This is a genomic window from Pseudomonas sp. LAMO17WK12:I1 (genome assembly GCF_900177315.1).
Lineage (GTDB): Bacteria > Pseudomonadota > Gammaproteobacteria > Pseudomonadales > Pseudomonadaceae > Aquipseudomonas > Aquipseudomonas marginalis.
This window is the reverse complement of sequence record NZ_FWZV01000005.1, coordinates 55,646-169,769: the sequence shown is the minus strand read 5'-3', so window position 1 is coordinate 169,769 and position 114,124 is coordinate 55,646. Positions and strand designations below refer to the sequence as shown.

Genomic DNA, 114,124 nt, shown 5'->3' with positions numbered 1-114,124 from the left:
CGCAGTCAGAACTTCATGTTCACGCCCCGCCAGTGCCATCAACATCGCCAACGCATCGGCTTGGTCTACGGGCTTGCCGAGGATCTTGCCGTCCACGATCACTGCGGTATCGGCGCCCAGGACGCAGGCGGCCGAGCGTTGCCCGAGCGCAGCAAAACCCGCTGCGGCCTTACCGCGAGCGAGACGCTCGACGTAGGAAACAGGGGTTTCGTTTGTAAGAGGGGTTTCATCAATGGCGGCGCTGACCACGGTGAAAGGCACACCGATCTGGGTCAGCAGTTCACGCCGCCTCGGGGAGCCCGAGGCCAGATATAGCGAATTCATTGCAGACTCTCCCTGTGGGGTTCGATAACCAGGCAGAGCCTCGCAATCCATTCAATTGATTTTATAGCGACGACGTAACCCACGCAGGCCGAAGCTGATCCACGGCCACAGCAGCGCACTGACCAGGGCCGGCAACACCAGCGCCAGGGTTGGCTGGCGGTTGCCGGTCAGGGCACTGAGCCACAACTGTACCAACTGCGCCAGGCCGAAGATCACCAGGATCACCAGGCATTGCTGCCACATCGGGAACATGCGCAGGCGCTGCTGCAACGACAGCACCAGGAAGGTAATCAGGGTCAGGATCAACGCGTTCTGGCCCAGCAAGGTGCCATACAGCACATCTTCCGCCAAGCCCAGGAACATCGCCGTCACCATGCCCACTTTATGGGGCAGGTTCAGCGACCAGAATGCCAGCAGCAATGCCAGCCACAGCGGACGCAGGATCTCCATGAACTGCGGCAGCGGCGAAACGCTGAGCAGCAAGCCGATAGCGAATGTCAGCCAGACGATCCAGCCATTGCTCGAATGAGTACCGGCCATTATTCCTCCCTCTGCCGTGTGGTGGCCGGGGCTGCGGCTGGAGGCTTCGCAGCGGGCGTCGTAGTGGCAGGCGTGGTGGCCGGCGGTTTCGCTGCAGTCGGTTTCACCGGGTGCACGCTATGGGCCGCAGGCTTGACCGGTGTGGCCACAGGCGCAGTAGCTGCCGGAGTTGCCGCCGGTACAACGGGGGGAGTCGACTGAGGCTTGGGCACGGTCGCAGGAATGATCGGCGCAGTGCCGTTCTTCTTGTCTTCCGCTTCCTGGGCCTGGGCGGCGTCGTTGGCGCGTTCTTCCGGAGTACGGTTGTCGCTGAACACCAGCAACAGGTAGCGGCTGCGGTTCAGGGCGGCAGTGGGTACGGCACGCACAATGGCGAAGGGCTGGCCGGAATCGTGGATCACTTCCTTGACCGTTGCCACCGGATAGCCTGCCGGGAACCGCTGGCCCAGGCCGGAGCTGACCAACAGGTCGCCTTCCTTGATGTCGGCCGTGTCCGCCACATGACGCAATTCCAGGCGCTCAGGGTTACCGGTCCCGCTGGCAATCGCGCGCAAGCCGTTACGGTTGACCTGCACCGGAATGCTGTGGGTGGTGTCCGTCAGCAGCAGGACCCGCGAGGTGTAGGGCATCAGCTCGACGACCTGCCCCATCAGTCCCCGAGCATCCAGTACCGGCTGACCAAGCACCACACCGTCGCGCTCACCCTTGTTGATAATGATGCGATGGGTAAAGGGGTTGGGGTCCATGCCGATCAACTCGGCCACTTCGACCTTTTCGTTGACCAACGCAGAAGAGTTAAGCAACTCGCGCAGCCGAACGTTCTGCTCGGTGAGGGCCGCCAGCTTTTGCATGCGCCCCTGCAACAGCAGGTTTTCGGTCTTGAGTTTTTCGTTCTCGGCAACCAGTTCGGTACGGCTGCCAAATTGGCTGGCCACGCCCTGGTAGAGACGTTGCGGCAGGTCGGTGATCCAGTAGGTCTGCATCAACACCAGCGACATTTGGCTACGCACCGGCTTGAGCAGCGCAAAGCGGGCATCGACCACCATCAATGCGACCGAAAGCACGACCAGCACCAATAAGCGCACGCCCAATGAGGGGCCTTTGGCGAAAAGCGGTTTAATAGGCCGCTCCTCCCAGGCAAATGTTCTCTTTATTCATACGGCATCTAACCGGCCTGGATGCAGATTGAAGAAGATAAACGCCAACAGGCAGCACTGCAAAGTGCTGCCTGCGGGCGAAGCATGGTGCAACCAACGATCTTATTCGCTGGAGAGCAGGTCCATGGTGTGTTTATCCATCATTTCCAGTGCACGACCACCGCCACGGGCAACGCAGGTCAGCGGGTCTTCGGCGACGATCACCGGCAGGCCGGTTTCCTGGGCCAGCAGCTTGTCGAGGTCGCGCAACAGGGCGCCACCACCGGTCAGCACCAGGCCTCGCTCGGCGATGTCGGAAGCCAGCTCCGGCGGCGATTGCTCCAGGGCGCTCTTCACAGCCTGAACGATGGTGGCCAGGGACTCTTGCAGAGCTTCCAGCACTTCATTGGAGTTCAGGGTGAAGGCACGTGGAACGCCTTCGGCCAGGTTGCGACCGCGAACATCGACTTCGCGAACTTCGCCGCCCGGGTAAGCGGTACCGATTTCCTGCTTGATGCGCTCGGCGGTGGATTCGCCGATCAGGCTGCCGTAGTTGCGACGTACATAAGTGATGATCGCTTCGTCGAAACGGTCGCCGCCTACCCGTACGGATTCGGCATACACCACACCGTTCAGGGAGATCAGGGCGATTTCAGTGGTACCACCACCGATATCCACCACCATCGAACCGCGCGCTTCTTCAACCGGCAGGCCGGCACCGATCGCAGCAGCCATCGGCTCTTCGATCAGGAACACTTCGCGGGCACCGGCGCCAAGGGCCGATTCACGGATGGCACGACGCTCCACCTGGGTGGATTTGCACGGAACGCAGATCAGCACACGAGGGCTGGGCTGCAGGAAGCTGTTTTCGTGAACCTTGTTGATGAAGTACTGCAGCATCTTTTCGCAGACGCTGAAGTCGGCGATCACGCCGTCTTTCATCGGACGAATGGCAGCAATATTGCCTGGTGTTCGGCCGAGCATGCGCTTGGCCTCGGTGCCGACGGCAACGACACTTTTCTGATTACCATGGGTCCGAATGGCCACAACCGATGGCTCATTCAGGACGATACCGCGCTCGCGCACGTAAATAAGGGTGTTGGCAGTGCCCAGGTCAATGGAAAGATCGCTGGAAAACATGCCACGCAGTTTCTTGAACATGGGGAAAGGACCCTAGGCAACGCGTGGGTAAAAAAGTGCGGCAAACTCTAACAACGACAGGGATTTTGGGCAAGGCGCCAATGTGCTAAATTGGCCGACTTTCTGTGCACCAACCCCCACAATCGCGGCCGTAAGACCGTAGAAATGCGGTAGTGTTCCGACAATCTAACACACGGACAGCCTCCGTTCTGTTTTCCACTGGAGATTCCCATGGCGCTTGAACGCTCCGACGTGGAAAAAATCGCTCATCTGGCCTCGCTTGGCCTGAATGAAGCCGATCTTCCACAGACCACCGCAGCCCTGAATAGCATTCTCGGGCTGGTTGACCAAATGCAGGCCGTGAATACCGACGGCATCGAGCCCCTGGCTCACCCGCTGGAAGCCAGCCAGCGCCTGCGCGCAGACGTCGTGACCGAGCGCAATAATCGCGAGGCCTACCAGTCCATCGCGCCAGCGGTCGAAAACGGCCTGTACCTGGTTCCGAAAGTCATCGACTAAAGGGAAAGAGCCTTTCATGCATCACATGACTCTGGCCGAGATCGCCCGCGGTCTCGCCGACAAAAAGTTTTCTTCCGAAGAGCTGACCAAGACCCTGCTGGCGCGCATCGCCGAGCTGGACCCCAAGGTCAACAGCTTCATCAGCCTCACCGAAGAGCTGGCCCTGAGCCAGGCCAAGGCCGCGGATGTACGCCGCGCCAACGGTGAAACCGGCGCCCTGCTGGGCGCACCGATCGCCCACAAGGACCTGTTCTGCACCCAAGGCATTCGCACCAGCTGCGGCTCGAAGATGCTCGACAACTTCAAGGCGCCCTACGACGCCACCGTGGTCGCCAAGCTGGCCGCTGCCGGAGCCGTGACCCTGGGCAAGACCAACATGGACGAATTCGCCATGGGGTCGGCCAACGAGTCGAGCTACTACGGCGCGGTGAAGAACCCATGGAACCTGGAACACGTGCCCGGCGGTTCGTCCGGTGGTTCGGCTGCGGCCGTTGCCGCGCGCTTCCTGCCAGCCGCCACGGCCACCGACACCGGCGGCTCGATCCGCCAGCCGGCGGCCTTCACCAACCTCACCGGCCTGAAGCCTACCTACGGTCGCGTTTCCCGCTGGGGCATGATCGCCTACGCCTCCAGCCTCGATCAGGGCGGCCCACTGGCCCGCACGGCCGAAGACTGCGCGATTTTGTTACAAGGCATGGCAGGCTTCGACGCCCAGGACTCCACCAGCATCGATGAACCGGTGCCGGACTACAGCGCCAGCCTCAATACTTCGCTCAAGGGCCTGCGCATCGGCGTGCCGAAGGAATACTTCAGCGCCGGCCTCGACCCGCGCATCGCCGAACTGGTACACAACAGCGTCAAGACGCTGGAAAAGCTCGGCGCCGTGATCAAGGAAATCAGCCTGCCGAACAACCAGCATGCGATTCCTGCCTACTACGTGATCGCGCCGGCAGAAGCCTCTTCCAACCTGTCGCGTTTCGACGGCGTGCGCTTCGGCTATCGCTGCGAAAACCCGAAGGACCTGACCGACCTGTACAAACGCTCCCGTGGCGAAGGCTTCGGCGCCGAAGTGCAACGCCGGATCATGGTCGGTGCCTACGCGCTGTCCGCCGGCTATTACGACGCGTACTACCTCAAGGCGCAAAAGATCCGACGCCTGATCAAGAACGACTTCATGGCTGCCTTTGAAGAAGTCGACGTGATCCTCGGCCCAACCACGCCGAACCCGGCCTGGAAGATCGGTGCCAAGACCGGCGACCCGATTGCCGAGTACCTGGAAGACCTCTACACCATCACCGCCAACCTCGCGGGCCTGCCGGGCTTGTCCATGCCCGCCGGTTTCGTCGATGGCCTGCCGGTGGGCGTGCAATTGCTCGCCCCGTATTTCCAGGAAGGCCGCCTGCTCAATGTGGCGCACCAGTACCAGTTGAACACCGACTGGCACACTCGCACCCCTACCGGCTTCTGAGGAGAACACTATGCAATGGGAAGTTGTGATCGGGCTGGAGATTCATACCCAGCTCGCCACCCAATCGAAGATTTTCTCCGGTAGCGCCACCACGTTCGGCTCCGAGCCCAACACCCAGGCCAGCCTGGTAGACCTGGGCATGCCTGGCGTACTGCCGGTGCTGAACCAGGAAGCCGTGCGCATGGCGGTGATGTTCGGCCTGGCGATTGACGCCGAGATCGGCCAGCACAACGTGTTCGCGCGCAAGAACTACTTCTACCCGGACCTGCCCAAGGGCTACCAGATCAGCCAGATGGAATTGCCGATCGTCGGCAAGGGCTACCTGGACATCCCGCTGGAAGACGGCACCATCAAGCGTGTCGGCGTCACCCGTGCGCACCTGGAAGAAGACGCCGGCAAGAGCCTTCACGAAGAGTTCAACGGTGCCACTGGTATCGACCTGAACCGTGCCGGCACGCCGCTGCTGGAGATCGTGTCCGAGCCGGACATGCGCAGCGCCAAGGAAGCCGTGGCCTACGTCAAGACCATCCACGCGCTGGTGCGTTACCTGGGCATCTGTGACGGCAACATGGCCGAAGGCTCGCTGCGTTGCGACTGCAACGTGTCGGTGCGGCCAAAAGGCCAGGCCGAGTACGGCACTCGCTGCGAGATCAAGAACGTCAACTCGTTCCGCTTTATCGAGAAGGCGATCAACACCGAAGTGCGGCGCCAGATCGAATTGATCGAGGACGGCGGCAAGGTGATCCAGCAAACGCGCCTGTACGACCCGAACAAAGACGAAACCCGCGCCATGCGCAGCAAAGAGGAAGCCAACGACTACCGTTACTTCCCCGATCCGGACCTGTTGCCGGTGGTGCTTGAGGACTCGTTCCTCAATGAGATCCGCGCCACCCTGCCGGAATTGCCGCCGCAAAAACGCGAGCGCTTCCAGGCGCAGTTCGGCCTGTCGGTCTACGATGCCAGCGTACTGGCTTCGAGCCGTGAGCAAGCCGACTACTTCGAAAAGGTCGTGAGCATTGCCGGTGACGCCAAGCTGGCAGCCAACTGGGTGATGGTCGAGCTGGGCAGCCTGTTGAACAAACAGGGCCTGGAGATCGACGAAGCGCCGGTGTCGGCCGAGCAATTGGGCGGCATGCTGCTGCGTATCAAGGACAACACCATCTCCGGCAAAATCGCCAAGACCGTGTTCGAAGCCATGGCCAGCGGTGAAGGCAGCGCCGACGAGATCATCGAGAAACGCGGCCTCAAGCAAGTCACCGACAGCGGCGCCATCTCGGCCGTGCTGGATGAAATGCTGGCGGCCAACGCCGAGCAGGTCGAACAGTACCGTACGGCAGACGAAGCCAAGCGCGGCAAGATGTTCGGTTTCTTTGTCGGCCAGGCGATGAAAGCCTCCAAAGGCAAGGCCAACCCGCAACAGGTGAACGAACTGCTGAAAAGCAAGCTCGAAGGCTGATTGCGATGAATGGTCCGGGCGAGACTTCATGCCTGACTCGGACCTCCTGTGGGAGGGGGCTTGCCCCCGATAGCAGAGTGTCAGTCACTGCTGTTTTGACTGAATCACCGCTATCGGGGGCAAGCCCCCTCCCACATTTGTGATGGGGGGCACCTTGATAATGAAGCGTCTATTAGGTCTATGGGCTCTATTCTCACTGCTGGCCGGCTGCGCCAGCGGCCTCATCGACCCCAACGGCTACGACGAAACCGGCACCGCCTCTTATTACGGCGCCAGGCACCATGGCAAGAAAACCGCCAGCGGTGAACCCTTCAACCAGAACGCCCTGACCGCCGCCCACCGGCGACTGCCCTTCGGCACCCAGGTCAAGGTCACCAATCTCGACAACGACAAATCCGTCGTGGTCCGCATCAACGATCGCGGCCCGCATACCCGTGGGCGCTTGATCGATCTATCACGCAAGGCGGCCGAGCAACTGGGCATGCTGAGCAGCGGCACTGCGCGGGTTCGCGTGCAAGCCTTGAGCAATTGAAGACGGAGCCCTGGCCATTTTCGGATTAACCGCCCTCTCGCCCTGGAGCCTGCTCGAACTGGTCAGCGGCCTGGTGCTGCTGATCCTCGGCGCCGAAATCCTGGTGCGCGCCGCCGTGCGCCTGGCCGCCAGCCTCAAGGTGCGGCCGCTGATCATCGGCCTTACGATCGTCGCCTTCGGCAGCAGCGCGCCGCAGATGACCGTCAGCCTGCAGGCCACCCTGGCCGGCAATACCGACATTGCCGTGGGCAGCGTGATCGGCAGCAGCATCTTCAACATTCTCGTGACCCTGGGCCTGTCGGCGCTGATCATCCCCCTGCGCGTCTCGCGGCAGCTGGTGCGCGTGGATATTCCGGTGATGATCCTCGCCGGGCTGCTGGTGTTTACCCTGGCGGCCAATGAAGAACTGACGCCGGTCGATGGCCTGCTGCTGCTGATTGCCCTGCTGGCCTACCTCGGCGTGCTGCATTACCAGACCCGCCATTCGCGCCGCCCGCGCACCCTGGATACCGTCGCCCGGGCGCCCTGGCTGAGCAGTGTGCTGCAGATGCTGAGCGGGCTGTTGATCCTGGTGCTGGCCGGGCACTTGCTGCTCGGCGCGGCGGTGGATGTGGCGGCGGACCTGGGCCTCTCGGAGCGCATCATCGGCCTTACGCTGATCGGCGTCGGCACGTCGCTGCCCTGCCTGGCCACCTCACTGATTGCCGCCCTGCGCGGCCAGCGGGAAATTGCCGTGGGCAACGTGATCGGCAGCAACCTGTTCAACCTGCTGGGGGTATTGGGGCTGACCGCGCTGCTCGCGCCTTCGCCGCTGTCGGTGTCGCCCAACGCCCTGGACTTCGACCTGCCGGTGATGCTCGGCGTGGTGGTGCTGTGCCTGCCGGTGTTTTATACCGGCTACCGCGTCACCCGCGCCGAAGGCCTGGTGCTGCTGGGCCTGTACCTGGCGTATGGGCTGCACGTGATGTCGTTCACCACCGGCATGCCCCTGGCCAACAAGCTTGAACAACTGATGCTGTATTACGTCCTGCCAGCGCTGGTGGCTTTCCTGTTGTTCAGCACGCTGCGAGCCTGGCGCCGCCAACACAAGAGGGAATCGCAATGACCGATCAGAAAAAGCCCGGGGTTGAAATGCGTCGCCAGGTGATGGGCGATGTGTTCGTCGACCGCGCCCTGGGCAACGCCACCGAATTCACCCAGCCGCTGCAGGACTTCGTCAACGAACATGCCTGGGGCAGCGTGTGGAGCCGCGAAGGTTTGCCGCTGAAGACGCGCAGCCTGATTACCCTGGCCGCCCTCACCGCGCTCAAGTGCCCGCAGGAGCTCAAGGGCCACGTGCGCGGCGCGTTGAACAACGGCTGTACTGTGGAGGAAATTCGCGAAGCGCTGCTGCATTGCGCGGTGTATGCCGGCGTACCGGCGGCGATTGATGCGTTTCGGGCGGCACAGGAAGTCATCGACACCTATCAGAAAGAAGGCTAGATCCAGCCCCCCGCCTGCAACACGAAAATCCCGATGTTCGTGGTCACTGCCGCCATCAGCGTGGTGATCACGATAATCGCCGCCGCCAGTTCATGATTGCCCTCGGCCGCCCTGGCCATCACGAAGCTCGCCGCAGCGGTCGGCGCACCGAAGTACAGGAACAGGATTCCCAACTCCGGCCCGCGAAAGCCCAACAGCCAAGCGCCCAGGGTCGCGACCACCGGCAGCCAGACCATCTTCATCAAGCTCGCGCTCAGCGCCATATTGCCGCTCTTGCGCAACGCCGCCAGGGACAAGGTGCCGCCAATGCAGATCAATGCCAGCGGCAAGGTGGTGTCCGCCAGGTACTGCATGGATTTTTCCAGCCAGCCCGGCAGGCCAATCTGAAAATACGCGAACGGCGCCGCCACGATGACGCTGATGATCAGCGGATTGGCCACCACACTTTTGCAGATGCTCCACGGGTCGGACTTGATCACCGGGCTGTACACCGCCAGCACAATGGTCGACAGCGTGTTGTAGAACAGGATCACCAGCGCCGCGAGGATCGCGCCGAGGGAAATGCCGTAGTCGCCATACATGCTGGCCGCCAGGGCCAGGCCGATCACCCCGTTGTTGCCGCGAAACGCGCCCTGGGTGTAGATGCCCCGGTCTTCACGCTTGCAGCGAAAAATCGCCCAGCCCCAGGCCAGGGCAAAGCTCAGCAGCGTGGCCACGGCAAAATAGATCAGCAACCCCGGCTTGAGCGCCGAGTGCAGGTCGGCGTGGAGGATGCCGAGGAACAGCAGCGCCGGCATGGTGACGTTGAACACCAGGGACGAAGCCGTGTGGATAAAGTTGTCGTTGATCCAGTTGATGCGCTTGAGCAGCACACCCAGGAACAGCATGGCGAATACCGGCGCAGTGATGGTGAGGGTGGTGAGGAAAATTGCCAGCATGCCGGGGAGAACCTTGGTGAGCGTCGTCAGGTGGCTAATGATAAGCCATACAGCCCAACGGCGCCTGATAGACCGCTATCGGGGGCAAGCCCCCTCCCACACTTGAAAGTATTCACAATTCAAACTGTGGGAGGGGCTTGCCCCCGATGGCAGGCGACGCGGTCTCAGGTAATCGGCGCCGGGTTGAACAAGGTGATGTCGTTATGCAGCTTGTGATGCTCCGCCCAGGTCTGCTTCTTACCGCTGGCCACGTCCAGGTAGAAGTGGAACAACTCCCAGCCCAACTCCTCGATGGTCGCGCGCCCGGTGGCAATGCGCCCGGCGTCGATATCGATGAGGTCCGGCCAGCGCTGCGCCAGCTCCGTACGCGTCGAGACCTTCACCACCGGCGCCATCGCCAGCCCGTAAGGGGTGCCACGCCCGGTGGTGAACACATGCAGGTTCATCCCCGCCGCCAGTTGCAGGGTACCGCAGACAAAGTCACTGGCCGGCGTGGCGCAAAAGATCAGGCCCTTGCCCTTGAAGCGCTCGCCAGGGCCCAGCACGCCGTTGATCGCGCTGCTGCCGGACTTTACGATGGAGCCCAGGGACTTCTCGACAATGTTCGACAGCCCGCCCTTCTTGTTGCCTGGCGTGGTGTTGGCGCTGCGATCCGCTTCACCCTTGGCCAGGTAACGGTCGTACCAGTCCATTTCCCTGACCAACTCTTCGGCAACTTCCTTCGTCTCTGCGCGCGAAGTCAGCAGGTAAATGGCATCCCGCACTTCGGTGACTTCGGAAAACATCACCGTTGCCCCGGCCCGCAGCAACAGATCCGAGGCATAGCCCAGCGCCGGGTTGGCGGTGATGCCGGAAAACGCATCACTGCCGCCGCACTGCATGCCCAGGATCAACTCGGACGCCGGCACGGTTTCCCGGCGACGCTGGTCGAGCTTCTTCAGGCGCACTTCGGCCAGGTCCATGATCTGTTCGATCATTTCGGTAAAGCCGTGGCTGGAATCCTGCAACCGATACAGCCACGGCTCGCTGAGGTCGACGGAGCTGTCGTTGTCATGCATCACCTGCCCGGCCTGCAATTTCTCGCAGCCCAGGCTGATCACCAGGGCTTCGCCGCCCAGGTTCGGGTTGCGCGCCAGGTTACGCACGGTACGGATCGGGATGTAGGCATCCGTCGCGGTGATCGCCACCCCGCAGCCGTAGCTGTGGGTCAGCGCCACCACGTCATCGACGTGCGGGTACTTGGGCAGCAATTCGTCCTTGATGCGCTTGACCGCATGATCCAGCACGCCCGTCACGCACTGCACCGTGGTGGTGATGCCGAGGATATTGCGCGTGCCCACGGTACCGTCGGCGTTGCGATAGCCCTCGAAGGTAAACCCCTCCAACGGTGCCTGGGTTTCAGGCACCTCGGTGGACAGCGGCAAGCTGTCCAGCGGTGGCGCGGTGGGCATGCGCAGTTGATCTTCCTGGACCCAACTGCCGCGCGGAATCGGCGCCAGGGCGTAACCGATGGTCTGTCCGTAGCGAATAATCTGACCGCCTTCAGGGATGTCTTCCAGGGTCACTTTGTGGCTCTGGGGGATGAAATCCACGGTCACCAGGCCGTCCGGGAACTCGGTCCCGGCCGGTACGCCCTGGTCGTTGACCACGATCACTACGTTGTCGCGCTCGTGCAGGCGGATGGAGCGCGGCGAGTCGGCATGTTCAATCAACTGCATCACGGGGCCTCTCAGGAATGCGCTTCGGTTAGGTTGGTCAACTCAGGCCCCTTGCTTGGCGGCTCTTTGAGTACTACACGCTTGATCGGGCCGACGATGACCAGATAGCTGAACACCGCCACCAGCGCGTTGGCGCCGACAAACACCAGGGCCCACTTGAACGAGCCGGTGGTGCTGATGATGTAGCCGATGACAATCGGCGTGGTGATCGACGCGAGGTTACCGAAGGTGTTGAACAAGCCGCCACTGAGACCGGCGATTTGTTTCGGCGAGGTGTCGGACACCACCGCCCAGCCCAATGCGCCAACACCCTTGCCGAAGAAAGCCAAGGCCATGAAGCCCACCACCATCCATTCAACGTCTACATAGTTGCACGCGATGATGCTGCTGGAGACCAGCAGGCCGGCAATGATCGGCGCCTTGCGGGCGAACGTCAGCGAATGGCCTTTGCGCAGCAGGTAGTCGGAAATCACCCCGCCCAGCACGCCACCGATAAACCCGCAGATCGCCGGCAACGAGGCGATGAAACCGGCCTTGAGGATGGTCATGCCGCGGTCCTGCACCAGGTAAACCGGGAACCAGGTCAGGAAGAAGTAGGTGATGCCGTTGATGCAGTACTGGCCCAAGTACACGCCAAGCATCATGCGGTTGGTCAGCAACTGACGGATGTAATCCCACTTCGGACCGTCGGTTTTCTTACCCTTGCCCTTGTCCTGGTCCATATCGACCATCGCGCCATTGGCGGCGATGTGATTGAGCTCGGCTTCGTTGATCATCGGGTGCTGGCGCGGGCTGTGGATAACTTTCAGCCAGATCAGCGAGAACACGATGCCGATCACGCCCATCACGATAAACACGTGCTGCCAGCCGAAGCGGTAGACGATCCAGCCCATCAACGGCGCGAACAACACCGTGGCGAAGTACTGCGCCGAGTTGAAGATCGCCGAGGCCGTACCGCGCTCGGCGGTCGGGAACCAGGCGGCAACAATGCGCGCGTTACCGGGGAAGGACGGCGCCTCGGCCAGGCCCACCATGAAGCGCAGCATGAACAGCGCAACCACTGCGGTGGAGACACCGAACTCACCGACGTAGCCTTGCAGCACGGTGAACAGTGACCAGGTGAAGATGCTCAGGGCGTAGACTTTTTTCGAGCCGAATCGGTCCAGCAGCCAGCCACCGGGGATTTGCCCGGCCACGTAGGCCCAACCGAATGCGGAGAAGATATAACCGAGGGTGACCGCGTCGATGCCGAGGTCTTTTTGCAGGCTGGAGCCCGCGATTGCGATGGTGGCCCGGTCGGCGTAGTTGATCGTGGTCACCAGGAACAGCATGAGCAGGATCAAATAGCGGACATGGGTCGGCTTGGTCGCTTGCATGTAGAAGTACTCCCACTAATTATTTTTTTTGCGGGTAATGGTTTTCTGTTTTTGTCGTGGGGACCGGCAGGCCTCCGGCCCCCACTGGGTGTTGCGTATTACGAACCGATGTAGCTGGTTTTCACCACGGTGTAGAACTCCTGCGCATAGCGACCTTGCTCCCGCGAGCCATAGGACGAGCCTTTACGGCCACCGAATGGAACGTGGTAATCCACACCTGCGGTCGGCAGGTTGACCATCACCATCCCCGCCTGGGAGTGGCGCTTGAAGTGGTTGGCGTACTTCAACGACGTGGTGGCAATGCCCGCCGACAAACCGAACTCGGTGTCGTTGGCCATGGCCAGTGCCGCCTCGTAGTCCGCCACGCGCACGACGTTGGCGACCGGGCCGAAGATCTCTTCACGGCTGATACGCATGGCGGCTTCGCTGTCGGCAAACAGCGTCGGCGCCAGGTAGTAGCCTTCGGTGTCGCAGGTGACCAGGCCGCCACCGCTCACCAGCCGCGCACCTTCGCTTTGGCCGATGTCGATGTACTTCATGTCCTGGTCCAGTTGGGCCTGGGAAACCACCGGGCCGATGTCGGTGCCGCTTTTGAGCGCGTGGCCGACCTTGATCGACTTCATGCGCTCGGCCATGGCCGCGACGAACTGGTCGTGGATACCGGCGGTGACGATCAGGCGGCTGGACGCCGTGCAACGCTGGCCGGTGGAGTAGAACGCGCTCTGTACCGACAGCTCGACGGCCTGCTTGAGATCGGCGTCGTCGAGAATGATCTGCGGGTTCTTGCCGCCCATTTCCAACTGCACTTTGGCTTGGCGCGATACGCAGCTGACAGCGATCTGGCGACCCACACCGACGGAACCGGTGAAGCTGATGCCGTCGACTTTCGGGCTGTTGACCAGCACATCGCCCACCACACGGCCGCTGCCCATTACCAGGTTGAACACGCCGGCAGGGAAACCGGCGCGGGAGATGATCTCCGCCAGGGCCCAGGCGCAGCCCGGTACCAGTTCAGCCGGTTTGATCACCACGCAGTTGCCGTAGGCCAGGGCCGGGGCGATTTTCCAGGCGGGAATCGCGATCGGAAAGTTCCACGGGGTGATCAGGCCGACCACGCCAAGGGCTTCACGGGTGACTTCCACATTGACGCCCGGGCGTACCGACGGCACGTAGTCGCCGGACAACCGCAGGCATTCACCGGCGAAGAACTTGAAGATGTTACCGGCGCGGGTCACTTCGCCGATGGCTTCCGGCAGGGTCTTGCCTTCTTCCCGGGCCAACAGGGTGCCGAGTTCTTCGCGACGGGCGAGGATTTCACTGCCGACTTTATCCAGGGCATCGTGGCGAGCCTGGATCCCGGAAGTGGACCAGGCCGGGAATGCGGCGCGGGCGGCGTCGATGGCGGCGTTAACCTGGGTGACGTCGGCCTTGGCGTATTCACCAATGACATCGGACAACTCCGACGGGTTGAGGTTGACGCAGTAATCGGCGCCGGCAACCCATTCACCGTTGATGTAGTTCTCAAAACGCTTTACTTGGGACACGAATCTTCTCCTGACGCAAAAGGCCGCTGATTGCTCAGCGGCCTTGTGGATAATTTATTGCGGACCTTGCTTGTCGATCAGCGCGGCCAGGGCTTCGTATTCTTCCGGCAGCAGATCGGTCAGCGGCGTGCGCACAGGGCCTGCGTCATAGCCGACGATTTTTGCACCCGCCTTGACGATGCTCACGGCATAACCGGCCTTGCGGTTACGGATGTCCAGGTACGGCAGGAAGAAGTCGTCGATGATCTTGGCGACGGTGGCGTGATCGTCCTTGGCAATGGCGTGGTAGAAATCCATCGCGGTTTTCGGGATGAAGTTGAACACCGCCGAGGAGTACACCGGTACGCCCAGGGCCTTGTAGGCAGCGGCGTAGACCTCCGCGGTCGGCAGGCCGCCGAGGTAGCTGAAACGATCACCCAGACGGCGGCGGATCGACACCATCAACTCGATGTCACCCAGGCCATCCTTGTAGCCGATCAGGTTCGGGCAGCGCTCGGCCAGGCGTTCCAGCAGCGGAGCGGTCAGGCGGCACACGTTGCGGTTGTAGACCACCACACCGATCTTGACTGATTTGCACACCGCTTCAACGTGGGCGGCAACCCCGTCCTGGCTGGCTTCGGTGAGGTAGTGCGGCAGCAGCAACAGGCCTTTGGCGCCCAGGCGCTCGGCTTCTTGCGCGTACTCGATGGCCTGGCGGGTCGAACCACCGACACCGGCGAGGATCGGCACGCTGGTGGCGCAGGTATCCACGGCGGTCTTGATCACTTGGGAATATTCGCTGGCGGCGAGGGAGAAAAACTCACCAGTGCCGCCCGCTGCGAACAAAGCAGTGGCGCCGTAAGGGGCCAGCCATTCCAGGCGCTTGATGTAGCCCGCCTGGTGGAAGTCACCCTGGGCATTGAAATCGGTCACCGGGAAAGACAGCAGACCGTGGGAGAGGATGGACTTCAGTTCTTGTGGATTCATTATTCGAACACCCTGGGCGAAGACTTTCTATTGAAAGGTTGTTGGTTTTGTTGATGTCGTACGTCATCGTACAACTATAAATAATTTCGTCAACTGCAATTCATCGGCGTTGTGCACTTGAGGGCGTTGAAAGGCTTGGGCAGCGCTGTTCTTGACGTAGGAAATTATTCCTCTATGCTCTGCATTGCTGTATATACATACAGCATTCAAGGAAGATTCCTACGACATAGCAAGGAGCTAACATGTCAGGTCCTGAACTCGCAGCACCCGCAAAAAAACCGCCTACCCTGCGCTTCGAAGGCGGTGAACACACCGCCATCGGCGACGATACGCTGTTGCGCTTCAGCAAGGACGCCCCGGCAATCCCCGCGCGGCAAGTCGAACTGCACCTGCCCAACGGGCTGGCACTCACCTACGGCCAAGTGATCGCCCTGGGCGGTGATTTTTATGGCATCCCCGGCCAGCCCATCAACGAAGGCACCTCACCTGCCGATCGTATGCAGCGTTTCAGCGCCGCGTTCAACTCACTGGCCGTGCTGCCGGCCTCGCGGGACGAAGCGCCGAAGATCCTGGCGGTGATGCAAAAAGAGATCAACGCGGTCAACCAGGCGATCAAGGACGGCAAGCAAGCCCATGAAGCCTATGATGCCCTGGGTGATACGTTGTCCGAGGAATGGAACCGCATCACCGGTGGCGGCAGCGCGGTGTCGGCACTGATCCCACTGGGGCGTTACCTGAAACTGGCGGCGGACAACGCCGACCACTTCGGCGAATGGGCGCTGGCAGCCTACCTGGCGGGGCATGCAGCCGCCTTGCAACAGGCCGTGGTGGCCCACCAGACCGGTACCGATCAGGCATTGGAGCTGGCCTACGCCATGAACGGCTTTGCCGATCACTTCTTGACCGATCTATTTTCTGCCGGCCACCTGCGCGTGCCGCGCAAACAGCTGGCGGCGGTCGTCACTCCGGGCGAACTGGGCTCGCTGATCAGCCGCTTCATGCACGATGAAGACAGCAAGTTCGGGCTCAAGGTGCGCAATGCCGTGGGTGACGAGTGGCATGCCTATGGCGACAAACGCTATTTCGACAGTCTCGACGCAGCCAATCGGGCACAGGTCAAACGCGCCGTTCAGGCATCCGCTGATGAGATCTTCGAAACCTTCATCAGTGGCGTTGCGCCCTCCCCGGCCAACTTCAAGGCACCGCTGTATGTGCCGGATCTGAATGCCGCGCAGAACCCGGCGAATAACTTCTCGCCATTGTTCAAGATGGAGGGCGACAAGGTGCTGCGACGCAAGGACGTGAATGACCTCAACGACAAGCACTGGACCAATGATTGGTGGGGGTGGAGTACGTATTTGTTGCTTAAGGATTACAAGCCGAATACCCCGGCTTGAGCGGTACCGCCTGTCGATACTGTGAGCTCTAACAGTTATGTACCGTTCATCAAGGGCGGATAACACACCTCAGGGGCTTAGGCATTGGCTCCTGAGGCGAACACTGGACTCGTTAGCGTCCTACATCCAATCAATGCAAACGTCATAGAAAAACGCTGGACAGCACATGAGCCACCTGCTGACGATCAGCCTGCCCTTTCAGCCTCTTCATGGGCATGGCGCAGCCGCTCACGGCTATTGGTCAGGTGCAAACGCATCGCAGCCCGCGCCGCATCCGAATCCTGGCGGGCAATCGCCTCATAAATCTCTTCGTGTTCGCGGCTCAGGCGTCCCATGTAGTGCTGGTGGTCATCATGGGCCAGGCGTGCCGAGTTCAGGCGCGTACGCGGGATGATGCTGGTGCCCAGGTGGGTCATGATGTCGGTGAAGTAGCGGTTGCCGGTGGACAACGCAATTTCCAGGTGGAATGCGAAGTCCGAGGCCACCGCATCACCGGCGTGCGCCGCGCTTTCATTCAGGGCATCGAGGGCCGCGCGCATGGCGGCCAGCTGTTCATCGCTACGGCGCAGTGCGGCCAGCCCGGCGGATTCCACTTCAAGGCTGATACGCAGTTCGAGAATCGCCAGCACATCACGCAGGGTCACTACGGTGGCCGGATCGATGCGAAAGCCGCTCGGGCTCGGCGTGTCGAGCACAAAGGTGCCGATACCATGACGGGTTTCAACCTGCCCCGCCGCCTGCAAGCGGGAGATGGCCTCGCGGACCACGGTGCGGCTGACGCCATGGGCGTCCATGATCGCCGATTCGGTGGGCAGCTTGTCGCCACGTTTGAGTTGACCATCACGGATCTGCTCGGACAGCACCGTGACCAATTCCTGGGCAAGGCTGCGGCGCTTGCGGGGAAGACGAGGGGCGGTGCTGGCGTTTTCCATGTGGAATCATCTATCTCGGCGGACTAAAACAGCATCATAGCCCATGGCGGTTGTACGATCACCGTTTGTACCGCACTTTCATGTACAAGCGGGCAGCTTTCAGCTCCGGCTGTATAGGGCTCCCGTGAAAAGGGGGTTCAAATTCGAACATAACGCGTGGCTACTTCACGCCTGGGTCTTAGTGCCAAACGTTCTCGCGCACCTGGCAATTATGACAGCAGACGGTTTTCCATCCCCGTAGCAGAGTAAAGCCTGTTCCAGCAAACAGGTGCCGGGTGATGAAACGCACAGGCTGGTATTGCACAACGATTGTCTGGCTGCTGGCATGCGCCGTCCACGCTGCACCGCCAAGCGTGCGCAATGGCGGTGGAGAAGACATCCTGCTGCAGGGTTTCCACTGGAACTCCAGCCGCAATGCCCCGCAGAAATGGTATGAGGTGCTGGCACAAATGGCCCCCACTATCGGCCAGGACGGCTTCACCAAAGTCTGGCTGCCGCCCGCCTGGAGCGATCAATCCAGTTGGAGCGACGCGACGTCGGGAACGTCGGGCGGCGGTGAAGGCTACTTCTGGAGCGACTTCGACAAGAACAGCCAGTACGGCAGCGACAGCCAGCTCAAACAGGCGGTCGCCGCCCTGGCAGGTGCCGGCGTGCAAGCGATATACGACGTGGTGCCCAACCATATGAACGACAAGCTGCCAAGTAAACAGATACGCTTTCCCAGGGGGCTCAAGCTGTGGCGCGATGACTGCACCGCCCCCGTCGCCTGTGATGAGGGCGATGCGTTCATGAGCGGTTCGGCCGACCTCAACACAAGCAACTCGGAAGTCTCGCAGCGCTTCATGCAGGAATTCAGGAACCTGCGGGACAACTACAGCGCCAAAGGCTTGCGCTTCGATTTTGTGCGCGGCTACGCGCCGGAGCGGGTCGATGTGTGGATGAAAAACTTGGGTGACCAAGCGTTCTGCGTCGGCGAGTTGTGGAAAGGCCCCGGCGAGTATCCGGCGAACGACTGGCGCAGCCAGGCCAGTTGGCAGGATGCGTTGAAGGACTGGTCGGATCGGTCCCACTGCAGCGTGTTCGATTTTGCCCTCAAGGAGCGCATGCAAAATGGCAGCTTGGCCGAGTGGCGTCATGGCTTGAATGGCAATCCCGAACCGGCATGGCGGCAGGTCGCGGTGACCTTTGTCGACAACCACGACACCGGTTATTCGCCAGGGCAATACGGCGGGCAGCATCATTGGCCCCTTGCCGACCCGCAACGCAATATCGCCTATGCCTATATCCTGCTGAGCCCGGGTACGCCGACTGTGTATTGGCCCGACATGTACGACTGGGGCCGGGGCGACCTGATCCGCGAGCTGATCAGCCTGCGCAAGGACGCCGGCATCAGGGCCGATTCACCCATCAGTTTCCAGACCCACTATTCCGGATTGGTGGCCGCCATCCAAGGCAGCCGCAAGCGCCTGCTGATCGCCTTGGACTCCGACCTTTCCAAGGTGCCTGACGGCTTCAGCCCTGCCCTGTTTGCGGACGGGCAGCGCATCCGCTCGTGGCAGGCCGCCCCGGCACCTTCCGACACCACGACCACCCTGCACTGCGACAATGTCAGGCCGGAGCTCGGCCAGGCAGTCTACGCAGTGGGGTCGCCTATCGAACTCGGCGCCTGGGACCCGGCCCACGCTATCGCACTGCAATCCGGCGCATCCAATCGCTGGAGCGGCACTGTCGTGTGGCCCACACAGCAACACATCAAATGGAAATGCCTGATCCGCAGCCTGAGCAATGTCAACGAGGTCTACTGGCAAGGCGGCGTCGACAATCAGTTCACCACGGGGGCCGCCAGCGAAACAGCGGGGAGTTTTTGACAAAAAAATGCCCCGGCAGAGCCGAGGCATTTTTTAACGCAGGCCCGAAGACTTACGCACTTTACTTCACCACTTTAAGGCTCGGCCGACCGCTTGGACGCGGTGGCTCGGTATCCGGTGGCGGCACATCATCGCCATCTTCCTCTTCAATCACTTCGTCGTCCTCGAAAGGCGACTCCAGATCGAACACCATGCCTTGGCCGTTCTCCCGGGCATAGATGCCGAGGATAGCGCCAATCGGCACGAACAGCGTATGCGGCACACCACCGAAGCGCCCTTCGAAGCTGACCGCTTCATTGTCCATGTGCAGGTGGCGCACGGCGCTGGGTGATACGTTCAACACAATCTGCCCGTCACTGGCAAAACCCTGCGGTACCTGAACCGCAGGAAATTCGGAATTGACCAGCATGTGCGGGGTGCAATCGTTATCCACAATCCACTCATAGAGCGCGCGGACCAGGTAAGGTCGACTGGAGTTCATCAACGGCTCCTTAAGCCTTAGCGCATATCGCGTTCGACACCAGACAGACTTGCCTGGAAAGCCTCACGCGCAAACTGGCGCTCCATGTAATCAAGCAACGGCTTGGCAGGCCGTGGCAGTTCAATGCCCAGAATCGGCAAGCGCCAGAGTATGGGTAATAGGCAGCAATCCACCAAGCTTTGTTCCTCGCTGAGGAAAAAAGGTTTATCGGCGAACAACGGCGAAACACCGGTCAGGCTCTCGCGCAATTCCTTGCGCGCCTGCACCCGAGCGGCTTCTTTGCTGCGGGTATCCAGGATCAAATCCACCAGCCCGCACCAATCTCGCTGGATCCGATGGATCAGCAGGCGGCTGTTGGCACGGGCCACCGGATACACCGGCAGCAAAGGCGGATGCGGGTAACGCTCATCCAGATATTCCATCACCACGGTTGACTCCCACAACGCCAGGTCACGATCGACCAGGGTGGGCAAGCTGCCGTAAGGGTTCACTTCGATCAGTTTCGGCGGATGACGACCCACCTCCACACTGATGATCTCGGCGCTGACACCCTTCTCTGCGAGTACGATGCGTACTCGGTGGGAATAGTGGTCGGCGGGGTCGGAGTAACAGGCCAACCGATTGGTCACGCCCATGGCGGTCCTCCTCGCTTGTTGAAATTATGGAAAGCTCAAAAACGAGCGCGCCCAGAAAGCATCTCTGCAGCCTCTGGAAAGTCCAGGTCGCTACGGGTTAGAGATGCCGCTGGGCGCGCAAGATTAACAGCAATTGCTTACGGTTGGATCAATGCACATCCTTCCAGTATTCGCGTTTAAGCAGATAAGCGAATACGAAGAAGAAAGCCAGGTACAGCAAGACATACGTCCCGATGCGCTGGTGTTGCAGTTTGACCGGGTTGGCCGAATAGGCCAGGAAGGTCACCAGATTCTTGACCTTCTCGTCAAACTGCTCGTCAGTCAACGAACCAGGGGTTTCTATCTTCAGTTGATCGCACGCTTCATGGGTCAAAGGCGTACCGGTCAACGGATCATATTGCTTCTTGCCGTCTTCGACGACCTGAACCTGCTTGCATCCTACCACTTGCTTGCCTTGCAGGCCGACCAGAACGTTAGGCATGCCGACGTTCGGGAACACACGGTTGTTCACGCCATAAGGGCGCGCCGGGTCCTCGTAGAAGGATTTCAGGTAGCCGTAGAGCCAGTCGGTGCCGCGTACACGTGCCACCAGAGTCAGGTCAGGCGGTGCTGCACCGAACCAGGTCTTGGCGTCGGCAGGCTTCATGCCGATATTCATGTGGTCGCCGATCTTGGCACCGGTGAACACCAGCTTCTCCAGCATCATTTCATGGGGGATACCGAGGTCATCGGCCACCCGCTCGTAACGCTGGAACTTGGCGCTGTGGCAGCCCATGCAGTAGTTGGCGAACGTACGCGCGCCGTCTTGCATAGCCGCCTTGTCAGACACGTCGATATCGACTTTTTCCAGTTCCGGGCCGCCGTGCTCGGCAGCGAAGGACAGTAGCGGCAGCGCCGCAAGCATCAATGCAACGAATAATTTTTTCATCAGCCAGTCACCCTTTCCGGAACCGGTTTGGTCTTCTCGAGCCGGGTGTAGAACGGCATCAGAATGAAGTAGGCGAAGTACAGGAAGGTGCAGACCTGCGACAGCAGCGTACGCTCCGGGGTCGGCGCCAATACGCCCAACACGCCCAGAATCACGAATGCAATGCAGAACACCCACAGCCAGATTTTGCTCAGCCAGCCTTTGTAGCGCATGGACTTGACCGGGCTTCGGTCGAGCCACGGCAACACGAACAGCACCGCAATGGCCGCGCCCATGGCGATGACGCCCATGAGTTTGTCGGGGATCGCCCGCAAGATCGCGTAGAACGGCGTGAAGTACCAGACCGGGGCAATGTGCTCAGGTGTCTTGAAGGCGTTCGCCTGTTCGAAGTTAGGCTTCTCGAGGAAATAACCACCCATCTCCGGGAAAAAGAACACGATCGAGCAGAATACGAAGAGGAACACGACCACGCCGACAATGTCTTTCACGGTGTAGTACGGGTGGAACGGGATGCCATCCAGCGGGATGCCGTTCTCGTCCTTGTGCTTCTTGATGTCCACGCCATCCGGGTTGTTGGAACCCACTTCGTGCAGCGCCAGGATGTGCAGCACCACAAGGCCCAGGATCACGATGGGCAGCGCCACGACATGCAGGGCGAAGAAGCGGTTCAGGGTGATACCGGAGATCAGGTAGTCACCGCGGATCCACTGGGTCAGGTCGTTGCCGATGACCGGGATCGCACCGAACAGCGAGATGATCACCTGGGCGCCCCAGTACGACATCTGGCCCCATGGCAGCAGGTAGCCCATGAAGGCTTCTGCCATCAGCGCCAGGTAGATCAGCATGCCGAACACCCACACCAGCTCGCGGGGCTTCTGGTACGAACCGTAGAGCAAACCACGGAACATGTGCAGGTAGACCACGATAAAGAACGCTGAAGCGCCGGTGGAGTGCAGCAGACGCAGGATCGAGCCGTACTCGACGTCACGCATGATGTATTCGACGGAAGCAAACGCCTCCTCCGCCGACGGGGTGTAGCTCATCGTCAGCCAGACACCGGTGACGATCTGGTTGACCAGCACCAGCAGTGCCAGGGAGCCAAAGAAGTAGAAGAAGTTGAAGTTCTTCGGGGCGTAATACTTGCTGAGATGGTCTTCCCACATTTTAGTAGCGGGGAAGCGTGCATCGACCCAATCCATGAACTTGCTCATCACGCGTTCTCCTTATCGAGGCCAATGACAATGAGGTCGTCAGTTTCGTAGGTATGCGGAGGCACGGGCAGGTTCAAGGGAGCGGGCTGGGACTTGTAGACGCGACCCGCCAGATCGTAGTGGGAGCCGTGGCAGGGGCAGAAATAACCACCGACCCAGTCTTTCCCCAGATCGACTGGGGCAACTTCCGGGCGGAAAGTGGGTGAGCATCCCAAGTGGGTACACAGGCCGACCAGCAGCAGAATCTCTGGCTTGATCGAACGTGCTTCGTTTTTGGCGTAGGCGGGTTGGTCGGATTTCTCAGATTTGGGGTCAGACAACTGGCCTTCGATCTTTTTCAGATTTCCCAGGATTTCCTCCGTACGACGAACAATGAATACCGGCTGGCCGCGCCACTCAGCAATCATCTGCTGGCCTGGTTCGATCTTGCTGATATTCACCTTCACCGGTGCACCTGCGGCTTTCGCCTTGGCACTGGGAAACCATGACCCCACGAACGGGACCGCAGCCCCCACCGCTCCTGCAGCACCCACCACGGATGTGGCTGCTACCAAGAAGCGACGCCGGCCTGCATTCACGCCGTCATTGCTCATTCAGTCCTCTCCCATCAGCTTTTTGGCCTGTTAAATCAGGCGTCTACTAAGTATTAAATCTGAACTTATAAAAATTTTGCCGAATGGTAATGAAAAGCCCCACGTCTGACAAGGGAATTGCCCGGGGCTCCGCCTCCAGGCCTTGTAGTATAGGGGGTCTACGGATGTGGCAAGTTGTCACGGTGAAAAATGTGCATAAATCGCAGGCAATAAAAAACGCCCAGCTCCGTAAGGAGGCTGGGCGTTTTTGTGGAACGTAAAGCGAATTAACGCTTCGAGTACTGCGGACGCTTACGCGCTTTACGCAGACCGACTTTCTTACGTTCAACTTCACGGGCATCACGAGTCACGAAGCCAGCTTTGCGCAGAGCGCCACGCAGGGTTTCGTCGTACTGCATCAGAGCGCGAGTGATACCGTGGCGGATTGCGCCAGCTTGACCACTTACACCGCCACCGATAACGGTGACGTAGATGTCGAACTTTTCAACAGTCTCGGTCAATTCCAGCGGCTGACGAACTACCATGCGGGCAGTTTCGCGACCGAAGAAGTTATCCAGAGTGCGGTTGTTGATCGAGATGTTACCAGTGCCCGGACGCAGGAAAACGCGTGCGGTTGCGGTTTTGCGACGGCCAGTGCCGTAATTTTGAGTCGCCGACATAATGAACTATTCCGTTAAAACTTCAGTTCTTGGGGCTGCTGAGCAGCATGAGGGTGTACAGCGCCCGCATAGACTTTCAGCTTGCGAAACATATCGCGACCCAGTGGGCCCTTCGGCAGCATGCCTTTGACCGCGATTTCGATCGGGGCTTCAGGCTTCTTGGAGATCAGGCCTTCAAAGTTGGAAGACTTGATACCGCCTGGGAAACCGGAGTGACGGTAGTACATTTTGTCTTGCGCTTTGTTGCCGGTAACACGTACCTGCTCAGCGTTGATGATCACGATGTAGTCACCGGTGTCAACGTGAGGGGTGTACTCAGGCTTGTGCTTGCCACGCAGACGGCTGGCGACTTCAGTGGCCAGACGACCCAGGGTCTGACCAGCGGCGTCGACGACAAACCAGTCGCGCTGAACTGTTTCCGGTTTTGCAGTAAAAGTTGTCATTCTTTAATAGCCTCAGGGGCCGCCCTGTAAATTAGACGGCGGATCTTACTGAATAGTGCTTACTTTGACAAGTCAAAGGCAGCCGGATACAGACGCTATCGGGGGCTCGGGTCGGCGCGTCCGTTCAACGGCAAGATTCTTCGGCAGGCGGCGCATCACTTCCACTGCAGAAAGAGGTGGGCAATTATGCAGATTGCGAAAAAAAATTCAACCTGCTTTTATGATTGTTTTCCCTGAAGGAGTACCCGATGGATTATCGACAGCTGGGCCGAACGGATCTGAACGTGAGCGCGATAGCCCTGGGCACCATGACCTGGGGCGAGCAGAACAGCGAGGCAGAGGCCTTCGCGCAGATCGAACGGGCCAAGGCGGCGGGGATCAACTTCCTCGACACCGCAGAAATGTACCCGGTGCCGCCCAAGGCCGACACCTATGCCACCACCGAGCGTTACATCGGTAATTACTTCAAAAGCCGCGGCGACCGTGGCGACTGGATCCTCGCCAGCAAGATCGCCGGCCCCGGCAACACCATCGACTACATCCGCGACGGCCACCTGCGCCACAACCGCAAGCACATCGTCGAGGCACTGGACGCCAGCCTCAAGCGCCTGCAAACCGACTGGATCGACCTCTACCAGTTGCACTGGCCGGAGCGCAGCACCAACTTCTTCGGCCAACTGAGCTACAAGCACAAGGACGAAGACGACCTGACCCCGCTGGAGGAAACCCTCGAAGCCCTGGACGAGCAGGTCAAGGCCGGCAAGATCCGCCATATCGGCCTGTCCAATGAAACCCCGTGGGGCACCATGAAATTCCTGGCCCTGGCCGAAGCCCGTGGCTGGCCCCGCGCGGTATCGATCCAGAACCCCTACAACCTGCTCAACCGCAGCTTTGAAGTGGGCCTGGCCGAAGTGGCCATCCGTGAGCAATGCGGCCTGCTGGCTTACTCGCCCCTGGCGTTCGGCATGCTCAGCGGCAAGTACGAAGGTGGCGCACGCCCGGCCAAGGCGCGCCTGACCGAGTACAGCCGTTTCAGCCGCTACTTCAACCCGCAGTCGGAGGCGGCGTGCAGCCGTTACGTGGCACTGGCGCGGGAGCATGGCCTGGATCCGGCGCAGATGGCGTTGGCGTTTGTGACCCAACAACCGTTCGTGACCAGCAACATTATTGGCGCCACGAACCTGGAGCAACTGGACAGCAACATCGCCAGTGCTGATCTGAAACTGTCGAAAGAGGTGCTGGAAGGGATTGAGGCGATTCAGAAGGATCATCCGAATCCGGCGCCTTGATTGATCTGTAGACCGCTATCGGGGGCTTGCCCCCGATGACGCACTCAAGACCAGCAAAAATCAAAGCGCCCGCGCAATGATCTCCTTCATGATCTCGTTGGTCCCCGCATAAATCCGCTGCACCCGCGCATCCGCCCACGCCCGCGCAATCGGGTATTCCCACATGAAGCCGTAGCCGCCGTGCAACTGCACGCACTCATCCAGCACCTTGCATTGCAGGTCCGTGGCCCAGTACTTGGCCATCGCGGCAGTGGGCACATCCAGCTTGCCTTCCAGGTGCAGCGCCATGCATTTGTCGACGAATACGCGGCCGATCTGAATCTCCGTGGCCATCTCCGCCAGCTTGAAACGGGTGTTCTGGAAGTCGGCAATCGCCTTGCCGAACGCCTTGCGCTCACGGGTGTATTCCAGGGTCCACTGCAACGCCGCCTCGGCAGACGACAGCGCGCCAATCGCGACAGTCAGACGCTCCTGGGGCAATTCCTGCATCAGGTAGGCGAAGCCCATGCCGGCCTGGCCCAGCAGGTTTTCCTTGGGCACCCGCACGTCCTGGAAGAACAGCTCCGAGGTGTCCTGGGCCTTCATGCCGACCTTCTCCAGGCGCTTGCCCTTGGCGAAGCCGGGCGTATCAGCCTCCACCAGAAACAGGCTGGTGCCCTTGGCACCGGCCTTGGGATCGGTCTTGGCGACCACGATCACCAGCTCAGCCAGGAACCCGTTGGTGATAAAGGTCTTGGAGCCATTGATCACGTACTCATCACCGTCCAGCACGGCGGTGGTCTTGACCCCTTGCAAGTCGGACCCGGCACCCGGCTCGGTCATGGCGATGGCCGTGACTGTCTCGCCAGAGATCAACTTGGGCAGGTACTTGTGCTTCAGCGCTTCACTGCCGTAATGCAGGATGTAGGGCGCGACAATGTCCGAATGCAGGGAAAAGCCGATGCCAGTCAGGCCCAAGCGACTGATCTCTTCGATCACTACCGCGCTGTAGAGAAAGTCCGCGCCCAGCCCGCCGTACTCCTCCGGCAGATGGGAACACAACATCCCCGCCTCCCCCGCCTTGTTCCACAGGTTACGGTCGATGTAGCCCTGCTTCTCCCATTGCCCGTGAAACGGTGCAGCGTCTTTTTCAAGAAAGGTGCGCACGCTCTGGCGGAAGAGTTCGTGCTCCGGGCTGAACAAGGTTCTCGGAATCATGGGTCACCTGCGTGGATTGTCGGACAAGGAGGAACCCACAGAGCCTATGCCCCGATGGCGTCACAGGACACTGGACACATGCGACAAAAAATAAGACGATCCAGCCGTCTGGTGACCACTTTCCCCTATAAGAATAAATGAAATTATGTCTAACCAAATCTCCACGCCGTTGCGGCGCGTCAGCATTTTGGCCATTGATCGGGTATTCGCTTCAACCCTGATGCAAGCCAAGGATTTCTTCCATCTCGCCAGCCTGCGTTATGGCAAACAGCAAGGCCTGGGCCTGACCCCAGCGTTCGAAACACGCCTGGTGAGCCCCGACGGAAAATCGGTGCGCAGTTTCAGTGACGTGATCATGCCGGTGGACGGCGGCCTGGAAGACGCCGACATCATCGTGCTACCGGCCTTCTGGGATGACTTCGATGCCCTGTGCGCGCGCTACCCGCAAGTGCTGCCGTGGCTGCGCGAACAGCATGCACGGGGCGCGGTACTCTGCGGCGAAGCCACCGGGGTGTTCTGGCTGGCCGAAGCCGGCCTGCTCGATGGCAAGGAGGCGACCACCTACTGGCGTTTCTTCAACGCGTTCGGCGAACGCTTCCCCAAGGTCCAGCTCAACCAGGACAAGCACCTCACCGACGCCGACAACCTGTATTGCGCCGGCGGCACCACCTCGGCGTGCGACCTGTATATCTACCTGATCGAACGCTTCTGCGGCGCCAACATCGCCCAGGCCGTGGCCCGCGACATCCTCTACGAAGTGCAGCGCAGCTACTCGCCGGGACGTATCGGTTTTGGCGGGCAGAAGCTGCACCAGGACGTGATCATCCTGCAGATCCAGCATTGGCTCGAAGAGCACTTCGCCGACAAATTCCGCTTCGAAGACGTCGCCCGGGAACACGGCATGAGCATCCGCAACTTCATGCGCCGCTTCCAGACCGCCACCGGCGACAAGCCGCTGCACTACCTGCAACGCTTACGTATCGAGACGGCCAAGGGCCTGCTCTCGGGCAGCCGCAAGAGCATCAAGACCATCAGTTATGAGGTGGGCTACGACGATGCGAGTTTCTTTGCGCGGTTGTTTCGCCAACACACCGAGTTATCGCCGAACCAATACCGCCAGCAATTCCAACAGGCTGCGTAAGCAAATGTGGGAGGGGGCTTGCTCCCGATAGCGGTGGATCAGTCAGTGCATCTGTTACTGAAAGACCGCTATCGGGAGTAAGCCCCCTCCCGCACTTGACCTACATCTGTCTTAGGGTTTGTGCCCGCGCGACAGGAACTCGTGGGACTGCATTTCGAGCAAGCGGCTCAATGTCCGTTGGAATTCGAAGTTCAAGCGCCCGCCGGTATACAAGTCCTTGAGTTCGACTTCCGCCGAGATGATCAACTTGACATTACGGTCGTAGAACTCGTCGACCATGTTGATAAACCGTCGTGCGATATCGTCGGTGGTGACGCTCATCTGCTCCACGCCGCTGAGGATCACTGCGTGGAAGATCTTGCCCAGTTCGATGTAGTCGTTCTGGCTGCGTGGGCCGTCGCACAGTTGGCGGAATTCGAACCAGGCCACGTCATCGCAGGTACGCAGGGCGATGATTTCGCGGTTCTCGATCATCAGCTTGTCGTTTTCCACCGCCTGGGTGCATTCCGGCGTGAGGGCGCGGAAGCTTTTGCGCAGGCTTTCGTGCGCCGCTTCGTTCAGCGGAAAATGGAACAACTCCGCCTGTTCGAGGTGACGCAGACGGTAGTCGACGCCGCTGTCGACGTTGACGATCTCGGTGTTCTGCTTGATCAGCGCAATGGCCGGCAGGAAGCGCGCGCGTTGCAGGCCGTCCTTGTACAAGCCGTCGGGCACGATGTTCGAGGTGGCGACCAGGGTCACGCCGTTCTTGAACAACTCTTCCATCAGGGTGCCGAGGATCATGGCATCGGTGATATCGGAGACGAAGAATTCATCGAAGCAGATGACCCGCGCTTCATCGGAGAAACGCTTGGCGATGATGGTCAGCGGGTTTTTCTCACCCGGCAGGGTCTTCATCTCTTCGTGCACGCGCTTCATGAAGCGGTGGAAGTGTGTCCGTACCTTTTCCTTGAACGGCAGCGCTTCAAAGAATGTATCGACCAGGTAGGTCTTGCCCCGGCCCACGCCACCCCAGAAATACAGGCCCTTGACCGGCACGTGGTCTTTCTTGCCGAACAGCTTGCTGAGCATCCCCGGCTTGCTCTGTGAGGCCGCGACCAGGTCGTCGTACAGGCGCTGCAAATGACGCACCGCCGTTTCCTGGGCCGCGTCATGGAAGAATTCAGGGCGTTTCAGATCAGCTTGATATCGTTCTAGGGGCGTCATAATTTCGTTAGCAAGGCAACAAAAACGGGCCGTCACTGTAACGACGGCCCTGGATAATGGCAATCAACCCTTGGTCGGGTTAATCCTCGATTGGGGTCAACGCGATGCGCAAGGCTTCGATGGCGGCATCACGGGATGCGGCATCGGCGAACTCGGCGCTGTCGGCCACTGCGGCGCCGTCCAGCCATACGCTGAAGCTCAGGGCCTCGGTACGTACATCCAGCGCTTCACCGTTTTGCAGTTGCTTGGTCACCGCACCGGCCGCCTTGCCATCGACAAAGTTGCGCGACAGCAGCAGTTGTTCGCCATCGGCGGCCAACAGGCGGAAGCGGAAGCTGCCGTCGTCTTCACGGAAGCTCACAAAACGTGCGGCTTTGGCGGCCTTCTTCTTGGTCGCAACCGGCGCCGCAGCCTGGTTGACGAACGAACGCAGGCCCACCGCTTCACGCAACTCGGCCAGGAATGGCGCGGCTACGGCACGGGCTTTCCTGGCGCCCACCTGCAACAGGTCTTCCATGTCCGACGGGCGCGACATCAACTGGTGGTAACGCTCGCGCGCTTCGCCGAGCTGACCATCAAGCAGCTGGAACAGACGGTTCTTCGCCTCGCCCCAGCCCAGGCCTTGCAGCAGCTCGCCGCGGAACGCTTCTTCCTGGGCCTTGCTGGCAAACGCCTGGTAGAGGGTGAACAGGTGCGAGTTGTCCGGGTCCTTGGCTTCGCCGGGCGCGCGGGAGTCGGTAACGATCCGCGAGATGGCGTCTTTCATGTCCTTGGCACTGGTGAACAACGGGATGGTGTTGTCGTAGCTCTTGGACATCTTGCGGCCATCCAGGCCCGGCAAGGTGGCAACGCTTTCCTCGATCAACGCCTCGGGCATGGTGAAGAATTCTTTACCGTTGCCGAACAGGTGGTTGAAGCGCTGGCCGATGTCGCGGGCCATTTCCACGTGCTGGATCTGGTCGCGGCCCACCGGCACCTTGTGCGCGTTGAACATCAGGATGTCCGCCGCCATCAGCACCGGGTAGCTATACAGGCCCATGGTGATGCCCGCATCCGGGTCTTCGCCGGTCTCCACGTTCTTGTCCACCGAGGCCTTGTACGCATGGGCGCGGTTGAGCAGGCCCTTGGCGGCGACGCAGGTCAGCAGCCAGGTCAGCTCGGGGATTTCCGGGATGTCGGACTGACGATAGAAGGTCACCCGGTTCACATCCAGGCCACCGGCCAGCCAGGTCGCGGCGATTTCCATACGCGAGCGCTGGATGCGCTGCGGGTCATCGCATTTGATCAGGGCGTGGTAGTCGGCCAGGAAGTAGAAGGAATCGGCATTGGCATCCTGGCTGGCCAGGATCGCCGGGCGGATCGCACCGGCGTAGTTGCCCAGGTGCGGCGTGCCGGTGGTGGTGATGCCGGTGAGGATACGGGTACGAGTCGTCATGGGTAATCGCTTATCAGACTGCTATCAATTCGAGAGGCGCGGCAGCACCAGATCCTTGAGATCGGTGAGCTTGCCATGAAAAAAGTGCCCGCATTCTGCCACTTTCAGCAGCTCATGGGGGCGTTTCAAGGCGGCGGACCAGTCGTAGACGGTTTGCGGGTCGACCACTTCGTCGGTTTCCGGCTGGATCAGGGTCAACGGGCAGCTGTGGGGCAGCACATCGGTATCGCGCAGGCGCATCACCGCCGCGGCGACCATGAACAGGTGCGCGAGCTTTTCGCCTTTGGCTTCCAGGCGGCCGCCGAGGCTGGCCGCCACGTAGCCGCCAAAGGAAAAACCGAGCAGGGTGATCGGCAGGTCGGGGTGCTTTTCACGCAGCCAGGTGGCAGCCGCTTCGGCATCGTCCACTTCACCGGTGCTCATGTCGTGGGTGCCGGCACTCGCACCGACGCCACGGTAATTGAAACGCAAAGTAATCAACCCGGCATCGCGAGCCGTGCGTTGCAGGGTCGAAACGACTTTATTGAGCATGGTCCCGCCCTGCACCGGATTAGGGTGGCAGATCAGCGCCAGGCCACGTGGCTCGGAGTGATCCAGGTACAGGGCTTCCAATTGGCCTACCGGGCCATCGATCAAAACGGGGGTTTCACGCATGAGCAAGGAATGAACTCCGTGACCTCTCAAAGGGTCGACTCGTCTAGCTAAAAGTCTGTGCATGGCATCATTGCGAGCTTAATCGCGGTATACAGCGCAGGTTTGAGCCGTTAACGTAAAGCAAAGCCGTTTATAGAGGAAGGACTCGTGGAACACTCGCTCTTAGTTTGGTTGTTGCCGACTCTCGCCTTGGTTGCCGGTGTCGCCATTGGATTCCTGGTTGCCCGCCTGCTGCCGAATGCCGCGCCTAACCGCACGCAGCGTCAGTTGGATGACATTCAGGAACGTTTTGACAGTTATCAGAACGAGGTTGTTACCCACTTCAACAGCACCGCGACCCTGGTCAAGAAACTCACCCAGAGCTACCAGGAAGTACAGGATCACCTCGCCGATGGGGCAAACCGCCTGGCCCTCGACGACATCACCCGCCAGCGCCTGCTGGCCGCGCTGCATTCCGATGCACCGCAAACTCCACGGGAACGCCTGACTCCGCCCCGGGAGAACCAGGAACCGCCACGGGACTACGCGCCAAAAACGCCAAACGCCCCAGGCATGCTGGATGAGCATTACGGCTTGAAGAAGTAAGTTATTTTCAAGCAATAGAAAAGCCCGGTTGATCGCTGATCAACCGGGCTTTTTGTTGGGCACCATTCTCCAGAACAAGGGGCCTCAGGCCACAGGTTGCTCTTGAAGCCACCCACCCTCGATCCGCACATGCCGCCCATGGAAGCGCTTGAGGCTGCTGCGATGACCGACGCTGACAATGCTCAACCCCGGCAATTCATCAATCAACGCCTGATACAACGTCGCCTCATCCTCTTCATCCATGGCCGACGTCGCTTCGTCCATGTACAGCCATTGCGGCGCGAACAACAAGGCACGGGCAAAGGCCAGGCGCTGTTGCTCGCCGGGCGAGAGCATGCGTTGCCAATGGTTGGCTTCGTCCAGGCGCTCCACCAGGTGCGGCAGGCGACAGGTTTCCAGGACCTGTGCATAACGTTCCGCCGAATAGACGCTGTCGTCCTGTGGGTAACTCAACACCGCCTTGAGCGTGCCGATCGGCAGGTAAGGCTTCTGCGGCAGGAACAGGTAACGCCTGGCCGGCAGGCGAATGCTGCCGTGACCAGCCGGCCAGAGATGCCCCATGGCGCGCAGCAAGGTACTTTTGCCGCTGCCGGAACGGCCGCTGAGCATGACGCGCTGGCCCGGTTCAACGATCATGTTGGCGTCGGTCAGCAGGTGGCGACCATCCACCAGGTTCAAGCCCAGCCCTTGCACCACAAGACGCTCGCCTTCAGCGCTGACGTCGATGGCAGCTGGGCGCTGCTCGTTCTCACGCATGGCCTGCTGAAAACTCAGTAGACGGTCGCTGGTCGCGCGCCAGCCGGCCAGGTCGGCGTACGCGCTGATAAACCAGCTGAAGTTGCCCTGCACGTTGCCGAACGCCGAGTTGATTTGCATCAGCTCGCCCAGTTCGATCTTGCCGGAAAAGTAGCGCGGGGCAGCCACGATAAACGCAAAGACGATCGCAATCTGTTCATAGCCGGCAGTGAAGAACGTCAGGCGCTTGGACACCTTCATGATGTCCCAGTAGTTATGCCAGACCTTCCCGAACCGCGCGTTCAAACGCTGATGCTCATTGGGTTCGCCGTTGTACAGGGCGATGCTCTCGGCATTCTCCCGCACCCGCACCATGGAGAAACGCAAGTCCGCTTCGAAGCGTTGCTGCTGGTTGCTCAAGCCGATCAAACGACGACCGATCAGATGGGTCAGCCAACTGCCGACACCGGCATAGACCAATGCACACCAGAACATGTAGCCGGGGATGGTGATACCGAACACTTCAATACTGCCGGACACGCCCCATAGGATAATGGAGAACGACACCAGGCTGACCACATTGCGCAACAGCCCAAGGCCAAGACTCAGGGTGTTCAGGGTAAAGCTGTTGAGGTCTTCGGAAATCCGCTGGTCCGGGTTATCGGTGTAGCCGCCCTGCTCCAGCTGGTAGTAGTTCTTGTCGCCAAGCCAGCGGGCGAAATACTTTTCGGTGAGCCATGCACGCCAGCGAATGGTCAGCATCTGGGTGAGGTAGAGACGGTAGACCGCGCCGAGAATCGCCACCGTGGCGATACCGCAGAAATAACCGATCTGTTGCCAGAAGGCGGCGGTGTCCTTGTTTTCCAGGGCGTTGTAGAAGTCCTTGTACCAGTGGTTGAGCCACACGGAAATGGCCACGCTGAACAGCGACAGGCCAATCACCACGGCGAGCAACAACCAGGCCTTGCCCTTCTCTTCACTTCGCCAATAAGGCGTGATCATCGCCCAGGTTCGGCGAAAAAATTGCCCACGCACAGCGTCATTGACCGCGGAGTACTCAGCGTTCTGATTCATCGTTCAGGCTCGTAGGGAGGAAGGCAGGCGTTTGAACCGATCATAGGTGATCGGTTCAGGGTTCCGTGCGGCCTGAAGCAGGCTGTTCAGCTTAGGTTCAGCGGCGTACCGGACGCTTCTGCAGCTTGCGTTGCAGGGTGCGCCGGTGCATGCCCAGGGCGCGGGCAGTGGCGGAGATATTGCCTTCGTGTTCGGTGAGGACGCGCTGGATGTGTTCCCACTGCAGGCGGTCCACCGACATCGGGTTTTCCGGCACCAGGGTGTCGAGGTCGGCGTGCTCGGACAGCAATGCGGCCAGCACATCATCGGCATCCGCCGGCTTGCACAAGTAGTTGCAGGCGCCGCGCTTGATGGCCTCGACGGCCGTGGCAATGCTGGAGTAACCGGTGAGGATCACCACGCGCATTTCCGGGTCGAGTTCCAGCAGCTTGGGCAACAGCACCAGGCCGGAATCGCCGTCCATCTTCAGGTCGAGCGCGGCATAGTCCGGCAGGTCGGCCTGGGCGATGGCCAGGCCCTCTTCGGCGGAGCCGGCGGTGCTCACGCGAAAACCGCGACGGCTCATGGCGCGCGCCATCACGCGGGTAAACGTGGCGTCATCATCTACCAGCAACAGGTGCGGCAGTTCTTCGCCTTCGACTTGGATCTCGTCACTCATCGATATCTCCTCGTGCGACACGGGGCAGGCGCAGCTCGGTGAGCGTACCGCCTTCCTCGTGACTATAGAGCTTCACTGAGCCGCCCGCGCGGGTCACGCTGGCCTTGCTCAAAAACAGGCCCAGGCCGAAGCCTTTGCCCTTGGTGGTAAAGAACGGTTTGCCGATCTGCTCGGCGATGGCCAGCGGCACGCCTGCACCATGGTCGCGAATGCTGATCGTCAGGTCATCCACATCCCAATCCAGCCGGACTTCCAGGCCTTCGGGGCAGGCGTCGGCGGCGTTGTTCAGCAGGTTGAGCAAGGCTTGGGTCAGGTCCGGCGGTGGCGCCAGGCGCGGCACGGTCCCCTGCCCCAGCAGATGGAAACGGTAGCTGGCTTCGGGGCGCATCAGGTGCCAGCGGTTCAGGGCTTCGTCGAGCCACTGGGTCACGTCCTGCATCTCGACCGCCAGGCGGCGATTGGCTTCAGCCGCGCGTACCAGTTGCTGCAAGGTTTGCTTGCATTGCTTGACCTGTTCGCGCAGCACGCCGAGATCCTCTTGCAGCGCCGGGTCGTGATGGTCCTGGGTCATTTCGTTGAGCAGCACGCTCATGGTCGCCAGCGGCGTGCCCAATTCGTGAGCCGCGCCGGCGGCCTGGGTGGCGACGGCGAGCAGTTGCTGGTCACGCAGGCCTTCTTCGCGGCGAATGGCGCGCAGTTCTTCCTGGCGGCGCAGCTCTTCGGCCATGCGCGCAGCAAAGAAGGTGATCACGGCGGCAGACAGGGCAAAGCTCAGCCACATCCCGTAGATCTGCAGGTTTTCGCGGGCGATGGGGAACGTTTGCAACGGATAGAACCGCGCCAGCAGCAGGGTGTACAGGGTCAGGGCGATACCCGACAGCACCACCGAGTAGCGCCACGGCAAGGTCACCGCAGCGATGGTCAGTGGCACCAGGTAATAAGACACGAACGGGTTGGTGGAACCGCCGGAGAAATACAGCAACACACTGTGGATAAACAGGTCGCAGGCCAATTGCAGGGCGTATTCCAGCTCGGTCACCGGCCAGGTGGTGCGCAACCGAATGGCGGTAAACACACACAGCACGATGGAGAAACCCAGGGTCACGCCCAATTGCAGCCACGGCAGCGGCAGCAGGTCGAACCAATAGGCGAGCCCGACCGAACCAGCCTGCGCGGCCAGTACCAGGGTACGAATGAACGTCAGGCGCCAGAGGTTCTGGCGGGTGGCGGAAGTCAGTTTTACGGCGGCGAGCATGAGCTCTCCCGATGAGCGCTGCAGGCGGATCGGCAGGAGTATAAACGAAGCGGGCACGCTGGCATGGCGCGTGTGGCTCTTTGCCGCAGGCCGGGCGAACGACCGTTCGTCGGCGGCCGCACAATGTGTAGCGAATATGTAAACCCGAAGAACCCGACACCACCGTCTACAGTCATACCGATACGAACACCCTAAGGAGCTTCCATGTCTCGTTTCACTCGCAGTGCAGTTGTTCTCACCCTCAGCGCCAGCGCCCTGGCCAGCCTTCCGGCACTGGCCGCCGATGCACTGAATTACAACCAGATTTCCCTGCGCGCCGAGGTCAGCCAGGAAGTGGCCCGCGACAAGATGATCGTCACCCTCTACACCGAGTCCCAGAACGCCGACCCGGCCAAGCTCGCCGCCGAAATCACCACCACCATGAACAAGGCCCTGGGCCAGGCGCGCGAAGTCCAGGGCGTGACCTTGCGCCAGGGCAGCCGTAACAGCTACCCGATCTACGACAACAAGAACCAGAAGATCACCGGCTGGCGCGAGCGCGCCGAACTGCGCCTGGAAAGCGCGGACTTCCCGGCGCTGTCCAAACTCACCGGCGAACTGCTCAACACCCTGAAAATGGAAAACATGGACTTCGCCATCGCCGACACCACGCGCAAGACCAGCGAAGACGCCCTGCTCAAGGACGCGGTCGCCGCGTTTAAAGCACGCGCGCAACTGGCCACCGATGCGCTGGGCGGCAAGGGCTACAAGATCGTCAACTTGAACTTCAACACCAATGGCTACCCACAACCTTATGCCCGTGGCGGAATGATGATGAAGGCGGCCATGATGGATTCAGCACCGACGCCGGAAGTGGAGGCAGGTACCAGCCAGGTCAGCATGAGCGCCGATGGAGTGATCGAAGTGCAGATGCCGTAACCCCTACCCGGCAAACCTGAACGGCGGTAACCTCGGTGACCGCCGTTTTCGTTTGGGCAGCGTTTATATGCCTGCCACTTCTAGGGGTCTCCATGGAAAGAACCACCTTCAAACCGCTACTCCTTGCCGCAGGCCTGCTGGCTTTTATGCCGATGGCCCACGCAGCCAGTACCCTGGTCTACTGCTCCGAAGCCAGCCCCGCCGGGTTCGACCCCAGCCAGTACACCAGCGGCACCGATTTCGATGCGTCCGCCGAAACCGTGTTCAACCGCTTGACCCAATTCAAGCGTGGCGGCACCGAAGTCGAACCGGGCCTGGCCACACGCTGGGAGGTGTCCGAGGATGGCCTGGCCTACACCTTCCATCTGCGCGAAGGCGTCAAGTTCCACACCACTGATTTCTTCAAACCCAGCCGCGATTTCAATGCGGATGACGTGCTGTTTACCTTCAATCGCCTGCTGGATGCCGAGAGTCCGTTTCGCAAGGCCTACCCTTCCGAATCGCCGTACTTCACCGACATGGGCCTGAACACCACGATCAAGAGCGTCGACAAACTCGACGAGCACACCGTGCGTTTCAACCTGAACAACGTCGATGCCTCGTTCGTGCAGAACCTGGCCATGAGTTTCGCCTCCGTGCAATCGGCCGAGTACGCCGCCCAGCTATTGAAGGAGGGCAAGGCCGAAGACATCAACCAGAAACCGGTGGGCACCGGGCCGTTTGTGTTCAAGCGCTACCAGAAGGACTCGCAGATTCGCTACGTGGCCAATAAGCAGTACTGGAAACCCGAGGATGTGAAACTCGACAACCTGGTGTTCGCCATCACCCCGGACGCCGCGTCGCGCCTGCAAAAGCTCAAGGCCGGCGAATGCCAGGTCAGCGGCTACCCGCGCCCGTCGGACATCGAGGTGATGAAACAGGACCCCAACCTGCGCGTGCTGCAGCAAGCGGGTTTCAACCTGGGCTTCCTGGCCTACAACGTGACCCACCCACCGCTGGACCAGCTCAAGGTCCGCCAGGCCCTGGACATGGCCATCGACAAGCCGGCTATCATCAAGGCGGTTTACCAGGGCGCCGGACAATTGGCGCAGAATGCACTGCCACCGGCGCAGTGGTCTTATGACCCCTCCATCAAGGATGCCCCGCACGATCCGACCAAGGCCCGCGCGCTACTAAAAGAAGCAGGGGTTGCACCGGGCACTACCATCAACCTGTGGGCAATGACCGTCCAGCGCGCTTCCAACCCGAACGCGCGCATGTCGGCCCAGATGATCCAGCAGGATTGGGAAAAAGTCGGCATAAAGGCCAATATCGTCAGCTATGAATGGGGCGAGTACATCAAGCGCGCCAAAAATGGCGAGCACGATGCGATGATTTATGGCTGGACCGGCGACAACGGCGACCCGGATAACTGGCTCGGCGTGCTCTACAGTTGTGCCGCGGTCAAGGGCAGCAACTACGCCAAATGGTGTAACCCGGCCTACGACAAACTGGTGCAGCAGGCCAAGGTCAGCAGTGACCGCGAGCAGCGCATCAAGTGGTATCAACAGGCACAAAAAATTCTTAAAGAACAAGTACCTATAACGCCCATTGCAAACTCGACGGTTTTCCAACCCCTGCGCAAGGAAGTGAAGGACTTCAAGATCAGCCCCTTTGGGCTGACACCGTTCTACGGCGTGAGTCTAGATAAGTAACAGCAATGCCCCAACCGAGTGCGCCAGACGCCTCGGTTGACCCTCTCTGGTGCACCTTATGCACCGAAAAAAACCCATAAATACGTTCAAATATGTCAAAACTTTCATAATTGCGACATTCCTGTACGTTCGTACCACTCTTTCCGCCTTGCGACGGTTCAGCATCTTGCAATGGGTATGGCGCCTGCATAAGTATCCGCAGGCCGACTCACGAGGTCGCCCTCACCACCAAAAATGACAACAAATCATGAGGCCAACATGCTTAAACACGCAGTCCTTCCGTTATTAGTGAGCGCTGGCCTTATGGCCGCGGCCCCATTCGCCCAAGCGGCGACTAACCTGGTGTTCTGCTCCGAAGGGAGCCCGGCCGGTTTCGACCCAGGCCAGTACACCACCGGAACAGACTTCGATGCCTCGGCCGAAACCATGTTCAACCGCCTGAGCCAGTTCGAACGAGGCGGCACCGCCGTTGTTCCTGGCCTGGCCACCAGCTGGGACGTGTCCCCGGATGGCCTGACCTACACCTTCCACCTGCGCGAAGGCGTCAAGTTCCATACCACCCCATACTTCAAGCCGACTCGTGAATTCTCGGCTGACGACGTCCTGTTCACCTTCAACCGGATGATCAACAAAGACGATCCATTCCGTAAGGCCTACCCCACCGAGTTCCCGTACTTCACGGACATGGGGATGGACACCAACATCAAGAACATCGAGAAGGTCGATGCCCACACCGTCAAGTTCACCCTTGGCACCGTGGACGCCGCGTTCATCCAGAACCTGGCGATGAGCTTCGCGTCGATCCAGTCGGCCGAATATGCCGCCCAGTTGCTGAAGAATGGCACGCCTCAGGACATCAACCAGAAGCCAATCGGCACTGGCCCGTTCGTATTCAAGAGCTACCAGAAAGACTCGAACATTCGCTACACCGGCAACAAGGACTACTGGAAACCTGAGGACGTGAAGATCGATAACCTGATCTTCGCCATCACCACCGATCCGTCGGTGCGTATCCAGAAGCTGAAGAAAAACGAGTGCCAGATCACCCTGTTCCCACGTCCGGCCGACCTCAAGGCGCTGGGTGAAGACAAGGACCTGAAACTGCCGCACCAGGCCGGTTTCAACCTGGGCTATGTCGCCTACAACGTCATGGACAAGGTCAAGGGCAGCGACCAGCCCAACCCACTGGCCGACCTGCGCGTGCGCCAGGCGCTGGACATGTCGGTGAATAAACAGCAGATCATCGATTCCGTCTACCAGGGCGCAGGCCAACTGGCGGTCAACGCCATGCCGCCAACCCAATGGTCCTACGACACCACCATCAAGGACGCCAAGTACGATCCCGAGAAAGCCAAGGCGCTGCTCAAGGAAGCGGGTGTCAAGGAAGGTACCGAGATCGTTCTGTGGGCGATGCCGGTTCAGCGTCCGTACAACCCGAACGCCAAGCTGATGGCCGAAATGCTGCAAAACGACTGGTCCAAGATCGGCCTGAAGGTCAAGATCACCAGCTACGAGTGGGGCGAGTACATCAAGCGCTCCAAAGGCGGCGAGAACCAGGCCATGATCATTGGCTGGAGCGGCGACAATGGTGACCCGGACAACTGGCTGAACGTGCTGTTCGGTTGCGACTCCCTGGCCGGTAACAACTTCTCCAAGTGGTGCGACAAGAAATTCGACGGCGTCGTGAAAGAAGCCAAGGCTACGTCGGACGTCGCCAAACGCACCGAGCTGTATAAGCAGGCGCAACATATCCTCAAAGATGCAGTCCCGATGACACCTATCGCGCACTCGACGGTGTATCAACCCATGCGCAACACCGTACAGGACTTCAAGATCAGCCCGTTTGGCCTGAACTCCTTCTATGGCGTGAGCGTAAGCGGCAAGTAAGGACCAATGACGGCGACGTTTAATAACGTCGCCGTTATTGCATCCACCTGGACCGTAGGCAATAGACCACGCTCGTAATCGCCGCGTCCTACAGCTGCGAACTGCGACAAGTAGCTCTTTTGCCTACAAGGTCAGTCCAATTTGGCGCATTTACTGCGCAGTCCGCGACCCATACCGTCGTAGGACAGCAGAGGCTCCAACCTGGGAAAGGCACTTGCTGTGTGTGGGATCAGTAATGTCCCCCTGGCCGTACGCCAGGGTGATTGCTTGCTGATGACAACTACAAACAAGGATCGGGATCGTCATGCGCCATACCACCGTTCTATCCGCAATTTTTGGCACCAGCCTGCTGGCCGTAGCCACGATGGGCCAGGCGGCCGACAAGAAGAGCCTGGTGTTCTGCTCCGAAGGCAGCCCGGCAGGGTTCGACACCGCGCAGTACACCACCGCCACCGATAACGATGTGGCCGAGCCGCTGTACAACCGCCTGGTTGAGTTTGAAAAGGGAGCGACCAACGTCGTACCTGGACTGGCGACCAAGTGGGGCATTTCCGAAGACGGCCTGACCTACACCTTTCACCTGCGTGAAGGCGTGAAGTTCCACAGCAACAAGGAATTCAAGCCGACGCGGGATTTCAACGCCGACGACGTGCTGTTCACCTTCAACCGCATGCTTGACCCCGACCACCCGTTTCGCAAGGCCTACCCCACCGAGTTTCCGTACTTCAACGGGATGAGCCTGAACAAGAACATCGCCAAGGTCGAGAAAACCGACCCGCATACCGTGGTGATGACGCTGAACTCGGTCGACGCTGCATTCGTGCAGAACATCGCCATGAGCTTTGCCGCCATCCTGTCGGCCGAATACGCCGAGCAGTTGCTCAAGGAAGGCAAGCCCAGCGACATCAACCAGAAGCCGATCGGCACTGGCCCCTTTGTCTTCCAGCGCTATCAGAAAGACTCGCAGATCCGTTATGTGGGCAACAAACAGTACTGGGACCCGAGCAAGGTCAAGCTGGACCAGCTGATTTTTGCCATCAACACCGACGCCTCGGTGCGCGTGCAAAAACTCAAGGCCGGCGAATGCCAGGTCACCCTGCACCCGCGCCCGGCCGACGTCGACGCGCTCAAGGCCGACCCGAACCTGCAACTGCTGACCAAGCCGGGCTTCAACTTGGGCTACATCGCCTACAACGTGCGCCACAAGCCGTTCGACCAGCTCGAAGTGCGCCAGGCGCTGGACATGGCGGTGAACAAGCAGAGCATCCTCAACGCCGTATACCAGGGCGCGGGGCAGTTGGCAGTCAATGCCATGCCGCCGACCCAATGGTCCTACGACGACAGCATCAAGGACGCCGCCTACAACCCGGAAAAAGCCAAGGAACTGCTCAAGGCCGCCGGCGTGAAGGAAGGTACCGAGATCACCCTGTGGGCGATGCCGGTGCAACGGCCGTACAACCCCAACGCCAAGCTGATGGCCGAGATGCTGCAAAGCGACTGGGCCAGGATCGGCCTCAAGGTCAAGATCGTCAGCTACGAGTGGGGCGAATACATCAAGCGCACCAAGAACGGTGAGCACGATGTCAGCCTGATCGGGTGGACCGGCGACAACGGCGATCCGGACAACTGGCTGGGCACCCTCTACAGCTGCGACGCCATCGGCGGGAACAACTACTCCATGTGGTGTGACCCGGCGTACGACAAGCTGATCAAGCAAGCCAAGGTCGTGACCGACCGCGAACAAAGGACTGTTCTGTACAAACAGGCACAGCAACTGCTCAAGCAGCAGGTGCCGATCACACCCGTCGCCCACTCGACGGTCAACCAGCCGTTAAGCGCCAAAGTCGAAGGCTTCAAAGTAAGTCCCTTCGGCCGCAACGTGTTCTCGGGCGTCAGCATTAACCCATAAGAAAATAACCGGATTGCAGGGAGCGAAGTTGGCTCTCCCGCAAACGTGCAGCCTTTTATTGGGAAATTTCCTACGGCAAACGTTTGCAACAGCTTGATCGAGTTACACACCCAATAGCCGGATCACCAAAAAAGACCGGCATTAAAAAGAGAACCAAAGGAGCTTCAACCCATGAAACTGAGCAGCAAAGCGCTTCTGGCCTTGGCCATCAGCAGCATCACGGCCACCGCCTATGCTGAACCCGCCAGCCAGGACTTCGTCCCGACCACATTGGCCGGCGCCAGCGCCCAAAGCGAGGCCAAAGGCTTTATTGACGGTCAAAGCCTGGGCGGTACAACCCGTAACTGGTACTCCAGCGAGAAGAAATTCCGTGGCCAGCGTTTCTCCTATGAGAAACACAATCAGACGCGCACCGACGCAAACCGCACAAACTGGGTACAAGGCACCATCCTCAATTACTCCTCGGGCTTCACCCAAGGCACCGTGGGGGTGGCGACCGAAGTCGCGGCTTACAACGCCGTGGTCCTGGACCGCAGCAAGCGTGATATCAAGGGCGGTTCCAACCGTACCCTGGCTGACTCCGACGGCGATGCAGTAGGCCAGTGGAGCAAACTGGGCCTGGCGAACGTCAAGTTCCGCGTGTCCAACACCACCTTGACCGCCGGTCGCCAGAACTTCAGCAGCGGAATCGTCGATACCATCGGCAACCGTGCCCTGCCTTCGAGCTTCGAGGGTGTGAGCTTCAACAGCGAAGAGTTCAGCAACTTGTCGTTCCAGGGCGGCATCTTTGATCGCGTTTCGCCGCGTACCGAACAAAGCCTGTCGAAATTCCGTTCCGAGTACGGCAATGGCCAGGAAACCGACAAGGTCAAAACCCTGGGCTTCAACTACCAGCCGTTCAAGAGCCTGAAAACCAGCGTATTCGCCGCTAACGTCGAAGACTTCTGGAACCAGTACTACTTCGGTGCCACCCACGAATTGGGTGATGCACAGACCCTGGCACTGACCACCGGCCTGAACTACTACAAAACCACCGACACCGGCAGCAAGAAGATGGGCAACATCGACAACGACACTTACTCGTTGTCCCTGGGGCTGACCCACCAGGCCCACAGCCTGACCTTCTCGTACCAGGAAGTTAACGGTGACGAGTACTTCGACTACCTGCACGAAACCAACGGCATCTACCTGGCCAACTCCCTGACCTCCGACTTCAACAGCCCGAACGAGAAGTCCTTCCAGATCGCCTACGGCATCAACATGGCCGAATACGGCGTGCCGGGCCTGAAGTTCAACGTCTACTCGGCGCGCGGCTGGGGCATCGACGGTACTCACTACAACGGTACCGCCTACGGTGAAGCCGGCGCTTCGCGTAGCGACCTGCGCCTGATGGACGGCGAGAAACACCAGGAATACGGGGTTGGCACGTCCTACGCGATTCAGAGCGGCCCACTCAAGGCCACCACCATCCGTGGCACCTACGTGACTCACCGCGCCAGCGCACAACAGGCTGACGGCAACATCAAAGAGTTCCGCCTGGTCACCACCATCCCGTTCAACATTCTTTAACTAGCACCAGGTAGACGGCAGGCTCAGGACGAGCCTGCCGTCTACGCTTGTCTGGTCCCATCGATTGCAGAGGGCTCTGAATGAAAATGCTCCCGCTACAAGCTGCCGTTGCCGCTGCGCTGTTAAGCGTGGCTATCGGCGTATCGGCCAAACCCCTGGTGGTCTGCACCGAAGCCAGCCCGGAGGGTTTTGACCCGGTCCTGTACACCACGGCCGTCACCGCCGATGCCGCCGCCGAAACCATGTTCAACCGCCTGGTGGACTTCAAGCCCGGCACCACCGAGATCGTGCCAGCGCTGGCCACTTCCTGGGAAATCAGTGACGACGGCCTGACCTATACCTTTCATCTGCGCGACGACGTCAAGTTCCACACCACCGACTACTTCAAACCCACGCGCAACATGAATGCCGACGACGTGCTCTGGAGCTTCCAGCGTCAACTGGACCCGAAACACCCGTGGCACAACAAATCCAGCGTGGGCTACCCGTACTTTGAAAGCATGGGCTTCAAGGAACTGCTCAAGAGCGTAGAGAAGACCGATGACCATACCGTGGTCTTCACCCTGACCCGCCCTGAGGCACCGTTCCTGGCCGATGTCGCGATGCCGTTCACCGCCATCCACTCCGCCGAGTACGCCGACAAGCTACTTGCCGCCGGCAAGACCGAAGAGCTCAACAGCAAGCCGATCGGCACCGGCCCGTTCATTTTCACACGCTACCAGAAGGACGCTCAGGTGCGCTTCAAGGCCAACCCGGAGTACTTCCGTGGCAAGCCTCCGGCCGATCCGTTGATCCTGGCCATTGCGGTGGACAACAACGTGCGCCTGCAGAAGCTCAAGGCCAACGAATGCCAGATCGCGCTGTATCCCAAGCCCGACGACCTTCCCAGCATCAAGAAAGACCCGAACCTGAAGGTCGCCGAACTGGCGGCGATGACCACCGCATACACCGCCCTGAACACCACCCACAAATACATGAGCGACGCGCGGGTGCGTCACGCGATCAACATCGCGTTCGACAAGAAAGGCTACAACGAATCCCTGTATGGCAAAGGCAACGCCGTGGATGCCACCGGGCCGTATCCGCCGACCCTGCTGGGCTTCAACGATAAGCTGAAAAACCCTGAACGCGACCTGGACAAGGCCCGTGCCCTGCTCAAGGAAGCCGGTGTGCCGGAAGGCACCGAGTTCACCCTGTTCACCCGTAACGGCGGCGGCCCGACCAACCCGAACCCGATGCTGGGCGCCCAGCGCATGCAGGCAGATCTGGCGCAGATCGGCCTGAAGGTCAATATCAAGGTCATGGAATGGGGCGAAATGCTCAAGCGCGCCAAAGCCGGCGAGCACGACATGGTTTCCGCCGGCTGGGCCGGTGACAACGGCGATCCGGATAACTTCCTTACGCCGAACCTGAGTTGCGATGCAGCGAAAAACGGCGAAAACTACGCCCGCTGGTGTAACAAAGAGTTTCAGGACTTGATCGATAAGGCCCGCGCCGACGCTGAACCCCAGCAGCGGGCCGCACTCTATCAACAAGCCCTGGAGGTTTTCGACAAGGACCAACCGTGGATTCCCATGGCGTACCCGAAAATGTTCACCGCCATGCGCAAGAACGTCGAGGGTTATACCCAAAGCCCTCTGACGAACAATAACTTCGCCACCACCCAGGTGAAGTAAATAAGAGAAACGCTCGGCACCGCCCACCAGGACGGTGCCGAACCTGCCTAACCGGCTGATTGAGGTACACCACAAGATGTTTAGTTTTATTGCCCGCCGACTGGGGTTATTGATCCCCACGTTTTTCGGCATCACGTTGCTCACGTTTGCGTTGATACGCATGATCCCTGGCGACCCTGTCGAAGTCATGATGGGCGAGCGGCGCGTCGACCCCGAGATGCACGCACAGGCAATGGAACGCCTTGGCCTTAACAAGCCGCTGTACGCGCAATACCTGGACTACGTCGGCAAGCTCGCCCACGGCGACCTTGGCGAATCCCTGCGTACCCGTACCAGCGTGTGGACCGAGTTCACCGCCCTCTTCCCGGCGACCCTGGAACTGTCCATGGCCGCCCTGTTGTTCGCCGGCATCCTGGGCCTGTTGGCCGGGGTGATCGCGGCACTCAAGCGAGGATCCCTGTTCGACCACGGGGTGATGGGCATCTCCCTGGCGGGCTATTCGATGCCGATCTTCTGGTGGGGCCTGATCCTGATCATGTTCTTCTCGGTGAGCCTGGGCTGGACCCCGGTGTCCGGACGTATCGACCTGCTCTACGACATCGAGCCGCGCACCGGCTTCATGCTGATCGACACCCTGCTGGCTGACGAGCCGGACGCATTCTGGGATGCGCTGCACCACCTGATCCTGCCGGCCATCGTGCTCGGCACCATTCCGTTGGCAGTGATCGCGCGGATGACCCGTTCATCCATGCTCGAAGTGCTGCGTGAAGACTACATCCGCACCGCCAAGGCCAAGGGCCTGTCGCCGGCGCGCGTGGTGTTCGTGCACGGCCTGCGTAACGCACTGATCCCGGTACTCACCGTGGTCGGCCTGCAAGTCGGCACCCTGCTGGCCGGTGCGGTGCTGACCGAAACCATCTTCTCGTGGCCCGGCATCGGCAAATGGCTGATCGAAGCCATTGGCGCACGGGACTACCCGGTGGTGCAAAACGGCATCCTGCTGATCGCCTGTCTGGTGATCCTGGTGAACTTCGTGGTGGACATCCTCTACGGCTTCGCCAACCCACGCATCCGTCACCAGCGCTGAGATCATGACCATGACCACACCTACTCAAGTGTCAGCAGTCGATCAAAGCCTGCTGTACCCGTCGCCGTACAAAGAATTCTGGCAAGCCTTCTCCAAGAACAAGGGCGCGGTTGCCGGCCTGCTGTTCATGTTGCTGATCGTGTTCTGCGCGATCTTCGCCCCCTGGGTAGCGCCGCATAACCCCAGCGAGCAATACCGCGATTTCCTGCTCACCCCACCGTCGTGGCTGGAAGGCGGGCAGATCCAGTTCCTGCTCGGCACCGACGAACTGGGCCGCGACCTGCTCTCGCGCCTGATCCAGGGCTCACGCCTGTCCTTGCTGATCGGCTTGTCGTCGGTGGTGATGTCGCTGATCCCGGGCATCCTGCTGGGTCTGTTCGCCGGTTTCTTCCCGCGCCTGCTCGGCCCGACCATCATGCGCCTGATGGACATCATGCTGGCCCTGCCCTCGCTGCTGCTGGCGGTTGCGATTGTCGCGATCCTCGGCCCTGGCCTGATCAACACCGTGATCGCCATCGCCATCGTGTCGCTGCCGTCCTACGTACGTCTGACCCGCGCTGCGGTGATGGGCGAGCTGAACCGTGACTACGTGACTGCCGCCCGCCTCGCCGGCGCCGGCCTGCCCCGCCTGATGTTCATCACCGTGCTGCCTAACTGCATGGCACCGCTGATCGTGCAGGCGACCCTGAGTTTCTCTTCGGCGATCCTCGATGCCGCGGCCCTGGGCTTCCTTGGCCTTGGCGTACAACCGCCAACCCCGGAGTGGGGCACCATGCTGGCTTCGGCCCGTGACTACATCGAACGCGCCTGGTGGGTGGTGAGCCTGCCTGGCCTGACCATTTTGCTCAGCGTGCTGGCAATCAACTTGATGGGTGACGGCCTGCGCGATGCGCTGGACCCGAAACTCAAGAACGCCGCCTGAGGAGATTCCCATGTCACTGTTAGAAATCAAGAATCTCAATGTGCGCTTCGGCGACAAGACCGCCGTGCCGGTGGTCGATGGCCTCGACATTGCCGTCGACAAGGGCGAAGTCCTGGCCATTGTTGGCGAGTCGGGCTCGGGTAAATCCGTGACCATGATGGCGCTGATGGGGCTGATCGAGCACCCTGGCATCGTCACCGCCGACGCCCTGAACTTCGACGGCAAGGACATGCTCAAGCTGAGCAACCGCCAGCGCCGCCAGATCGTCGGCAAAGACCTGGCGATGGTGTTCCAGGACCCGATGACCGCGCTGAACCCCAGCTACACCGTGGGTTTCCAGATCGAAGAAGTGCTGCGCCTGCACCTGAAAATGTCCGGCAAGCAAGCCCGCAAGCGCGCCATCGAGTTGTTGGAAAAAGTCGAGATCCCGGGCGCCGCCAGCCGTATGGACGCCTACCCGCACCAGTTGTCCGGCGGTATGAGCCAGCGTGTGGCCATCGCCATGGCGATTGCCGGCGAGCCGAAACTGCTGATCGCGGATGAGCCGACCACCGCGTTGGACGTGACCATCCAGGCGCAGATCATGGAACTGCTGCTGGCCCTGCAGAAAGAGCAGAACATGGGCCTGGTACTGATCACCCATGACCTCGCGGTCGTGGCAGAAACCGCCCAGCGCGTGTGCGTGATGTACGCCGGCCAAGCCGTGGAAGTCGGCCAGGTGCCGCAGTTGTTCGATATCCCGGCGCACCCGTACAGCGAAGCGCTGCTCAAGGCGATCCCCGAGCACAGCCTCGGCGCCACGCGCCTGGCCACGCTGCCGGGTATCGTGCCCGGCCGCTATGACCGCCCGCAGGGTTGCCTGCTGTCGCCACGCTGCCCGTATGTGCAGGAAAGCTGCCGTGCCCAGCGGCCCGGCCTTGATCCGAAAAGCAACAGCCTTGCGCGCTGCTTCTACCCCTTGAACCAGGAGGTGGCGTAATGGCCGTCGTTCTTACCGCCCGCGACCTGACCCGTCATTACGAAGTGTCCCGTGGTCTGTTCAAGGGCCATGCGCTGGTACGCGCGCTTAATGGTGTGTCGTTTGAACTGGAAGCCGGCAAGACCCTCGCGGTTGTAGGCGAGTCGGGTTGCGGCAAATCCACCCTGGCCCGTGCGCTGACGCTGATTGAAGAGCCATCCTCGGGCTCGTTGAAAATCGCCGGCCAGGAAGTCGCCGGTGCCGACAAGGCCCAGCGCAAGCAATTGCGCAAAGACGTGCAGATGGTGTTCCAGAGCCCGTATGCCTCATTGAACCCACGCCAGAAGGTCGGTGATCAGCTGGGCGAGCCGCTGCTGATCAACACCAACCTGTCCGCCGCCGAACGCCGCGAGAAAGTGCAGGCGATGATGAAGCAAGTGGGCCTGCGCCCGGAGCATTACCAGCGCTACCCGCACATGTTCTCCGGTGGCCAGCGCCAACGCATCGCCCTGGCCCGCGCGATGATGCTGCAACCGAAAGTGCTGGTGGCGGATGAACCCACCTCGGCGCTGGACGTGTCGATCCAGGCCCAGGTGCTCAACCTGTTCATGGACCTGCAGCAGGAATTCAACACGGCCTACGTGTTCATCTCCCACAACCTGGCGGTGGTGCAGCACGTTGCCGACGATGTGATGGTGATGTACCTCGGTCGCCCGGTGGAGGTGGGCCCCAAGGAAGACATCTACGCGCGCCCCCTGCATCCGTACACCCAGGCGCTCCTCTCGGCCACCCCGACCATTCATCCGGATCCGAACAAACCGAAGATCAAAATCGTTGGCGAGTTGCCCAATCCACTGAACCCGCCGCCGGGCTGCGCGTTCCACAAGCGCTGCCCGTATGCGACGGCACGTTGCAGCAGCGAGGAGCCGCAACTGCGCGCCTTGGATAACCGCCAGGTGGCTTGCCACTACGCGGAGCAGTTCGTTGCCTAAGTAAAACAGCTGCTACGGAACATCAGATTAAAAATGTGTAAGCAGTGATACAGCGTTCTACAGCCCTTCCCGTCAGGTTGCGCATCAGCCTGGTGGGAGGGGCTTTCTTTTGGATGCAATTAACTGTCGCCGTCATCGTAGGTTTCGCTGTCTTCCCCTTCGTTGTAGGGGTTTTCTGCGTCCTCTTTTGGCGCAGGCTGGGCCTGGGGTTGCCAACTGCCGGAGTTGACCTCGTTCTGCTTTTTCTTGGTGACCGGCCCCGTGTCTTTCCACTGCGGCGCTCCTGCGCCCGCCAGTGCCGGAAGGGGCGCCAGCCCCAGGACGGCCAGCAACACCAGAGGGATGGCGCGTTGAGCATTTCGCACGGTGATCTCCTTTGCAGTCGGTGGTTAAACGCTAGACCCGATGCCGGATTCTCGCCAATCCCATGCCTGGAGGAGAAAAAAATGTGGGAGGGGGCTTGCCCCCTCCCACATTTTGTTTTGCGGCGCTCAGACCTTAGTGGTGCTCGCGGGTCGCGCGGAATTTCACATCCGGCCAGCGCTCTTCCATCAGCGCCAGGTTGACCCGGGTCGGGGCCAGGTAGGTCAGGTGACCACCGCCGTCGAGCGCGAGGTTTTCCACGGCCTTGTTGGAGAACTCTTCCAGCTTCTTCTTATCGGCGCATTCGATCCAGCGCGCGGAGTACACGGTGATCGGCTCGTAGGAGCATTCAACCTTGTATTCCTCTTTCAAGCGGCTGGCGACCACATCGAACTGCAGCACACCCACGGCGCCGAGGATGATGTCGTTGCTGCGCTCGGGGAAGAACACCTGGGTAGCGCCCTCTTCCGCCAGTTGCTGCAAGCCTTGGCGCAGTTGCTTGGATTTCAGCGGATCGCGCAGGCGCACGCGACGGAACAGTTCCGGGGCGAAGTGCGGGATACCGGTGAAGCCCAGCGTTTCACCTTCGGTGAAGGTGTCGCCGATCTGGATGGTGCCGTGGTTATGCAGGCCTATGATGTCGCCGGCGTAGGCCTCTTCGAGCTGTTCACGCTCGGAGGAGAAGAACGTCAGGGCGTCGCCGATGCGCACGTCCTTGCCGGTGCGCACATGGCGCATCTTCATGCCTTTTTCGTACTTGCCCGAGCAGATGCGCATGAAGGCAATACGGTCGCGGTGCTTGGGGTCCATGTTCGCCTGGATCTTGAACACGAAGCCGGTGAATTTCTCTTCCACCGGTTCCACGGTGCGCTCGTTGGCGACACGGGCCAGCGGCTTCGGTGCCCAGTTCACGACAGCGTCGAGCACGTGGTCGACGCCGAAGTTGCCCAGGGCGGTCCCGAAGAACACCGGGGTCAGCTGGCCGTCGAGGAATTCCTGCTGGTTGAACTCGTGGCAGGCGCCCTGAACCAGTTCCAACTGATCGACAAAGCGGTCGTACTCGTCACCCAGGTGGGCGCGGGCTTCGTCGGAGTCGAGCTTTTCGATGATTTTCACATCGGTGCGCTCGTGGCCATGGCCGGCGGTGTAGACAATGATGTAGTCGTCGGCCAGGTGGTACACGCCCTTGAAGTCGCGGTAGCAACCGATCGGCCAGGTGATCGGCGCAGCCTTGATCTTCAGGACGGCTTCGATTTCATCCAGCAATTCGATCGGGTCGCGGATATCACGGTCGAGTTTGTTGATGAAGCTGACAATCGGCGTATCACGCAGCCGGCATACGTCCATCAGCGCGATGGTACGTGGCTCGACGCCCTTACCGCCGTCGAGGACCATCAGCGCCGAGTCCACCGCGGTCAGGGTGCGGTAGGTGTCTTCGGAGAAGTCTTCGTGGCCCGGGGTGTCGAGCAGGTTGACCATGTGGTCTCGATACGGGAACTGCATGACCGACGTGGTAATGGAAATACCCCGTTGTTTTTCCATTTCCATCCAGTCGGAGGTGGCATGGCGGTCGGATTTGCGCGATTTCACCGTGCCGGCCACTGCGATCGCCTTGCCCATCAGCAGGAGCTTCTCGGTGATGGTGGTTTTACCGGCATCGGGGTGGGAAATAATGGCGAAAGTGCGGCGTTTCGCGACTTCGGCGGCCTGGTGGGTCATGGGAAATCGCCTGGCAGGTGAGTCAAAAAAGGGCGGCGAGTATAGCGCAAACCGCAGGTGCCGGACCACCGTTCACCCCATTGGGGGTGGCTAAATGCTGCCAAGTATGGAACCTTTTAAAAGGTAGAGACGTCCACTCCCCTGCTACCGCACTCGTAACAGGGGCTGAAAAATCAGCAAGTTAGCCTGACGAGGCTGCGCTCATGGCTCGATTTGATACCGCGTTGCCGGTATTGGCGAGCTGCTTTTCGCGACCCTATTCGCCGACAGCCAGGAATGGCATTGCCGCTCGGAAATGTGGTCGCCGACAAAAGAAAAAAGGAGTCCGCCTGTGGCTATTCGCTATGGCAAAGGGCTGATAGGAGGAGTGGTTGTCGTCGCTCTCCTGGCCCTGCTGGTCCACTGGATCGGCATCAACACGATCGAACTGTACCGCGACGATTTGTTGTTTTACCTGCAAGCTCATTTGATCCTGGTTCTAGTCTCCATGCTGGCCGCCCTCGTTGTGGGCATCCCCGCCGGTATCCTGCTCAGCCGACCGAACATGGTCGGGCGCGCAGAACGCTTCATGCAGATCTTCAACATCGGCAACACCGTCCCCCCCCTGGCCGTACTGGCCATCGCCCTCGGCGTCCTCGGCATCGGCAGCGGCCCGGCCATCTTCGCGCTGTTCCTCGCCTCCTTGTTGCCCATCGTGCGCAACACCTACGAAGGCCTCAAAAACGTTCAAGGCTCGCTGAAAGAAGCCGCCACCGGCATCGGCATGACCCCGCGCCAGGTGCTGTTTCGCGTCGAATTGCCGAACGCCGTGCCGATCATCATCGGCGGTGTGCGCGTGGCCCTGGCGATCAACGTCGGTACCGCGCCGCTGGCGTTCCTGATCGGTGCCAATAGCCTGGGCAGCCTGATTTTCCCCGGCATCGCCCTGAACAACCAGCCGCAACTGCTGCTCGGCGCCGCGTGCACCGCGTTGCTGGCGTTGCTGCTCGACGGCCTGGTAACCATGGCCAGCCGCCTCTGGCTGGAACGCGGGTTGCGTCCGTCTTAAGGCTTGGCAAAGGAATACACATGAAAAAAATCACCTTGATACTGAGCTGCGTCCTGCTGTTTGCAGGTCTTGCGCAAGCTGCCGAAAAACCCGTGATCCGCATTGGCGCGCGGGTGTTCACCGAACAGACCCTGCTGGCCGAAATCACCTCCCAGTACCTGCGCACCAAGGGCTATGACGCCCGCGTGACCGGCGGCCTGGGCAGCAACCTGGCGCGCAGTGCCCAGGAAAGCGGGCAACTGGACCTGATCTGGGAATACACCGGCGTGTCGCTCGTGGCCTACAACCATGTGGATGAGAAGCTCGACAGCGAACAGTCCTACGCCCGAGTGAAAGAGCTCGACGCGAAAAAAGGCCTGGTCTGGCTGTCGCCGTCGCGCTTCAGCAACACCTACGCCCTGGCACTGCCCGAGAAAGTGGCCGAGGAGCATCCAGAGATCAACAGCATCAGCGACCTCACCAACGCCATGGCAGGAGACACCAAGGAACACCGCCTGGTGGCCCTGGACACCGAGTTCGCCAACCGCTCCGACGGCCTCGCCGGCATGGTCAAGCTGTATGACATGAACCTGACGCGCAAAAACACCCGGCAGATGGACGCGGGCCTGGTCTACACCGCCCTGCGTAACGGCCAGGTGTTTGCCGGCCTGGTCTACACCACCGACGGTCGCCTCAACGCGTTCAAATTGAAGCTGCTGGCCGACGACAAGCACTATTTCCCGGACTACACCGCCGCCCCCGTGGTGCGCCAGGTTTACCTGGACGCGCACCCGCAGCTGGCCGCAGACCTTGCGCCACTGGCCGCGCTGTTCGACGACAAGACCATGCGCGAGTTGAACGCGCGGGTCGACGTCGACCATGAAAGCCCATCCGCTGTTGCCGCCGATTTCCTGCGCCAACATCCGATCAACTAAGAAGGAGAAGACATGGAATTCCTGAACGCCTTTTCCCATCTTGATTGGGCCCAGGTCCTGCACCTGACCTGGCAGCACATCACCTTGGTCGGTATCGCGGTGATCCTGGCGATTGTCGTCGGCGTGCCCCTCGGCGTGCTGATGACCCGCTTCCCGACCCTCGCCGGCCCGTTGCAAGCCAGCGCCACGGTGCTGCTGACCGTGCCGTCCATCGCCCTGTTCGGCCTGCTGCTGCCGTTCTACTCCAAATTCGGCCAGGGCCTGGGGCCGATGCCGGCGATCACCGCCGTGTTCCTCTACTCCCTGCTGCCGATCATGCGTAACACTTACCTGGCCCTCACCGGCGTCGAACCGGGCATCCGCGAAGCCGCCAAAGGCATCGGCATGACCTTCGGCCAGCGCCTGCGCATGGTCGAACTGCCCATCGCCGTGCCGGTGATCCTCGCCGGCGTGCGTACCGCCGTGGTGATGAACATTGGCGTCATGACCATCGCCGCCACCATCGGCGCCGGTGGCCTGGGTGTACTTATTCTGGCTTCCATCAGCCGCAGCGACATGTCGATGCTGATCGTCGGCGCCGTGCTGGTCAGTCTCCTGGCCATCTTCGCCGACCTGCTTCTGCAATGGCTGCAACGCTCGCTGACTCCAAAAGGACTGCTCAAATGATCGAACTTCAAAACCTGACCAAGACTTTTCAAAGCAACGGCAAAACTGTTTCGGCCGTGAACGACGTAAGCCTGACCGTCAACGAAGGCGAGATTTGCGTGTTCCTCGGCCCTTCGGGCTGCGGCAAGAGCACCACGCTGAAAATGATCAACCGCCTGATCAAGCCGACCTCGGGCAAGATCCTGATCAACGGCGAAGACACCACCGACCTCGATGAAGTGACCCTGCGTCGCAACATCGGCTACGTGATCCAGCAGATCGGCCTGTTCCCGAACATGACCATCGAGGAAAATATCGTGGTCGTGCCCAAGCTGCTGGGCTGGGACAAGCAGAAATGCCACGACCGCGCCCGCGAGTTGATGAGCATGATCAAGCTGGAACCCAAGCAGTACCTGCATCGCTACCCGCGTGAACTGTCGGGCGGCCAGCAACAGCGTATCGGCGTGATTCGTGCACTGGCGGCGGACGCGCCGCTGCTGCTGATGGATGAGCCGTTCGGCGCGGTCGACCCGATCAACCGCGAGATGATCCAGAACGAGTTCTTCGAGATGCAACGGGCGCTGAACAAGACCGTGATCATGGTCAGCCACGACATCGACGAAGCCATCAAGCTGGGTGACAAGATCGCCATCTTCCGCGCCGGCAAGCTGCTGCAGATCGATCATCCGGACACCCTGCTGGCCCATCCGGCCGACGAGTTCGTCAGCAACTTCGTGGGCCAGGACAGCACCCTCAAGCGCCTGTTGCTGGTGAAGGCTGAAGATGCGGCGGACAACGCCCCATCGGTGAGCCCGGGAACCCCGGTGGCCGATGCCCTGGAGCTGATGGACGAAACTGACCGCCGCTATGTGGTAGTCACGTGCGCCGAGAACAAGGCGCTCGGCTATGTACGCCGTCGCGACCTGCACCGTCAGACCGGTACCTGCGGCCAGTACCTGCGCGAGTTCAACGCCACGGCGGCGTATGACGAGCATTTGCGCATCCTGTTGTCGCGCATGTACGAGTTCAACCGCTCGTGGTTGCCGGTGATGGATGCGGAGCGGGTGTTCCTGGGTGAAGTGACCCAGGAGTCGATTGCCGAGTACCTGAGTTCCGGTAAGTCCCGTGGGGGCAAGACCAGCATTGTCTCCCCCGCCGAGACCGCCCTGGCCTGATCTTATGTGGGAGGGGGCTTGCTCCCTCCCACATTTGGTCCCGCGATCTGTCAGGGAAACACCTTCAATTATCCACATCCGGGGAACATCATTCCGTCACACGTGTCGGTTACATAAGTAGCTGCGCGCGGTCCCGCGACGAACGCGTGCAAAAACGCGACATTTTTAGTTGATCTATGGCCCCTCACGTCCTAAAGTTCGCGCCGAACGTCCATGCTGGAAACGATCCATCCGGCTCAAGTACTGACGACGAGACAGCAAGGCCAAGGGAAGCGACTATTCCCATGGCCTTTTTGCTTTCGGCGACATGCCTTGGGAAGTAGGCGAACCAAAGTGGGGATACGGAGGACGTTCATTTGCACCCATTGATCAATTTAGTTTGCCCTTAGGAGTTCCCAGCATGTCGATCAACGTCGAAGATTATTTCGCGCGCGCCACTTTTGACAAAATGAAGGCGTTCGCCGACAAACAGGAAACCCCGTTCGTGGTGATCGACACCGCGATGATCAGCCAGGCCTACGATGACCTGCGCGCCGGTTTCGAATTCGCCAAGGTGTATTACGCGGTCAAGGCCAACCCGGCCGTGGAGATCATCGACCTGCTGAAAGACAAGGGCTCGAGCTTCGACATCGCCTCGATCTACGAGCTGGACAAGGTCATGGACCGCGGCGTCAGCGCCGACCGTATCAGCTACGGCAACACCATCAAGAAATCCAAGGACATCCGCTACTTCTACGAGAAGGGCGTGCGCCTGTTCTCCACCGACTCCGAAGCCGACCTGCGCAACATCGCCAAGGCCGCGCCGGGTTCGAAAGTGTATGTACGTATCCTCACCGAAGGCTCGACCACGGCTGACTGGCCTCTGTCGCGCAAATTCGGCTGCCAGACCGACATGGCCATGGACCTGCTGATCCTCGCTCGTGACCTGGGCCTGGTGCCCTACGGCATTTCGTTCCACGTTGGCTCGCAGCAACGCGACATCAGCGTGTGGGACGCGGCAATCGCCAAGGTCAAGGTGATCTTCGAACGCCTGAAGGAAGAAGACGGCATCCACCTCAAGCTGATCAACATGGGCGGCGGCTTCCCGGCCAACTACATCACCCGCACCAACAGCCTGGAAACCTACGCCGAAGAAATCATCCGCTTCCTCAAGGAAGACTTCGGCGATGACCTGCCGGAAATCATCCTCGAGCCAGGCCGTTCGCTGATCGCCAACGCCGGCATCCTGGTCAGTGAAGTGGTATTGGTTGCCCGTAAATCCCGTACCGCCGTCGAGCGCTGGGTGTACACGGATGTGGGCAAGTTCTCCGGCCTGATCGAAACCATGGACGAAGCCATCAAGTTCCCGATCTGGACCGAGAAGAAAGGCGAGATGGAAGAAGTGGTCATCGCCGGCCCGACCTGCGACAGCGCCGACATCATGTACGAAAACTACAAGTACGGCCTGCCGCTGAACCTGGCGATCGGTGATCGCTTGTACTGGCTGTCGACCGGTGCCTACACCACCAGCTACAGCGCGGTTGAGTTCAATGGCTTTCCGCCGTTGAAGTCGTTCTACGTGTAAGACGCCCGCACACAAAAAACCCATGACATGTCATGGGTTTTTTTATGCCTCAGGCAAGGCTCACGGCCCGTTGGTGGAAGGCCTCGGCCAGCGCTCGAACCCGCGGATCACTCGCCGCCGCCAAGGCCGTGTGGGCTGTTCGCAGGAACTTCAGATTTCCGCCCGCCAGCGCCTTGCGCAACCACTCCAGCGCCGCCTCGACCTGGCCCCTGTCGGCCAACACCGCCGCGTAACTGAACTGCCCGCGAAAATCCCCGGCCTCGGCTGAGCGTCGATACCACTCCACAGCCGCCTCCAGGTCCCTCGGGCAAACCTGAGCGTCTTCCAGGTAGCGCCCCAGCAGGTTCATCGACTTGGCATGCCCCTGTTCTGCGGCTTGCCGATACAGGGCCAGCGCGTGCTGCGGGTTCTCGGCAACACCCCGGCCCGTCGCCAGCAGATTGGCATAGTTGTACTGGCCCCAATCCAATCCCGCGTCTGCCGCCAAACGGTATTCCCGCGCAGCCGCCGCTTCGTCGATGGCACACCCCCAGCCATGCTCCAGGCAACGCCCGGCCATATTGCGCGCCATTAAATGCCCGCCCTGCGCCGCAATCTGGAACCACCGCAGCGCCAGCGCTTCGTCGCGCGCAATACCGCGGCCTTCCAGCAGGATTTGCCCGAGCAAGGCCTGGGCATCCACCACGCCCTCCTTGGCCGCGATCAGAATCGCCTGGGCCGCGCGCACCGGCGAGTCGTCGAGCATGCCCTGCAATTGCTCAACGTTGAGCACTTCTTCGCGGCGCAATAAAAAGCCCATGTCAGACCTCGACCCAGCGACGCAACAGGTTGTGATAGGTGCCGGTGAGCTGGATCAACCCAGGGTGGTCGGGTACATCACGGCTCAATTGCTGGATGGCGCCGTCCATCTCGAACAGCAGGGTGCGCTGGCTGTCTTCGCGCACCAGGCTTTGGGTCCAGAAAAACGCGGCATACCGCGCACCTCGGGACACGGCGTTGACTTTGTGCAGGCTGGAGCCTGGGTACAGCACCATATCGCCGGCCGGCAACTTCACGCGCTGCAGGCCGAAAGTGTCCTGGATCTCCAGTTCGCCGCCGTCATAGTCATCCGGATCGCTGAAGAACAGCGTAGACGACAGGTCCGTGCGCACCCGTTCATGGCTGCCCCTGGCCTGGCGCACGGCATTGTCGATATGGAAGTCGAAGCTGCCACCGGCCGTGTAGCAATTGAGCAGCGGCGGGAAGACCTTGTGCGGTAACGCCGCTGACATAAACAGAGGATTTTTCCACAACCGTTCGAGCATTGCCGCGCCGATCTCCTTGGCCAGCGGGTGGCCTTCGGGCAATTGCAGGTTGTGCTTGGCTTTGGCGGACTGGTGCCCGGCGGTGATTTTGCCATCGGCCCAATCGGCGGTTTCCAGGGCGTGGCGGATGCGCTGCACTTCCTCGCGAGAGAACAGGCCGGGAATGTGCAGCAGCATGGGGCAATACCTGTAGGCAAAGAGGCGCCAATGGTATTGATTCTTATCCGCCCTGTAAAACGCCGGAGACGAACGAGAGCGTAAAAACCGTAAGGCAAAAGTGTAAAGAATGTAAATTCAGCGCGAATAGTAATGTATCGCAATTGATAGAAAGTCTTGTTCACCCTATATTCCGCGGCCTCACCTCCTTGGGGAAAGGACACGTCATGTCGCGCACCACCACAAAAACACCTGTTGGCTCACCCCGCATGCTGGCTTCGGCCATCGGCGTTGCGCTCAGCGCCAGCTCTGTCGCCCATCTGGCGCAGGCGGCCGAAGACACTGAACAAAAAGGCCAGCGCAACAGCATCGCCCTCGGCGCCACCAGCATCACCGGCGAAGAACAGGACAACACCGCGTACCAGGTCGAAAAAGCCTCTTCGCAAAAATACACCGCGCCGCTGGTGGACACGCCGCGCTCGGTGACCGTGGTGCCACAACAAGTCCTCAAGGACACCGCCGCCACCTCGTTGCAGGATGCCCTGCGCACCGTACCGGGGATTACCTTCGGCGCCGGCGAGGGCGGCAACCCCCAGGGCGACCGTCCATTCATCCGTGGTTTCGACGCCCAGGGCGACACCTACCTGGACGGCGTGCGCGACACCGGCGGCCAGAGCCGTGAAATTTTCGATATCGAGTCCATCGAAGTCAGCAAAGGCCCGAACTCCTCCTTCGGCGGTCGTGGCTCGGCCGGTGGCAGCCTCAACCTGGTGAGCAAGACTCCGCAAGCCCGGGACTTCACCAACGGCGGCTTCACTTACGGTTCCGACCAGACCCGCCGCTATGTACTCGATGTGAACCGTCAGTTCCTCGACGACAGCGCCGCGTTCCGCCTGAACCTGATGAGCCACGAACAGAACGTGGCCGGCCGTGACGCGGTCAATTACGACCGCTGGGGCGTGGCCCCATCGCTGACCTTCGGCCTGGGCACGCCGACCCGCGTCAACCTCAGCTACTACCATATGGAAAGCAATGACCTGCCGGATTCGGGCATTCCGTATGGCTACAGCTCTTCGACCGCCACCACTCATGCGCACGACAAACCCACCGACGGCGGCGACAGCAATAACTTCTACGGTCTCAAGGACCGTGACTTCCGCAAGACCCGCGCGGACATCAGCACGTTCTCCATCGAGCACGACCTGAACGACGACATGACGCTGAAAAACACCCTGCGCCATGGCAGCACCGGTCAGGACTACGTGCTCACGCAGCCGGACGATAGCCAACGCAACGTCAACCGTTTCGGCACGGTGTGGCGTCGCGCGAACACTCGCGTCTCCACCACCACGACCACCACCAACCAGACAGATCTGTTCGGCAATTTCCAGGCGCTTGGCTTCAAGCACAGCTACTCCACCGGCCTGGAATTCACCGGCGAAGAAACCCGCGTCAGCGGTTACACCGTCACACCGAACAGCAACCCGACGTGCACCGTGGCCGGCGGCGGCCGGGGTGGACAGTGCACCTCGCTGAGCAACCCGAATCCGGACGACGCCTGGACCGGCAGCATCGCGCGCAATTACAACGGCACCAACACCAAGGCCACCAGCCGTGCCGCCTATGTGTTCGACACCATCGAACTCGATCCGAAATGGCTGCTGAACGTCGGCCTGCGCTACGACACCTTCGACACCGAAGCCAACACCAACGCCGTACCGACCTCGACGGTCAGGGCGCGCAGCAAGGTCAAGGACGACAGCCAGTTCTTCAACTGGCAGGCCGGCCTGGTCTGGAAGCCTTTGGAGAACGGCAGCATCTACACCTCCTACGCGACCTCGGCCTCACCGGCAGGTGGACTGGTGGGCGAAGGAGTCGACAGCAATGCGATTCCTACCGGCATCAACACCAGCGACCTCAAGCCCGAAGAAACCGTCAACTACGAACTGGGCACCAAGTGGGACCTGTTCCACAACCGCCTGTCCCTGTCTGCCGCAGTGTTCCGTACCGAGAAGAAAAACACCCGCATCCTGGTGGACTCCAACACCTACGAAACGGCAGGCGAGTCGCGGGTCGATGGCCTGGAACTGTCCGCCAGCGGCAAGATCACCGAACAGTGGCAAGTATTCGCCGGCTACAGCTACCTGAAAGCCGAACTGGTTGACCCAGGCAAAAACGGCAACCGCCAGGGCGTCGTCCAGGCCGGTTCCAACAAAGGCAACCAAATGCCCAACACGCCGGAGCACTCGTTCAGCCTGTGGACCACCTATAACCTGACCCCGAAGCTGACCATCGGCGGTGGCGCGTTCTACGTCGATCAGGTTTACGGCGATGCGGCCAACACCGTGTATGTGCCCTCCTACACCCGCTACGACGCCATGGCCAGCTATAAGCTGAGCAAAAACGTCGACCTGCAATTGAACGTGCAGAACCTGACTGACAAGACCTATTACGACAAAGCCTACGCCTCGCACTTCGCCAACCAGGCGGCGGGCCGCACGGCGCTGCTGTCCACAAGCTTCCACTTCTAAACGGTCAGCAGCCCACAAAGCCCCACGCATCGGATGCGTGGGGCTTTTGCGTGTCAAACAGAATGTTTCTCGACAACCCACGGCATAATGCGCGCCGTGCCCTACATATTCAGATAGACGAGGCGGTCCGACGTGTTGAAGAAAACCCTGTTCCAGTTGCACTGGTTCTTCGGCATCACTGCCGGGCTGGTGCTGGCCTTGATGGGGATCACCGGGGCTGCGGTCTCGTTTCAGGATGAGATCCTGCGGGCGCTCAACCCAAGTGTGTTGAGCGTGGAGAAACGCGAAGCCGGCGTGCTGCCGCCCGCCGAGCTGGTGCGCAAGCTGGAAGCCACCGAAGGCAAGGCCGTGTCCATGCTGTGGGTGGAAAGCGAAAGCGGCAACGCCGCCCGCGTGTTCTTCACCCCGCCGCCGGGTGAGCGCCGTGGCCAGATGCGCTATTTCGACCCCTACACCGGCGACTACATGGGCGACGCGGTCGGCCAGGATGTACTCGGCTTTATCCTGCAACTGCACCGCTTCCTGGCCATGGGCGAAACCGGCCGGCAGATCACCGGCGCCTGCACGCTGATCCTGGTGTTCTTCTGCCTGTCCGGCCTGTACCTGCGCTGGCCGCGCCAGGTCGCCAACTGGCGTGCCTGGCTGACGCTGGACTGGCGCAAAAAGGGCCGCAGCTTCAACTGGGATTTGCATTCGGTGTTCGGCACCTGGTGCCTGCTGGCCTACCTGCTGGCGGCGCTGACCGGCCTGTCCTGGTCCTACGACTGGTACAGCCAGGGCCTGACCAAACTGCTGTCCGACGCGCCGCAGAATGAACGGATGCGCAAGCGCGGCCCACCGCCCGCAGGCCCGGCACCAGTGGCCAACTACGACGCGATCTGGAGCAGCATCTACAGCAACGCCGGCCCAGGCTTGAGTGCCTATAACATCCGCATGCCAGCCGTCGCCGGGCAACCCGCCATTGTCTATTACCTGCTCAAAGACTCCCCCCACGACCGCGCACTGAACCAGATCAACCTGGACCCGGCCACCGGCGAGGTCAAATCCCATGACACGTACGCCGGCAAAACCTTCAAGTCGCAGTTACTCACCAGCATCTACGCGCTGCACACCGGCAGTTATTTCGGCCTGGCGGGGCGCATTATCCTCACCGTCAGCTCGCTGCTCATGCCGTTGTTCTTCATCACCGGCTGGCTGCTGTACCTGGACCGTCGGCGCAAAAAACGCCAGGTACGCGACGCACGCAAAGGCCTCAGTGCCAACCACAGTGATGCCCCGGCCTGGCTGATCGGTTTTGCCAGCCAGAGCGGGTTTGCCGAGCAACTGGCCTGGCAGACCGCCGGACAATTGCAGGCGGCTGGCCTGCCGGTGAAGGTGCAGCCTCTGGGCAGTGTCAGCCAGGACGACTTGCGCCAGTCGGAAAATGCGCTGTTCGTAGTCAGCACCTTCGGCGACGGCGAAGCCCCCGACAGCGCCCGCGGTTTCGAGCGCAGCGTGCTCGGCCAGGATCTGTCACTCAAAGGCCTGAACTACTCGGTGCTGGCCCTGGGTGATCGCCAGTACCAACACTTCTGTGGCTTTGCCCGGCGCCTGCATTTCTGGCTGACCCACCAGGGCGGTAACCCACTGTTCGCCCCGGTGGAAGTGGACAGCGGCGACAGCGCCGCCCTGCTGCACTGGCAACAACAGCTTGGACAGCTGACGGGCCAGGCACCCGTCGCCGCCTGGCCGACCGCCCAGTATGAAAACTGGACGCTGAGCCAGCGCACCCTGCTCAACCCCGGCAGCGCCAGCTCGGACGTCTACCTGCTGGGCCTCACATCGCCATCGAAACAAAACTGGCTGGCCGGCGACCTGGTGGAAATCCTGCCGCGCAATTGCCCGTGGGCCATCGAGCACTTCCTCGAAGGCCTGGGGCTGATCGGCACTGATGGCGTGCTGATCGACGGCCTGCCACACACCCTCAACCAGGCCCTTGCGACCCGCCAACTGCCGGACAACCGGGCGCACCTGGTCGGCCTGCACGCTCAAGCGCTGGTGAACGCGCTCGCACCCCTGGGCATGCGCGAATACTCCATCGCCTCGATCGCCAGCGACGGCGTGCTGGAATTGATCGTGCGCCAGGAACGCCACCCCGACGGCAGCCTGGGTGTGGGCTCGGGCTGGCTCACCGAACATGCGGCCATTGGCTCGGCAATCAGCCTGCGCCTGCGCCGCAACAGTGGCTTCCACCTGCCGGAGGCGCCGGTGCCATTGATCCTGCTGGGTAACGGCACCGGCCTGGCCGGTTTGCGCAGCCTGCTCAAGGCGCGCATTGCCGATGGCCAGCAGCGCAACTGGCTGCTGTTCGGCGAACGCACCATCGCCCACGACTACCTGTGCCGGGACGAGCTTCAAGGCTGGCTGGCCAGTGGTGACCTGGCCCTGCTGGACCTGGCGTTTTCCCGGGATCAGGAGGAGAAAATCTACGTGCAGGACCGCCTGCGCGAATCCGCCGATGTCCTGCGTAAATGGCTCGCGGACGGCGCGGCGATTTATGTGTGTGGCAGCTTGCAGGGGATGGCGACGGGCGTGGACCAGGCGCTGGTCGACATCCTCGGGAATGAGACAGTGGAGCGCTTGATCGAACAAGGGCGCTACCGCCGGGATGTCTACTGATGTGATCCAATGTGAGAGGGGGCTTGCCCCCTCCCACATTTAGATTGCATTTCAGGTCAGACCGGTTGCAGCTTCTGTTCGAATACCGAGACCCCATCCAGGTCGCGCAAAATCACGGTCAACTCCGCTGTCTGCCCGTCAATCTGCACTTCGCCAAAAAACTGAAACCCGGCAAACGGCGAGGTGTTCTGCGCCGGCGGGGCCTTCTCGAACACCACCTCAGGGCCAAAGGTTTTATCCAAGGGATTCGGACCGAAGCTGCCCGCATTCAGAGGCCCGGCGACAAACTCCCAGAACGGCTCGAAATCCTGGAACGCCGCCCGATCCGGGTGGTAGTGATGGGCCGCGCAGTAATGCACATCCGCCGTCAGCCACACATGGTTGCGCACTTTCTGCGCGCGCAGAAAGCCGAGTAATTCGGCGATTTCCAGCTCGCGGCCCTGCGCCGGGCCTGGGTCATTGTTGGCAATGGCTTCCCAGCGCGGTACGCCGGGGCTGACTTCGCCGTCGGGCACGCCGAGGCCGATGGGCATGTCGGCGGCGATCACCTTCCACTGGGCCTGGGAGGCCTTGAGTTCGCGCTTGAGCCAGTCCAACTGCTCGCGGCCGAGGAAGGGTTTTTCACCGCCCAGGTTGTCATCGTTGGGGCCGCGATAGCTGCGCATGTCGAGCACGAATACATCCAGCAGCGGGCCATAACTGAGCGTGCGATAAATCCGCCCGCCGCCGTCCGCGCTTTGCCGGCGCATGGGTGAATACTCCAGCCAGGCCTGGCGTGCGTGGCCCACCAAGGTGTTGATGTCCTTGGTCTGGTAGCGCTCGTCGAGTTGCTTGCCGGGCGACCAGTTATTCACCACTTCATGGTCATCCCACTGCCAGATCTGCGGCACCTCGGCATTGAAGCGACGCACGTTTTCATCCAGCAGGTTGTAGCGGTAGTTGCCGCGATATTCGTCGAGGGTTTCGGCGACCTTGCTCTTGGCTTCGGTGGTGATATTGCGCCAGATGCGCCCGCCCTCGGTAGGCAATTGCGCGGGCACCGGGCCATCGGCGTAGATGGTGTCGCCGCTGTGGATAAAGAAGTCCGGCAGGCGCAGGCGCATGGCTTCGTAGATGCGCATACCGCCGATGTCCGGGTTGATGCCAAAGCCTTGGCCGACGGTGTCGCCGCTCCACACAAAACGGATGTCGCGGCGTTGGTACGGCACACTGCGCAGGTGGCCGAACCACGGCTCGCTGGCGACGCCGGTCTGGGCGTCTTCAAAGTGCACGCGGTAGAAAATCGCCTGGTCGGCGGGCAGTCCGGTGAGTTCGACGCGGGCGGTAAAGTCGGTGCGGTTGTCGGCCAGGGGCGAAACAAATCGACGCGGGTTGCTGAATACGCTGCGGGTGTCCCACTCCACCACCATCTTCGCCGGGCGGTCGCTGCGGCTCCAGATCATCGCGCGATCACCGAGCAGGTCGCCGGACTGCACGCCGTCGGTGAGTTGCGGCCGGTCCTTGACCGACGCGATCACCGCCGGGGCCAGGCCCGGCAGCAACAGGCCGGCGCCGACGACTTGCATCACGCGGCGACGGCCGAGATCGAAGTGGCTCATGCAGGTGCCCTCTTGAGTATCAAAAGGGCCACTAAAGCATGCGCTTATGACACCGGTGCGACAGCCAGCTCCACCGCTTCCGGACGCTTGATCAGCGCATACACCAAACCGGTCAGCAGGCTGCCGGCAACGATTGCCAGCAGGTACAGCAGCGCATGGTTCATCGCATTCGGGATCACCAGCACAAACAGGCCGCCGTGGGGCGCCGCCAGTTTGCAGCCGAAGTACATCGACAGCGCCCCGGTCAACGCGCCACCGGCGATGCTGGCCGGGATCACGCGCAACGGGTCCTTGGCGGCAAACGGGATCGCGCCTTCGGAGATAAAGCACATGCCCAGAATCATCGCGGCCTTGCCGGCCTCGCGTTCGGTCTGGGCGAACTTGCGTCGCGCCAGAAACGTGGCGATGCCCATGCCGATTGGCGGCACCATGCCGGCGGCCATGGTCGCGGCCATCGGTGCACCGCTCTGTGCCGCCAGCAAGCCGACGGAAAACGCATACGCCGCCTTGTTGATCGGCCCGCCCAGGTCGACACACATCATGCCGCCCAACAGGATGCCCAGCAGCACCGCATTGGTGGTGCCCATGGTCGCGAGAAAATCGGTCAGGCCCGTGAGCATACGCGCCACCGGCGGCCCCACCAGGTAGATCATCGCCAGGCCCGTGAACAGGCTCGCCAGCAACGGGATGATCAGGATCGGCTTGAGTGCTTCCAGGCTCTGCGGCAACTTCACCGCACGGGTGATCAGCTTGACGCAATAACCGGCGAGAAACCCGGCGAAAATCCCGCCGATAAAACCGGCTCCCAAAGTGCCCGCCAACAGGCCACCGATCATGCCGGGGGCAATGCCCGGGCGGTCGGCAATCGAGTAAGCGATGTAACCCGCCAGCAGCGGCACCATCAGCATAAAGGCGCGGTCGCCGACGGTTTTCAGCGCGGCCGCCAACGTGCCTTCCTGCTCAAACGCATGGATGCCGAACACGAATGACAAGGCGATCAGCAAACCGCCCGCCACCACCATCGGCAACATGAACGACACACCGGTCAGCAGGTGTTTGTAGACGCCGGTTTTTTCTTTCTTGGCCACAGTACCGCTGGCGGCACTTTCCACCGCGCCTTCGGCCAGGGCTTTGTTGAGGGTCGCCTCGGATTGCTTGAGCGCAATACCGGTGCCGCAACGGTAGATCTTCTTGCCGGCGAAACGCTCGGTGGCCACTTCAATGTCGGCCGCCAGCAGCACTACGTCGGCATTCGCGATGGCCTCGGGGCTCAACGGCGTACGGGCACCGACCGAGCCCTGGGTCTCGACCTGCAAGTCATAGCCCAGGCGCTTGGCCGTCTGCTGCAAGGCTTCGGCGGCCATGAAGGTATGCGCCACGCCGGTCGGGCAGGCGGTAATCGCGACGATACGCGGCGCATGCTTCGACGCAGCCGCTGCCTGGCTGACGACATACTCCTGGGCTTCTTCAGCGCCCCGGCGCAACACCGCCTCGACATCCGCCAGCGCCTGGGCCGGTGTGCTCTGGAACACCCGCTTGCCGACAAACCGCTGCATATCCACCGCCGCGCTGCTGACCAGCAACACCCATTCGGCGGCGTCGATGGTGGCCTGCGACAACTGGCGCTCCGGGCGCTGTACATCCACCACCTCGACGCTGGTGCTCCAGCCCTGGCGTTGCGCGGCGGCGTCCAACAAGCGGGCGCACAGCACACTGGTGACCATGCCGTTGGGGCAGGCAGTAACAATGGCTAACTTCATGACAATCCCTCTTATTGTTCTGTCAGCGGGCGTACAGCGACGCCGCTTTCAAGACGCGCCAGCTGCGCGGCGTCGCGGATGCCGAAACCGATCTGTGTCACCGCCATGGCGGCAATTGCCGTGGCGCGACGCAGGGTTTGTTCAGGCGCTTCAGACTCAAGCAAACCATGGAGCATCCCGGCCAGCAGCGAATCGCCGGCACCTACCGTACTGGCCACCGTCACCTTGGGCGGCGTGGCATGCAGGGTGGTGGCCCGGCTGTACCAGCTCACGCCCGCGGCACCGTCGGAGACGACCACATGCTCAACACCCTGCTGATGCAGTTGGCTGATGACGTTGGTGGCATCGCCCAGGGCATCGGCGAGCTCTTCGGTATTGGGTTTGATCAACCACGGGGCCGCCTTGAGACCGGCACGCAGCGCCTCGCCGCTGGTGTCCAGGGCGACTTTCAAGCCCAGACGCTTCAGGTGTTCCAACAGCCCCTGCAACCACTGCGGGCTGACGCCACACGGCAAGCTGCCGGCGACGACCACCGCATCATGGCCCGGCGCAATGCGCGTCAATTGGTCGAGCAACGCCTGCTGCGCCTGCTCACTGACCAACGGCCCCGGCGCATTGATATCGGTGACCCGGCCGTCCTGCTCGGCAATCTTGATATTGCTGCGGGTTTCGCCGGGCACGCGGATAAACGCGTCGGCAAAACCACGTTGTGCAATCAGCGCCTCGAAGGCTTGGGGATTGTCCTCGCCGAGAAAACCGCCCACGGTCACTTGATGGCCCAGGTCGGCCAGGACTTGCGCCACATTCACGCCCTTGCCGGCGGCATGGGTGAGCAGGGTTTCGCTGCGGTTGACTTCACCCGGCTCCAGGTGCGCCAGGCGTACCGTCAGGTCCAACGCCGGGTTCAGCGTCAGGGTCAGAATCCTTGCCATCTACACGGCCTCCACAAGGGCACGCACCTCGGCGGGCGAACCCACCGCCAGTGCTTTTTGCGCCAGGCCCTGGGCCTCGCTCAGACTGAATTCACGCACCCGCGCCTTCACTTCGGGAATGCTGCGGGCCGACACGCTCAACTCATCCACACCCAGGCCGACCAGCACCGGCACCGCCAGCGGGTCCGCCGCCAGTTCGCCGCACACCCCGACCCATTTGCCATGGGCATGGGCCGCACGCACGGTGATGTCGATCAGTTGCAGCACCGCCGGGTGCAGGCCATCGGCCTGGGCCGACAAGGTCGGGTGGCCACGGTCGATGGCGAGGGTGTACTGGGTCAGGTCGTTGGTGCCGACACTGAAGAAGTCCACTTCCTTGGCCAGCACCGGCGCCAACAGCGCGGCGGACGGCACTTCGATCATGATCCCCAGTTGCAGGTCGGCCACCGGGATTTCCAGGCGCAGGCGTTCGGTCATGTCGCGGGCCGCACGCCATTCATCCACGCTGCCGACCATGGGGAACATGATGCGCAACGGGCGGTTATCCGCCGAGCGCAGCAGTGCGCGTAATTGCGCTTCCATGATCTGCGGGCGTTGCAGGGTCAGGCGAATACCGCGTACGCCGAGGAAGGGGTTTTCTTCCTCGGCAATCGGCCAATACGGCAGCGGTTTGTCGCCGCCCACATCGAGGGTGCGCACCACCAGCGGGCGGCCACCGAGGCCGTCGAGCACACGGCGGTACTCGGCTTCCTGGGTGGCTTCGTCCGGGGCTTGGGGGTGGGCCATGAAAATCAGTTCGGTGCGCAGCAAACCAATGCCTTCGGCGCCCTGCTCCACGGCGCTGGCCACACCGGCGCTTTCGCCGATATTGGCGAACACCTCCACGGCGTGACCATCGCGGGTCAGCGCCGGCTCGTGGCGCTGGGCCGAGGCGGCCTGCAAGCGTTGCTCACGGGTATCGCGCTCGATGGTGGCGCGTTGCAGGGTGGCTGCGTCGGGGTCTACATGCAGGCGGCCACGTTGGCCATCCAGCAACAACGGCGTGCCGGCGGCCAGCAGCAACACCGCCGGGCCGGCACCGACCAACGCGGGAATACCGAGGGCCCGCGCGACAATTGCGCTGTGGGCGGTTGCGCCGCCACGGGCGGTGAGGATGCCGGCGACGCGGGCCGGGTCCAGGCGCGCGACGTCGGAAGGGCCGACTTCGTCCATTACCAGGATGTAGGCTTCGCTCGGCTCCTGGGCGGTTTCAACACCGCACAGTTGCGCCAGCACCCGGCGACCGATGTCGCGCAGGTCGGCGGCGCGCTCGGCAAGCAACGCGTCCTGCAACGATTCCTGCTGCTTGGCGGCGGCTTCGATCACGCTCATCCACGCCGCTTGTGCGCTTTCACCTTGCTTGAGACGGGTGTCGACTTCGTCGGTGAGTTCCGGGTCGTCGAGCATTTCCTGGTGGGTGATGAAAATCTCGCGGATGGCTTTGGCCTGGCTGCGTTCGATCAGGCCCTGGATATCCCGGCGCACATCGGCCAGGGCATCCTGCAGGCGCTGGCGCTCAATGGCCGAGGACTCACCGCGCAAGGGGTAATCGAACACCTGTTGAATCTGGATATGTGCAGGACCAATGGCAATGCCCGGCGCCGCAGCGATGGCCTGGAGCTGGCTGCCGGCCTGTGGCGCGCTGATCACTGGCGCAATATCAAGGGCTTCAGGCTGTGCGCTCACGGTCGGCAGTGGCTCGACCTCTTCGCCCAGGCCCTCTTCGACAGCGGCCAGCAGCGCGGGCAACGCATCGCCGGCAATCGTCGGTTCAGCAACAAATTCCAGCACCTGGCCACGCCGGGCGCCAAGGCTCAGCAGCTTGCTCAGGCTCTTCACCGACACGGCGCCTACCGGGCCGTCAACGATGCGCACGCGGATGTCGCCTTCAAAACTTTTGGCCAATTGCGCGAGGATCTTCGCCGGCCGTGCGTGCAGGCCGTGGGCGTTAGCCAGGGTGATGCGGGCGCTGGGCCAGTCAGCTGGCAGCTCGCCGCCAAGCACTTCGAGCACCGCGCGGCTGCTGGTGGCGCGGCCCAATTCCTGGCCACGGCCTTCAATCAACAAGGCGCACAAGCGTTCAAGCAAGGCCTGATGGGCTTCACCCAGGCTGGCCAGGCAGAACAGACCGTTTAGGGGCTGGCCGAGATAGCGCATGGGCTTGTCGGGCGTAACAAACGCCAGGCCCGGGCGCTTGACCGTCTGCTCGCTGTGCAGCCACCACAGGCCATCACCCAGGGGCAGCGCATCGACCTGCTGCAGCACTGCGGCAAACCCATTGCTGACGCAATCGGCCTGGCGCAGCAGGCGTGCGCCTCTCCAGACAAGCTCTTCGAAGTCATCGGCAGACACGCCCAGGCTGATCATCTGCGCGTCCAGCGCCAGCTCCTGGGGTGCGCCCTGCAGCAGTTTCAGCAAGGCTTCAGCCGTGCCGGCGCGGCGCAACGCCTGGCCCAGGTCGGTTTCACCGAGGGCGCGGGTGAGCAGTTGCAGCAGGCGCAGGTGTTCGTCGGATTTGGCGGCAATACCAATGGCCAGGTACACAATCTGCCCATCGCCCCAGTCCACCCCTTCGGGGAACTGCAACAGGCGCACGCCGGTGGAAAACACCTGGTCGCGGGTTTCGGGGGTGCCATGGGGGATGGCAATACCTTGGCCAAGAAAGGTCGAGCCTTGGGCTTCACGGGCTTGCAAGCCGCTGAGATATCCCTCGGCGACCAGGCCATCGGCCACCAGTTTGTCAGCGAGCAGGTGCAGGGCAGCAGATTTATCCACAGCCACCTGGCCCATGGAAATCTGCTCTACAGTGAGCTCAAGCATGCCGTTCTCCTAGTTAGTGCGATGGACGCACTAGGTATTGTTTTGAATAAAACAGTGTAATGGTGTTCCGGGACAGCTGACCGAGTAGTCAATTGGCAGTAGGCACTCAGTGGCTAACGTCGTAAAAATACGCTGGCTGAAACGTTTAATCTAGAATTTATGGCAGGTTACGCGTTAATTGCGCATCCTTGAAGGACCACTCGGCACTTGAGCTGAGACATTAGTCGTGTGCAGGAATCGGTTACGATTGGACAAAATGTCGGGGCGAGCTCCAAAAAACAAGGAAATCCCGGTTTGAAACTCAGTGATATCGCACGTCTGGCCGGTGTGTCCGTGACCACCGCCAGCTATGTCATCAATGGCAAAGCCGCACAGCAACGCATCAGCAGCGCGACCGTCGAGCGCGTGCGTGCCGTGGTTGAAGCCCATGGCTTTACGCCCAACCCCCAGGCCGCCGGGCTGCGCAGCCGGCATACCCGTACCCTGGGGTTCATCCTCCCGGATCTGGAAAACCCCAGTTACGCACGTATCGCCAAGCTGCTGGAGCAAGGTGCACGGGCCCGCGGCTATCAGTTGCTGATCGCCAGCTCAGACGATGAAGCCGACAGCGAGCGCCAACTGCTGCAACTGTTCCGCGCCCGCCGTTGCGACGCGCTGTTCGTCGCCAGTTGCCTGCCGGCCAGCGATGACAGTTACCGCGAGCTGCAAGCCAAGGGTTTACCGGTGATTGCCATCGACCGGGTGATGGGGGCGGACCAGTTCTGCTCGGTGGTCAGCGACGACCGCCAGGCCTGCCAGCAATTGACCAGCAGCTTGCTGCAACCGCTGCCCAAGCAGATCGTGCTGATTGGCGCGCGGCCCGAGCTGAGCATCAGCCAGGAGCGTGCGGCCGGTTTCCGTGAAGCGCTCGGCGGTTTCACCGGCGAGGTCATCGTCGAACACGGCGAAGCCTTCAGCCGCGACTGTGGCCGACAGCTGATGGAGCAACTTCTGCATCAACTGGGGCACTTGCCTGACGCCTTGGTGACCACGTCCTACGTGCTGCTGCAAGGCGTGTTCGACGCACTGCATGACTTCCCGCTCAAGTCACGCCCGCTGCGCCTGGGCACGTTTGGTGACACCCAGTTGCTGGACTTCCTGCCGCTGCCGGTCAACGCCATGGCCCAGCAACATCAGCTGATTGCCGACACCGCCCTGCGCCTGGCCCTGGCCGCCATTGAAGAAGAACAATACCAACCGGGCGTGCACGCCATCGGCCGGACCTTCAAGCAGCGTATCCACGAGGCCTGAGCGTGGAGCTGATCGACACCCACACCCACCTGGACTTCCCGGACTTCGACAGCGATCGCCGGGAAGTCCTCGCCCACAGCCGTGAGTTGGGTGTGCGGCGCATGGTGCTGCTGGGGGTGTATCAGCAGAATTGGCAGCGGCTGTGGGATCTGGTGCAGGCGGATGCCGGTTTGTTCGCGGCCTTTGGCCTGCATCCGGTGTACCTTGATGAGCACAAGCCCGCCGACCTGACGGAGTTGGGCGACTGGTTGACCCGCCTGCACGGCCATCGACAGCTCTGCGCGGTAGGTGAGATCGGCCTGGATTACTTTCTCGAACAGCTGGATCGCGAAGGCCAGCAAGGCCTGTTCGAAGCCCAACTCAAACTGGCGGTGGACTTCCAACTGCCGGCGCTGCTCCACGTACGCCGCAGCCACGCGGCCGTGATCGCCACGCTCAAGCGCATCCGCCTGCCACGAGGCGGCATCATCCACGCGTTTGCCGGCAGCCGGGAAGAAGCCCACGAATACATCAAGCTCGGGTTCAAGCTCGGCCTGGGCGGCGCAGCCACATGGCCCCAGGCCCTGCGCATGCATAAAGTGCTGGCACAGCTACCGTTGAACGCTGTGGTACTGGAAACCGACGCCCCCGACATGGCGCCGGCCATGTACCCGGGCCAGCGCAACAGCCCGCAGCACCTGCCGGCGATCTGCACCGCCCTGGCCGAGCGCATGGGCACCAGCCCCCTAGCGCTGGCCGAGGCGAGCACCCGCAATGCGTGCGAGCTGTTCAATTGGTAGTACCGGGGTCACCGCTTGCAGGTTCAAGGTCATGCGCTGTCGATGGCGGACGTAGCGCAGCACCAGGAAGTGCACCAGCAGCACCACCAATGACACGTTGAGCTGCCCGACCACACTGATCAGGCCAATCCACTCCGTCACCAGCGCCACGATCAGCACCACGCAGGTCAGCACAGCCATGCTCGGGCATACCAGCGCCCAATGGTCCAGCGCCTTGAAATGTCGCAACTGCCGGGGGCAGTTCAGCTCCAGGACGCGCTGGCAATACGGGCAATCAAAGGGTTCTTCAATGGCGATGGCGTTCAACTGCCAAGGCTTGAGTTCAAACGTGATGTCGCAATGGGCGCAGTGCCCCTTGACGCCGACTGCAGTGGTCATTGTCATGCCTCCCTTGGACCTTGATTGAGTGACACAAATCTTCACTCATTCACCCGCGCAAAAAAGGCACTCCAGGAAATCAGGACAGGCACTACACCAACCAAAGACCAATCCTACGCCACCGCCTTACACACGAAAGGCCCCGATCAGTTGCTTCAACTCGATCACCTGTATCGACAGCTGCCGGCTCGCCGCTTCAGTCTGATGCGCGCCTTGGGCTGCATGCTCGCCGGCACGATTGATTTCGACGATATTCTGGTCGATGTCATGGGCGACGGCGGTCTGCTGCTCCACCGCTGCGGCGATCTGCTGATTCTGATCGACGATCATGCCCACGGCACCGAGGATATTTTCCAGGGCTTGCTGGACCTTGTCCGACTGTTCCACGGTGCCGCTGGCCATTTCATGGCTGGTGCCCATGGCCTTCACGGCCGCTGCCACACCGCTGTGCAGGCGGCTGATCATTTGCTCGATTTCTTCGGTGGAATGCTGGGTACGCCGGGCCAGGGTTCGCACCTCGTCGGCCACCACGGCAAAGCCGCGTCCCTGCTCACCGGCCCGTGCGGCCTCGATGGCCGCATTGAGTGCCAGCAGGTTGGTTTGCTCGGCGATACTTTTGATCACCTCCAGGACGCTGCTGATGGACTGGCTGTCGGTGGCCAACTGGTTGATCACCCTAACCGACTGGTCGATCTCCGAGGCCAGCCGCGCAATGCTGCCCTGCTGGGATTGCACCAGGCCGCGGCCATTGACGGTTTCATCGTTGACGCTGTGGGCACTGCTGACCGCCGCCGCGGCACTGCGCGCCACTTCCTGGGCGGTGGAAGACATTTGGTTCATGGCCGTCGCCACCTGCTCAATCTGCATGCGCTGGCCAGAGACCGCCTGATTGCTCCGGGCCGAGACCGTTTCCACTTGGCCGGCCTGCAACTCGACCTGGCTGACGGTATGCCCGACGCGCTCGATCAAATCATGGATTTTCGCCACGGTGCCGTTGAACACTTGGCCCAGGTCGCCCAACTCATCGCGGCTTTGGGCAACAAAGGTAACGGTCATGTCGCCGGCGGCCACCTTGTCCATCATCGCCCCCAGGCGCCGTAACGTGGTGCGCGTAGACGCGTAGAACCCTGCATACAGGTAGAAGATCAGCAAAAACACCGCCGTCAGCGCCGAGACCAGCACCACCATGTGCGTACGGTTCTGCGCCAGGCGCTGCTCCAGCTGCTGCCCGAGGAACGTCAGGGTGGCGTCATCGAGCTGATAGGTGTGCTCCATCAATTGGCTGACGCTGTCATAGAAACCCTGCCACGGCGCGTCAAGGGTTTCGGCCATCACCACCTGCTCTTCAAACAATTCACTGCCGTGCTTGAGGCTGGCATTGCTGGCCTTCGCCAGGCTGTCGAGCGCCGCGTGCGCGGCGTTGCTGGAGCCCAGGACGTCCTGCAATTTCAAGGCGTATTCGGCCTGGAGCTTTTCCAACTGTTGCAGCAGTTCGTCGAAGCGGGTACTGGAAGATGAGTTGAGAAAACCCTGGCCCAGGGAGTAGGCCCCCATCGCCCGGCCTTCTCCCAGGGTCTGGGTGACCTGCGGGGTGACACTGGTGATCAGCTCGCTGAGCTGGCGCAAGTCACTCTGGGGGTCGCGGCTCAAGCCGGACTGGCTGGCAATGATCTGGCTGAGCATCTGGGCCTTGTTGAGCAACTTGCCGATCAACGCACTTTTGCTCTGCAGCGAGCTTTCCTGTTGCTGGGCCTGGAAGGCGGTGATCAGTTCGTCACGCTTACCTTCAAAGGCGGCGATTTGCTCAGGTTCGGCAGCCATCGGGGTGAGGCCTTGCAGACGGGCGAGCACGCTCTGCTCCAGGGCGCTGATCTTGCCCTCAAGGTCAGCGGCCTTGCCGGACTGGCCAAGTATTGCGTTGATCTGCACCTGGTTATTGAGGGTTTCCAGGTCACGGCGCAGGACCAGGCTGCTGCCGAGCAAATCCAGGCTTTGCAGCTCGACACGGGTGCCCTGGAATTCGCGCCAGGAATCGCGCACCAGGTAATAGTTGGTGGCCAGCATCGGCAGCAGGAACAGCACGCTGATCAGGCTGAACTTCATGCCGAAGCTAAGACGGTTCATCAGCGCGACGGCGGGATAGAGCAAGCTCTTCACAGGTGACCTCCCCTTTGTTTTATTTTTATTCAGGCGCAGGGCGGCGGCAGAAAGCCACTATTTGGCGCTCTGTCTGTATAGCTCAATTTGAAAGGGAGTTTTGTAACGTAAAGTTAACGGACGAGGATTGCAGCGGGCTGCTGCGCAGCCCGGCGCGGGCGGTGCGACGATTCGACAAGCCCGCTTATCACAGGAGTCAGGGCAACACGGTCCAAATGGCGAAACCGGCATACCACAGCACCGCCGCACGCAGCAGCAGTTCCCACAGGCGATCCAGGCTGTTGATGCCATCGGCACCCACGGCCGGAGGCGGGATTTCAGCCGCGACCAGGCCAACTTTTTCCACCAGTTGCGCCGCGCTGATGTCCCAGCTCAACAACTCGTGAAGCATGACACGGCTGACCGCGACGAAGTTGCCCACCAGGGCAAAACTGGCCGCCAGCAGGCGCACCGGCAGCCAGTCGAACGCGTGACGCAATTGCCCGGCGCGCTCGGCCACCAGAGGGTTCTGGCTGTGCTCACTGGCGAGCGCCAGCAGTCGATAGGCCAGCGCGGCGACCGGCCCCAACAGGAAGTACCAGAAAATCACGGCAAAGAAGCTCTGGTAGGCCTGCCACAACAGATGGCCCTGGACGCGCTCCAGCAGTTGCTCGCCGCTGTCGGCGCCCAGCTTCAGGTCGCGCTCGGCCACATGTTCGGCCGCCTGCAGGTCACCACGGCGCCAGGCATCGCGAAATGGCCCCAGCCCAGCCAATAGATCGCCACGGCCCAGGCTGTAGATCACCACCAGCAAGTGCACCGGCAGCGCCAACAAACCATAGGCCACCGGCTCCAGCACCAGCAACAACAACGCCAGCAACGCCACCGGCAGCAACACCAGCAGGAGCAGAATCAGCCACGGCTGCTTGCCCATGCGCGGGCTCGACTCCAACTTGGCCAATTCGCGCAACCAGCCGCCATCACGCTGCAACCGCTGGCGCAGGGCCGAGAACTTCTCGATCCACACGGCCAGCACCAACACCAGAAAACTCATCGTGCGTGTCCTCCATCCTGCAGGGCGCTGCGAAAGCGCACCCAATCAAAAGCGGGGCCGGGATCGGTCTTGCGCCCCGGAGCGATATCGCTATGGCCGCAGATACGCTGCGGCGTAATACCTGGATAGGCTGCCAGCAACTGCCGTGTCAGGTCGACCAGCGACACATACTGGGGGTTGGTGAACGGCAAATCATCCGTACCTTCAAGCTCTATGCCCAGGGAAAAGTCATTGCACGTCTCACGCCCTTCGAAACACGAGACCCCGGCATGCCAGGCCCGGTCTATGCAGGACACAAACTGCGTCACCGTGCCATCGCGCTCAATCAGAAAATGCGCAGACACCCGTAGGTCGGCAATCCCTTCAAAGTAGGGATGTTCCGTGACGTCCAGGCGATTCTGGAAAAACTCCTGCACTTTGCCGGTAGCGAACTGCGCGGGTGGCAGGCTGATGTTATGCACCACCAACAGTGAGATTTCGCCTGCCGGGCGCTCGTTGAAGTTGGGTGAAGGGCAATGGCGAATGCCCTGGCACCAGCCGCTGGCGGGGTCCAACTGCATACAGGATCCTTGAACGTGACTAAGTGTGACCAGTATGCCGCGTTCGACCCCGTGGTTGCGATCACTTGCCGCGATTGAGTTGACGCAGCTTGCCCACCACCGCCGCCAACGCCCGCTCGAACAGCGGCTCATCGTCGAGGTTATGCAGCGCGCCACGCTTGAATGCCATCGCCAGTTGGCCGGCACTCTTCTCCAGGACCTTGAGCCCGGTACGGCCGACGAAAATATAGGTGTTGGCCGGCGCCATGATCGCCGTCAGCTTGCACCGCAGGGTGCCTGCCTGGCCCTGCTGGAACACGATCCAGTCACCGACGCGCAATTGGTGCACCTTGGCCAGGTCCGGATCATCCTCCGGCAGGCCCTCGACGGGATCGAGCGGCAGTACGCTGAACACAAAGGGTTCACGCACTTCGAGCCATCCATCGCCACCCTCGGGCGGCCGGACATGCAGGGTCTGCAAGCGCACAAAAAAATCACGGGTGCTGAAGGGGTCGAATGCAGCGCTGGTCAACCCGTCGCGCAGTGCCTTGAGCAACCCGGGCAACTGCTCCAGCAAGTGCACCCCGGCTTCAGTGTCTGCCGGCAGGCTGACACTCCAGATCAGCTCATCCATGGTGCGCAGCCCTGCTTGCCATTGCACCGACTGCTCGCCGTGCTTGAGGCTGGCCAGCAACAGCACCTGGCTCCAGGCCTGTTGCAGGAACTGCACCACCGCCTGCGGCAAAACCTTGCCCAGCATCCGTCGATTCAGTACCTCGGCCACCCGTGCCCGCGCCGCTTCTGTACGCACGCGCCCTTCTTCAGCATGGCGGGTGTGCTGTTCAAGCAATTCGCTGCGACGACGCTCATCGGCAGTGAACGCAGTGAATTCAGTCAGCAATTGGGAAAAAATCGCCGGGTCTTCAACAAACTCATTGAGTAAACGCTGAACCACCTGCTCTATGCGCAGGTACAGGCTGTCTCGCTGGAAGTCATCGACCGGGCTCCAGCCCATGGCGGTGGTAGCGATTTCATTCAACAGGCGCCGCGCCGGATGACCGGGGCGACTGAAAAAACTCTTGTCCAGCACCGCCACTTTCAGCATCGGGATCTGCAGGCGGCCGATCAAGGCCTTGAAGGCGTCCGGCACTGCGCGGTCATTGAGGATGAATTCGAACAGCAGGGCGATCAGGTTGATCACATCTTCATCCGCATCCTCCACCACCCGCGACTTGCCACTCTTGACGCTGACGCGGGTAAGCAACTGCTCGAGCTGGTTACGCAGGTCGAAATCATCCTCGGCTTCCGGCTCCGGGACGTACTGCTGCAAATGGGATAACAGCCGCAACAGGTCGCGGGTGGCGATGGGCTGGGGTTCGGCACTGGCTTCAAGGGTAGGCGACACGCTACCGCGCACGACGGTCAACAACGCCTGCAAGGCGCTGAAGGCTTGCTGGCCATTTTCGTCGACGTGTTGGTCGGTGCTCGGCAATACCTCTTCACGCTGATGATCACGGGCGGCACGGCCACAGGGGCGGCGGGACGGCGCGGCCTTGAGTTCCGGCAACACGCCGGTCGCGACCAGCAGCTGATTGGCTTCACCGTACAGTTGGTCAGCATCACTGAGTACGTACTTTTCAAACAGCTTGAGCATGATCAGCTTGACGCGGATCTCCACGCCCAGGCTACGCCCGGCACGCAGGAAAAACTCGCACAGCAGCGCCGGACCCAGGGGGTTCTCACTGTCGTCCAGGCGATTGCCGAGCAAGGCACTCAAGCGTGCCGTGAGTTGCGACAGCGCCAGGCCGTCGCGGTGGCGCACCCGGCCCAGCATGGCCTCAAGCGCGACGGCTTTTTCCAGGTCATCCTTGGACGTGCCTGAGGCCGCGTCATAGGACACCACCGGCACCAACTGAAGTTCACCACGGCCCGCCAGCCCCAGGTTGCCAAAGGCTTCGAACAGCCGCTCCATGAACACGCGCTCGAAATTCTTGCGCTTGAGGCGCAGGTCGCGCATGGCTTCAAAGAAGATATGGTGGTCCACGTTGTTGCGGGCCTTGTCGGCCATTTCGAACAAGGTGTCGTCGGCGTTATCGAACAGTTCCTGTAAACCCTGCTGTAACTGCTGCGCCGCCTTATCGCGAACCTGCAGCAGCACCACCGGCAGGCGCGCGAGCGGCGATGGCGTGGCTTGTGCCTTGTTGATTGGCACCACCTTTCCGTCATTGTGCATCCTGGCCTCCTGAAACGGCGGTAAAGCGTTGGGGAAAGATCGGGTACAGGCCCAATAAGGCTGTGGATAACCGGTTATCACCAGGACGTCAAAGCTATGACGCCAATTGCAAGGCGCGAGATTATCTTGCAAATGAGTGCCGTTGCGCCAGCAAACTCTGACATTGCGCTGTAAATGAGTGGTGAGCCTGGGTTCAAACGCACGCTGCCCCTATAATCGGGACACTTTGTTTGTGGAGCCTGTTATGCCGAACCTCCGTCTTGCCGACCTCACCGCCGAAATCGAAGCCAACGTGCGCCGCGCGCTCCTGGAAGACATCGGCAGCGGCGACATCACCGCACAGTTGATTCCGGCCGAACGGCTGGCCACGGCCACCATCATTACCCGCGATGCCGCCGTCATCGCCGGCACTGCGTGGGTGGATGCCGTATTCCGCCAACTGGACCCACGGGTCGCCGTGCACTGGCAGGTGGCCGACGGCGAACGTGTCAGCCCCAACCAGGCACTGTTCCACCTGGAGGGGCCGGCGCGCTCGCTGCTCAGTGGCGAGCGCTCTGCCCTGAACTTCCTGCAGCTGCTGTCCGGAGTCGCCACCCGCGCCCGGTTCCTGGCGGATTTTGTCGCCAGCACCCAGGTCAAGCTGCTGGACACTCGAAAAACCCTGCCCGGCCTGCGCCTGGCGCAGAAATACGCGGTGACCTGCGGTGGCTGCCACAACCACCGTATCGGTTTGTATGACGCGTTCCTGATCAAGGAAAACCACATCGCTGCCAGCGGCGGGATTGCCCAAGCCATCAGCGCCGCCCACAAGATTGCACCCGGCAAGCCGGTGGAAATCGAAGTGGAGAGCCTGGACGAACTGCGCGAAGCGCTGGCGGCGGGCGCCGACATCGTCATGCTCGATGAGTTGAGCCTGGAAGATATGCGTGAAGCCGTGCGCCTGAACGGCGGCAAGGCCAAGCTGGAAGCCAGCGGCGGGATCAATGAAAGCACCCTGCTGCCTATCGCGGAGACGGGGGTGGACTACATCTCCATTGGTGCGATGACCAAGGATGTGAAGGCGGTGGATTTGTCGATGCGCCTCAGTATCTGAGGAGAGGGCAAGCGGTGAGCTTCAAGCTGCAAGAGGGCTGCGTTCCAACTTGCAGCTTGCAGCTTGAAACTTGCAGCAGCGTCTAAACGACCAGGTCATTCATCTCGCAATACTCTTCCCATTCGACACCCAGCACCTCGGCCGCCTCTTTGTGCAAGGCCAGCCGTGCCGCTTCGAACTCTTCCGGCGTCGAGGTGTACTTGAGGGTCAGTTCCCAAGGCTGGAAGCCCTGGCTCTCGGCCTCGTCCTCAAACGCCCACTGGATCTGGTCGCGCTGATCATCGGCGCTCAGGTCCTTGATCTCTTCTTTAAGCTGCGGCGACTCCTCAAGGTATTTTTCGAGGGCTGCTTGATGCCGAACTTCCTGGGTCATTTCAGTCGTGGTCATGTCGTTCTCTTAGATCGAGGAATGGGGATGCATCTGGGTCATCAAGGTTGCGCAGATACAAAAGAGCCGGCACACGTGCCAACTCGTCTGGCCTTCAGAACCATTCTGGGATCATCTGAAAACATTGCCTTTGAAGCAGTATTGCCTTTTTGCCCGAGACAGGAATCGAACCTGCGACCTTCGCGTTACGAGTGCGCTGCTCTACCAACTGAGCTACACGGGCGGTGGGCTAAAGCTAGCACCGCATCGGGCGTCCGGCAACTTACGCCCTTCAACGGGCAATGACCCCCTGAGCCCAGAAGCGTGGTTGCAGGTAGTTACCTTTGCGGTCCTGGTACTGCTGCTGGGCTTGTTGGAGGTGAGGCACATCGCGCACCGCGATAAATACCAACAGACCAACGGCCAACACACCCAAGGCTTTCCATAGGTTCCGCGCCAACGGCAGCACAGCGCTTGCTGGCACGCGCAACTCATGCAGCGCCATCAGCCAGCCCACCACCAGCGCCAACCAGACCTGGGAGTTGGGCATCACGATCACGCCATCGACCATGGACTGCACCAGCGTCCCCACCAACGCCGCAAACAGGCACAAGCGCAGCAGGTCAACCCGCGCGGCGGACAGCGCTCGCTCGCGCAGCACAGCCAAGGTGGTCCAGCCGCCTCGCCATGCCAACACCGCCACGCACAGCGCCGAGGGCACACCCCATTCGCTGGCCCATTGCAGAATCGCCTGATGGGGATGAGCGGCAATCCTGTTGGCAATATCGGCAAAATGCATCGGCCCAAAACCAAGCCACGGGCGCTCGACAAGCATATGCCACGCCTGCCACCAGATCGGGCCCCGTCCCGACAGCGAGGTGGTGAGGCGATCTGCGGCATCACTGGTGAGTTCAATCCCCAGGTAACCCGCCAGCCCCGTGAATATCAGCCAATACAGCAACAGCCCAACCGACACCGCGACCAATTGCCAGCCCAGCCAGCGACGCCCCCATGGCCCAAGCAGCGCCAACACCACGCCCGCCACGCCCATGCCAAGCCAGGTACCCCGCGTACCGCCGCTGATTGCTATCAGCCACCAGACACACAGCAACGCAAACACCATCCCCCGCAAGGCGCGGGAGACATTGGGCATCAGCAAAGGCAGCGCCAGCAATGGCAAGGTAAATGTCTGAAACTGTCCGTAGAAACGCTTGTTGGAAAAGCCGGAGAGCAGTCGGTCAGGATCCAGCATGCGCTCGCCGCTGGTGAACGCCAGCGTACCGGCATACAGATACTGGAGCGACTTGATCAGGCACAGCAACACCACAACCAGGATCAGCACGCGATCCAGAGGCTCGCCGCCGTGACGACGAAGCAGGGCAAAGGCGACGGCAATCGCCGCGCAGCTGACAAACAGCGCCACTTCGGTGAGTGCCCACAGCGGCTGATGGGCCAGCGCCGAGGACAGCAGGCCCAGCACCACAACCAGCACAACGCCCCAGGCAGTGGGCCTGTCTACCCAAGGTTCAGTGGAGGTAACCGATAACCCATACAGCACCGCGCAAAACCCGATGGCAATTTGCATGACACGCTGTAGATCATGCCCGCCGAACGGTGCACAGATGCCGACACTCAACAGGCACACCGCTGCTACCAGGAAAACACCGCCTCGCTGCTGTACGGATAACACCATCGGCCACCTCTACTTCCCTGTGGATGGTTTAGCAGTTATGCGCCGTCGGCGCCGCAGCCCTTGCTGGCATATTTCGCTTCAGCGGTCGTCGCGCACTTCCAGCCGGCGGCGCTGCGGACCAGGGTGATGGTCTTGCCCAGCACCGGTGCCGGTGCGTCGAGTATTTCGCAGCTGATGGAGCCCGCCCCCGTGGCCACATCGCCTGCCACATCGATCTTGCAGTTGGCCGTAGGGCTGGTGCCGCCGATCAAGGCCACGGTAGGTACGGTGCCCTGGTTGATGGTGTCTTCGTAACCGGCCTTCAACGCGGCAATTTCAGCCAGGCCGGCAGTGAACTTGGCCTTGGCCTGGTGGGTGGTGTACATGGGCAGGCCGATGGTGGCCAAAATGCCGATGATTGCCACGACGATCAACAACTCGATCAAGGTAAAGCCTTTCTGACGTATCACATTCACTCTCCCGAATAGAACTCATGACAAGGCGCGTCCCGCACCCCGTTTTTGCAACGGCGCCAGTGTACTCACCCGCAAGCGGCCAATCGCGCTCAAGACGCACATTCTGACATTTTTATCCTGCGCCATCGGCATGCCCGAATCCGTCACCTGACTAAGCTATAAATCTTCGACAGCCTGTATGCGGAACCGCGACATGGACAACGCTTCAACGACTTACGCCTGGGAAGGCATCAACCGCAAAGGGCGCAGGGTGTCCGGGCAAACCAAGGGGCACAACGCAGCCTTGGTCAAGGCACAACTGCGCCAGCAAGGGATCAGCCCCGGTCGTGTGCGCAAGCAATCCCCGCTGCTGCCAAGCCTCACCCCATCAGTCAAAGCGGCTGACATCACGCTGTTCACGCGCCAACTGGCGACGCTGCTGAAGGCTGGGGTTCCACTCCTGCAAGCCTTCGACATCATCAGCGAAGGCGTCGACAATCGCGCTGTGCGTGAGCAGGTGCTGGGACTTAAACAGGCGATCGCCGCCGGCAGCAGCCTGGCTGAGGCATTTCGCAAACAACCGCGTTATTTCGATGCGCTGTACTGCAACCTGGTGGCCGCCGGCGAACAGGCCGGGGCGCTTGAGACACTGCTGGAAAGGGTGGCGATCCACCGGGAAAAGAGTGAACAGCTCAAGGCCAGGATCAAAAAGGCCATGACCTACCCCATTGCTGTCCTGGTGGTTGCCAGCCTGGTCACCGGCATACTGCTGGTCCACGTGGTACCGCAGTTCCAGGCCCTGTTCGCCGGAGTCGACGGCAAACTGCCCGCATTTACCTTGCACGTGATCGCCCTGTCGGCGTTCATGCAGCACGCATGGTGGATGCTGGTATTGGGCATAGTCGCGGGAGCCGCTGGGCTGCGCCAGGCCTATCGGGCTTCGTCGGGCTTTCGCTACTGGCTGGACACAGGTTTGTTGAAAGCGCCCCTGGCAGGCAAACTGCTGACAAAATCCGCCGTGGCCCGCTACGCCCGCACGCTCTCCACGACCTTCGCCGCCGGTGTTCCACTGGTCCAGGCATTGGATTCAGTCGCCGGCGCCGTGGGAAACGACCCGTTCAAACAGGCAATCGAACATATGCGTCACGATGTATCCAACGGCATGCAACTGAATCAATCCATGCTCAACAGCGGCCTGTTTCCCGGCATGGCGATCCAACTGACGGCGATCGGCGAAGAGTCGGGCACCCTGGAACACATGCTGGAAAAGGTCGCCAGCCACTATGAGACTGACGTGGACAACCAGGTCGACAACCTCACCAGCCTGATGGAGCCATTGATCATGGTGGTGCTGGGGGGCATCGTCGGTGCGCTGGTCATCGCCATGTACCTGCCGGTCTTCCAGCTGGGGAGTGCATTTTGAGCCTGCTGCTGAACGAGCACCCATTGGCCTTTGTCACCATCGCGCTGTTACTGGGGCTGATCGTCGGCAGCTTCCTCAACGTGCTGGTCTGGCGCCTGCCAAAAATGCTCGAACGGGAATGGCGTGCCCAGGCCCATGAAGTGCTCGGCTTGCCTGCCGAACCTGGCGGGCCGACCTACAACCTGATGCACCCCAACTCATGCTGCCCACACTGTGACCATCCCATCCGGCCGTGGGAAAATATCCCACTGCTCAGCTACCTGATGCTCAGGGGGCGCTGCGCCCATTGCCAGGGAGCCATCAGCCCCCGCTACCCTTTCACGGAACTCGCCTGTGGGTTGATCTCGGCCTGGGTTGCCTGGCATTTCGGCTTTGGCTGGCAGGCCGCAGCGGTGCTGGTGTTGAGTTGGGGGTTGCTGGCAATGAGCCTGATCGACGCAGACCACCAGTTGCTGCCTGATGTGCTGGTGCTGCCATTGCTGTGGCTGGGGCTGATCGTCAACAGCTTTGGATTACTGACGACATTACCCGACGCACTATGGGGCACCGTGATCGGCTACATGAGCCTGTGGAGCGTGTTCTGGCTGTTCAAGCTGGTCACCGGCAAAGACGGCATGGGCCACGGTGATTTCAAGTTACTGGCCTTGCTCGGCGCCTGGGGCGGCTGGCAGATATTGCCGATGACACTGTTGATGTCGTCGCTGGTGGGGGTGTTTGTCGGGTTGATCCTGATGCGCCTGCGCAAGACCCTGGCGTCCACGCCGATGCCGTTTGGTCCGTATCTGGCAATTGCCGGCTGGATTGCATTGCTCTGGGGTGGTCAAATAACCGACTTCTATTTGCAGTCTGTCGGTTTCAGATGACCACTCCTGTTGCAACACCTTGGATTCTCGGCCTCACCGGTGGCATCGGCAGCGGTAAAAGTGCGGCAGCCCAGCACTTTATCGACCTGGGCATCGACCTGGTGGACGCCGATCACGCCGCGCGCTGGGTGGTCGAACCCGGCCGGCCGGCGCTGGCCCGCATCGCCGAGCATTTTGGTGCCGGCGTATTGCAGCCTGACGGCCAGTTGGACCGCGCCGCGTTGCGCAAGCTGATCTTTGAGGTGCCCGAAGAGCGCCGCTGGCTGGAAGCCTTGCTGCACCCGTTGATTGGCGAGGAGATTCGCAGTCACCTGGCTCGCGCCCGCTCGCCTTACGCGATCCTGGTGTCCCCGCTGCTGATCGAATCCGGCCAGTACAGCATGACCCAGCGCATCCTGGTGATCGACGTGCCGCAATCGCTGCAGATTCAGCGTACCCTGCAGCGCGACGGCATCAGCGAACAACAGGTTCAGGCAATTCTCAAGGCACAGTCCAGCCGTGAAGACCGCCTGAACCATGCCGATGACGTGCTGGTCAATGACCAGGATCTCGCATGGCTGCACAGCGAGGTCGAGCGACTGCACCACTTTTACCTTACTTTGCGTGGAGGCCGATCATGAGCCAACCCTTGACCGTCGACTGCCCAACCTGCGGTGCACCCGTGGAATGGAATGCAGCCAACCCTAACCGGCCGTTCTGCTCGGACCGTTGCAAGCTCATCGACCTGGGCGCGTGGGCCGCCGAGGAACACAAGATCCCCGTGGCGCCGGATGCCGAAGACGAGCTGTTTTCCGAAGACCTGCCGCCGCGCCACTAAGGCCGCATAAAGGCGTATTCCTGCTGGTCGTCGAGGTTTTCTGCGAGGTATTGCAGCTCGTCGGCCAGGTCTTCGAAACTGCGTACGCCCTTGCTCTGCTGCACCACCGCGCTGAGCATCGCGCGCAGGGTCAAGCCCGGGTCGAAACCGATTTCCTGCGCCGCATCCTGGCTTCTGCGCAACTCCTGCCGCGCCCACTCGTACACACTCATGATTCGTGCTCCCGCCTTGCCTAGGAAAATTTCGCAGAGCATGGGCCTGCTCGGCTGAGCGGGATTTGATCTGGGTCAACGCTGCGATTCGTCATCCTTCCAGGGCGCCGAGAGGTAGCGTGTGCGGTTGAATGTCTCCAGCCATTCCGGACAAAACACCACCAGAGCGCTGATCACCATGCCGTTGATAAAGGCTTCGGGGAAGATGATCAGCCACAGGTAGCCAACGAAATCCTCCAGCCATTCCGGCATGGCAAAACGACCGTCGAACCACAACAATCCCAACCCCAGCAGCAGGCAAACCAAGGCCGACAGTGCGGCAGCAAAAAAACCGGAACAGAAGATATACACGAAGGGATTGCGTGGCTGCGCTCGCTCGACCACAAGCGCACAGCCCTCGGTGACCAGCACCGGCAGCACGATCAGCAGCAGGCCGTTGACGCCAAGGGCTGCCAGGTCCTGGCGCCCAAGCAGCATCAACCCGATCTGGGCGGCAAAACCACCAACGATGGCCAGGGGCCAATCCAACAGCAGGGTTACGGCGGTCATACCGATAAAGTGGTAGGACACGCCGGTATCGAAATCCCGTCGTACCAGCCACAACATGAACAGTGCGAACACCGTACCGAACAGCAAATGCTGGCGCCGCCGGTCGGCAAACAACTCGACCCAGGGCGAACGCAGGATCGCCCACAGCAGTACCGGTGCATACAACAGCCAGCCGATGCCGAGGGTTGTGGGCGCCAGCACTGCGGCACTGATCACGGCTTCACCTGCTCCAGGGCCTGGCGCAATTCGACAGCGGTGCCGTATTCATGTTGGGAAACCAACTTACCGTTATCCAACTGCAGCCACAGCACTTTATCCGCCGCCGCGGGATAACGCGGGGCGATACGTGCGTCACGGTCCAGCATGACGCGGTAGTTGTAGGATTGCATGGCCGGTACCGCGAACAGTTTGGCGATCAGTCGAGGCATGCGCTGAATGTCAGCGACGAACACCGCATGCCGCGCTTCGAGGTAGCCTGCAGGTTGGCCTTGCAGCGCCGCGTCGACCAGCTTGGCCGCGTCCATGCTGCGCGCCACCAACAGAATCCGTGCCTGGTTATCGAGGGTATAGGCTTGGTCGAATTGATCGAGCAAGGTCCAGGGAGCGAGGCGTTCGCCCACTTCAACAGCCTGTGCCCATACCGGCAAAAGACTCAGCAACATCACCACCAGACACTTCACCGCACGCTCCTCATAAGGGGGTAATTACGCTTGAAAGGCCAGTCTACACCCTGGCTTTTGCAGCAGGACTTCCTGCGGTCATCATTTGGACGCTAAGCTGCAGGCATGGATGACTCAGATTATTTGCGCCTGCTCACCGTAGCAGCCGAACAAGCCAATGCGTTCCTGTCCAATGCCCGCAAATGGGAGCGTGAGCGTTGGGTCTGCCAGCGCCTGTTGCAAGGCTTGAATGTGCCCTACCGCGCCGAAGAGTTTCACCCCGCCGGGCAAGAACCACCCGACGTGCTGTTTCGCGATGCCAGTTTCGAGGTGTTTTTCGTACTCGATGAAGGGCGCCGCCTGAACGACGAATGGCGTGACGAGCTGTTGCGTCGACGCAGTGCATTCTCCCTAAGCCAGCTGGTGCGGCGCGAAGCCAAGCCGCGGCGCATCCCCGCCCATGAATTCCTGCTGCGCCTGGCGCCCACGTTGCGCAAGAAGGCCCACAACTACAAAGAGCGCGGGATGGACCTGGGCGAATTGGATATCGTCGCGTTCACCAGCCTCAAGCGCGAAGTGCTCGACCTCAACAGCCACTTCCCCCCACCCACCGAATACTTGCGCCAGGGCTGGCGCTCGCTGTCGCTGGTGGGGCCGACGTTTGCCCGGGTGCTGTTCGCCCACCCGGACGCGCCGGATTTCTTGCGCAACAACCTGGGGCGCAGCATAGTGTTCGATGTGGGCATCAGCCTCTGATCCCCCACTGTAACGTGGCGCCCTTTTGCAACGTCTACCTGACGAGGCCTTATATGACCAGCCGCCTGAACCCCGACGACCAACAGCATGTCGAAGAGTACCTGCAACTCTCCCAGAACCGAGTCGAGCGCAGGCCTTTCCGGCCGTGGCTGCTCCTTGGTGTGGTGCTGGTGGTGGTGATCGGGCTCGGCCTGCTCAGCCGCCTTTTGAGTTACCTGACGCTATGAGCTGCCTGGCGCTCGCGAGGGTAACTGCTCCGATTTCCTTTAGCCTTGCGAGATACCCCCATGACCCATCGTATTATTATCGTCGGCGGCGGCGCCGGCGGCCTGGAGTTGGCTACCCGCCTGGGTAAGACTCTGGGCAAGCGCGGCACCGCCAGCATCACGCTGGTGGACGCCAACCTCACCCATATCTGGAAGCCTCTGCTGCACGAAGTCGCAGCCGGCTCACTCAACTCTTCGGAAGACGAACTCAATTACGTCGCCCAGGCCAAATGGAACCACTTCGAGTTCCAACTGGGGCGCATGAGCGGGCTCGACCGTGAGCAGAAGAAAATCCAGCTGGCCGCCACCCTCGACGAAGAAGGCCGCGAGCTGGTGCCCGCGCGCGTGCTGGGCTATGACAGCCTGGTGATTGCGGTGGGCAGCACCACCAATGATTTCGGCACCGAGGGCGCGGCGCAGCACTGCCTGTTCCTCGATACCCGCAAGCAGGCCGAGCGTTTCCACCAACAGCTGCTCAACCACTATCTGCGCGCCCATGCCGGGCAGACCGATGTGGTGGAAAAGATCAGCGTCGCCATCGTCGGTGCGGGTGCAACGGGCGTCGAGCTGGCCGCAGAACTGCATAATGCGGCCCACGAGCTGGCTGCGTACGGCCTGGACCGCATCAAGCCGGAAAACATGCACATTACCCTGATCGAAGCCGGCCCCCGTGTACTGCCTGCCTTGCCGGAGCGGATTGGCGGGCCTGTGCATAAAACCCTGGAGAAGCTCGGGGTGACGGTGCTGACTAACTCAGCGGTCAGCGAAGTGACCGCCGACGCATTGATCACCAGCAGTGGCCAGGTGATCCCTGCCAGCCTCAAGGTATGGGCCGCCGGGATTCGTGCCCCGGCTTTCCTCAAGGACATCGATGGCCTGGAAACCAACCGCATCAATCAACTGCAAGTGCTGCCGACGCTGCAAACCACCCGCGATGAAAACATCTTCGCCTTTGGCGACTGCGCCGCCTGCCCGCAACCGGGCACCGACCGCAATGTGCCGCCACGGGCCCAGGCCGCGCACCAACAGGCCTCGTTGCTGGCCAAGTCATTGAGACTGCGTATCGAGGGCAAAGACCTGCCGGCGTACAAGTACACCGACTATGGGTCGCTGATCTCGCTGTCGCGGTTCTCGGCGGTGGGTAACCTGATGGGCAACCTGACCGGCAGCGTGATGCTGGAGGGTTGGCTGGCGCGGATGTTCTATGTGTCGCTGTACCGCATGCACCAGATGGCGCTGTATGGCTTCTTCCGCACGGCGATGCTGATGCTGGGCAGCAAGATCGGACGCGGGACTGAACCGCGCCTGAAGCTTCACTAACAACAGGGTCCCTTGCGGGACTGGCCAATGTGGGAGGCTTGCTCCCTCCCACATTGGTTGTGTGTTGGACTTGAGATAATTCCAGGCAAAAAAAATCCCCGTATCTTTCGATACGAGGATTTTTAATATGGTCGGGGTAAGGGGATTCGAACTCCTGACATCCTGCTCCCAAAGCAGGCGCGCTACCGGACTGCGCTATACCCCGGTAAAAAAAAGGCGACCTTTCAGTCGCCTTCTTCGATCAGCGCTTTTGGCCTCTGATCTTAAGATTCGATTCCAGCGTTAACTGGTCTCAAAAATGGTGGGTCGTGTGGGATTCGAACCTACGACCAATTGGTTAAAAGACAATTGGTTTTAGTGCTTCAAAGCTCAGGATCGTGTTCGCTACACATAGCTGTTTCCGTGGCCTCGCAGCCTCTAATGAACCCACATTAGAGGCTCCAAACCATGAAAATCTCTGCGGTCGTTTCGACCAAAGGCGGCGTAGGCAAAACCACTATCGAGGCCAACCTGGGCGCTTTCTGCGCGGACGCGGGCCTTCGCACACTCCTTATCGACCTGGACCCTGCTCAGCCCTCCCTTTCTTCGTATTACCAATTGGTCGAAGAAGCCCAAGGTGGCATCTACGATCTGCTCGCGTTCAATATCACCGAATCCGCCAAGATCATATCCAGCACCGCGATCCCAAACCTGTCGCTTGTCATTTCCAACGACATCAACAATCAACTGAACAGCCTGCTCCTGCAAGCACCTGACGGACGGTTGCGACTCGCCAACCTGATGCCGGCGTTCAAAGATCATTACGACCTGGTACTGATTGACACCCAAGGCGCCAGATCGGCCATGCTTGAAATGGTGGTCCTAGCCTCTGATTTGGTCATATCCCCACTTCCGCCCAACATGCTCGCTGCACGGGAATTCAGCCGGGGAACCATGCAGATGTTAGACGGCCTGCGCGCCTATGGTCGTCTGGGAATGAAAATCCCTCCCGTGCGGATCGTCGTCAACAATCTGGACCAAACCACCGACGCGCAGATGATCGAGCAGTCGGTACGGGAAATATTTCAGGACAATGACGAAATCAACGTTCTGGACAGCGTCATACCCACCGCAGTGGTGTTTCGTAGCGCTGCATCCCTGGGCGTCCCAGTACACCGCCTGGAATACCGGCAGCCTTCCAACCGCATATCCCCTGCAGCCCTTTTCGTCATCCGCCAATTGGCCATTGAGCTCTTTCCAGAATGGCGCGACCGCTTCGAAGCCATGACAGAGGAGCGCGTGGCAAAGCTGGTCAAGGAGGGACGCTGATATGGCAAAGCCCTCTATTACCGATGCCCGCGGCATTACCGCTGATCTCATCCTAGAGGTTGGCAAGTACTACAGCGCTCAGCAATTGCGCACTTTGCAAGCCAAGCTAAGTGGGGCCGCGCGGGAAATCCACTCCCTGACAGGCGGTATCCATTTACCCGGTCGAATAGGCGCTCAGTTAAGCATTGAACAGCGTCAGCTTTTGCAGGACGCCGCGAAGCTCATTGATTCGGTCAATGCCAACATAAAGCACGCGAAGGAAAAGCGCGGCCGCGACGAAAACAAAGCCAAACGCCGTCAGCAATCTCGAGATGCCGAAGCCAAGCGCCTGGTAGCTGAAACATATCTAGAACCTATGGCCCCACAACCTGCGGCTTTGGAGCCTCTCTTAGATATTCTTAAAACGGCCCTGACGCTCAACCGCGCGGACGTCTTCAAGAATGGGTATTCCCCTAGAGAATTCAATCTCAGGCTCCGTGATTACCTATCCACAGCGCGGACGCGAAAACTCATTGGCTGGACCAGCCCAAGTGCTTTCTGGATAAGCACTGTTCTCTCTCTGCGGAATGAGGTGGTGCAAGCTGTAGAGCAGGAGATTGCTTATGACGATGGCTCAAATGTGCGGGATCGTCTCGATGCGTTGAAGCAGAAGGTCGCAGACTGTGTCGCCCGCGTCCACCTCTCTGCAGATGAAGAGGAAACATTGCGCCTATGGTCAGAGGCGCTCTCCCCCCGTACCCAAGCGGATGGGGGTGAATGATGGACAAGCAAAAAGTTCTCAGCAAGATCTCAAAGCTCATGGCGCTGGCCAAATCGCAAGGTGCTGCCCCAAACGAAGTGGAAATTGCACTTCGCCAAGCGCGCCATTTGATGAACCAGTACAACTTGAAACACACCGAAGTTGCTGCTCAAACAATCGAAGAAGCCAGTGTAAGCACCAAGACCCGGCGGGCGCCGCAGGATTGGCTGCACAACCTGGCCACAATCTGCGCACAAGCCTTCGATTGCACCCACCTGGCCTACTTTCATCCGCTGGCAGGCTGGTCATTCAAATTCTTGGGGAAGGGTATTTCGCCCGAGCTGGCCGCTCACGCCTATTCAACGCTGCATCACCAACTTGTCGCAGCCCGTCGAGCTCATGTTGCTCAGCAGAAGCGTTGCCAACTGAAAACAAAACGTCACCGTGGCCAAGTCTTTACCGAGGGATGGCTGAATGCCGTCGCCTCTAAAGTAAATCAGTTTGCAGGCGGGACAGACGACACCACGGTGCTGGAGATCCAAGCCTACCTGGAATGGCATCACCCAAACCTCACCGAACTCATTATCAAACCCATCGAAGCCAAAGGTCACGACACTCGCTCTTTGCAAGCAGGATGGGACCAGGGGAAGCACGCCAAGCTGCATCGTGGTGTTGGTCAGCAAGCAAATGAGGCCCTAGGTCATGGGGGTGGCCAATGAGCAAGTTGAGACTATCCCCGTTGGCGATGGCCGCCTTGGAACAAGCTCGCTCCCAATTGGGGCTTGCTCAGCCTCATAAGCACCACGTTTGGAGTGAGGAAGAAGAGCGCGCGCTAATTGATCGCTATCCCAACGAGAGAACTGAACTGCTCGCCTCAGAACTGAAAATATCGGTTTACCAGGTATACGCCAAAGCCTCCCGGCTGGGTTTGAAGAAGACCGAAGCTTTTCTTCTCAGCACGCAGTCCGGTCGACTGGACGGAACGCTGGGTGCGCAATATCGCTTTTGCAAAGGCTCAACACCGTGGAACAAAGGACTCAAAGGACGTCCCGCCTGCGGGCGCGCCGTTGAAACGCAATTCAAGAAAGGCAGCAAGCCCGGAAACTGGCTCCCCATCGGTAGCACTCGCCTTACACCCGACGGTTATCTCCAGAGAAAAATCACCGATACCGGTTATCCCCCTGTCGATTGGAAAGCCGTGCATGTCCTGCTCTGGGAAGAACACTTCGGCCCAGTCCCCACAAGTCATTGCGTGTGCTTCAAGGATGAAAACAAATCCAACATTTCCATCAGCAATTTGGAACTGATCACGCGAGCAGAGCGCATGCGCCGGAACACCATCCATCGTTATCCGGAAGAACTGAAATCTGCAATCCGCGCCGTCGGCAAACTCAAGCGCACCATTCGGGAGGCTGAACATGAAAAACAAGATTGAAGATCTACGCAATCACCTGTTCGTTGCGATTGAAAGCCTTCTCGACCCAGAGAAACCGATGGAAATAGAGAGGGCTAAAGCCGTTGCCGAAGTTGCTCAGGTAATGATCAATTCAGCAAAGGTTGAAGTCGAGATGGTCAAAGCCTTGGGCGCACGCAACGGCAGCGGCTTTCTGCAGATTGGCCAGGAGCCGGTGAAATGAACCACCTGGACCTATCACCGCCCTACTCCGTTGAGGCTGAACAAGGTGTTTTAGGTGGGCTACTGCTCGACAACAACACCTGGGATCTCATTGCGGACAAACTGGATGCATCTGACTTTTTTCGGCATGACCACCGGTTGCTGTTTCGGACAATAGCCGGCCTTGCTGACAAGTCCGCTCCATTCGATATCGTCATCGTCTTCAACGCGCTGGAGGATCCAGACGAAGCCGGAGGGCTGAGCTACCTGGGCGAGCTGGCCAAGAATACGCCGTCTGTAGCCAACATTGAGCATTACGCGTCCATTGTGCGTAATCGCTCCCGGCTCAGACAACTCATGTCTCTTGGCTACCAATGCTCTCGCGATGCCACGGATCCGCTGGCCAACGCGGAAGATGTTCAAGAGGCCATTGAACAACAGCTGTTCGCGCTTGGCGAAGGCAAGAGCGCATCTGAATTCGTCGACATCAACAAGTGCCTGACTACTGTCGTCGAGCAAATTGACGAACATTTCAACGGCAATATCACCGTGACCGGCGTGCCTTCAGGCCTGGACGATTTGGACGAGTTTACGTCGGGTTTTCAAGAAGCCGACCTGATCATTCTCGGTGCACGTCCATCGATGGGTAAAACGTCCCTAGCCTTGAACTTCATCGATACGGCTCTGCAGGCAAAGCTTGATCGTACGGTTCAAGTCTTCAGCATGGAAATGCCGGCCAAAGCACTGCTCTATCGGTTGATGGCAATTCTTGGCCATATCGATCTTGGGAAGCTATTGAAGGGCAAGCTCGATGACGAAGACTGGCCGAAGCTGACTGCGGCCGTTTCGCGTATCAATGCATACGGCGAGCGGCTGGTCATCGACGACTCATCAGCGCTCACACCTGCCGTTATCAGGGCCAAATCTCGTCGCGCAGCCCGTCGCTTCGGACACCCGAGCTTGATCCTGATCGATTACCTGCAGCTCATGCGCTGCCCAGGTCAGGAAAACAGGGCCAACGAAATCAGCGCTATATCCCAAAGCCTCAAGGCCCTGGCGAAGGAGATGAATTGCCCGGTGGTAGCGCTCTCCCAGCTCAACCGGGAGCTGGAGCGCCGCCCAAACAAACGTCCGATCAACGCAGACCTGCGTGATAGCGGCGCCATCGAACAGGACGCAGACCTGATCATATTCGTCTACCGGGACGAGGTGTACCACTCACAGACCGAACACAAAGGCATAGCCGAGATCATCATCGGCAAGGCTCGCAACGGTCCTACAGGCACCGTTCGCACGGCGTTCATAGCGCACCAAACTCGCTTTGCAAACCTCAGTGCAAACAGTAGCTGGCAAGGAGCACACCTATGAGCCCCCTCGCTCCGGTTGTCGTCACCCATTGGTGCCGCAACTGCGATTCACATCATCCATTCCAGCAGGTCCAGCACTGCGTGCCTGCTCCAACCGCTCTGAATGGCGAAGTGGACATTCTGATTTGTCCCAGTTGCAACAGCTACGACATCGAGGAGCTTCAGGAGGTGTCAGATGCACAGTAACGCTGCGCTTTTTCCAAGCATTCAAGCCGGTGAAGTCTTCGAAGCCTCTGCCGTGGTTCACGCCCACAAAACGGGCGTCAACCCAGTAGAACTTGATGCTCTAGCTCAAGCAGTCGGCCGTCTTACTCGTGACCACAGCACCGTGGTCCCAGTGAGCATGCGCGAGGACCTGCTGGAATTTCAGAAGCTCGGCTACGTCGAGCTGGCCGACACCCTCAGCGCAACCATCTCCGTTGAACTGCTGTGCGCAGGCGCCTTGCTATCAAGTTACTTCTGGTCGGTTTGGGTCCCCCGGCACCTCCAAAGCTGCTCACTGAAAGTGTCGGTCATGGCTCACCTGCAACACCCCGCGCCAGTGCAGCACTGCACCGTCGTGTTCCGCGTGCCTGGCTCGCGCGAGGCAACTCGTAATTTTCTGCATGAGCTCGGCAGCAAATTCCCGGGTGACCAGGCCGAAATCATCGCGATTCAGGCAGGGAACGTTTTAGCAGACAAGGACGCAGAGCTATGACGACCAACCTCATACGCGGAAAGCACGAGAACCTTCGCCACCTGGTGGAATTTGCCAGGGCCAATGGTTGGACTGTGTCGCGGACTCAAGGTGGCCACATCCAGTTTACCAAGCCCGGCCTTGGATCAATCTACACATCGTCGACCGCAAGCGATTACCGCGCGGCCCTCAACGCCAAAGCTCGCATTCGCCGTGCCGATCGAGCTCAAACCCAACACACTCAGGAGGCAATCTAATGCCTATCCGTCATTGTATTGTTCATCTGATCGACAAAAACCCCGACGGCACACCTGCAGTTCTCCACGCCCGTGACTCCGAGCTTGCTAAGTCAGAGGCCATCGAGAACATGCTTGCCGACCTCAACGAGAGCTACAACGCCAAACAAGGCAAGGCCTGGGGTTTCTTCCATGCCGAGTCCGGAGCGCACCCGTTCAGCGGCTGGTTGAAGGAATATTTCAATAGTGCCCTGGATTTCACCACGTTCAGCCGCACCGCCGTCGAGCACCTGCAGAGGATGATGGAAGAGTCCAACCTATCCACCGGCGGCCACGTGCTGTTTGCCCACTACCAGCAAGGCATGACCGACTACCTCGCCATCGCCCTGCTGCACCACAGTGAAGGCGTGGCGGTGACCGACGAGCTGGACGTCACCCCGTCCCGCCATCTCGACCTGGGCCAGTTACACCTGGCAGCGCGTATCAACGTGTCCGAGTGGCAGAACAACAAGCAGTCCAAGCAGTACATCTCGTTTATCAAAGGCAAGAACGGCAAGAAGGTCTCGGAATACTTCCGCGACTTCATCGGCTGCCAGGAAGGCGTCGACGGCCCGGGCGAGACGCGTACCCTGCTCAAGGCCTTCAGCGACTTCGTTGAAAGCGAAGACTTGCCGGACGAATCCGCCCGCGAAAAAACCAAGACCCTGGTCGATTACGCCAGCAGCCAGGCCAAACTCGGCGAACCCATGGGCCTTGAAGAATTGTCGGGGTTAATCGATGAGGATCGGCCCAAGGCGTTCTACGACCATATCCGCAACAAGGACTACGGCCTGTCGCCGGAAATCCCTATGGATAAACGCACTCTCAACCAGTTTCGTCGGTTCACCGGCCGTGCCGAAGGCTTGTCCATCAGTTTTGAAGCGCACCTGCTAGGGGACAAGATTGAGTACGACGAGGCATCCAGCACGTTAATCATCAAGGGGTTGCCCACCCAACTCACTGATCAGCTGAAACGTCGCTGAACACAAACCTTAAACCCAAGGCATCGGAGCCCACCATGAGCAACCAACCAAAACGTCAGCTGGAAGAAAAATTCGTCGTCCGACTTCCCGATGGGATGCGTGAACGGATCGCGCTGCGAGCGCGTGAAAACACCCGTTCAATGAACTCAGAAATTGTCCATCGCTTGGAGACTACAGTCGAGCTTGAGGCGGCGCTTGATCGTGCACTAAAAATCATTGATCAACTTTTGGCAGCAGTACCAGCCTGTGAGCTGCCTGGAGCCAGAGTATGAAACAGTCTTTGGCTCAGACTATGAAAGAGAAACTGCAACTGCCGGCCTTTCAATCAAATTCGCCAGTAGCAGCGCGCATGAGCGATCCAATCGTCGATACCCCTATGCTGTTGACGCTCGATGAAACATTGCCGTATGACGAGAACCCACGGACAACTCGAAACCCGAAGTACGATGAAATTAAAGAGTCCATACGCAATCGAGGTCTCGACACGCCCCCTCCCGTCACTCGCAAACCTGGTGAGGAGAAGTACCGGATTCGGAACGGTGGCAACACGCGCCTGGCCATTCTAAACGAGCTGTACCGTGAGACCGGGGACGAGAAGTTCTTCAAGTTCCACTGCCTGTTCCGTCCATGGGACACCGTTCGTGGGGAGATCATCTCGCTCACCGGGCACCTGGCCGAAAACGATCTGCAGGGTCAACTCCTGTTCATTGAGCGGGCTATTGGCGTCGACAAGGCCAGAGCTTTGTATGAGGAGGAGTCTGGTGAGGCTATTTCTCAAAGTGAGCTTTCTCGACGTTTGAAAGCTGATGGCTACCCTGTTTCTCAACCTCACATCAGTCGGATGCAGGACACTCTTCGGTACTTATTGCCAGCAATTCCGGCAGTGCTATATTCCGGCCTCGGCGTTGATCGAATTTCTAAGCTTCTTGCACTGCGCAAGACAGCACTTCAGTGCTGGGAGCGCAATTATCAAGAACAAGGGCAGCACCTAGAGTTTGATACGATTTTTCAAGATGTCCTTTCCCAGTTTGAGGGAGACGCCGAGGAGTTTCTGTTCCAGCGCTTCCAGGACGAGCTGATTGATCAGCTCAAAAAGCCGTTAAATCTCGGTTACGAGAAAATACTGCTGGAAATCACTCAGAACCAGGACCAGTTACGCCGATCAACACCAGTACTTGAGATGCCTCAGCATCCTGTCTCGCAACTTGAGGGGTTGCCTCAGTCGAGTCCCCAAAACAATAGCACTGAGTCAAATCAGAACCCGTCACAATTACCATCAACTCATGTTTCTGAGGGCACGCCTAAGCCAACTTTGACCACGGCGAGCCCTCCCCATCCAGTTGGCCAACATAAGCTGGCCCCTCCCCCTCAAGAGCAAATGAGCCCGCAAGAGCGCCAAAAGCGCATTGATGGGCACATTGCAAGTCCAGTGAAAAGCTCCCCCAAAGTCGACAAGATGAAACGGGAGCTCGCTGCGCTTGATGGTGAAGTATTACCCGACTTTGCATCCAACGCCTTAGTGGCCATCCCTGTTCAAGCTGGTGGTCTCAACCCCATATCTGACCTTTGGTACATCGAGCGTGAAATCGACAATGCCATGACCCTGCGTCAGCACATCGCGCAATTGGCTCGTGAAATTGCCAGCTCGGTAAAAGCACCAGGTCAATTTATCGATATCGAAAGTGGCGTGGGTTTCAGATATCGACACCCCGATGCGGAAGGAGAAGTGGAAATCACTGCTACAGCCCAGCATACGTTGACGCTTCTTCAGTCTTTAAGCGGTTCGGTGGCCATCGTTCTGAAAATGATTCAGGAGCAGCCCGATCTGCAGGTCGACGCTTTGACCGACTTCGAATTCGCAGCTGGGCTTGGGCATCTCTTACTTGGCCAGCCTTATACGAAAGACAACCCCCCAGAGACTGAAGGCCGCCTCAGCGACGGCGCACTGGTGAAGCTCTTCCGAATAATTCGACTCGCAAGGCGTTTGATTGATTTAGAGGTCAAGTTAACTGCCGGCGATAGTGCGAACCCAGCTAGCTAAAACAGGACCACTACGAGGGGAGTCGTCATGTCCAAGATACCAATCAACGAAGCCATCCTGTCTCAGGTGCTTCATCACATGCGCAACGGCCAACTTCGGCGTTGCATCGAGATGGGTTTGGAGCCTGAAATCCTGGCCCAGCTCCAACAACCGTCAGTCCTGAGCTTATTGCTCAACACTCCAGTCTCTTGGTGCAACGTCACCATCGATGGAGAGATGGTGAAAAAACTGCTGATAGGGGCGCAGCGGTCCGACGAAGAAGTGCGCACGATCGAACGTGCGCTTCGACTAGGCGCGACCACTCAGATGCTGCAACAGTTCTTCGGGCTTTCACCCCAGGACGTAGCCCTTCAACGCTTAATGATCGGTGTAACAGCGCGTCGCGGCCGGTGGCGAGAATTCAGTGAGGAGATGGACGCTCACCTTTGGTACAGATGGACGCACCTGATGCAGGAACATCAGGTTGAGCTTGAAGACAGCCTCGCCTTGCTGGATATCGCCATGCTGGTCGCCGAAGAGCTCAACACCCCCCAGGACACCCATGCAGATGAAAGCTCCGAGAACCTCAGTCTAGCAATCATCTGGCATCGCATTCAGTCCTGGATAAAGGAGGGGCTTTATCCCCCTGCAAGCACGGGCCTCCCGAGAAAGCTACAGCTGGTGTCTTCTCAACGACTGGCTCAGCCTGCAGCGACACCGGCGGAAGGTGATCCCGTACTATGAGGTTGTCTCGGCTCCCATTGTCGACGCTTTTAGACTCGGCCTCGGGCCACCTTGAAGCTCACTTGCTTCAGAAAAAAGAGTCGGCGCCTCCGGGGATCGAAGGTTCAGCCCCCTACTCCGGAATCATATTCAGCGGGAACCCACACGAGACGGTGCCTCGCAGATTGCTTCTGGATGACCGACTGACCCCGCTTGAAAGAAACACCTGGCAGGTGTTCCGGCTACTGATCAATGACGACGGCCTTACGGCGTTCCCCACCTATGACCAACTACGGCCATATCTGGGCATGCAACCCGGCAGGCCAGCCTCGCGAGAAACCGTATCAAAAGCTTTGGTCACTCTACGGCTTACACGCTGGCTTAGCCTGGGCCGCCGTGTGCGCAATGACCTGAGTGGACAAGTTCAAGGTAACGTCTACTTGCTTCATGACGAACCGGTCACACCAGCCGAAGCCATAGAATTCGATAAGGATTATTTACAGCTACTTGCACAGTCCATGGAGCATCAGACCAAGGTGATCCGTGAAGTCGCGCAGATTGCCTGGAAAGAATTCGCTGCCGATCCAGACGTTGGTCAGCGCTTACCAAGCCGATTGGACGTCATCGAGTCTCGTTTGAACAGCCAGTCCTGGACAACGGCGCGCACGCCAATACCTCTAAAAGCGACTGAGTTCGGAGTCCGAACTCAGCAAAATACACCACAGTTGCCACTGAGTTCGGATGCCGAACTCAGTGCACACAGCGGCGAGCGAATCGCTTTTGAGCCGAGTTCGGATGCCGAACTCAGCCAAAAATCAATGGGTTCGGACTTAGTTCGGCATCCGAACTCATATAGTACGTATACAGATACACACAAAGATGTTTGTAAAAGCTCTGTACATGTACCGCTGACTTCGACCGACATGGCCGCCGATTTGCTCGATGCACTGCATCGGCTACCGGCTGATCAAAAACAGAGCGCGGTGGTGGCGCTGCAAAAAGTCCCAGAAGAGCTGAAGCCAGCGCTCATCAAACAATGGGTGCACCGCTGTGACTCAGGAGGGATACGAAACCCGCTGGGCTATTTGATGACACTTGTCGGCATGGCTGTCCGTGGAGACTTCAACAGCCACTGGGATCCTGATGACAAAGCAAGATCCAGCCCCTCACGCCAGGGAGCTGCAAATCCTCCATCTAATGCCACTCAACCGGCTAAAACGGTTGCAGAAACCCGCAGTCCTGAGTCGGTACAAACCGCTAGAAACACACTCAGCGGAATGTTGCATCTGCTCAGACCCAATCGCGGTACGCATCCATGATAACAACCCCGATAGTAAGCTCGGCCCCATTCTACTTGGCAGATCCAGGTATCAGCATGGACAGCAAGCCGAGCTATGCGGCCCGCATAGCTCGACAGAGTTCCGATATCGGCAGTGGCCAATCAAACTATGCATATCAGAGCTATGCGGCCCGCATAGATCGTCAGAGCTTCAATATCGGCAGTGGCCAATCGAACTATGCATATCAGAGCTATGCGGCCCGCATAGCTCGACAGAGTTCCGATATCGGCAGTGGCCAATCGAACTATGCATATCAGAGCTATGCGGCCCGCATAGATCATCAGAGCTCCAATATCAGCAGTGGACAATCGAACTACGCATATCAGAGCTATGCGGCCCGCATCACTATGTCAGGACCCGGCATCGATAACTGCACTCAACCAAGCGGGCGGCCTGATCTCTCCATATATAAAGAGACATCAACAAATCCCCTTCCATCGGGTAATGGATTTGTTGCTGCGCCTCCTATAGCCAAATCGCAGCATGGGCACGTCACTCCTCTCCTCAAGGAAAAACTGCACCATGGCTGATAATTTCCGGCTCAACATCGGTTCACTGCGTAGCGATGTGAAGCTCACTCTTCACACTCACCACGCCGCACGCATCTGGATGGGACGTCCAAAAAACGATCTAAAAGTCGGCATCATTGGCTTGTCGGGTTTTTGTAGTGTCGTCAATCGCATGTCACGCGGAGCCCAGCAGGACGATCCGTACTCTGATTGGTGGATGATTCTTATAGAAGAAAAAATCAATGAGTCCAAGCAAGCACTGAAGAACATCGAAGAGCGCTTGGATATGGCCATGGCTTCCCTGCCACCGGCCATTAGCATCAGTGAAAACCTTTCAATTCAGCCAGTCAGTCTCCCGCTTTATATCTCCAACCCTCTAGGCTTTCAGGCCGTATTCCTGCTGACCAACTACGACGAAATAGTTAGGCGCATCTTGCTGGCCCAGCACGTCGGACTCGTCGGGCGCCACGATATGGAAACCTGGATAGATGAAGGCGCAGCGGTACTCAGGAGACTTTTTGGATTGGCCCAGAACTATAAATACTCCGGTGCTGCACGCGATGACTTCGCCGCCAACAATGCCAAAGCTGATGCAGCCCGCAAAATGTACGAGCGTTATGGAGAACTGCCACAGGACATCCTGGAAGGCACCCGCCGTTCGAACTTCGCTCCACCCATCATTCGCGGCCAGCAACAAACCGAGGTGGAAGATCACTTCGATGGGGCCGAAGAGGGTTGAAGCACATGGGCCAGCAAAAATCCGACGATGGAGCTCTGCAACAGACTGCCTTTCGGCCACTGCAACAGGATGCCTTTCAGCAACTGCAACAGGCTGCCTCACTAAAAGGCCTTTTAAAGCCTTTTAAAGGTAAGGGGGAGCTGACCCAATTTGCCGCGTTATGCCGAGTTCAGGAGTCGGGTTTGAAAGCCCTTGCCCAGGGCGTACTGGAACAGGCCCGACGGTATCCGTTCACCTTGGTGCCTGTTCGGCTTACCGAGCAAAACACTCAAGCCGGGACGCAATTTCTGAGATGGCAACAGGTGACAGATCGCCGAATGGGCGTTGGGGTTTGGGCGGACATGATGGGCTCCCCCAGAACACCGGAATCCATGCTGCAGGACCTGTATGCGATGGAGCTTCAGCGGATCACGTTAAACATGCAGATGAGCTTGGTCCACTCCATCGCCAAACAGGCCGCCGAATGTGCAGAAAAAATGGGCCATGCGGAGGCCGTGTACATGGCTCGCTTGCAGCAGCTCACCAAACCAATGCAACACCAATAACCTCGGAGAACACTCATGGGTACGCCAGTACAAGGCTGGGAAGGCAACATCGGCTCGACACCGGAGTTCAAAGAATTCCCCAACGGTAACAAGGATCCACGTCGACTCATGCGGATCAACGTCTACTTCGACAATTCGATTCCGGACGGTAAAGGCGGTTATGAAGATCGTGGCGGATTCTGGGCAAACGTCGAATGGTGGCACAAGGACGCGGAACACTATTCGCAGCTGTTTCAGAAAGGCATGCGCGTGATCGTTTCCGGCCGCGCCGTTATGGACCGCTGGGAGAACGACCAGGGCGAATTCGAAGCCCTGAAAATTCAGGCCAGCCGAATTGGCATGCTGCCACACCGCGTGACCATGGTGAATCTTGCGCCTTCACAGAGCCAGAACTCGCAACAGTCCAACGGACCAAAATCGCGGCCGCAGCCGGCACCAGGCCCTGATGAATATCCGGAATCTGATCCTCTGAACTTCTGAAAACCAGGGGCTTAATTTTCGGCCCCATTCGTGAGGCTGCCGGTGGTGGGGGATACGGCTCATCGTTACCCTCACCCAGTTTGAAAACTCGCTTCGAAGTCGGAGTTACCGATGTGCGAAAACTTTAGAGATCCAACCGGGTACGTTGTCATTGCTGCAGAGCATCCGGTTTTAGGCCGTGTTTTCTGGGCGTACTTCGATGAAAGCGAGGTGAATGCCCCCGACTACTACGGACTTACTCTAGATTCGAACCGTGCCTCGTGGGCACCACTTGGTTGGCGGACCGGCGAGCACCAGATGGGTGGACGTAGGGAGACTGATCTTGATACCTGGCAAGCACGTCGATTCCGCGACACACTCCTCGACCCATTCCGCCTTGATGCTGAATACCGCGTTGACTTCGAAGATGATGGAGAGATCACTGAAGAGCTCTACGGTAGTCTTGAGCGCTTGCGTGTTCAGAGCGGGCAAACAACAGAGGCCTTTGTTGAGTGGATTTGGAGCGCGGCTTGGTTGGACGAACCTGCCCCAAACTTGCCGGAATAACCAACTATCCAATCTGAAAAAATCGCGCAATCCGTGAGTTTTTTGATTTAAATAACCCATATATCGGCAAACTTAAGCACTGATTTTCAATCTGTAAAGTTTTTCGAATAAAATCAACCTATGTAGTTACCGACTGTTTGATCAGCTCTTCGAGGACCGCCTCCGATGGCGTCAACCCACCCAGTATTGAAGCCAACAGATAGGCGGCAATTCAATAACCCCCACGCTGCTGTGCAAATAGCCGGTGCGGAGGCCGCCCGAAAAGGGCTACGGGTGTATGACTGCCCTTACCATCACCCCGCCATGCGCGCGTCGTGGCTAAAGGGCTTTGCCCAGGAACAGCAGCTATCGCTCGACCTCTAGCACCTGAAAGCCCTTTCTTGCTCATTGAGCATTTCCCATTGAAGCCCTACCCCCCTGACGCGAGAGTCCCACTCTGGAAAATTGAGAGGGCACCCCATGAAGCTATTAATCATCGAGGCACCAGGTAAGCTGAAAAAGCTCCAGCCAATGATGAAGAAGCTGCGCCCAGGCGAAGACTGGCAGGTGGTTGCCAGTGGTGGGCACATCCGTGACCTACCGGCCCGAGGGCAGGACGACAACATGATCACCACCGGCGTACGCAAAAATTACACGCCGGTGTATGAGATCCTGGATAAAAGCACCAAGGCCGTGCGGAACATCAAGGCGGCAGCGAAACAAGCCAGCGAAATCTACCTTGCAACAGACCCGGATCGTGAAGGTGAAAGCATCAGCTGGCATATCCAACAGGTGCTGGGCGTCAAGGACTACCAACGCATCACCTTCAACGAAATCACTCTGAAGCGTGTTGAAGAAGCCCTGGCCAACCCGCGCAAAATTGACCTGAACAGGGTCGCCTCGCAAGAGTGCCGGCGCGTACTTGACCGTCTGGTGGGTTACCTGGTGACACAGGAGCTTCGCCGCCTCATGGGCAAACCCACTTCTGCGGGACGAGTTCAATCACCGGCTGTCTACCTGGTGGTGTTGCGCGAGCGCGAGATTCGCACCTTCCACGTCATCAATTACTTTGGTGTGCGGCTCAACTTCCAGGGACCAATGGGAGACTGGTACGCAGACTGGCAACCCGTGCCTGACTTCGCGACCAAGGATTTTCCCTACGTCCAGGACGGGAATCTGGCGCAGCTCGTTGCCGGCACACGCAATGTCGTTGTCGAATCCTGTGACGACCGCAAGGCTGAACGTAACCCTCCTGCGCCTTTCATCTCTTCCACGCTTCAGCAAGCGGCGAGCAACGCCTTGAAATGGGACCCGGATAAGACCATGCAGGTCGCCCAGCGGTTGTACGAGCAAGGCGTCATCACCTACCACCGGACGGACAACCCCAACGTTCCAGACGAAGCCATGGAGGATATTAGAACCGTGGCCAGATCTATCGGGGTGGAGGCCGTCGACGTGCGACGTACATTCAAGTCCGCCGAAGGTGCTCAGGAAGGCCACCCCGCAATTACACCGACGCATTGGGCTGATGCCAAGGCTGGTGAAAACGACGAGGAGCTCGCCCTGTACAAGTTGATATGGGTCCGGGCTCTTGCAAGCCAGCTTGAAGCAGCAGTGTTCGATGTGCGTACCGTAAAACTGCTCGCGGTTGGCCCAAATGGTAAGACGCTGCGATTCAATGCAACAGGTGAAACCCTCTTCCATCCCGGGTGGCGAAAACTGCTGAAAGGTGATGACACTGACGATGAGGAAGATGCAACAGCCAGCAACCCAGTGCCTGCACTGTCACCTAAACAGATCCTCGCTGTGCACAACGGAGAACTGCTGCAGAAGAAAACCCAGCCCCCTTCGCGCTACACGAAGGCCAGTTTGATCAAGGAAATGGAGCGCCGCGGTATTGGCCGTCCCAGTACGTTCGCCTCGATCTTGAAGAACATCACCAGCAAAGGCCTGATCGAGGAAAAAAGCCGCAAACTGGTACCGGCCCCACTTGGCGAGGAAACAATCGCCAAGCTGGAAGGTTTCTTCAGTTTCGTGGAGCTCGATTTTACGCGGGAGCTGGAGCGCGATTTGGACAAAATCGCCCAGGGCCAAGACACCTATGGAGCTGTAGTTGCGCGTCTGCATAGGCGACTAGAAGAGGAACTGTCCCAGCAGCGTGGAATGCCGAGTGTGCCCATGGCGTCCGCTCCACGCCCAGACGCAGCAGGTGGCGCGTTCAACTGTCCCAAATGCAATCAACCCCTCGCAAGGCGACAGAAGAAAGGGGACGGTGGATATGACTTTTGGGGATGTACAGGCTTCAAATCGAATGGATGCAGGGTGAGTTTTCCAAACTTGAATGGCAAACCAGATCTCAATAAACCCAGAGGGGTGTGACTTCTGCCATTCCCGATATAAATTACCGTGAACGCCGTTACGCATTACCCCTGGAAGCCCACCCGCCCTATACCTGACATTCCTCTGCGAAATCGCAGAGGAGGTCATGGGTGAGCGTACAGAAAAGACAACCGGTGTTAGGACTGCGCATCTTAGCGCCGAAGCTGGAGAAGTTCTCAGACCGGCAAATTGAAGTCGCCCAGACCTGGGCTTTGCATTTTAGCGTACCGCCCTCCCGACTGACCTCATTCATAGAAACCTATCTGAGTTCGACCGCACACACGCGGTGCTGGTGCGTCACCCTGCCTTCAACAAGTGATCAAACACAGCCAGTTTTGGCCAGAATCGGCGATCACCTCCAGTACTTCGATGGTCATCAGGTTAAGGCCTGCAAAATCACCAGCAAGGACCGCGTCCACAAGAAAAAACCCACCGCATTGGTGGCCCAGCAGTTACTGCTCAGGTTTGAAAAACGTTGGTATGCAGACGCCCTGCTCACCTCTTTCTGCAAGTCGGCTGGAGAAAGGGCGCAAGCCCTATCGATTGAAGATCTGGGAGGCTCTAATCGCAGCGGCTACTATTCGACGGTGAGCAACAATCGGTACTTCAATCCTCGAAACCGGTTTTACCTGAAGCAGATTGGCAGCACGCTGAAGCAGTTTTGCCGGTGCCTGGATCAGGAACTACTGTTCGCCATCCGTTCAGCGCAATGCCCCTCTCCCAAGCTCTATAACTGGCTGGCTCAAGGCGACCGAAAACGCCGCCTCCAGGCCTTGAAAGCCCAACCAGTACTGATTCCACTTATGGTACTGGTAGATCAATGGCCGTGGCCGTGGGATGGGCAGCAGCAGGTATACATGACCTGCCCGTGGGACGACCTTCAAGAATGCCGCCCAAACTGGAGCGGAGATGGCTCTTTGATCAACGCGCAAGAGTGCCTGATCGGTCGCATTGCAGATGCAGGCCTTCCGCTTAACGACACGCTGGCGTGGCTGCTACAGACGCCGCGTACTGCAGTGCGCTACTTAGGGCAACAACGAGTATTCGATACCGGCAGTGCATTGACCCGTATCAATCGTGAGGGACCTGAACGGCCCTGGCATCGACTACTGCTAGGAGCTTCACTGGGCAATCGACGTCCCCTTAAAAAAGCGCACTGGATCACATTCTTCGCCTTGTTGGATAAAATTCCGTATCAACTACGGGATCAAACGCAGGACTGGAACAGGCTGCTGTCGGGGTGTCCAACGGATTGGTCGGATCCCAGTTGGTCCAAAATCGCCGACGACTTGCGAGACCTGAACGAGCTTTTCAACAACATAGATGAGAGCTACGGACCTGATGCCTGTGAAGCACTGCATAAACTCAAAAGCTTCATTGGTACTGCCACCTATCACCAGATCGCCAGCTTGGTGGATGGCTTTCACCTCGCAATGATAGGCATACGTGAAGCTCTTGATGCCGCAGATCCCCAAACCCAAACAGACTCTTTAACACCCTGGAGGACGCTGCTTAATTCAAACGACCCACTTCTCGTAAGCCCGAATGGGCTGCAAATTGTCGAGCTGAAATGCCCAGCCGATCTTTATGCGGAACATCGAGCGCTGGGGCATTGCATTGATGGTTACGACTACAGCGCTTATCGGGGCAACTGCCGTCTTATGTCGGTTCGCGAAAACGGGAAATCGTTGGCCTCTGCCGAAATCCAAATGGATGAGAGCGCATGGGGCGAAACGCTAGCAAAATTGACTCCCAAACACCTGGTGACGATACAACTGAGAGGCCATAAAAATCGTACACCTAAGTCTGGATCCAGGGTTGACCGGGCCTATCAATGGTTTTGGGCAAAGATCAAATCGGGTGAACTCGCCATCAACCTGGAATGGCCAGACCAGACGCTATCCATGTCTCGCTATACAAATCGAAACCGGAAAAAAATGCATGCTCAAGCGTGCGCGAAATGGATCAACCTGCGCCTGAGCAAAACATGAGCCGTCCGCGCCTCATGAATCGCCGGCAGGACCTAGTCGAAAAGGTCATTTTTGACGGCTATGACTTCGGCATTTTGTTGCAGTACGTCGACGGAGCCAATCGGCTGTTTCTAGAACGTGATGGTTTCTACATCCGACGTGCCGAGCATCCCCAGCATCGCTATTGGCGCTTGCCTAAAGGCAAGTTGCTGGATGACCTGGATGTGCTCTTTCACCGTTTAATCGAGTTGTGCGAGAACCGCTTCAACGAAAGCTGGGAGACGTTTTCACATAAGATCACAGCCGCACAGAAAGTCCCAGATCGGCAGGCATTCACTTGGGGGCTGACCTTTCGAATCGCTCCGCTGGTTCAAGGGGGGATCCTACTATCGGGTGACTACCACCCAGGCTTAGTCGCAGTTGCTCGGCGTATGCACGGCGTGTTCCTCGGGCACTCCAAATCATGGCGCATCGATGCCGGTGCGGAGTTGGTGCGAAGTAACCTGATTCTAGAACTTGGTGTGTCAGAGGATCAGTTCGAGATCCTGGACACCGTGCAGGAACTGCTGACTGATGGATCCATTGTTCCTGCTGATGAAATCACGCGCATCAGTCTTGGAGGACCTCCCCAAGAACGTTCAGCACAAGCAGCTGATGACAGCACCTCAACCGATGTGTATCTCGCGGCCGTGCCCTCCATCGAGCGCACCGAGTTCACCACCGAGCAAATCAATCAGGCCTTGGCTGGATATTCTTTACTGGACCATCAACCGGCGGGCATTCGGCACCTGCTACAGAGGACCAGCGCCTTACTCGCGGATGATATGGGGCTTGGCAAAACACGCCAGGCAATCATTGCAGCTGCTGTCAGAGCCTCTGGTAGACCTATCTTGGTGATCACCTTGTCGACGTTGATCATCAACTGGCAACGCGAGATCCAGATGGTGTATCCCAACGCCACAATCGGTCAGCAGGTCTATGATCCATCTTCTCAGTGGATTATCACCAACTACGAACGCCTGGGCGATTTTGTCCTGCATGCAGGCCAATTTGAGGTAATGATCATTGATGAAGCTCACCGCCTGAAAGAGCCTACAGCTGCGTGGACACGGCATGGCTTCGATATTGCCGCCAAGGTGCCGAATCGATACCTGCTGACTGGTACCCCGGTACTCAATCGAGAATCAGAACTTCATACGCTGCTGCGCCTGTCCGGTCATCCTGTCGGAAAGCTGCCCCTTAAAGAGTTCTGCGAACAATTCGCTGGCAGTCAGGATTTTCGCAAGAATCTTCGCGATGCGATTGGCGATTGGATGCTGCGTCGACGCAAGGATGTTTTACCAGGACTTAAAGGCAAACAGCGCCAAACGTTACCCGTTGAACTCACCATTGAAGAACGCAAGCAATATGATCAGATTCGCCTAGAAGATAGACCTAGCCTCGCCAGGCTGGGATCACTGCGTCAATTACTTGAGCAGGTGAAGGTTCGCGTCGTTATGGATCTGCTGTGCGAACTAGACGCGGAGGACAAAGTTATCTTGTTCTGTGAGTTCAAGGACACGGTAGGAACATTGCGCTCTCGGTGCGAGCAAGCAGAGTACGGGTGCGTTACGGTTGTCGGCAGTGACTCGGTAGGCAAGCGGCAGAAAGCGATCGACAAATTCCAAAGCGATCCTGACACCCGTGTATTTGCCGCTACGACGTCTGCTGCTGGCACCGGCAACAACCTCACAGCCGCCAACTACGTCATGTTTTTGGGGCTGCCATGGACACCAGGATTGCAGGACCAGGCAGAGGACAGAGCCTATCGAAACGGTCAGTTGCGCATGGTCGTGGTGAAAATCCCGCTTGTGGAAAACACCATCGACCAGATGTTATGGCAGATGCTGCTGGATAAGCGCCAGTTGGCAAGTGACCTCATTGAGCCCGATGCTGCTTCTAACAACCGAATGGAGTTAGCAACCGCGCTTTAGGTTCGATCAAAGCAGACCTTCAAGGGTATCAGCCCTCTCACGCCCCAAACTAAAGCGATTAAATCCAAAAACCGATTCCCGTAATTACTATGAAAGCTCCAGTTTTACCCCACCAAGAACTGACCCAAGCGTACCAGTCCTCGTCAAACCAGATCCCGAATGCAGGCATAAATGCCAACCATGTCAATCCGAGGCCAATGGGCCATAACGCGCGCAGACCAAGCCTAGTAGACAGGCCAGTGAGATACGTCAAACCCCAGGCCAAGAACAGGTTCCCTAACACACGGCTTCCCGTTTCTAAGTCCAGCTGAAACAACTGCGAAAACTTAAGGACGGCTAAAAAAATCACTATTGCTAACGCTATGAGTGCTCCCCACAAAAGCGGAAAGCCCTGCGAGCTACCACGCTGACTCATCATCCCCCCTTGGTATCCTCGACTTAAGTAACGCCAGAATGCCATCACGAGATAAATCTACACAACCTAGCAGACTGCATTTTCACCTCACTCATCCGTAATGCGGCGGTAGGTGGCAGAAATCGAGTGGGTGAATTTCATTCCGCTTTGTAAAGAACCAGTGGTTATGAAAAGACCGACCGCTCAATAATCTATTTTCTACTGCCCACTTTGCTCTGACCTGCCAACGTGGCCCCATCATCAAAGGGGGCCTCTCGGCACATGATCAGGCACGTCACCACGCTCTCGCTGCTCGCGTTAATCGCGAGTTGCACGACCCAAACGGCACAGACACCCAAGCCCGCTTTCGACAGCAGTCGCAATCCGGACATGTTGGCGCCAGACCTCTACCCTAGCGGCGCCGTTCCTGAAAAAGAACCGGTAGTGCGCTATGGCCGCTACACCCTGGTCAGTACCTTGCCAGATTCTGGCCAACGTGACCTGATGGCCCAGATTATCGACATCAGCATCCCTGCCAACATGCACCCAAATGTGCACGATGCAATGCAATACGTGGTGGATCGATCAGGTTATACGCTTTGCTCGGCAGAGACTGGGCACGTCAACATCCTTTACACCCGGCCACTGCCAGCAGCTCAGTACAAACTCGGCCCAATGACACTGCGCAACACCCTACAAGTGCTCGCGGGTCCGGCCTGGCAGGTGAAGGTCGACGAGGTCAACCGTCAGGTTTGCTACGTGCTACGCCCTGGTTATCAGCTCCCTGACTTTTCACGGCCTGCATCGACGCAGGTTGCTCAACTCAATGCGCACTCCACAGCTCAAACCGTTGCAGCAACCACAGTCAGCAATGATTCAGCCGGCCAAGTAGTAATCGCCGCTGTACAGCAAACAACGCCATTTACAAAGAACACGACGGTCTCTGCATCTGTAACCAATACATCCTCTCCCAAACCGATGCCCTCTCCTGCTGTGCCCCCCAAGGAGGGCGCAACGAAACAAACGTCTGCCTTGCCGGCGCCCAGTTCTGCCTCGAGCAAGTCCAGCAGTTCGAGTAACAAGTCCGCTGCTGCGGCGACTCCCGCGACTCCAGCCATCGCTGCACCCATTACGGTTACTCCAGCTATTGCAGCCACCGCCGCGACCAAGCCGCTGGCCCAGATATGGACGGCTTCAACTGGATCATCACTTCGTCAAACCGTAGAAGGCTGGGCTGAAAAAGCGCACTGGCGACTGATCTGGCAGACCGATGATCTTGATTACCCAATTGACGCACCACTTCGATTCGAGGGCAGCTTCGAAGAGGCCATAAGAGAAATTTTCCCGCTTTATGACTCGGCCCCACGGTCCTTTGTGGTCGACGGCAGTTCATCACAGATGCTGATTTACATTGCAGAGAGGAAAAAATGATGACTGCGCGTCTCTGGATCCGAGGCACAGCAATATCGCTCATTGTGGCTCTAGTGTGTTCCTGCTCTGTTCAGCGAGTGAATGAGTCAGCCAGTCGCGCAGAAAATGATGCGGCGACCGCATCGCAATACAGCCGGTTTCTGAGAAATCAGCAGCAAGAGCCCGCGCGCGCTACGGTGGTGTTCAGCGACAAACCCTGGGTCTCAAAACAACCGATGGTTACCAAGCGTGGGTTACCGCTGACCATGGATTGCGACATCACCTATCGCCCTGCTTATAACGTTGGAATCGCAGAGATTGCGCGTTACATCACCAGCGAGTGCGGCGTTCCCGTCATCGTAGCGCCAGATGCCATCGATCCAAGCGTCCTCACCAGTGCAACACAAGGGAACCCAGGCCCAACCACTCCCCCGAGTATGAGTCAACCCGACAACCTATCCAACTTCATGCCTGCAGGTGTCATCGGCAACGTTCCCAGCAATGCCCGCTCAATGAATATGATCGGACAGATTGCGCCCAGCACTTTCCCCATCAAGTACAGCGGCAAACTGTCAGGTTTGCTAAATCAAACCGCCGCGCAGCTGGGCTTAGCGTGGAACTACTCCTCAGACGATCGCAGCGTGCATGTCACTTACTTCGACACCAAGACGTTCGATGTTTGGGCGTTTGGCGATGACCAGGTCATTGAAAGTACGGTGAAGTCGGGCTTGCTGACTGCAACAGGCAGCGGGAGCTCCGGTGGCGGTGGAGGATCTTCGTCAACAGGTGCATCGGGTGAGTCCGGCAGTAACCAGAGCACCACCGTCTCTATCAAGACATCATTGATCGGGGATATCGAAAAGAACGTCAAGGCAATGCTGAGCCAGCAACCACCAGGTCGGATGTTCCTTTCACGATCCACTGGCACCTTGACGGTAAGTGATCGTCCAGAGGTTCTTTCCAACGTTTCGAAATACTTGAACTCGATCAACCGCAGCATCACGCGCCAGGTTCTGTTCAATGTCAAAGTCTTTGAGGTGACCCTCTCTGACAAGGATCAAACAGGCCTGGATTGGTCGGCGGTTTACACCAATCTGAGCAGCAAGTGGGGCTTTTCCCTAAAAAATGCCACCACTGGAGTTAGCACCAATGCGGTCTCGAGCTCGTTCAATGTTTTAGATACTTCAAACTCTCCCTGGGCTGGTTCCAATCTGATTATTAAAGCCCTTTCCGAACAGTACCGCGTCTCAAATGTCCGGTCGCCCTCTGTCACAACTTTGAATTTACAGCCTGCCCCTATCCAGGTCGGGAACGTGCAAAGCTATATTGCATCGAGTTCCACAACCACAACGGCCTCCGTCGGATCGTCCACATCACTGACTCCCGCGACTATCACCAGCGGGTTCAACATGATGTTGCTACCTCGAATTATCGACCAGGACAACCTGCTGCTGATGATCACTTTGAGCATGAGCAGCAGACCCACCTTCACCCCCTTCACCAGCAACGGCTCCAGCGTTCAGACAGTCGATTACGACACCAGGAACCTCTCTCCCAAAGTTCGACTACGCAGCGGTCAAACACTGGTGTTGACCGGTTTCGAAGAGAACAGCGAAAACGCAACCAAGTCAGGTGTAGGTGACCCAGGGTTCTTCGGTTTAGGTGGCAGTCGAATTCGCAGCACAGACCATAACGTGCTGGTCGTGCTGATTACACCTGTTGTCGATAACGACTCCGCAAGCCCTAGCACCCTGAATTTACCGGCTGCCAATGATCCATGGGGTTCTTGCCCTAGCCCGGTACTGCATTGCGCAGGTTTTAAGGGGTAAGCCATGGTCTCGGAAGTGTCTAAAAGCCCGCGCTCTGCTCGCGTCCAGGTACTGCAGCACAGAGGAAAATCGTTTGTCACTGGTCTGCGCTGGCATCCGTTGGGCAGCGTCACCGGTCACATGAAAGAAGCGCGTCAATATGGGCGTGAACACCAGTTGGACATTGTAGCTATTCGTAGAACGCCTGCGATCATTCAGGCAGGTTTTGTAGCGCACAGCGACAGCGTCACCAAGGGCATGTATTCGCTTGCAGCGACCCTGGCTGGACAGTTGGGTGATTCGTGGATTGCGGCCTGGCAGACGGCCCCGGATCTTGACCAGTACGCATTGGTTGCGGTGTACCAAGGTGGTGTGATTTCAGGCTGCGACATGATCGGTACAGGCGCCGAGGTGCGGCGCAGGGTAGTGCAACAACGCAGTCGCGGCATTCAATTCAGCCATGAGTACCTCCCTCCAGAGTTTGAAATGGGCGGGCATCCTCTGGACGTCGAGGATCTGCTCCAGCCCGAGAAACTCAAACGTGAATATAGACTTCGACCGCTCGTATTTGGACTCTCCAAGACCGAGCTGGTGCAGCTCTCGATTCTTGCAGCGCTGATCGCAGTCGGCGTCATTTGCTGGGCGCAATGGCAGAGCCATCAGGAGCAAATAGCCAAGGAGGCAGCGTTCCAGGCTGAACAACAACGTCTAGCTGAGTTGGCCAGGCTGCAAAAAGAATCGGGTGTGGAGCAACCTCCCCAAGCGCTTGAACATCCCTGGGCCAAACGTCCCTCTGTTGAAGACTTCTTGGAAGGTTGCAGCAACGTCATTTATCAGTTGCCCCTATCCATTCAGGGATGGCAGTTCACGAGTGCCATGTGCGACGGCACTCAGGTCCTGTCCTCTTACACACGTTCTGGCAATAGCACTGCCGACAAGCTGATACAGGCAACTCAAGGCCACTTTTCTGATCGGCCGGCCTTTTTTGACGAGGGTAACTCGGCGACGTTGAAGTCCGACATTTCCTTACCTGCCGCCGGTGATGAGCCGCTTAAAGAAGCGATCGTGATGCTGGCAAACCTATCGTCTTGGCTGCATAGCTTCATGCAGACCCCCACCCTGAAAGAGATGC

The 114,124-nt window shown here is 59.6% G+C and carries 106 protein-coding genes, 2 tRNA genes and 1 pseudogene (2 of these 109 cut by a window edge); 63 read left to right on the top strand and 46 right to left on the bottom strand.

Annotation, left to right across the window (positions count from 1 at the left end; translation table 11 throughout):
• The 4 genes from B9N88_RS11005 to mreB all read right to left on the bottom strand — a co-directional run.
• Window positions 1–324, bottom strand: partial view of a Maf family protein gene (locus B9N88_RS11005; RefSeq protein WP_027604825.1) — the 5' portion only. It extends 273 nt beyond the left edge of the window; only the first 324 of its 597 coding nucleotides appear in the window; its start codon is at window positions 322–324; the stop codon falls past the left edge of the window.
• A 51-nt stretch (window positions 325–375) separates the two neighbouring features.
• The gene (gene mreD, locus B9N88_RS11000; protein WP_027604826.1) at window positions 376–864 is read right to left on the bottom strand and encodes a rod shape-determining protein MreD; all 489 of its coding nucleotides are present in this window, start codon (window positions 862–864) and stop codon (window positions 376–378) included.
• Entirely contained in the window at window positions 864–1,985 is a 1,122-nt protein-coding gene (gene mreC / locus B9N88_RS10995) for a rod shape-determining protein MreC (protein ID WP_081744405.1), read from the bottom strand. The genes mreD and mreC overlap by 1 nt, the downstream gene beginning before the upstream one ends.
• A 138-nt stretch (window positions 1,986–2,123) precedes the next feature.
• Window positions 2,124–3,161, bottom strand: coding sequence for a rod shape-determining protein MreB (gene mreB / locus B9N88_RS10990; protein ID WP_002555108.1), 1,038 nt, complete (start codon window positions 3,159–3,161; stop codon window positions 2,124–2,126).
• A 210-nt stretch (window positions 3,162–3,371) separates the two neighbouring features.
• Between mreB and gatC the strand changes: the two genes are divergently transcribed.
• The 6 genes from gatC to B9N88_RS10960 all read left to right on the top strand — a co-directional run bounded on the left by gatC (window position 3,372) and on the right by B9N88_RS10960 (window position 8,597).
• Window positions 3,372–3,659 carry an Asp-tRNA(Asn)/Glu-tRNA(Gln) amidotransferase subunit GatC gene (gene gatC, locus B9N88_RS10985; RefSeq protein ID WP_003171764.1) on the top strand — a complete coding sequence of 96 codons (288 nt, stop codon included), beginning with the start codon at window positions 3,372–3,374 and terminating at the stop codon, window positions 3,657–3,659.
• A gap of 16 nt (window positions 3,660–3,675) precedes the next feature.
• Window positions 3,676–5,127: an Asp-tRNA(Asn)/Glu-tRNA(Gln) amidotransferase subunit GatA gene (gatA, locus tag B9N88_RS10980; protein WP_027604828.1), complete on the top strand. Its 1,452-nt coding sequence runs from the start codon at window positions 3,676–3,678 to the stop codon at window positions 5,125–5,127.
• 10 nt (window positions 5,128–5,137) lie between these two features.
• Window positions 5,138–6,583, top strand: a complete 1,446-nt coding sequence (gene gatB / locus B9N88_RS10975) for an Asp-tRNA(Asn)/Glu-tRNA(Gln) amidotransferase subunit GatB (RefSeq protein WP_027604829.1) — start codon at window positions 5,138–5,140, stop codon at window positions 6,581–6,583.
• A 160-nt stretch (window positions 6,584–6,743) separates the two neighbouring features.
• Window positions 6,744–7,115 (top strand): septal ring lytic transglycosylase RlpA family protein, encoded by a 372-nt coding sequence (locus B9N88_RS10970; RefSeq protein WP_027604830.1) that lies wholly within the window; start codon window positions 6,744–6,746, stop codon window positions 7,113–7,115.
• A gap of 58 nt (window positions 7,116–7,173) precedes the next feature.
• The gene (locus B9N88_RS10965; protein ID WP_027604831.1) at window positions 7,174–8,220 is read left to right on the top strand and encodes a calcium/sodium antiporter; all 1,047 of its coding nucleotides are present in this window, start codon (window positions 7,174–7,176) and stop codon (window positions 8,218–8,220) included.
• On the top strand, window positions 8,217–8,597 hold the full coding sequence (locus B9N88_RS10960) for a carboxymuconolactone decarboxylase family protein (protein WP_027604832.1): 381 nt from the start codon (window positions 8,217–8,219) through the stop codon (window positions 8,595–8,597). The genes B9N88_RS10965 and B9N88_RS10960 overlap by 4 nt, the downstream gene beginning before the upstream one ends.
• Here B9N88_RS10960 and B9N88_RS10955 read toward each other — a convergent pair.
• From B9N88_RS10955 to kdgD, 5 genes are all read right to left on the bottom strand, one after another.
• The gene (locus B9N88_RS10955; RefSeq protein WP_027604833.1) at window positions 8,594–9,535 is read right to left on the bottom strand and encodes an AEC family transporter; all 942 of its coding nucleotides are present in this window, start codon (window positions 9,533–9,535) and stop codon (window positions 8,594–8,596) included. The two genes, B9N88_RS10960 and B9N88_RS10955, sit on opposite strands and share 4 nt — an antisense overlap.
• A 164-nt stretch (window positions 9,536–9,699) precedes the next feature.
• On the bottom strand, window positions 9,700–11,253 hold the full coding sequence (gene garD, locus B9N88_RS10950) for a galactarate dehydratase (protein ID WP_027604834.1): 1,554 nt from the start codon (window positions 11,251–11,253) through the stop codon (window positions 9,700–9,702).
• Window positions 11,254–11,264: 11 nt separating this feature from the next.
• The gene (locus tag B9N88_RS10945; protein ID WP_027604835.1) at window positions 11,265–12,629 is read right to left on the bottom strand and encodes an MFS transporter; all 1,365 of its coding nucleotides are present in this window, start codon (window positions 12,627–12,629) and stop codon (window positions 11,265–11,267) included.
• A 98-nt stretch (window positions 12,630–12,727) separates the two neighbouring features.
• A complete protein-coding gene (locus B9N88_RS10940) occupies window positions 12,728–14,173 on the bottom strand; it encodes an aldehyde dehydrogenase family protein (protein WP_027604836.1) in 1,446 nt (481 codons plus the stop codon).
• Window positions 14,174–14,227: 54 nt separating this feature from the next.
• Window positions 14,228–15,139, bottom strand: coding sequence for a 5-dehydro-4-deoxyglucarate dehydratase (gene kdgD, locus B9N88_RS10935; protein ID WP_027604837.1), 912 nt, complete (start codon window positions 15,137–15,139; stop codon window positions 14,228–14,230).
• A gap of 242 nt (window positions 15,140–15,381) precedes the next feature.
• Between kdgD and B9N88_RS10930 the strand changes: the two genes are divergently transcribed.
• Window positions 15,382–16,536, top strand: coding sequence for a hypothetical protein (locus tag B9N88_RS10930; protein ID WP_027604838.1), 1,155 nt, complete (start codon window positions 15,382–15,384; stop codon window positions 16,534–16,536).
• A gap of 185 nt (window positions 16,537–16,721) precedes the next feature.
• On the opposite strand, the gene B9N88_RS10925 is transcribed toward B9N88_RS10930, so the two are convergent.
• Window positions 16,722–17,468, bottom strand: a complete 747-nt coding sequence (locus B9N88_RS10925; protein WP_027604839.1) for a FadR/GntR family transcriptional regulator — start codon at window positions 17,466–17,468, stop codon at window positions 16,722–16,724.
• Window positions 17,469–17,746: 278 nt separating this feature from the next.
• Here B9N88_RS10925 and B9N88_RS10920 point away from each other — a divergent pair, with 278 nt between their 5' ends.
• Window positions 17,747–19,336 (top strand): glucan 1,4-alpha-maltotetraohydrolase domain-containing protein, encoded by a 1,590-nt coding sequence (locus B9N88_RS10920; protein ID WP_051429330.1) that lies wholly within the window; start codon window positions 17,747–17,749, stop codon window positions 19,334–19,336.
• A gap of 61 nt (window positions 19,337–19,397) precedes the next feature.
• Here the strand turns inward: B9N88_RS10920 and B9N88_RS10915 are convergent, their stop codons facing one another.
• The 7 genes from B9N88_RS10915 to rplM form a co-directional block, all read right to left on the bottom strand.
• The gene (locus tag B9N88_RS10915; RefSeq protein ID WP_027604840.1) at window positions 19,398–19,817 is read right to left on the bottom strand and encodes a ClpXP protease specificity-enhancing factor; all 420 of its coding nucleotides are present in this window, start codon (window positions 19,815–19,817) and stop codon (window positions 19,398–19,400) included.
• Between the two features lie 17 nt (window positions 19,818–19,834).
• Window positions 19,835–20,452: a glutathione S-transferase N-terminal domain-containing protein gene (locus tag B9N88_RS10910; RefSeq protein WP_027604841.1), complete on the bottom strand. Its 618-nt coding sequence runs from the start codon at window positions 20,450–20,452 to the stop codon at window positions 19,835–19,837.
• 148 nt (window positions 20,453–20,600) lie between these two features.
• Window positions 20,601–21,380, bottom strand: coding sequence for a cytochrome c1 (locus B9N88_RS10905; protein WP_027604842.1), 780 nt, complete (start codon window positions 21,378–21,380; stop codon window positions 20,601–20,603).
• Complete coding sequence (locus B9N88_RS10900) at window positions 21,380–22,591, bottom strand: cytochrome b (RefSeq protein WP_003171746.1); 1,212 nt, start codon at window positions 22,589–22,591, stop codon at window positions 21,380–21,382. Before B9N88_RS10900 ends, B9N88_RS10905 begins: the two co-directional genes overlap by 1 nt.
• Window positions 22,591–23,184, bottom strand: coding sequence for a ubiquinol-cytochrome c reductase iron-sulfur subunit (gene petA / locus B9N88_RS10895; RefSeq protein ID WP_027604843.1), 594 nt, complete (start codon window positions 23,182–23,184; stop codon window positions 22,591–22,593). Before petA ends, B9N88_RS10900 begins: the two co-directional genes overlap by 1 nt.
• Before the next feature lie 266 nt (window positions 23,185–23,450).
• Window positions 23,451–23,843, bottom strand: a complete 393-nt coding sequence (gene rpsI / locus B9N88_RS10890; protein WP_003171743.1) for a 30S ribosomal protein S9 — start codon at window positions 23,841–23,843, stop codon at window positions 23,451–23,453.
• A gap of 14 nt (window positions 23,844–23,857) precedes the next feature.
• Window positions 23,858–24,286, bottom strand: a complete 429-nt coding sequence (rplM, locus tag B9N88_RS10885; RefSeq protein ID WP_003171742.1) for a 50S ribosomal protein L13 — start codon at window positions 24,284–24,286, stop codon at window positions 23,858–23,860.
• A gap of 248 nt (window positions 24,287–24,534) precedes the next feature.
• Between rplM and B9N88_RS10880 the strand changes: the two genes are divergently transcribed.
• On the top strand, window positions 24,535–25,575 hold the full coding sequence (locus B9N88_RS10880; protein ID WP_027604844.1) for an NADP(H)-dependent aldo-keto reductase: 1,041 nt from the start codon (window positions 24,535–24,537) through the stop codon (window positions 25,573–25,575).
• 60 nt (window positions 25,576–25,635) lie between these two features.
• Here B9N88_RS10880 and B9N88_RS10875 read toward each other — a convergent pair whose 3' ends face one another.
• Window positions 25,636–26,772 (bottom strand): acyl-CoA dehydrogenase family protein, encoded by a 1,137-nt coding sequence (locus B9N88_RS10875; protein ID WP_027604845.1) that lies wholly within the window; start codon window positions 26,770–26,772, stop codon window positions 25,636–25,638.
• Window positions 26,773–26,992: 220 nt separating this feature from the next.
• On the opposite strand from B9N88_RS10875, the gene B9N88_RS10870 reads away from it, so the two are divergent.
• Window positions 26,993–27,913, top strand: a complete 921-nt coding sequence (locus B9N88_RS10870; protein ID WP_169899207.1) for a GlxA family transcriptional regulator — start codon at window positions 26,993–26,995, stop codon at window positions 27,911–27,913.
• 111 nt (window positions 27,914–28,024) lie between these two features.
• Here B9N88_RS10870 and zapE read toward each other — a convergent pair whose 3' ends face one another.
• From zapE to B9N88_RS10855, 3 genes are all read right to left on the bottom strand, one after another.
• Window positions 28,025–29,119, bottom strand: a complete 1,095-nt coding sequence (gene zapE, locus B9N88_RS10865) for a cell division protein ZapE (RefSeq protein WP_027604847.1) — start codon at window positions 29,117–29,119, stop codon at window positions 28,025–28,027.
• Between the two features lie 79 nt (window positions 29,120–29,198).
• The gene (locus B9N88_RS10860; protein ID WP_027604848.1) at window positions 29,199–30,554 is read right to left on the bottom strand and encodes a tryptophan--tRNA ligase; all 1,356 of its coding nucleotides are present in this window, start codon (window positions 30,552–30,554) and stop codon (window positions 29,199–29,201) included.
• Between the two features lie 24 nt (window positions 30,555–30,578).
• The gene (locus B9N88_RS10855) at window positions 30,579–31,208 is read right to left on the bottom strand and encodes an alpha/beta hydrolase (RefSeq protein WP_043293448.1); all 630 of its coding nucleotides are present in this window, start codon (window positions 31,206–31,208) and stop codon (window positions 30,579–30,581) included.
• A 147-nt stretch (window positions 31,209–31,355) separates the two neighbouring features.
• Here B9N88_RS10855 and B9N88_RS10850 point away from each other — a divergent pair, with 147 nt between their 5' ends.
• Entirely contained in the window at window positions 31,356–31,793 is a 438-nt protein-coding gene (locus B9N88_RS10850) for a Z-ring associated ZapG family protein (RefSeq protein ID WP_003171734.1), read from the top strand.
• Window positions 31,794–31,877: 84 nt separating this feature from the next.
• On the opposite strand, the gene B9N88_RS10845 is transcribed toward B9N88_RS10850, so the two are convergent.
• The 3 genes from B9N88_RS10845 to B9N88_RS10835 form a co-directional block, all read right to left on the bottom strand.
• Window positions 31,878–33,602, bottom strand: coding sequence for an ABC transporter ATP-binding protein/permease (locus B9N88_RS10845; protein ID WP_027604850.1), 1,725 nt, complete (start codon window positions 33,600–33,602; stop codon window positions 31,878–31,880).
• Between the two features lie 97 nt (window positions 33,603–33,699).
• Entirely contained in the window at window positions 33,700–34,260 is a 561-nt protein-coding gene (locus tag B9N88_RS10840; protein WP_010565532.1) for a response regulator transcription factor, read from the bottom strand.
• Complete coding sequence (locus B9N88_RS10835) at window positions 34,253–35,515, bottom strand: ATP-binding protein (RefSeq protein WP_027604851.1); 1,263 nt, start codon at window positions 35,513–35,515, stop codon at window positions 34,253–34,255. The genes B9N88_RS10840 and B9N88_RS10835 overlap by 8 nt, the downstream gene beginning before the upstream one ends.
• A 204-nt stretch (window positions 35,516–35,719) precedes the next feature.
• On the opposite strand from B9N88_RS10835, the gene B9N88_RS10830 reads away from it, so the two are divergent.
• The 10 genes from B9N88_RS10830 to B9N88_RS10785 all read left to right on the top strand — a co-directional run bounded on the left by B9N88_RS10830 (window position 35,720) and on the right by B9N88_RS10785 (window position 49,127).
• The gene (locus tag B9N88_RS10830) at window positions 35,720–36,433 is read left to right on the top strand and encodes an SIMPL domain-containing protein (protein WP_027604852.1); all 714 of its coding nucleotides are present in this window, start codon (window positions 35,720–35,722) and stop codon (window positions 36,431–36,433) included.
• Between the two features lie 92 nt (window positions 36,434–36,525).
• Entirely contained in the window at window positions 36,526–38,127 is a 1,602-nt protein-coding gene (locus B9N88_RS10825; RefSeq protein WP_027604853.1) for an ABC transporter substrate-binding protein, read from the top strand.
• Window positions 38,128–38,385: 258 nt separating this feature from the next.
• Window positions 38,386–40,014, top strand: a complete 1,629-nt coding sequence (locus B9N88_RS10820) for an ABC transporter substrate-binding protein (RefSeq protein ID WP_027604854.1) — start codon at window positions 38,386–38,388, stop codon at window positions 40,012–40,014.
• A gap of 364 nt (window positions 40,015–40,378) precedes the next feature.
• On the top strand, window positions 40,379–41,923 hold the full coding sequence (locus B9N88_RS10815; RefSeq protein WP_371263353.1) for an ABC transporter substrate-binding protein: 1,545 nt from the start codon (window positions 40,379–40,381) through the stop codon (window positions 41,921–41,923).
• A gap of 171 nt (window positions 41,924–42,094) precedes the next feature.
• Window positions 42,095–43,492, top strand: a complete 1,398-nt coding sequence (locus tag B9N88_RS10810; protein ID WP_027604856.1) for an OprD family porin — start codon at window positions 42,095–42,097, stop codon at window positions 43,490–43,492.
• Between the two features lie 80 nt (window positions 43,493–43,572).
• Window positions 43,573–45,168 carry an ABC transporter substrate-binding protein gene (locus B9N88_RS10805; protein WP_027604857.1) on the top strand — a complete coding sequence of 532 codons (1,596 nt, stop codon included), beginning with the start codon at window positions 43,573–43,575 and terminating at the stop codon, window positions 45,166–45,168.
• 76 nt (window positions 45,169–45,244) lie between these two features.
• Window positions 45,245–46,255 carry an ABC transporter permease subunit gene (locus tag B9N88_RS10800; RefSeq protein ID WP_003215992.1) on the top strand — a complete coding sequence of 337 codons (1,011 nt, stop codon included), beginning with the start codon at window positions 45,245–45,247 and terminating at the stop codon, window positions 46,253–46,255.
• Between the two features lie 10 nt (window positions 46,256–46,265).
• On the top strand, window positions 46,266–47,177 hold the full coding sequence (locus tag B9N88_RS10795; RefSeq protein WP_027604858.1) for an ABC transporter permease subunit: 912 nt from the start codon (window positions 46,266–46,268) through the stop codon (window positions 47,175–47,177).
• A 10-nt stretch (window positions 47,178–47,187) separates the two neighbouring features.
• Window positions 47,188–48,156, top strand: coding sequence for an ABC transporter ATP-binding protein (locus B9N88_RS10790; RefSeq protein WP_027604859.1), 969 nt, complete (start codon window positions 47,188–47,190; stop codon window positions 48,154–48,156).
• Window positions 48,156–49,127 carry a peptide ABC transporter ATP-binding protein gene (locus B9N88_RS10785; protein ID WP_017138288.1) on the top strand — a complete coding sequence of 324 codons (972 nt, stop codon included), beginning with the start codon at window positions 48,156–48,158 and terminating at the stop codon, window positions 49,125–49,127. Before B9N88_RS10790 ends, B9N88_RS10785 begins: the two co-directional genes overlap by 1 nt.
• Window positions 49,128–49,246: 119 nt before the next feature.
• On the opposite strand, the gene B9N88_RS10780 is transcribed toward B9N88_RS10785, so the two are convergent.
• Together B9N88_RS10780 and B9N88_RS10775 are read right to left on the bottom strand one after the other, a co-directional pair.
• Window positions 49,247–49,492 carry a hypothetical protein gene (locus B9N88_RS10780; protein WP_027604860.1) on the bottom strand — a complete coding sequence of 82 codons (246 nt, stop codon included), beginning with the start codon at window positions 49,490–49,492 and terminating at the stop codon, window positions 49,247–49,249.
• Between the two features lie 133 nt (window positions 49,493–49,625).
• Window positions 49,626–51,209 (bottom strand): peptide chain release factor 3, encoded by a 1,584-nt coding sequence (locus B9N88_RS10775; RefSeq protein ID WP_027604861.1) that lies wholly within the window; start codon window positions 51,207–51,209, stop codon window positions 49,626–49,628.
• Between the two features lie 331 nt (window positions 51,210–51,540).
• Between B9N88_RS10775 and B9N88_RS10770 the strand changes: the two genes are divergently transcribed.
• From B9N88_RS10770 to B9N88_RS10750, 5 genes are all read left to right on the top strand, one after another.
• Complete coding sequence (locus B9N88_RS10770) at window positions 51,541–52,257, top strand: ABC transporter permease (protein ID WP_027604862.1); 717 nt, start codon at window positions 51,541–51,543, stop codon at window positions 52,255–52,257.
• Window positions 52,258–52,277: 20 nt separating this feature from the next.
• Window positions 52,278–53,171: a glycine betaine ABC transporter substrate-binding protein gene (locus B9N88_RS10765; protein ID WP_027604863.1), complete on the top strand. Its 894-nt coding sequence runs from the start codon at window positions 52,278–52,280 to the stop codon at window positions 53,169–53,171.
• Window positions 53,172–53,183: 12 nt separating this feature from the next.
• The gene (locus B9N88_RS10760; protein WP_027604864.1) at window positions 53,184–53,837 is read left to right on the top strand and encodes an ABC transporter permease; all 654 of its coding nucleotides are present in this window, start codon (window positions 53,184–53,186) and stop codon (window positions 53,835–53,837) included.
• Window positions 53,834–54,991 (top strand): osmoprotectant ABC transporter ATP-binding protein OsmV, encoded by a 1,158-nt coding sequence (locus tag B9N88_RS10755; protein WP_027604865.1) that lies wholly within the window; start codon window positions 53,834–53,836, stop codon window positions 54,989–54,991. The genes B9N88_RS10760 and B9N88_RS10755 overlap by 4 nt, the downstream gene beginning before the upstream one ends.
• 400 nt (window positions 54,992–55,391) lie before the next feature.
• On the top strand, window positions 55,392–56,555 hold the full coding sequence (locus B9N88_RS10750; RefSeq protein ID WP_014716890.1) for a type III PLP-dependent enzyme: 1,164 nt from the start codon (window positions 55,392–55,394) through the stop codon (window positions 56,553–56,555).
• 49 nt (window positions 56,556–56,604) lie between these two features.
• Here B9N88_RS10750 and B9N88_RS10745 read toward each other — a convergent pair whose 3' ends face one another.
• Window positions 56,605–57,354: a tetratricopeptide repeat protein gene (locus B9N88_RS10745; RefSeq protein WP_027604866.1), complete on the bottom strand. Its 750-nt coding sequence runs from the start codon at window positions 57,352–57,354 to the stop codon at window positions 56,605–56,607.
• A 1-nt stretch (window position 57,355) separates the two neighbouring features.
• Window positions 57,356–58,036, bottom strand: coding sequence for a Fe2+-dependent dioxygenase (locus B9N88_RS10740; RefSeq protein ID WP_027604867.1), 681 nt, complete (start codon window positions 58,034–58,036; stop codon window positions 57,356–57,358).
• 206 nt (window positions 58,037–58,242) lie between these two features.
• On the opposite strand from B9N88_RS10740, the gene B9N88_RS10735 reads away from it, so the two are divergent.
• Together B9N88_RS10735 and B9N88_RS10730 are read left to right on the top strand one after the other, a co-directional pair.
• The gene (locus tag B9N88_RS10735; protein WP_027604868.1) at window positions 58,243–60,546 is read left to right on the top strand and encodes a TonB-dependent receptor; all 2,304 of its coding nucleotides are present in this window, start codon (window positions 58,243–58,245) and stop codon (window positions 60,544–60,546) included.
• Window positions 60,547–60,678: 132 nt separating this feature from the next.
• Complete coding sequence (locus tag B9N88_RS10730) at window positions 60,679–63,204, top strand: PepSY domain-containing protein (protein ID WP_027604869.1); 2,526 nt, start codon at window positions 60,679–60,681, stop codon at window positions 63,202–63,204.
• Window positions 63,205–63,260: 56 nt separating this feature from the next.
• Here B9N88_RS10730 and B9N88_RS10725 read toward each other — a convergent pair whose 3' ends face one another.
• The 4 genes from B9N88_RS10725 to ptsP are packed head-to-tail and all read right to left on the bottom strand — an operon-like array spanning window position 63,261 to window position 70,353.
• Window positions 63,261–64,802: an alkaline phosphatase D family protein gene (locus B9N88_RS10725; protein ID WP_027604870.1), complete on the bottom strand. Its 1,542-nt coding sequence runs from the start codon at window positions 64,800–64,802 to the stop codon at window positions 63,261–63,263.
• A 44-nt stretch (window positions 64,803–64,846) separates the two neighbouring features.
• Entirely contained in the window at window positions 64,847–66,562 is a 1,716-nt protein-coding gene (locus tag B9N88_RS10720) for a PTS fructose-like transporter subunit IIB (protein WP_027604871.1), read from the bottom strand.
• 11 nt (window positions 66,563–66,573) lie between these two features.
• Window positions 66,574–67,494, bottom strand: a complete 921-nt coding sequence (pfkB, locus tag B9N88_RS10715) for a 1-phosphofructokinase (RefSeq protein ID WP_027604872.1) — start codon at window positions 67,492–67,494, stop codon at window positions 66,574–66,576.
• Complete coding sequence (ptsP, locus tag B9N88_RS10710; RefSeq protein WP_027604873.1) at window positions 67,495–70,353, bottom strand: phosphoenolpyruvate--protein phosphotransferase; 2,859 nt, start codon at window positions 70,351–70,353, stop codon at window positions 67,495–67,497. It lies immediately after the preceding gene.
• A gap of 294 nt (window positions 70,354–70,647) precedes the next feature.
• On the opposite strand from ptsP, the gene cra reads away from it, so the two are divergent.
• Entirely contained in the window at window positions 70,648–71,643 is a 996-nt protein-coding gene (gene cra / locus B9N88_RS10705; protein ID WP_027604874.1) for a catabolite repressor/activator, read from the top strand.
• Between the two features lie 2 nt (window positions 71,644–71,645).
• On the top strand, window positions 71,646–72,422 hold the full coding sequence (locus B9N88_RS10700; RefSeq protein WP_027604875.1) for a TatD family hydrolase: 777 nt from the start codon (window positions 71,646–71,648) through the stop codon (window positions 72,420–72,422).
• Here B9N88_RS10700 and B9N88_RS10695 read toward each other — a convergent pair.
• From B9N88_RS10695 to B9N88_RS10675, 6 genes and pseudogenes are all read right to left on the bottom strand, one after another.
• Window positions 72,369–72,800, bottom strand: a complete 432-nt coding sequence (locus B9N88_RS10695) for a hypothetical protein (protein ID WP_027604876.1) — start codon at window positions 72,798–72,800, stop codon at window positions 72,369–72,371. The genes B9N88_RS10700 and B9N88_RS10695 overlap by 54 nt on opposite strands.
• Window positions 72,801–72,926: 126 nt before the next feature.
• Window positions 72,927–73,631 (bottom strand): methyl-accepting chemotaxis protein, encoded by a 705-nt coding sequence (locus B9N88_RS33255; RefSeq protein WP_370671242.1) that lies wholly within the window; start codon window positions 73,629–73,631, stop codon window positions 72,927–72,929.
• A 153-nt stretch (window positions 73,632–73,784) separates the two neighbouring features.
• Window positions 73,785–73,988, bottom strand: a pseudogene (locus tag B9N88_RS33250) (HAMP domain-containing protein); the annotation flags it as partial.
• Window positions 73,989–75,153: 1,165 nt separating this feature from the next.
• The gene (gene ampE, locus B9N88_RS10685) at window positions 75,154–75,990 is read right to left on the bottom strand and encodes a regulatory signaling modulator protein AmpE (RefSeq protein ID WP_027604878.1); all 837 of its coding nucleotides are present in this window, start codon (window positions 75,988–75,990) and stop codon (window positions 75,154–75,156) included.
• Window positions 75,987–76,550: a 1,6-anhydro-N-acetylmuramyl-L-alanine amidase AmpD gene (gene ampD, locus B9N88_RS10680; protein ID WP_027604879.1), complete on the bottom strand. Its 564-nt coding sequence runs from the start codon at window positions 76,548–76,550 to the stop codon at window positions 75,987–75,989. Before ampD ends, ampE begins: the two co-directional genes overlap by 4 nt.
• A gap of 61 nt (window positions 76,551–76,611) precedes the next feature.
• Complete coding sequence (locus tag B9N88_RS10675) at window positions 76,612–78,762, bottom strand: DUF1631 domain-containing protein (RefSeq protein WP_027604880.1); 2,151 nt, start codon at window positions 78,760–78,762, stop codon at window positions 76,612–76,614.
• Between the two features lie 244 nt (window positions 78,763–79,006).
• Here B9N88_RS10675 and nadC point away from each other — a divergent pair, with 244 nt between their 5' ends.
• Window positions 79,007–79,855 (top strand): carboxylating nicotinate-nucleotide diphosphorylase, encoded by an 849-nt coding sequence (nadC, locus tag B9N88_RS10670; protein WP_027604881.1) that lies wholly within the window; start codon window positions 79,007–79,009, stop codon window positions 79,853–79,855.
• 82 nt (window positions 79,856–79,937) lie between these two features.
• Here nadC and B9N88_RS10665 read toward each other — a convergent pair whose 3' ends face one another.
• The 4 genes from B9N88_RS10665 to B9N88_RS10650 all read right to left on the bottom strand — a co-directional run bounded on the left by B9N88_RS10665 (window position 79,938) and on the right by B9N88_RS10650 (window position 82,361).
• Window positions 79,938–80,243 (bottom strand): DUF6388 family protein, encoded by a 306-nt coding sequence (locus B9N88_RS10665; protein WP_027604882.1) that lies wholly within the window; start codon window positions 80,241–80,243, stop codon window positions 79,938–79,940.
• Between the two features lie 150 nt (window positions 80,244–80,393).
• Window positions 80,394–80,466 (bottom strand) — tRNA-Thr (locus B9N88_RS10660).
• Between the two features lie 48 nt (window positions 80,467–80,514).
• Entirely contained in the window at window positions 80,515–81,915 is a 1,401-nt protein-coding gene (locus B9N88_RS10655) for an O-antigen ligase family protein (protein ID WP_027604883.1), read from the bottom strand.
• A gap of 35 nt (window positions 81,916–81,950) precedes the next feature.
• Window positions 81,951–82,361: a pilin gene (locus B9N88_RS10650; protein WP_027604884.1), complete on the bottom strand. Its 411-nt coding sequence runs from the start codon at window positions 82,359–82,361 to the stop codon at window positions 81,951–81,953.
• Window positions 82,362–82,563: 202 nt separating this feature from the next.
• On the opposite strand from B9N88_RS10650, the gene B9N88_RS10645 reads away from it, so the two are divergent.
• From B9N88_RS10645 to yacG, 4 genes are read left to right on the top strand one after another with little or no spacing between them, the layout of a single operon-like run.
• A complete protein-coding gene (locus B9N88_RS10645; RefSeq protein ID WP_027604885.1) occupies window positions 82,564–83,772 on the top strand; it encodes a type II secretion system F family protein in 1,209 nt (402 codons plus the stop codon).
• The gene (locus B9N88_RS10640) at window positions 83,769–84,635 is read left to right on the top strand and encodes a prepilin peptidase (RefSeq protein ID WP_027604886.1); all 867 of its coding nucleotides are present in this window, start codon (window positions 83,769–83,771) and stop codon (window positions 84,633–84,635) included. Before B9N88_RS10645 ends, B9N88_RS10640 begins: the two co-directional genes overlap by 4 nt.
• Entirely contained in the window at window positions 84,632–85,255 is a 624-nt protein-coding gene (gene coaE, locus B9N88_RS10635) for a dephospho-CoA kinase (protein ID WP_027604887.1), read from the top strand. Before B9N88_RS10640 ends, coaE begins: the two co-directional genes overlap by 4 nt.
• Entirely contained in the window at window positions 85,252–85,452 is a 201-nt protein-coding gene (yacG, locus tag B9N88_RS10630; RefSeq protein ID WP_027604888.1) for a DNA gyrase inhibitor YacG, read from the top strand. The genes coaE and yacG overlap by 4 nt, the downstream gene beginning before the upstream one ends.
• Here the strand turns inward: yacG and B9N88_RS10625 are convergent.
• From B9N88_RS10625 to B9N88_RS10615, 3 genes are all read right to left on the bottom strand, one after another.
• Window positions 85,449–85,664, bottom strand: coding sequence for a hypothetical protein (locus B9N88_RS10625; RefSeq protein WP_003171680.1), 216 nt, complete (start codon window positions 85,662–85,664; stop codon window positions 85,449–85,451). The two genes, yacG and B9N88_RS10625, sit on opposite strands and share 4 nt — an antisense overlap.
• A gap of 75 nt (window positions 85,665–85,739) precedes the next feature.
• The gene (locus B9N88_RS10620) at window positions 85,740–86,429 is read right to left on the bottom strand and encodes an energy-coupling factor ABC transporter permease (RefSeq protein ID WP_027604889.1); all 690 of its coding nucleotides are present in this window, start codon (window positions 86,427–86,429) and stop codon (window positions 85,740–85,742) included.
• Window positions 86,426–86,893 (bottom strand): hypothetical protein, encoded by a 468-nt coding sequence (locus tag B9N88_RS10615; RefSeq protein ID WP_027604890.1) that lies wholly within the window; start codon window positions 86,891–86,893, stop codon window positions 86,426–86,428. The genes B9N88_RS10620 and B9N88_RS10615 overlap by 4 nt, the downstream gene beginning before the upstream one ends.
• A gap of 105 nt (window positions 86,894–86,998) precedes the next feature.
• Between B9N88_RS10615 and B9N88_RS10610 the strand changes: the two genes are divergently transcribed.
• Genes B9N88_RS10610 through B9N88_RS10600 form a run of 3 tightly spaced genes read left to right on the top strand, consistent with a single transcriptional unit; the run spans window position 86,999 to window position 89,214 of the window.
• A complete protein-coding gene (locus tag B9N88_RS10610; protein WP_027604891.1) occupies window positions 86,999–87,628 on the top strand; it encodes a DUF1780 domain-containing protein in 630 nt (209 codons plus the stop codon).
• A 53-nt stretch (window positions 87,629–87,681) separates the two neighbouring features.
• A complete protein-coding gene (locus tag B9N88_RS10605; RefSeq protein WP_043293437.1) occupies window positions 87,682–87,855 on the top strand; it encodes a DUF3094 family protein in 174 nt (57 codons plus the stop codon).
• Between the two features lie 60 nt (window positions 87,856–87,915).
• The gene (locus tag B9N88_RS10600) at window positions 87,916–89,214 is read left to right on the top strand and encodes an NAD(P)/FAD-dependent oxidoreductase (protein ID WP_027604892.1); all 1,299 of its coding nucleotides are present in this window, start codon (window positions 87,916–87,918) and stop codon (window positions 89,212–89,214) included.
• 128 nt (window positions 89,215–89,342) lie between these two features.
• Here the strand turns inward: B9N88_RS10600 and B9N88_RS10595 are convergent.
• Window positions 89,343–89,419 (bottom strand) — tRNA-Pro (locus tag B9N88_RS10595).
• 242 nt (window positions 89,420–89,661) lie between these two features.
• Here B9N88_RS10595 and B9N88_RS10590 point away from each other — a divergent pair.
• The 25 genes from B9N88_RS10590 to pilO2 form a co-directional block, all read left to right on the top strand.
• On the top strand, window positions 89,662–90,522 hold the full coding sequence (locus B9N88_RS10590; protein WP_027606760.1) for a ParA family protein: 861 nt from the start codon (window positions 89,662–89,664) through the stop codon (window positions 90,520–90,522).
• 1 nt (window position 90,523) lies between these two features.
• Complete coding sequence (locus B9N88_RS10585; RefSeq protein WP_027606761.1) at window positions 90,524–91,282, top strand: hypothetical protein; 759 nt, start codon at window positions 90,524–90,526, stop codon at window positions 91,280–91,282.
• Complete coding sequence (locus B9N88_RS10580; RefSeq protein ID WP_043293665.1) at window positions 91,279–91,980, top strand: DUF2786 domain-containing protein; 702 nt, start codon at window positions 91,279–91,281, stop codon at window positions 91,978–91,980. The genes B9N88_RS10585 and B9N88_RS10580 overlap by 4 nt, the downstream gene beginning before the upstream one ends.
• On the top strand, window positions 91,977–92,696 hold the full coding sequence (locus tag B9N88_RS10575; protein ID WP_081744450.1) for an HNH endonuclease signature motif containing protein: 720 nt from the start codon (window positions 91,977–91,979) through the stop codon (window positions 92,694–92,696). Before B9N88_RS10580 ends, B9N88_RS10575 begins: the two co-directional genes overlap by 4 nt.
• On the top strand, window positions 92,680–92,898 hold the full coding sequence (locus tag B9N88_RS10570; protein WP_027606764.1) for a hypothetical protein: 219 nt from the start codon (window positions 92,680–92,682) through the stop codon (window positions 92,896–92,898). Before B9N88_RS10575 ends, B9N88_RS10570 begins: the two co-directional genes overlap by 17 nt.
• On the top strand, window positions 92,895–94,244 hold the full coding sequence (gene dnaB, locus B9N88_RS10565; protein ID WP_027606765.1) for a replicative DNA helicase: 1,350 nt from the start codon (window positions 92,895–92,897) through the stop codon (window positions 94,242–94,244). The genes B9N88_RS10570 and dnaB overlap by 4 nt, the downstream gene beginning before the upstream one ends.
• A 174-nt stretch (window positions 94,245–94,418) precedes the next feature.
• On the top strand, window positions 94,419–94,940 hold the full coding sequence (locus B9N88_RS10555) for a hypothetical protein (protein ID WP_027606767.1): 522 nt from the start codon (window positions 94,419–94,421) through the stop codon (window positions 94,938–94,940).
• On the top strand, window positions 94,937–95,176 hold the full coding sequence (locus tag B9N88_RS10550; protein ID WP_027606768.1) for a type II toxin-antitoxin system HicA family toxin: 240 nt from the start codon (window positions 94,937–94,939) through the stop codon (window positions 95,174–95,176). The genes B9N88_RS10555 and B9N88_RS10550 overlap by 4 nt, the downstream gene beginning before the upstream one ends.
• Window positions 95,176–96,177, top strand: a complete 1,002-nt coding sequence (gene yejK / locus B9N88_RS10545; protein WP_027606769.1) for a nucleoid-associated protein YejK — start codon at window positions 95,176–95,178, stop codon at window positions 96,175–96,177. The genes B9N88_RS10550 and yejK overlap by 1 nt, the downstream gene beginning before the upstream one ends.
• A gap of 35 nt (window positions 96,178–96,212) precedes the next feature.
• Complete coding sequence (locus tag B9N88_RS10540) at window positions 96,213–96,449, top strand: Arc family DNA-binding protein (RefSeq protein WP_081744451.1); 237 nt, start codon at window positions 96,213–96,215, stop codon at window positions 96,447–96,449.
• Window positions 96,446–98,218, top strand: coding sequence for a ParB family protein (locus B9N88_RS10535; RefSeq protein ID WP_027606770.1), 1,773 nt, complete (start codon window positions 96,446–96,448; stop codon window positions 98,216–98,218). Before B9N88_RS10540 ends, B9N88_RS10535 begins: the two co-directional genes overlap by 4 nt.
• A gap of 27 nt (window positions 98,219–98,245) precedes the next feature.
• Window positions 98,246–98,941, top strand: a complete 696-nt coding sequence (locus tag B9N88_RS10530; protein ID WP_027606771.1) for a DUF2857 domain-containing protein — start codon at window positions 98,246–98,248, stop codon at window positions 98,939–98,941.
• Window positions 98,938–100,239 (top strand): STY4528 family pathogenicity island replication protein, encoded by a 1,302-nt coding sequence (locus B9N88_RS10525; RefSeq protein WP_081744452.1) that lies wholly within the window; start codon window positions 98,938–98,940, stop codon window positions 100,237–100,239. Before B9N88_RS10530 ends, B9N88_RS10525 begins: the two co-directional genes overlap by 4 nt.
• Window positions 100,240–100,295: 56 nt before the next feature.
• Window positions 100,296–100,790, top strand: coding sequence for a hypothetical protein (locus tag B9N88_RS32340; protein WP_143491250.1), 495 nt, complete (start codon window positions 100,296–100,298; stop codon window positions 100,788–100,790).
• A complete protein-coding gene (locus B9N88_RS10515) occupies window positions 100,783–101,508 on the top strand; it encodes a PFL_4669 family integrating conjugative element protein (RefSeq protein WP_027606772.1) in 726 nt (241 codons plus the stop codon). The genes B9N88_RS32340 and B9N88_RS10515 overlap by 8 nt, the downstream gene beginning before the upstream one ends.
• A 5-nt stretch (window positions 101,509–101,513) precedes the next feature.
• On the top strand, window positions 101,514–102,053 hold the full coding sequence (locus tag B9N88_RS10510; RefSeq protein ID WP_027606773.1) for a DUF3158 family protein: 540 nt from the start codon (window positions 101,514–101,516) through the stop codon (window positions 102,051–102,053).
• A gap of 15 nt (window positions 102,054–102,068) precedes the next feature.
• Complete coding sequence (locus B9N88_RS10505) at window positions 102,069–102,533, top strand: single-stranded DNA-binding protein (RefSeq protein WP_027606774.1); 465 nt, start codon at window positions 102,069–102,071, stop codon at window positions 102,531–102,533.
• Window positions 102,534–102,644: 111 nt separating this feature from the next.
• Entirely contained in the window at window positions 102,645–103,079 is a 435-nt protein-coding gene (locus B9N88_RS10500) for a hypothetical protein (RefSeq protein ID WP_027606775.1), read from the top strand.
• Between the two features lie 165 nt (window positions 103,080–103,244).
• Window positions 103,245–103,442 carry a CrpP family ICE-associated protein gene (locus B9N88_RS10495; protein WP_081744453.1) on the top strand — a complete coding sequence of 66 codons (198 nt, stop codon included), beginning with the start codon at window positions 103,245–103,247 and terminating at the stop codon, window positions 103,440–103,442.
• A gap of 96 nt (window positions 103,443–103,538) precedes the next feature.
• Complete coding sequence (topA, locus tag B9N88_RS10490; protein WP_027606776.1) at window positions 103,539–105,437, top strand: type I DNA topoisomerase; 1,899 nt, start codon at window positions 103,539–103,541, stop codon at window positions 105,435–105,437.
• A gap of 110 nt (window positions 105,438–105,547) precedes the next feature.
• Window positions 105,548–107,428 (top strand): hypothetical protein, encoded by a 1,881-nt coding sequence (locus B9N88_RS10485; RefSeq protein ID WP_043293667.1) that lies wholly within the window; start codon window positions 105,548–105,550, stop codon window positions 107,426–107,428.
• Window positions 107,425–109,380, top strand: a complete 1,956-nt coding sequence (locus tag B9N88_RS10480; RefSeq protein WP_027606778.1) for a DEAD/DEAH box helicase — start codon at window positions 107,425–107,427, stop codon at window positions 109,378–109,380. The genes B9N88_RS10485 and B9N88_RS10480 overlap by 4 nt, the downstream gene beginning before the upstream one ends.
• A gap of 676 nt (window positions 109,381–110,056) precedes the next feature.
• Window positions 110,057–111,205, top strand: coding sequence for a PFGI-1 class ICE element type IV pilus protein PilL2 (locus B9N88_RS10470; protein ID WP_081744454.1), 1,149 nt, complete (start codon window positions 110,057–110,059; stop codon window positions 111,203–111,205).
• Window positions 111,205–113,013, top strand: coding sequence for a PilN family type IVB pilus formation outer membrane protein (locus B9N88_RS10465; protein ID WP_043293668.1), 1,809 nt, complete (start codon window positions 111,205–111,207; stop codon window positions 113,011–113,013). The genes B9N88_RS10470 and B9N88_RS10465 overlap by 1 nt, the downstream gene beginning before the upstream one ends.
• Window positions 113,014–113,016: 3 nt before the next feature.
• A protein-coding gene (gene pilO2 / locus B9N88_RS10460; RefSeq protein WP_027606782.1) for a type 4b pilus protein PilO2 crosses the window boundary here: on the top strand, window positions 113,017–114,124 show its 5' portion. The gene runs 224 nt beyond the window's last position; the window shows 1,108 of its 1,332 coding nt (coding positions 1–1,108); it begins with the start codon at window positions 113,017–113,019; its stop codon lies off the right edge, out of view.

What these genes read in the sequence shown, in the direction of transcription:
- mreD (WP_027604826.1), bottom strand. Translation starts at nt 864, where the DNA reads ATGGCCGGTACTCATTCGAGCAATGGCTGGATCGTCTGGCTGACATTC.
- mreB (WP_002555108.1), bottom strand. Translation starts at nt 3,161, where the DNA reads ATGTTCAAGAAACTGCGTGGCATGTTTTCCAGCGATCTTTCCATTGAC.
- gatC (WP_003171764.1), top strand. Translation starts at nt 3,372, where the DNA reads ATGGCGCTTGAACGCTCCGACGTGGAAAAAATCGCTCATCTGGCCTCG.
- gatA (WP_027604828.1), top strand. Translation starts at nt 3,676, where the DNA reads ATGCATCACATGACTCTGGCCGAGATCGCCCGCGGTCTCGCCGACAAA.
- gatB (WP_027604829.1), top strand. Translation starts at nt 5,138, where the DNA reads ATGCAATGGGAAGTTGTGATCGGGCTGGAGATTCATACCCAGCTCGCC.
- B9N88_RS10970 (WP_027604830.1), top strand. Translation starts at nt 6,744, where the DNA reads ATGAAGCGTCTATTAGGTCTATGGGCTCTATTCTCACTGCTGGCCGGC.
- B9N88_RS10960 (WP_027604832.1), top strand. Translation starts at nt 8,217, where the DNA reads ATGACCGATCAGAAAAAGCCCGGGGTTGAAATGCGTCGCCAGGTGATG.
- B9N88_RS10955 (WP_027604833.1), bottom strand. Translation starts at nt 9,535, where the DNA reads ATGCTGGCAATTTTCCTCACCACCCTCACCATCACTGCGCCGGTATTC.
- garD (WP_027604834.1), bottom strand. Translation starts at nt 11,253, where the DNA reads ATGCAGTTGATTGAACATGCCGACTCGCCGCGCTCCATCCGCCTGCAC.
- B9N88_RS10945 (WP_027604835.1), bottom strand. Translation starts at nt 12,629, where the DNA reads ATGCAAGCGACCAAGCCGACCCATGTCCGCTATTTGATCCTGCTCATG.
- kdgD (WP_027604837.1), bottom strand. Translation starts at nt 15,139, where the DNA reads ATGAATCCACAAGAACTGAAGTCCATCCTCTCCCACGGTCTGCTGTCT.
- B9N88_RS10930 (WP_027604838.1), top strand. Translation starts at nt 15,382, where the DNA reads ATGTCAGGTCCTGAACTCGCAGCACCCGCAAAAAAACCGCCTACCCTG.
- B9N88_RS10925 (WP_027604839.1), bottom strand. Translation starts at nt 17,468, where the DNA reads ATGGAAAACGCCAGCACCGCCCCTCGTCTTCCCCGCAAGCGCCGCAGC.
- B9N88_RS10920 (WP_051429330.1), top strand. Translation starts at nt 17,747, where the DNA reads ATGAAACGCACAGGCTGGTATTGCACAACGATTGTCTGGCTGCTGGCA.
- B9N88_RS10915 (WP_027604840.1), bottom strand. Translation starts at nt 19,817, where the DNA reads ATGAACTCCAGTCGACCTTACCTGGTCCGCGCGCTCTATGAGTGGATT.
- B9N88_RS10910 (WP_027604841.1), bottom strand. Translation starts at nt 20,452, where the DNA reads ATGGGCGTGACCAATCGGTTGGCCTGTTACTCCGACCCCGCCGACCAC.
- B9N88_RS10905 (WP_027604842.1), bottom strand. Translation starts at nt 21,380, where the DNA reads ATGAAAAAATTATTCGTTGCATTGATGCTTGCGGCGCTGCCGCTACTG.
- B9N88_RS10900 (WP_003171746.1), bottom strand. Translation starts at nt 22,591, where the DNA reads ATGAGCAAGTTCATGGATTGGGTCGATGCACGCTTCCCCGCTACTAAA.
- petA (WP_027604843.1), bottom strand. Translation starts at nt 23,184, where the DNA reads ATGAGCAATGACGGCGTGAATGCAGGCCGGCGTCGCTTCTTGGTAGCA.
- rpsI (WP_003171743.1), bottom strand. Translation starts at nt 23,843, where the DNA reads ATGTCGGCGACTCAAAATTACGGCACTGGCCGTCGCAAAACCGCAACC.
- rplM (WP_003171742.1), bottom strand. Translation starts at nt 24,286, where the DNA reads ATGACAACTTTTACTGCAAAACCGGAAACAGTTCAGCGCGACTGGTTT.
- B9N88_RS10880 (WP_027604844.1), top strand. Translation starts at nt 24,535, where the DNA reads ATGGATTATCGACAGCTGGGCCGAACGGATCTGAACGTGAGCGCGATA.
- B9N88_RS10875 (WP_027604845.1), bottom strand. Translation starts at nt 26,772, where the DNA reads ATGATTCCGAGAACCTTGTTCAGCCCGGAGCACGAACTCTTCCGCCAG.
- B9N88_RS10870 (WP_169899207.1), top strand. Translation starts at nt 26,993, where the DNA reads ATGCAAGCCAAGGATTTCTTCCATCTCGCCAGCCTGCGTTATGGCAAA.
- zapE (WP_027604847.1), bottom strand. Translation starts at nt 29,119, where the DNA reads ATGACGCCCCTAGAACGATATCAAGCTGATCTGAAACGCCCTGAATTC.
- B9N88_RS10860 (WP_027604848.1), bottom strand. Translation starts at nt 30,554, where the DNA reads ATGACGACTCGTACCCGTATCCTCACCGGCATCACCACCACCGGCACG.
- B9N88_RS10855 (WP_043293448.1), bottom strand. Translation starts at nt 31,208, where the DNA reads ATGCGTGAAACCCCCGTTTTGATCGATGGCCCGGTAGGCCAATTGGAA.
- B9N88_RS10845 (WP_027604850.1), bottom strand. Translation starts at nt 33,602, where the DNA reads ATGAATCAGAACGCTGAGTACTCCGCGGTCAATGACGCTGTGCGTGGG.
- B9N88_RS10840 (WP_010565532.1), bottom strand. Translation starts at nt 34,260, where the DNA reads ATGAGTGACGAGATCCAAGTCGAAGGCGAAGAACTGCCGCACCTGTTG.
- B9N88_RS10835 (WP_027604851.1), bottom strand. Translation starts at nt 35,515, where the DNA reads ATGCTCGCCGCCGTAAAACTGACTTCCGCCACCCGCCAGAACCTCTGG.
- B9N88_RS10830 (WP_027604852.1), top strand. Translation starts at nt 35,720, where the DNA reads ATGTCTCGTTTCACTCGCAGTGCAGTTGTTCTCACCCTCAGCGCCAGC.
- B9N88_RS10825 (WP_027604853.1), top strand. Translation starts at nt 36,526, where the DNA reads ATGGAAAGAACCACCTTCAAACCGCTACTCCTTGCCGCAGGCCTGCTG.
- B9N88_RS10820 (WP_027604854.1), top strand. Translation starts at nt 38,386, where the DNA reads ATGCTTAAACACGCAGTCCTTCCGTTATTAGTGAGCGCTGGCCTTATG.
- B9N88_RS10815 (WP_371263353.1), top strand. Translation starts at nt 40,379, where the DNA reads ATGGGCCAGGCGGCCGACAAGAAGAGCCTGGTGTTCTGCTCCGAAGGC.
- B9N88_RS10810 (WP_027604856.1), top strand. Translation starts at nt 42,095, where the DNA reads ATGAAACTGAGCAGCAAAGCGCTTCTGGCCTTGGCCATCAGCAGCATC.
- B9N88_RS10805 (WP_027604857.1), top strand. Translation starts at nt 43,573, where the DNA reads ATGAAAATGCTCCCGCTACAAGCTGCCGTTGCCGCTGCGCTGTTAAGC.
- B9N88_RS10800 (WP_003215992.1), top strand. Translation starts at nt 45,245, where the DNA reads ATGTTTAGTTTTATTGCCCGCCGACTGGGGTTATTGATCCCCACGTTT.
- B9N88_RS10795 (WP_027604858.1), top strand. Translation starts at nt 46,266, where the DNA reads ATGACCACACCTACTCAAGTGTCAGCAGTCGATCAAAGCCTGCTGTAC.
- B9N88_RS10790 (WP_027604859.1), top strand. Translation starts at nt 47,188, where the DNA reads ATGTCACTGTTAGAAATCAAGAATCTCAATGTGCGCTTCGGCGACAAG.
- B9N88_RS10785 (WP_017138288.1), top strand. Translation starts at nt 48,156, where the DNA reads ATGGCCGTCGTTCTTACCGCCCGCGACCTGACCCGTCATTACGAAGTG.
- B9N88_RS10775 (WP_027604861.1), bottom strand. Translation starts at nt 51,209, where the DNA reads ATGACCCACCAGGCCGCCGAAGTCGCGAAACGCCGCACTTTCGCCATT.
- B9N88_RS10765 (WP_027604863.1), top strand. Translation starts at nt 52,278, where the DNA reads ATGAAAAAAATCACCTTGATACTGAGCTGCGTCCTGCTGTTTGCAGGT.
- B9N88_RS10760 (WP_027604864.1), top strand. Translation starts at nt 53,184, where the DNA reads ATGGAATTCCTGAACGCCTTTTCCCATCTTGATTGGGCCCAGGTCCTG.
- B9N88_RS10755 (WP_027604865.1), top strand. Translation starts at nt 53,834, where the DNA reads ATGATCGAACTTCAAAACCTGACCAAGACTTTTCAAAGCAACGGCAAA.
- B9N88_RS10750 (WP_014716890.1), top strand. Translation starts at nt 55,392, where the DNA reads ATGTCGATCAACGTCGAAGATTATTTCGCGCGCGCCACTTTTGACAAA.
- B9N88_RS10745 (WP_027604866.1), bottom strand. Translation starts at nt 57,354, where the DNA reads ATGGGCTTTTTATTGCGCCGCGAAGAAGTGCTCAACGTTGAGCAATTG.
- B9N88_RS10740 (WP_027604867.1), bottom strand. Translation starts at nt 58,036, where the DNA reads ATGCTGCTGCACATTCCCGGCCTGTTCTCTCGCGAGGAAGTGCAGCGC.
- B9N88_RS10735 (WP_027604868.1), top strand. Translation starts at nt 58,243, where the DNA reads ATGTCGCGCACCACCACAAAAACACCTGTTGGCTCACCCCGCATGCTG.
- B9N88_RS10725 (WP_027604870.1), bottom strand. Translation starts at nt 64,802, where the DNA reads ATGAGCCACTTCGATCTCGGCCGTCGCCGCGTGATGCAAGTCGTCGGC.
- B9N88_RS10720 (WP_027604871.1), bottom strand. Translation starts at nt 66,562, where the DNA reads ATGAAGTTAGCCATTGTTACTGCCTGCCCCAACGGCATGGTCACCAGT.
- pfkB (WP_027604872.1), bottom strand. Translation starts at nt 67,494, where the DNA reads ATGGCAAGGATTCTGACCCTGACGCTGAACCCGGCGTTGGACCTGACG.
- ptsP (WP_027604873.1), bottom strand. Translation starts at nt 70,353, where the DNA reads ATGCTTGAGCTCACTGTAGAGCAGATTTCCATGGGCCAGGTGGCTGTG.
- B9N88_RS10695 (WP_027604876.1), bottom strand. Translation starts at nt 72,800, where the DNA reads ATGACCACTGCAGTCGGCGTCAAGGGGCACTGCGCCCATTGCGACATC.
- B9N88_RS33255 (WP_370671242.1), bottom strand. Translation starts at nt 73,631, where the DNA reads ATGTCTTCCACCGCCCAGGAAGTGGCGCGCAGTGCCGCGGCGGCGGTC.
- ampE (WP_027604878.1), bottom strand. Translation starts at nt 75,990, where the DNA reads ATGAGTTTTCTGGTGTTGGTGCTGGCCGTGTGGATCGAGAAGTTCTCG.
- ampD (WP_027604879.1), bottom strand. Translation starts at nt 76,550, where the DNA reads ATGCAGTTGGACCCCGCCAGCGGCTGGTGCCAGGGCATTCGCCATTGC.
- B9N88_RS10675 (WP_027604880.1), bottom strand. Translation starts at nt 78,762, where the DNA reads ATGCACAATGACGGAAAGGTGGTGCCAATCAACAAGGCACAAGCCACG.
- nadC (WP_027604881.1), top strand. Translation starts at nt 79,007, where the DNA reads ATGCCGAACCTCCGTCTTGCCGACCTCACCGCCGAAATCGAAGCCAAC.
- B9N88_RS10665 (WP_027604882.1), bottom strand. Translation starts at nt 80,243, where the DNA reads ATGACCACGACTGAAATGACCCAGGAAGTTCGGCATCAAGCAGCCCTC.
- B9N88_RS10655 (WP_027604883.1), bottom strand. Translation starts at nt 81,915, where the DNA reads ATGGTGTTATCCGTACAGCAGCGAGGCGGTGTTTTCCTGGTAGCAGCG.
- B9N88_RS10645 (WP_027604885.1), top strand. Translation starts at nt 82,564, where the DNA reads ATGGACAACGCTTCAACGACTTACGCCTGGGAAGGCATCAACCGCAAA.
- coaE (WP_027604887.1), top strand. Translation starts at nt 84,632, where the DNA reads ATGACCACTCCTGTTGCAACACCTTGGATTCTCGGCCTCACCGGTGGC.
- yacG (WP_027604888.1), top strand. Translation starts at nt 85,252, where the DNA reads ATGAGCCAACCCTTGACCGTCGACTGCCCAACCTGCGGTGCACCCGTG.
- B9N88_RS10625 (WP_003171680.1), bottom strand. Translation starts at nt 85,664, where the DNA reads ATGAGTGTGTACGAGTGGGCGCGGCAGGAGTTGCGCAGAAGCCAGGAT.
- B9N88_RS10610 (WP_027604891.1), top strand. Translation starts at nt 86,999, where the DNA reads ATGGATGACTCAGATTATTTGCGCCTGCTCACCGTAGCAGCCGAACAA.
- B9N88_RS10605 (WP_043293437.1), top strand. Translation starts at nt 87,682, where the DNA reads ATGACCAGCCGCCTGAACCCCGACGACCAACAGCATGTCGAAGAGTAC.
- B9N88_RS10600 (WP_027604892.1), top strand. Translation starts at nt 87,916, where the DNA reads ATGACCCATCGTATTATTATCGTCGGCGGCGGCGCCGGCGGCCTGGAG.
- B9N88_RS10590 (WP_027606760.1), top strand. Translation starts at nt 89,662, where the DNA reads ATGAAAATCTCTGCGGTCGTTTCGACCAAAGGCGGCGTAGGCAAAACC.
- B9N88_RS10585 (WP_027606761.1), top strand. Translation starts at nt 90,524, where the DNA reads ATGGCAAAGCCCTCTATTACCGATGCCCGCGGCATTACCGCTGATCTC.
- B9N88_RS10580 (WP_043293665.1), top strand. Translation starts at nt 91,279, where the DNA reads ATGATGGACAAGCAAAAAGTTCTCAGCAAGATCTCAAAGCTCATGGCG.
- B9N88_RS10575 (WP_081744450.1), top strand. Translation starts at nt 91,977, where the DNA reads ATGAGCAAGTTGAGACTATCCCCGTTGGCGATGGCCGCCTTGGAACAA.
- B9N88_RS10570 (WP_027606764.1), top strand. Translation starts at nt 92,680, where the DNA reads ATGAAAAACAAGATTGAAGATCTACGCAATCACCTGTTCGTTGCGATT.
- dnaB (WP_027606765.1), top strand. Translation starts at nt 92,895, where the DNA reads ATGAACCACCTGGACCTATCACCGCCCTACTCCGTTGAGGCTGAACAA.
- B9N88_RS10555 (WP_027606767.1), top strand. Translation starts at nt 94,419, where the DNA reads ATGCACAGTAACGCTGCGCTTTTTCCAAGCATTCAAGCCGGTGAAGTC.
- B9N88_RS10550 (WP_027606768.1), top strand. Translation starts at nt 94,937, where the DNA reads ATGACGACCAACCTCATACGCGGAAAGCACGAGAACCTTCGCCACCTG.
- yejK (WP_027606769.1), top strand. Translation starts at nt 95,176, where the DNA reads ATGCCTATCCGTCATTGTATTGTTCATCTGATCGACAAAAACCCCGAC.
- B9N88_RS10540 (WP_081744451.1), top strand. Translation starts at nt 96,213, where the DNA reads ATGAGCAACCAACCAAAACGTCAGCTGGAAGAAAAATTCGTCGTCCGA.
- B9N88_RS10535 (WP_027606770.1), top strand. Translation starts at nt 96,446, where the DNA reads ATGAAACAGTCTTTGGCTCAGACTATGAAAGAGAAACTGCAACTGCCG.
- B9N88_RS10530 (WP_027606771.1), top strand. Translation starts at nt 98,246, where the DNA reads ATGTCCAAGATACCAATCAACGAAGCCATCCTGTCTCAGGTGCTTCAT.
- B9N88_RS10525 (WP_081744452.1), top strand. Translation starts at nt 98,938, where the DNA reads ATGAGGTTGTCTCGGCTCCCATTGTCGACGCTTTTAGACTCGGCCTCG.
- B9N88_RS32340 (WP_143491250.1), top strand. Translation starts at nt 100,296, where the DNA reads ATGGACAGCAAGCCGAGCTATGCGGCCCGCATAGCTCGACAGAGTTCC.
- B9N88_RS10515 (WP_027606772.1), top strand. Translation starts at nt 100,783, where the DNA reads ATGGCTGATAATTTCCGGCTCAACATCGGTTCACTGCGTAGCGATGTG.
- B9N88_RS10510 (WP_027606773.1), top strand. Translation starts at nt 101,514, where the DNA reads ATGGGCCAGCAAAAATCCGACGATGGAGCTCTGCAACAGACTGCCTTT.
- B9N88_RS10505 (WP_027606774.1), top strand. Translation starts at nt 102,069, where the DNA reads ATGGGTACGCCAGTACAAGGCTGGGAAGGCAACATCGGCTCGACACCG.
- B9N88_RS10500 (WP_027606775.1), top strand. Translation starts at nt 102,645, where the DNA reads ATGTGCGAAAACTTTAGAGATCCAACCGGGTACGTTGTCATTGCTGCA.
- B9N88_RS10495 (WP_081744453.1), top strand. Translation starts at nt 103,245, where the DNA reads ATGGCGTCAACCCACCCAGTATTGAAGCCAACAGATAGGCGGCAATTC.
- topA (WP_027606776.1), top strand. Translation starts at nt 103,539, where the DNA reads ATGAAGCTATTAATCATCGAGGCACCAGGTAAGCTGAAAAAGCTCCAG.
- B9N88_RS10480 (WP_027606778.1), top strand. Translation starts at nt 107,425, where the DNA reads ATGAGCCGTCCGCGCCTCATGAATCGCCGGCAGGACCTAGTCGAAAAG.
- B9N88_RS10470 (WP_081744454.1), top strand. Translation starts at nt 110,057, where the DNA reads ATGATCAGGCACGTCACCACGCTCTCGCTGCTCGCGTTAATCGCGAGT.
- B9N88_RS10465 (WP_043293668.1), top strand. Translation starts at nt 111,205, where the DNA reads ATGACTGCGCGTCTCTGGATCCGAGGCACAGCAATATCGCTCATTGTG.